The sequence below is a fragment of the Kitasatospora sp. NPDC091207 genome, from assembly GCF_044768625.1.
GTDB lineage: Bacteria > Actinomycetota > Actinomycetes > Streptomycetales > Streptomycetaceae > Kitasatospora.
This window is the reverse complement of record NZ_JBIVVS010000004.1, coordinates 1-82,974: the sequence shown is the minus strand read 5'-3', so window position 1 is coordinate 82,974 and position 82,974 is coordinate 1. Positions and strand designations below refer to the sequence as shown.

Here is an 82,974-nt window from a genome sequence, read left to right as displayed (position 1 = left end):
GGCCGTGGAGAACGGCGCGTTGCACGAGATCTACACCGACCCGGCCGGCAACTGGCACGACAACCCGATCCTCGGTACCGCCGGAAACGCGTCCGCGGTCTCACTCGATCTGCGCTGACCGGGCCCGGCCCCGGGCCGCGTCGGACCGCCGGCCGTCCGCCGGCGGTCCGACGCGGCAGCGGTAACCGCGCGCTGCCGACGTCCCCTTGACGGCGGCGCCGACATCCACCATCGTGTCGTCCACTCCCTCGCACCGCTGCCCCGTCGGAACCCCCCCACCCGGAGACGGCATGCGTGCACCCACCCACCAGGCCCGTCCGGCGCGTCGGCACGGCAGGATCGGCCTGTCCGCCGGTCTGGCCGCCGCCCTCGCGTTCGTCGGCATCACCGCGGGCCTGGCCGCCTCGGCGTCGGCCCTGCCGGACGTCGAGCTGATCGTCAACGGCCGCTTCGACTCGTACCCGTGGATCTGGGACTGCGATTCGAACACCTCACGCAGCACCGTCCCGCACGAGCACTACCTGACGGGCCGGCCGACCGCCGAGAGCTACGCGGGCTGCACCCAGAAGGTCCGGGTCCAGCCGAACTCCAGCTACACGCTGTCCGCCTCGGTGCGCGGCCCGTACGCGTTCGTCGGCGCCACCGGCACGTTGACGGGCACCACCGCCACCTGGTCGAACACGAGCGACTGGAACACCTTGTCGGCACAGATCACCACCGGACCAGGCGCCACCTACCTGACCGTCTTCTTCCACGGCTGGTACGAACAGGCCGCCTACAGCGTGCGCACCGTGTCCCTCACCGGCCCCGGAATCCCCCCGAGCCCGTGCGGAGAGCCCGACACCGACGCGCCGACCACGACCGGTGGCCCCACGCTCCCCGTACCGACCCCCAGCTGTTCCCGCACCTACATCCCCTGATACATCACGAGCCCGAGCCGGCGCAGCAGCCCCGGCTCGTCGAGCCGGCCCCAGCGCTCGACGATGCGGCCCTCCCGGACCCGGAAGATGTTGATCCCACGAAGCGTGACCGTGCGCCCGGTGGCCGGCGCGCCGAAGATCTCGGCGAGCTGGGTGCCGGTGGCGCTGAAGCGTTCCACGACCATGTCGTTCTCGGCGACGAGGAAGTCGGGCGTGGAGTGCCAGTCCGGGAAAGCGCCGCGGAACAGGGCAGCGGCCCGGCGCATGCCCTCCCGGCTGGTGTCGGAACCGACGGGCGGGTCGTGGTTGAGGAAGTCCTCGGCGAGGTACTCGTCGACCGCCGCGAGGTCGCCCTTGGTGAACAGTGCGTCGATGAAGGCACGCACGATCTCTCGGTTGTCTGCGATTCGGGTCTTCTGGATGGTGTCCATGGCCTCAGTCTTCGACACCGCCCGGGGCCCTGGTACCCAAAGAACCGGGGTTTCGCCCGCCGCACCCCGCACGCCGCACCCCGGTATGGATCCGCCCAGCGCTCCCCACGGAGGAGGGTGGACACGGTGGCCCCCACGCACGGGGGCCGCCGTCCGCTCGGTCACCAAGGGGGACGCTCCCACGAGCCGGACGAGACGCACCCCGGCGGTGCCGTGCCCATTCCAGGGAGCGGCGCCCGTCGTCCGGGCCGGCCCGGCCGACCGATCGCCCGGCTGTCATCGCGTCCGGTGGCGTCCGCCCGCCCGCGACGGACCGCCCGTTGCGGGGTGGTCCCGCGCGGTCCCGGGCAGTCGAATCCCCGGTCCTTCGGGTGAGGGCCCGCCTCGGGTGCGAGGTGGGCGAATTCCGGAGGACAGGACGGCGGGTTTCCTGGACGATGACGGCTGCTGGTGCGCAGGACGGGTGTGACGGTGGACGGGACGACGATGACGGGTATGTCGCTGGAAGCGCTGGACGCCGTGGTGTGGGACGGGCTTGCGACGGGGAACCCGGTCGACTCGGTCGACGATGTGTCGCAGGCGCTCCGCCGACTCGCCCTCGCGGGTGCGGAAGCGACCGAGGAGGACTGCTACCCGTTGTACTCCCTCGTCACGAGAGAGGGGCACGAGACGCCGTCCGCGACGGCGGTGGCGCTGCCGTTCGTCGTCGCGCTGGCCGCCGACCCGGCCATGGCCACGGGCATCCGGGTGGAGATCGTCGAGCTGTTGGTGGCCCTGCAGGCGCCGGCGTTGGTGGGCTTCGACTGGACGGGAGCGCGTGCGCTGCTCGCGGATCCGGAGCCGGCGGTGCGGCGGGAGGCCCTGCCCCTGGCAGGGGGGATCGTCCGGCTGCTGGAGCGGTGGCGGGTGGAGACGGACCCGACGGTACGCGTCCCGCTGCTGCTCGCCTTCGGCGAGGCGGTGGCCGCGGCATCCGACGAGGCCGGGAGCGGAGGTGCGGCCGACGAGGCACGGGCGGTACTGGCGGTGCTGGCGGACGGCGACGACCCGGTGTTCCGGGTCGCGGCCGTGCACGCCTGGTCCGCATTCGACCGGGATCTCCCGGTCCGGCAGTTGGACCGGCTGATCGAGGTGTACTCCGAGACCGCGTTGCGGCCGCGGTTCGAAGAGGTCTGGTACACCCCGGCTGTCGAGGGCCCCTGGACCCGCGAGGACCTGGTCCGGTTGACGGCGTGGCAGCTCAAGCACGATCCCGACGCCGAACTCCGCTTCGCCGTCCGCCTGGTCGAGGCGGCGGACCGCGCCGACGACGCCGCGCTGTGCCGGGAGTCGCTGGACGTGGCGTGGCGGCTCCTGACCGAGCGACGTTCGGTGGAGGCGACCCTGCTGCCGCTGGCGGGCGGGCTGTTGACCAGTCCGGACGGTGCCGTGCGGCTGCGCGCCGCGAACATCCTCGCGGTACTGGGCCCGGCGGCGGCCGGCTATGCCGACCGGCTCGCCGCACTGCTCGACGACGACGCGGCCGACGAGTACCTCGACGGAACGGTCGGGGAGTTCGCCCGCTGGGCACTGACCCGGATCGGTGACCCGCGCGCCCTACCCGGCCTGATCGAGCGGCTCCGCGCGCAGGAGGAGGAGCAGGGCCGCGGCTACTGCACTGCCGATCCCAGGCGGCCGGACGTCACGGACGTCCTGGTTCCGCTACGGGCCCACGCGGACGTCCTGCTGCCCGCGATGAGGGCGGCGATCCGGCAGGGCGGGGCCCGCGGCGGTGCGACCCGCGCGTTCCTCGCCGTGCTGGAGGCCTGGGGCGAGGACGCCCTCCCGGCCCTGCCCGATCTCCTGCCGCTGCTCACCGACACCTGGACCTCCGTCTACGTGCTCCGTATCCTCCGAGGCCTGGGGCCGGCCGCCGCCTCGGCCGCACCGGCCCTGAGTACCTGCGAGGTCCTGGACTTCCCGGGCAACCACGCGCTGGTGGCCGGGACCGCCGAGTGCCTCAGCGGTGACCGGGCGACACGCTTGCGGCTCGTCGGCGATGCCGTCATGACGGCATCGGAACCCTGGTACGGGCCGATCGACGCCCTGGGCGACTTCGGCGCCGACGCGGCACCGTACGCGGCCCGGGTCCGGTTCGCCATGGACAACAGCACGCACGGGACACGCCTGATCGCCGCGGTCGCGCTCTGGTCGATCACGGGCCGGGCCGAACCGAGCCTGCGGGTCCTCGAAGAGTTCGTCCTGCCGATCGCCGACGGCGGCGACGGCTTCCACGCTTTCCGGGACGCGTTGCGGGCACTGATCCGCGTGGGCGAGATCAGCCCCGCGATCCGGGCCGCGCTGCTGACGGTTCGGCAGTCGGACCGCAGGCTCTGCGCGGACGGGGGCTACCCGATGATCGTCCGCGACAGGGAGTTGCGCGCACTGGTCGATCGGGCCCTGGCGGGTGGGGAGCCGTCCTGAGCCCGACCCGCTGGGCTCCGTTCCGACCGGCGACAGGACGACCGTCTGCCGACCGGAGACCGCGACGGTGCATGGACGGCCCTGGGTGTCGCGCGCCCCGCATGACGCTGTCCCTCCCGGCCTAGCTGTCCTGGGGGATGGCCGCCCCCGCCCATGGCTGCGCGCCGAGCGGAAGCGGGGCCGGGAGCAGGTGTCCCTCCTCGGCACCCAGGACCTGGTCCGCCGTCCCGTCGCCGGCCCTGGATCGTTGAGCGGCACCGCGCGCATCAGGCACGGCGGGACCGCGTCCGGGGTGCGGCTACTGGATCTGTGCCTCCAGGGCCGCGAGGTCGACGACCTGGTCGGCGGGCGGAGCGGTCACCTGAACGGGCAAGCCGTAGTCGCTGAAGTCGACCTGGAAGTCGTAGGCCTGCGTCTCCACGCGCACGGGACGTGGCGGGCCCTCGGTGGCGACGTAGCCCAGGAACGGCGGGTTGTCCGGGCCCGTGACGAGGAAACTCACCGTCTTCGTGCCGCCCACCGACAGCCCCCCGCCGGAGAGTGCTTGCTCGGCCGGGTCCGCGGTGCCGACGACGGGGATCTTCGTCAGGTCGCAGAACCCGCCGACATCGTCGAGTGTCCGACCCGGGGGCAGGCGGACCCAGCGCCCGCCGAACCTGGACGCCGTCGCGGCGCCCCACTCAAGGGCGAACGCCTGTGGGTCCATCCTGATGAAGGTCTCCCCGCGGACCCGCACGACCCGGCTCGGGCCCTGTCCCTCCTGGGTCGAGGTGACCGTGCAGCCGCCCGCGCGATCGGCCGACACGGCGAAGGTGGCACGGTGCCCGTCCTTCAGCGCGAAGCCCGTCATCGTCACCGAGGAGGCCTCGCGGAACTCGGCTTGCGCCGTCTCCAGGAGAATCGCCCCGGTCATGGACTCCAGCCGCTCGTGGGGGCTCGCCGTCACCGTGGGGACCGCGCCGTCGGCCCGCGCCCCCGCCCTGCCGCCACCGACCCGCATGCTCGCGGCGGCGACGACAAGGAGCAGTGCGAGGCCGGCCGCGATGGCCGCACGCCTGGTACGCGGGATCGAGATCACTCCGTGACGCCGTTCTGCTGATCATGTGTTCGAACAGATCGGAACGATGCCGGTCGGGGCTCTGGCGCGTCAACAGGAGTTTCACGACCGTGATCTTGCGGAACGACGTCCGTTCGGCCCGTCCGGGAAGCCCGGCGGGCTGTGGTCGCCGCGCGGCCGGACCAGGCGGTGGCTCGGCGCAACCGCCTTCGTGTGCCGAGTGAGCGCCGCAGGTGGGCCCGTTCGTGCTCCAGCACGATCGACAGGTGCTCGGCGTCCCGGTTCAGCCTGGTGAGGCGGGTCGCGGCAGGCCGGTCGCGGCTGTGCCGGGACGCGGACGCCTTCACGTACCCGGATGCGGTGGAGTAGGCACGACTCTCCCGAAGTCCGGCTGTGGTACCGTGGGTGTCGGCGATGCTGGATGCCCACCCCTGGGGTGCGGGGACCAGGCGCCACCCCACACCGGGACGACGGCCCGGGAGACCGAACCTTCAGCGTTCCGCGCCCGGCACATCGTCAGCATCCCTCTGCGGTTCCGGCGATTCCTCACCTACGGACCGCCGACTTCGTCCGCAAGGACCGGCACGGCCCCGCATGGGCTGTCCCACCGACTGCCCGCCACCCGGCCCGGCGCCCCCGTGCCCGGCCCGATCACCCGGCCGGCTGCGCCACGCGCCGCCGCCCGTCGCCCCCGCGCCGTGCCTTCCCGGCGCCACCACACCCAGCGCCGCCACACACCCTTCGACACCACAGGAGTACCCCCTCGTGACGACCACCACCGACCCGTCGACCACCACCCCGCTGGACGGTCTGCTGAAGACCGACCTGCACCAACTCGCCACCGCCCTGGGCATCCCGGGCGCCGCCCGTCTGCGCAAGGGCGAACTCGTAGAGGCGATCACCGCCGGCCGCTCCACTCTCCGCCCACTGACGCCGACGGCCGTACCCCGGCCGGCGGACGCCGGAGGCCTCAGCGACCGACCCGAACTCCCGGCGCAGCGCGCTCGCAGCCGCACCGCCCGGCCGGCGCCGCCGGCCACCACCGCGGACGGTGACCTCGTCCCTGTCGCCGGAGTGCTGGACATCCGCGAGGGGAACGCCGTCCTGCGCACCTCCGGCTACCTCCCCGGGCCCGCCGATGTGCACCTGCCTGCCGGTCAGGTGCGCGCTCTCGGACTTCGGCCCGGCGACGTCCTGACCGGCACGGCCCGCCCGCGCGCGGGTGCCGCCCGCCCGACGCCGGCCCGCATCGACACGGTCAACGGCATCAGCGCCGACCAGGCACGGACCCGGCCGGCGTTCCATGAGCTGACACCGCTGTACCCGGAGCGGCAACTGCGCCTGGAGACCGGCCCGCAGCAGCTGACCGGCCGTGTCATCGACCTCATGGCCCCGATCGGGAAGGGCCAGCGCGGCCTGATCGTGGCACCGCCGAAGGCGGGCAAGACGATCGTCCTGCAGACGATCGCAGCCGCGGTCGCCCGTAACCACCCCGAGGCGCACCTGATGGTCGTCCTGGTCGACGAGCGTCCGGAGGAGGTCACCGACATGCGGCGCTCGGTCCGGGGCGAGGTCATCGCCTCGACCTTCGACCGGCCCGCCCACGAACACATCGCCCTCACCGAACTCGCCGTCGAGCGTGCCAAGCGCCTTGCGGAACTCGGCCACGACGTCGTCGTCCTGCTCGACTCCCTCACCCGACTGGCCCGCGCCCACAACGCCACCGCACCCGCCCGCGGACGAACCCTCAGCGGCGGCCTCGACGCGGCCGCCCTCCAGCACCCGAAGCGGCTCTTCGGCGCGGCGCGCAACATCGAGAACGGCGGCTCGCTGACCATCCTGGCCACCGCCCTCGTCGACACCGGCTCCCGCATGGACGACCTGATCTTCGAGGAGTTCAAGAGCACCGGCAACATGGAGCTCCGCCTCGACCGGCGCCTCGCCGACCAGCGCATCTTCCCGGCCGTCGACGTCACGGCCTCCGGCACCCGCCATGACGAACTCCTCCTCGGCCCCGCCCGCACACCCGCGACCTGGGCCCTGCGCCGGGCCCTGGGCGGCCTCAACGCCCAGCAGAGCGCAGAACTGCTCCTGGACCGTTTGAAGCGCACCGGCAGCAACGCCGAACTCCTGCGCCAGGTGGCAACCGCCTCCCCGACCCGTGCGGCCTGAACCCGAACACCGGCAGCTTCCTCCCGGAGGGAGGGCCGCCCCCGGGGTGAACCGGCGCGGCAACGCGACGACATCACGGCCGAGTCGCTGACGGCGGCAGAGGGCGCCATCTCCTCTCGGGCGAAAGCGCCGGCGTGACCCGCGAACGCGGTGATGCAGGTTCCACGAGGGGGTGTCCAATCGCGAGGCGTTGAGCCGGCGGTTCGCTCAAGTCCGCGTCAGCTGCCGTCGACGTCCGTCTGCGGAATCATGTCCAATCCTCGCCGGTTCCGGCCCTTTTGGGCCGACTGCCGGATGGCCCTGGTGGCTACTGGCTCCACAGGTACTGGAGCGGTGTAGCAGTCGGGGTGGATGTCGGGTGATCGCCTGACAGCTGAGGAGCGGGTCCGGTAGATCTGTGGGGGTGACCACCGACCAGACCATCTCCGACGACGACGAGTCGACGTCCTTTGCCGGCACCGTGAAGAACCTGTTCCAGAAACACAGGCGGAAGATCGCCATCGGCGGCACGGCTCTCGTCGCCGCGACGGGTGTTGTGCTCATTGGTCTCGCCAGGGGGCGGGACAAGGCCAACAAGCCTGATGGCGAGGAAAGTTGGAGCGAGGAGGGAGCGGACTGGCTCAACAGCCTGTCCGCTGAGGAGTTCGTCGACCTGATGTGGCTGGTGGACCACGGTGTCCAAGACGAAGAAGATCAACAGGTTCTGGACACGCTGATGGAAAGCTACGAGGAGGCGACGGGCTACGAATGGGGCTGATGCCATGAGGGGCGAACCGGCGCGCGCCGATGGACCTCGCCCCGGAGCATCACCCCAAGGTGACGCGAACGAGTGATGATCCTGACCTGCCCGTTCGCCGATCATGTCTGATGCACCGTCAATTTGACGACAGAGTGCGAACTTTGACGGCGCAGCGTGGAACCTGCAGGTGATGACGAACCGCCTGAGACCACACGGGGGTTCCGCCGCTGTTCGGGGTTGTCAAGTATCTGCGCAGGTAGATGGCTTACCGGCGGGTGAGGCACATGAGTTACGTAGAGAGAGCTTCCTGACCTCAGGTCCTGTCGGCGGAGCGGTTGAGGCGGAGGCGTCCGGTCCCAACCGGTGAGTTCGCCCACTCAGCTGCCGCCCGTTCCTCGGGGGACCGATCCCGTTGGTGGCCGCGTGCGGTCAGCTGGGTCTCGGCTTCAGCTCTCCTTCTTCTCGGATGCGAGCAGGCGGGTCTGGTCCGGTCGCGGGGCCTTCGGACGGTCCTGCCGACAGGACTTCACGCAGGACGGTCCGTTCGGGATGGCTCCGATCGACCTGGTGACGTCCGCGGTGGAGACGCGGACAGAAACGAAGGCCGGCCACGAGGCTGAAGAGGCCGCGAAGTGTCGCGAGGCGGAGTGGATGCGGTCGGCGCACGGGCAATCCGGTTGTCGCCGTCAACCACGACGACTCGTCAACCGTCGCGGGTCGCTGTCCAGCGGGTTCCAGTCCGCGCGGGGCCGTACGAGGGTGCCCGGCTTCTGACGCGAGTCGATCCGGAGAGGTGATGTTCGGGCGGCCGCGCCGGCAGCACGCCTCCGCGTAGGCGTTCGCCCTGTCCGCCCTCGAACGCGAACCGAGTCCGACCGGTCAGGTCTGACGGCGCACCCCCGTTGTGGTTCGGCGGTCCGCCGGGGGCATGGGCCATGGCGGCGCAGCGCCGCCCCCTGGCGGTGGGGTGGACAGCCCGGTCGGTCTGCGTGGTGTCGCCGCCCGGGGTTCTCGTGGTCTCGGCCCCGGGACAGGAGATCTTGCGGCGGACCCTGCCTCAAGTGAGCTGGTCGCACGCGCCGGTGCCGAAGGATTTCCGGCCTGCTGGCCTGCTGGCCTGCTGGCCGGCGGGATCGCTGACCCGGGGAGCGGGGTGGGCCGTCGTCCGCAGGGGAGTGGTGCGCGCACCCCGGAGGGGATGTGAGCGTCCGTCGGGTGCGAACCGGCGTGTTCGCCCCGGGCGGGGTACGGCGCGCGCGGGAGGCCTCACCGGCGGCTCCTGGCCCGAGGGTCTTCCGGACCTGGGCCAACCCGAGAGCAGATCGTGACACATCTGCGGCCTTTGACGTCCGAGCCGGATGGGGGGATCCCGTTCCCGGTCGCTTCCGGTCCCGTTCGTGGATGCCGGTCGCGCCGCCTCGCCCCCACCGAGGAGCGCCATCATTGCGCCATCTCCCCTGCCTGCGTCCCCGCCGTCGGGCCCTGCCGGCCGCCGCCCTCACCACCGCCTCGGCCGGCAGGGCAAGGCGCTGCAGGTCCACCGCTTCGACGACGACGCCCAGGCCCTCGCCGAGGTGGCGGCCGGTACGGCGGTGGCCGATTTCAACGATCTCCCGGTGGCGGCGCACGCGGCCAGGACCACCGACAACGGCAACCGCTTCGAGGTGACGGGCACGCAGTCGCAGTCCGGCCCATACGGGATCGCGGTGAACAAGAACGACACGGCGCTGCGCGACGCGTTGGTGAAGGGGCTGGACGAGCTGATGCGCAACGGCGAGTACGACACGATCCTCGCGAAGTGGGACGTCAGCGCGGGCGGGGCCCAGGCGGCGGCGGTCAACGGGGGGCTGTAACCCAGGGGACACCGTCAGGTCGGGGGCGAGTGTGCCGGCGGTGGTCCACCGGCGTCCTGACCGGGCCGCCGGTGGACAGCGGCGCGCCCGGCCGCTCCTTCTCTCCACCACCTTGGCGTCGATTCCCATACCTCTTCGCCGAGTTCAGGATCACGCCGGACAGCCGGACAGCCGGACAGCCGGACAGCCGGACAGCCGGGCGAACCCGGCGAGCCGGCGAGCGCGAAGCCCTACGGGCCGACGGCGCCTCGTACGAATCGCCGAAGGTGCGCACGCACGACGTCGGGCCGCTCCAGCCAGGGCTCATGCCCCGCGCCCTCGATCCGGGTCAGCGGGAGGCCGAGCCGGAGCGCGAGGGATTCGAGCGCCGACACAGGACGGGGATCGTCGACCCCGCCGAGCAGCTCGGCCCGCGCGGGCAGGCGGGCACGCAGCTCGGTGAGGTGCTCGCCGAGCGGATCGGCGCGTCCTTCCGATCCGAGTTCGGCGTTCATGGACCAGTTGACCGGTCGACGCCGCCGGGCACCCTGGGCTGCCCAGTGCCACCCCCGTTCGGGATCGGAGTGGTCGGTGAACCAGGCCAGCGTGAGCAGCTCGACTTCCTGCTCCTCCGTGCGATGCGGCAACTCCTGCAGTGCGCGGAGTCGTTCCTGCTGGGCCGCGGACATGCGGCGGCCGCGTTCGGCTCGGTCCCCGGTACGCCAGTCACCGACGAACGGCCCGCACATCAGCAGCATGGCGGCCACCCGGTCAGAGTGCCGCAGACAGAACCGACTCGCCAGATCGGTGCCGTAGGAGTGCCCGATCAGCACCGCCTCGGGCACCTCCCACGCGTCGAGGAGTTCGGCGAGGTCGTCGACATGCCGGGCGAGGGAATGACGGCCCCGCCACGAGGATCGGCCCGTGCCACGCTGGTCGTACCGGTACACCGGCGCAAGGTCCGCGACCATGGGGGCGACATCACCCAGATAGTCCGGCAGACCGGGACCACCATGGAGCAGGACCACGGCCGGCCGCCGAGTCGTGTCCCCCGACGCCTTCCAGCGCAACCGCGCCCCGTCGGTCATCGGCGCGAGGCCCCGCGTCTCCATCGAGGTCACCTCCAGGAACCTACCCGTGCCACTGGGGCTCCGCCACAGGCTGACGGCGGCCGGATGTCGTCGCCGGCACTTTTCCCCCTGGGGATGGCGGGGTGCGAGTGGATGTCCGACGACAGGGGAAGGTCCGACCCCGCCTCTCCCTGACGTTCACAGGAACGGTGGGTCGACCGGCGGCCATGGGTAGCCCAGTTGCCCGGCATCGTGCGAACCTCCCCAGACCTCGGCGGCGCCACGGGGATCGCCCGCGGTCAGCCGCGCTTCAAGACGCTCGGCCTGGTCCGACGGGGCGTCCGCGGAGACCGGGAGAGTCATCCCGAACTGGAACCAGGGCAGATCCGTGTCGGCCCGGCCGGGGGATGCCTCAGGAGGACGTGGATGCGGTCGGGTTCGTTGCGGGAGGCCCAGACGTCTTCCAACTCGCACTCCCACCGCACGAGCCAGTCCCCGCGTCTCCTCAGCCCCGCCTCGAGCAGCCGCGCAACCGCTCCTGCCGGCCACTCCCAACCACGGTCCTCTCCGGCCCGCACGACCTCGGCCTCGTACTGACCCGCGGCGAACCGAAGCTCCGGCAGGTCGAAGTCCTGACGGGCCGGGTCGCGCCAGCCTGCCCAGACCACATGATCCCCATCGCGCCTGACCGTCATGTACAGGGCGCCACAGCACTCCTCCACACCGCACCCGGACCAAGCGAGACGAACCTCACGGGGCGTCGCCGTGGCGTGCAACGGCCCGTCACGGCCCAACAGATACCGGGGGCCCGCTCCCAGGTACCGGGAGCCTCCCACGCCACCGGGGACCACCTCGGCCAGAAGATCCCGGCCATTGACGATCGGACGGACCTCCACGCCGCCCTCGTCGGGCGGCGTGCCGATGCCTGTTGCACCCTGGCCGCCGCGCTCGCCGCCCTCGGCCGCCACGACGAGGCCCGCGCCGCGCTGGCCCGCGCCCGGCGCCAGTGCCTGGAGCTGGCGCGTGCGGTGCGACTGGAAGTACTGCTGACACGGTGCCCGTCCACTGATCGGCTCCCGTGTCAGGGGCTGAGCCGCTCGTCGAGCTGCTCCGACTGCCGGGTGTCGAGAGGCCGGCGGTGGGACAGGCGGTTGCGAGCGTCGAGCAGGGCATGGAGACGGTCGGTCTGTGGGGCCGTGAGCCGGACGTGTCCTTGGTGTCGGGCGCGGGCGAGCATGCCGAGTTCCATGCCCCGCAGGACTTCGGCGGGTCCAGCGCCGGGGCTGCGGGATGCGCCGGTCGGGGCCGTAGGTGCCGCCATCCTCCGGGCCGGCAGGGTCGAGGTGGGCAGGGCCCGGTCCACCAGGTCCTCGCAAGCGCCGAAATCCCGGCCCGCCGTTTCCCGGCGGGCGTCGGCCAGCGGCAGCAGGGTTCGGCTCCGCGCGAGCCGGACGAGCCTGTCGAGCGGCAGTCCGGCGTCCGGCGCCCGCGTCGGGCAGGGCCGCCGGCCGTTGGCGCAGGTGGCCGTCCCAGGGGTGCCGGGCCCGGCGCCCACCGCGACGCCCGGGATCGCTTCGACTACCTCCGCCTCCTCGCCCGGGCTCAACACACACCCCCCCGGGGTAGCGGGCCCGACGTCCCCTCATATCCGAGCCTTCGGGCACCGGGAGGAGCGCCGACCCGCCCCTCCACAGGGCCGGCACAAGCCATCGAGCGGTGCGGCACCGCGGTCGTGGCGCTCTCGCGATGACCAGCTTGTTCGACGGTGACGCCGACAAGCTGAACGAAGCCCGGCAGTCCTATGACCCGATCATCCGGCAGCGGGCCGACGGCCTGAGGCCGAAGGCGCTGATCGGCGAGGACCCCGCCTTCTCCCGTACCGGTCCCTGGCACCCCGGCGCACTCCCGTAGAAGACTTGGGCAGTTCTGCGGTCCGCTGCTCCGGATCCGGGAGCCCGCAGGCGGCGCCGCGGTAGTCGACCAGGGAGCTTCCCGGAGGGCCGTCACCCGCAGGTGACGGCCGCTCGCCGCCGTGCTGGGCCTACGGGTGGTACACGACCTCCGGGAAGGCCTTCGTCGGTCCGTTGAGCAGGTCGCCGCAGTGCCGGTTGCGCAGGTGGAGGTCGAAGAAGGCGCGCGGGTAGGCCTGCTGGATGAGGACGCCGCGGTCGGGGTCGATGGTGCCGACCTGGGACTGGATCTGCTGCTCGGTCATCCCGAGCAGCCGGCCCGCCTGGGGGATCAGCGTCATGTTGTCCCCGTACGAGGAGTGCACGGCGCCGGTGGCCTGGACGTCGAGGCGCCAGCCGCGCAGGTGGCCCCAGAAGGTCTCGACGTACGGGCTGGCGGCCCGGGTGTAGGCGGCGGTCATCATCATGAACGGCCGGTCGATGTCGGTGGTGATGGCGGGGTTCGACTCCATTCGGCCGTCCAGGGTGAGGCCGGCCCGGATGCGCTGGTCGGCGACCATGGCGAGGGCGGCGGCGGTGCCGCCCTTGGACCAGCCGGAGACGCCGATGTTCCGCGCGTCCAGGCCGCCGAGCAGCCCCGTCGGCAGGGCGCGGCCGTCGACATCGGGGTTGCGTCCGTTGGCGAGGTCGATGACGCGTTCGACCAGGAAGAGCAGGTCGGCGGCGTAGTCCTTCGGGGCCAGCCCCGGGGCGACGCCGTCCCGGGTGACGACGGTCCCGTCCGGGAACTCGGTGATGCCGTCGTGGGTGTGGTCGACGGTGACGACGGCGAAGCCGTGGCTGGCCAACTCCTGGACCATGACGGTGTGGTCGGCGCGGTGGCTGCCCGCGCCGTGCGAGTAGAGGACGACGGGCAGCGGCCGTCCGGTCCGGTGGACGGGCGCGCCCTCCCGGCCGGCGGTGAGCGGGGCGAGCGCGAGAGGGAGCGGGAAGCCGACATCGTCGAGGAAGGCCTTCAGGGCGCCCTCGGTCATCCAGGGTGCGAGCGGGTACACGTCGGCGTGCGCGGACCGGGCCGGGTACCAGACGGTGGCCATCAGCTCGCGGAACCGTCCGGGCCTGGCGTTCGGGTCGAGCCGGGACTCGTCGCGCAGGTGCAGCGGCACCATGCCCACCGGGAAGGGGCCGGTAGGAGCGGGCAGGGTGAGCCGTGCGGGGGAGCCGGTGCCGGTGCCGGAGGAGGCGGGAGCGGGAGCGGCCGAGGCGGTGTGGGCGAGGCCCAGCGGCGCGACGGCGCCCAGCGCGAGGGTGGCGCCCAGTACGCGGCGGCGGGTCGGTCCGGTACGGGGTGCGACTGACGTGGTGTCCATCGGCGTGGTGTCCATGCGGGGAATGCTGTCAGCCGGGGCGGGTGGGCAGCATCAGCCCACCGATTGATCCTCCGTCACCTCGTAGTTACATCCCCGGGTTGATGCGGAACGGGTACGGCGGGGTCCGCTGCCCCCTGGCCAACGGTCAGCCGGAGGAACACGAACCCGGGTGCCGGCGGTGCCGGGTCGCGGCGGGACGCCTGTCGTCGTCAGCGCCCAGGCTGGTGCGCCAAGTCGGCCACGCGGCACTCGCTCAGCGGTCGCAGGTCCCGCCCGGTGTCTCGTAACCCCCCCCCACCGACGCAATACAGGACACCCCGGGCCAGGTGCGAGCCCCGCGGCGGTCAGGACCCCCGCGCCGACACCCGTGAGCACGCCGATCAACAGCACCAGGGCCGCCCTTCCTCGATCCGTGACAGCCTTCGTCGCCACGACCTGCCCGTCGGCCGGGCCGACCTGACGGCACATCACACAATTCAAGAGACAGCCGGTGTTGCGCCTCCGCCGCCGGGCCGGCAACAGCGGATGGCAACACCCGACCCCCAGACCACACCCGATCCCGCACCGGCCGCGCCCGGCGTTCGACGCCGCCCCACCCCGCCGCGTCCGGCTCTCGGCGCGCGGCCTCACCTCGTTCATTGCCCATCTCTTCCTGTGTTGTGTGCGGTGAGTACGGGCAGTGGGTGGGTGGGCCGGGACTCAACGGGGCGCCACGGGCCCGCTGCCGGCGGTCCGTTGCGCCGGACGTCAGGCAGGGGAGATGGCGAGTCAAGGGGGGTTCGGGGCACCGATTTCACCAGGGCCGCCGGGCCCGTGGGGAAGCCGGACCGGCGGACGATACGCCACTCAGACCGCTGGTCAACCCCGCGCCCGGGACCGGGTTCGACCAGGCCCGGGGCATACGGGCGGCCGTCGTCCCCCGGGACGCGGGAGGGCGGCCGGATCGGGGAGGCCGACTGTCGCCGCCCTACGGGCAGGTGTCGAGCCTGGTGTTGAGGGTGGTCTTCTCGGGTGCGGTGACGGAGAGGCCGTAGACGTGCTCGGTGCCGACCCGGGCGCGGCTGTGGGTGCACCCGTATCCGGTGGCCGGCGGCGCCAGAGGCCGAGGGTTTGTCTCCCCTGGACTTGGTGGAGACGGCGATCAGCTGGGAGTGGGTCAGGTCGTTGGCGAAGGCGCGGCGCTTCGCGATGGTCCAGGTGTCGGCCCCGACTGGCGGGAAGCGTCATTTCAACCGTGCGGTATTCGGAACTGTCGGTGGCAGGGGCACGGTGTCAGGGACAGGCGTTGTGGTGCGTCGCCGTGGAGGCTACTGATCTTGACTACCGCGTCCGGCCGCATCCCGCCGGATCTGGTCTCCCGGCTTCTCGAACGCGGCCATGGCGAGGTGGTGAAACGGTGGGCGGGCCGTGGGGGAGTGGTTCTGCGCGCGGGCATGGGCGCGGCTGCTCGGTGAGCAGGGCCGCCAGGACGAGGTGCTCGAGGTACTCGGTCCGCACCTCGCCGCCGGCTGGTGACGCTGTCGAGGGTCCGATGTGCTCACGTTCGCTCACGCGTGTCGCCCGTCCGCGCCGCCATCGTGCACCCGCCTCCGGCGGCAACCCGGGTCCGGGATTCCGGCCGCCCCGCGATCAGCCGGCGGTCGCGGTCGCGGTCGCGGTCGGTGTTGTGGGTGCGGTCGCGGTGACGAGTCGGTGGATCTGTGCGGTCACCAGGTCGGCACGCAGGGCGGGCTGGTGCGCGGTGTCGTCGACCGTGGTGAACAGGACGCGGTTGTCGCCCACGGCCGCGTAGAGGTGGATCGTCGTCGTTCCGCCCGTGGTCTCCACAGCGCCAGTGGGTGAGAGGATCCGGAAGCCGACCGCGGGCGCTTCCAGCCCATCGGCGGCTACCGCCTCGACCCGCAGCTCCCGGTCGCCGTTGGGGCCGGGCAGCGCGAAGTGGGAGCAGGCGCCGGACACGGCGGCGGCCAGGGCGTCGAAGCGCTGCCGGACGTGGCCCTGGGGGAAGCTGCTGATGTCGGTCAGGGTCCGGTTGCCGCGCACGTTGTTCCCCGTGACGTAGAGGCGCCGAACGGCGACGTCCGACTGCTCGGCGAGGACGGTGATGATCGGCGCGCACGCCGGATACCGCTGCGCCGCCTTCTCGTACCGCGCGGTGGTCTCGGCGCTGGTCGTGCCGTCGGCGGTCTCGGTGGTACTGCCCGCGGGCAGGTCGGTGACGGACAGCAGCGCGGCCGCCAGGCGTTCCCGCGGCAGGGGTTCGAGGGTGTGCCAGTCGGGTTGCGCGCCGGCCGGCGGCGCCGAGGACGGCACCTGGGCCGACGGCGCGAGACCGTCCTGGGTGGCGTCGGCCGGTGCGGCACCGGTCGGCTCCGGTGAAGCCGAACAACCGGCCAGGGGCGCCAGGATGAACAGGAGCAACGCCAGTACGGTCGGTGCCACGGGTATGGTCGGCCTTGCCAAAACGTCTCTCCTGGTGTCCCGCCCCGACCACCCGCTGAAGGTACGCGGGTGGAGAATCTGTGCCGATCACGGCCGCCGGCGCAGCACGCGCGCCGGAACTTCGGCACCCTACCCTCGCTCGGCCCCTGCGGAGAATTCCTGGTGCTCCATCAGACGCACCATGCGTGCCGGCGCGGCCGCCGGGTCAGAGGTTGCGAGCACCGTACGGTCCGGTCCCCACGGATATGTCATCACGACAAAGCCACTGGTCGCTGCGGCGATCGCCGGGAACGGCTCCGTGGAGTAGTCACGGAAGTCGCCCGTCGCCGAGACATGTTCTGGATGCGGCTGCCGCTGATCACCGCCCGCGGCGGGGTCGACGCGGCGGTGGACCGTGCCCGGGCCCCCACCCCGGGGGTGCCACCTCGTACGTGGCGGAGCGCATCGCCGTACTCCTCGCCGCCGCCGGACGCACCGAGAACGCCGTAACCGTCCTCGAACAGCACGGCCGCGCGAACAGCCACGACCTGGCCGGTTGCCTCATCGACCTCGGCCGCAGCGGTGGCGCCGTGGCCGTCCCCGGCAGACCAGTACCCGGCCGTCCGCCGCTCCGACCGCCGGCCCGTGGCGCGACATTCCTCCGTGCTGAGGCCCGCCCGCGACAGCCCCCGGTGCTGGTCGGTTCACCCGCACGCGCGGCACAACCGGCAGGCTGCTGCTACGCGCAGGCGTCGGGCATGGTGGTGAGGCGGGTCTCCTCGGCGCCGGTGACGCTGAGGCGCCGAAGAGGTGCTCGGTGTCTCGCGGCTGTAGGCGCACCGGTGGCCGGTGGGCGCCAGGCGTCCGGGGCCTTGCCGCCGTTGAACCAGAGCACGCGAGTCACGCAATCCTGAGCCTCAGGGGGCGTGCCCTCGGACGATGGCAGCGGCCCGGGCCGTCGTGCGGATCAAGTCCCAACGCGTTCAGGCAGCTGATCGGATGGTGTGGGAGTTCGATAAGGTGACCCGCTGTCTGGGAGGGCCTATATGAACGACAAGACGCGGAATCTCATCCCGTGGGTAGTGCTCGTGGCCGCGGTCGGCGGCCTGGTCACCTACCGGAATCCGTGGTTGGACCCGAGCCGATCCGAGCCCCCGGGACCGGCGACCGCGTCCAGGCCCGGCTACTCGGCCTGGCCTCCGGCCCCGGCCCTGCCCACGACCCCGCCGAGGGCGACGTCCGACGCGGCGCTGCCAGGCGGCGGCACGTTCATCGGAAGCCGGTGCGGCGCCAAGGGCTTCCACCACTTCACGCCGCCGGTCACACCCGTCCCCGCCCCCACCGGCCGGGGTGAACGGCGGGGGCGCGGCACACCAGGCCCGCAGCTGGTCCTCGGCTCCTACGGCTTCGGGCGAGACGGGGCCCATGACCAGGGGGAGTTCACCATCGGCCTGCTGCTGGGCCCCGGCACGGAGCGAGTGCTCGAACTGTCGGGCCCGCTCGGCCCGGAGGGCGTGGCCGTGGAGATCGAGGGACCGGAGGGGATCGTCGGCGGCGCGTACGGCCTGCCGGTCACGCTCTCCGACGACGGTGCCCGGTCCCCGGAGGGCAAGATCCGCATCACCCCGGGCAGCGGCGGATCGGCGGTGGTCACGCTCCCCGCGCAGGCGCTGTGCCCGGGGTACGACGGCTTCGCCCTCCAGCCGGTGCTCGTGGCACCGACCGGCTCGTCGAACACCATCATCGGCGACCCGCCGTACCGACTCACCGTCTCCATCTCCGACCCCGCGGTCGGGGCGCTCCGACGCGCGGCCGGATCACCCCTGACCGGCGACGTCCTGAGCGCGGACAACCGGATCGACACGGCGTACGACGCCCCGGCCGAGGACCCCGCGCGGGCGGCGGTCTGAGCGCGATGAAGCCGGAGGCGGGTTCAGTCCTCCCGGATCGGCCTCGAAGGCGACCAGCTCCTCAGGTGTTTCACCAACCTGTCGAGACACGATCCGGGCCTCCGAGAGTGTCGGCTCGCGGAACGTCGGGTCGTGGAACGAAGCGGGACATATGACGAAGACCGGGTCGCTGAAGACCAGCTCCAGGCCGTGGTGGTACGACAGGTCGTGGCCGGCGCCCAGCCGCAGCCGACCGGCGTTCCAGCTGACAACGTCCCGGTCCCACCAGGACCCATCTGGAAGTTCGTTCATGTTCGAGGTCATGCACCAGAGGCCAGTCGGCCGAGCCGTTTGAGGGTGTACTGGAGCTCACCGGCCTCCAGCAGCCCGACGATCACATCCACCATTCCCGCGATGCCTGGGGAACGGACGATCAGGCCATCGGAGTATGAGAAGTACCTGCCACCCAGGACCTCTCCGGTGCGGCAGGGTCACACCCTGGTGACATCCCGCTCTCCTTCGCCCGGGACAGTACCTCGCCGACGCGTGAACGGGCGATGATCCACTCGTTCCACTCCCGCTCGGCCGTGGCCGGCTCGGCCTGGATACGGTCCACCCCCTCGCGCAGCGCGTCCACACGACGGCGAGCGGTCAGCTCACGCCGCTTTCAGCAGCTCCACGACCGACGACGGCATCCCCGACCTCCGCCAGGGCGACGACACGGCACGCCACCACTCCCCGAGACTGCCGACCCCATGCCTGAACAGCGGAAACGCAGCCCTCGCGTCCGGAAAGACAACGCCACCGGACTCCGCCCCGGCCGGTCGCCCGGCACCTCAGCGGTACGCGGCGGGGCGCGGTCGCCGCCGGCCTGGTCGTCGGCGCTGCGGATGAGGGCGTGGAGGTGGAAGGGCCACAGGCCGTGTTCTCGCCGATGAACGGCCGCTCGGTCAGCCGCTGGGCGACCGCGTCGTGGGCAAGGCCGGCGACCCGGGTGGCGAGGGGCACGTCGAAGGCGGGACGCGATGCCGATCGGGATTGGAGGTAGGCACAGGATTCGTGGTGCTGCGCGACGATCGAAGGAGATCTCTTGACGGTGCGGGCGGCGCTCTCTACATTCTACGCAACGCCGAATCACGGAATTCAGATTCCGTATCGCGGAAATCATCTCATGGGTTGGGACCCGTTCGCCGCGGGCTCCGGCAGGTGGGCGACGGCACCGCTGCCGTCCGCCAGGGTCGTCCCAGCGTCACCGTGCCCGTCCCCAACGTCGGTCGTCGTTCCCGGGCCCGAAGCCACCTCAGTCTGGAGGGACGACCCATGGGACGTCAGACCGTGCTCACGAAGCCGCCGATGCCGCAGCACCCGGTCGACGAGATGTTGCCGCCCGGCCGGATGGCGACCGTCGCGCTTCAGCACGTCGCCAGCATGTACGCCGGGGTGGCCGCGCCACCGCTGATCATCGGCGCGGCGGCCGGCCTGGACCCGGCCCAGCTCACCACCCTGCTGGCCGCCAGCCTGTTCATCGCCGGCATCGCCACCCTGCTGCAGACACTGGGGATCTGGGGGGTCGGCTCGCGGCTGCCGTTCGTCAACGGCGTCTCCTTCGCCACGGTCTCGCCGATCCTGGCCGTGATCGAGGCGAAGAAGGGCGCGGCCCTGCCGTTGATCTTCGGCTCCACCCTGATAGCCGGGATCTTCTGCTTCCTGCTGGCACCGGTCTTCTGCCGCCTCGTCAGATTCTTCCCGCCGGTGGTCAGCGGCACGGTGATCACGCTGATCGGAATCTCCCTGCTCCCGGTCGCCGGGAACTGGGCACAGGGCGGCAACTCGCGGGCGGCCGAGTACGGTTCGCTCGCCAACCTGGGTCTGGCCGGGCTCACCCTGCTTGCCGTGCTGCTCTTCAACAGGTTCCTGCGCGGCTTCCTGCAGCGGATTTCGATCCTGCTCGGTCTGCTGGTGGGCACCCTGGCGGCGGTCCCTCTCGGCAAGGTGAACGCGCACGCGCTCGGCAGCCTGCCGCTCTTCGAGCTGCCGCACCCGTTCGCCTTCGGCGCCCCGCAGTTCCAGGTCGCCTCGATCATCTCGATGCTGGTGGTGATGGTGGTCTCGATGACCGAGTCCACCGCGGACATGATCGCGCTGGGTGAGGTCGTGGAGCGGCCCGCGGACAACCGCACGATCGCCGGCGGTCTGCGGGCGGACGGACTGGCGACGGCCTTCGGCGGGGTGTTCAACGGCTTCATCTGCTCGGCCTTCGCCCAGAACATCGGACTGGTGGCGTTGACGCGGATCCGCAGCCGCTTCGTGGTGGCGCTGGCGGGGGTGTTCCTCGTGGTGATGGGTCTGGTGCCGGTGGTCGGCGGGCTGGTCTCGTTGGTGCCGCAGCCGGTGCTGGGCGGGGCGGGCGTGGTGCTGTTCGGGTCGGTGGCGGTGGCGGGTATCCGCACGCTGGGCAAGGCGGACCTGAGCGCGGGCTCGAACGCGATCATCGTGGCAGTCAGCCTGGCCTTCGGCATCTTCCCGATCGCCTTCCCGGACTTCTACCACGCCTTCCCGGACCAGATCGCGACGGTGCTGCACTCGGGAATCTCGGCGGGCTGCCTGCTGGCCGTCACGTTGAACCTGCTCTTCAATCACCTGGGCCGGGGGCGTGAGGTTCCGCCCGCGTACGTGCCGGAGGAGCAGATCGACGCCCTGGGACGGGTGGGCGACCCGGCCTGACCGTTCTGGCCGGTCTGACCCGGACCGGTTCCGATCCCGCATGCGGGCCGGCACACCCCCGTGGCCCGGCCCGCGTGCGGAACACCCCACCAACCACACGGCGGCCGGCGCTGGTCGTAGGGCGGCGCGCGCCGGGACAGTGGCGGCCCGCACATCGCAGAGGGTTCAGTCGCGCATACGTCCGCAGGTCGGGTGGCCGTCGCCGTCGGCGATCTACCGTTTCTCCCCGGCCGGCCGACGGCAGCGGCGTTCGCGGATCCCGTGGCCTCCTCCGCCTGAGGGAGATCCACCTACTGAATGGCGTCAGGTCATGGCGAAGAAACGGCGCAAGACTCTGGTGGTCTGCACCGGTTGCCATGAAACGATCCACTCAGGAAAGCCATCCAGAAGCGTCACGAAATAGGTCACTGGAGAGCCCGTTACGGGGAAACTCGTACGGCGGGTTCGGAGGGGGGCCGTGCGGAAAAGGACCTGCACATGGCAGGCACCTCGTCGCGCGGCCTACCCAACCAACACGTTGAAGGCCTGGCGAGGCATCGCCACCCGCTGCGACAAGACCCCTGCGAGCTACCTCGCCGGCCTCCACCCTCGGGGCGCGATGATCTGGATCAAAGACCTCACCAGCACCACCCACTGATCACAACCACATACCCGCCCCAGGAGCCGCACAGGTGCATGCCCTCTGGGACCTCGCGACAGCTTGATCCGGGTCAGCCGCTCCCAGGCGTCCCGGTCCCGGTTCTCCAGGGGCCCCTCGATCGCGAACGGTCGACCGGCAGGCCGCCTGCTCCCGGCCGGTGGCCACGTTGCCCGGCGGTGAACTCGCGAACCGTCGATGTCACGCAATCAGGCTGGCCTGTCCGCCGTGGATGCCGCCCCGTGCTGGTCAGGCCGAGCGGAGGGCGTCGGTCGGGGAGGCCTTGGCTGCTCGCAGGGCCGGGTAGATCCCGGCGACGGCGGCCACCAGGACCGAGACCAGCGGTGCGGCGGCGGTCGTGGAGAGCGGGATGGTGGCGGGCCAGTCTTGGGCGAGGGCGTAGCCGTAGACGGTGAGGGCGCCCAGGGCCAGTCCGCCGATTCCCCCGATGAGGCCCATCAGGACGGCTTCGAGGAGGAATTGCGCGGCGATCTGGCCGCCCCGGGCGCCCAGGGCGCGGCGCAGTCCGATCTCGCCGCGGCGTTCCATCACGCTCACCACCATGGTGTTGGCGATGCCGACACCGCCGACGAGCAGGGCGACGGCCGCGAGTGCCAGGACCAGTCCGGTGAGGGCGTTCTTGGCTTCAGCCCGTGCGGTGTAGAGATCGGACGGCCGGCTGACGGCGACCGTGCTCGGGCCGGCGGGATTGGCGGCGGCCGCGGCGACGGCCTGGACATCGGGGACGCGCTCGGGGTGGGACCGGAGGTAGACGGTGGCGGCGGTGCCGTCCGCACCCAGGTGGGCGGTGGCTTCGGGCCAGCCGACCAGGGCGGCGGTGCCGAGTTCGGGGGCCAGCTCGTTGGGGGCCAGGATCCCGGTGACGACGAACCACTGTCCGCCCAGCCAGACCCGTTCGCCCGGGGCGGTGACGCCGAGGCGCTGCGCGGCCTGGTCGCCGAGCACGGTCACGGGGAGGCTCTCGCTCGCCGTGTCCAGCCAGTGCCCGCTGCGCACGGTGGCGTGCAGGACGTCCAGCAGGTTGGGGCGGGCGGCCAGTACGGTGAGGCTGCCGGTCTGCTGCGTCGGTACGAGGTCGTTGCGGTAGACCTGGGCCTCGGTGGCCCCGGTGGCGGTCACCTGCTGGACGGGGGCGATGTCGGCGAGCATCTTCTCAGCCGTGGGGGGCAGTGGTGCCGGCTTCTGATCGGCTCCTTTCCCGGGGGCGACAGTGATCAGGTTGGAGCCGAGCCGGTCCAGGCGTTCCAGCAGGTGGGCCTGGTTGGAGGAGGAGATCCCGGTCACCGCGATGACGGCGGCGATCCCCAGGGAGATCCCGAGCGCGGACAGCGCGGAGCGCATCCTGCGGGTGCGCGGACCGATCATGCCCAGGCGCAGCAGGTCCGTCGGGCGCAGCCTGGTGCGGCGCGGGGCGGGCGTCATCGGGGGGCTCCTGCGGGGTGGGGGGCGCGTTCGTCGAAGTCGATGCGGCCGTCGTGGATGCCGATCCGCCGGGGGAAGGAGGCGGCCAGGTCGCGGTCGTGGGTGATGACGACGACTGTGGTGCCCTTGGCGTTGAGGCTGCGCAGGAGGTCGACGACGGTGGCGCCGGAGGCGCCGTCGAGGGCTCCGGTGGGTTCGTCGGCGAGCAGCAGCGCGGGGTTGCCGACGAGGGCGCGGGCGATGGCCACACGTTGTTTCTCGCCGCCGGACAGCTGGTCCGGGTGGTGGTGCAGGCGGTGGCCGAGTCCTACTTCGCGCAGTGCCTCGACGGCCGCGGCGCGTCGGAGGGTGGCGGGGGCGCCGCTGTAGAGGAGTCCGGTGGCGACGTTCTCGACGGTGGTGAGCCCGGGCAGCAGGAAGAACTGTTGGAAGACGAAGCCGATCCGGTGGGCGCGCAGGGCGGCCAGTTCGGGGTCGGTGAGGGCGGCGAGGTCGTGGCCTTCGAAGCGCAGCCGTCCGCCGGTGGGGCGGTCGAGGGAGCCGAGGAGGGCGAGGAGGGTGGACTTGCCGGAGCCGGAGGGGCCGACGACGGCGAGGAGTTCCCCGCGGTCGACGGTGAGGTCGATGCCGTGCAGGATGCGCAGGGGTGGTGATCCGGGGTATTCCTTGGTGACACCGGTGAGTTGGATCACGGGAGTGGTGTCCTTGAGCCGAGGGTGTGTCATACCGGGACCACCACCCGGTCGCCGTCCCGGATGTCGCCGGTGATCTGTGCCTTGGCGTCGGCGACGAGTCCCAGGCGGACCTGGACGAGGCGGGTGGTGGCGCCGTCGGCGACCTTGACGCCGTAGCCGCCGCCGTCGAGGGCGATCAGGGCGGTGACGGGGACGATCAACGCGTCCTCGGCGGTGTCGCCGACGACGGTGACGGTCACGGTGGAGGCGCCGGCCTGTTGGGGTTGGTGCTGGGTGTCCAGCGCGATGGTGACGGTGGTCTTCTCCGGGTTTCCGCCGCCGCCCTCGCCGCCCTGTCCGTTGCCGCCTCCCCCATCTGTGCCACCCCTGATCAGGGAGCGGACGCGCCCGCCGACGGTGGTGCCGTCGGCGAGCTTCACCGTCACCCGTCCGTCGGGCTTGAAGCGGGAGGTCTGGTTGTCGGCGGGCTGTACCGTGGCGACCAGGTCGGTGCTGGTGACGGTCATGACGGCGGTGCTGCCGATGGCCGAGCCGAGTTTCGCGTCGACCTGCTGCACCCGCGCGGTCTGCTGGGGCAGCATGATGACGCTTCCGAGCGTGACCGTCCCGGTCTGCTGCACGCCGAGGGCCTTCTGCCAGCGCTTGACGGCGGTGGCGGTGCCCGCGGTGAACTTCCGGTCGGCCTTGAGGCCGAGCCCGTTCGCGTAGCCGAGGTCGATGAGGTTGCGTTCGAGCTGTTCGACGTCGGGGCCGTCGCCGGTGTCCGGGCCGAGGTCGCGCCACATCGGCCGGTCTCCCCGCAGCAGGACCACGGGGCCTCCGTCGACCTCGTAGAGTGTGGCGCCGGGCCTGACGACGGTGCCGACGGCGGGCAGGGCGGTGACGGTTCCGCGGCCGGCGGGGACGACTGCGGTGGGGGTGTCGTAGGCGAGGGCGCCGCCGACCTGGATGCCGCTGGACAGCGAGCCCTTGCGCACCTCGACGGTCTCGTGGCCGACCGGGGAGTGCGCCGGGGAGGAGGCCCGGTGCTCCCAGGGGCGGGTGGCGGCGAGGGCGCCCGAAGCGCCGATGACGGCGACCAGTGCGAGGGGGACGATCCGACGGCGGGCCGTGCGCGTACGGCCTGGCCGGCCGTCCTCGGTGGCGGGGGTTTCGGTGCGGTGGTCGCTCATGGTCACTGGCCGATGGAGTAGCCGGGCATCGGCAGCCGGCCGCAAGCCGGCTGGATGGCGTCCCACTTGGCCATGTCGAAGGAGGCGCGGGGGATGGTGAGGATGGCGGTCTTGGGATCCGGGTCCGGGAGGTCGGGGTAGCCGTTCTTCCGCGCGCAGGCGACGAAGGCGCGTGCCTCCTCGATGGACTTCTCCATGTTCTTCGGCTTGACCTGGTGGATTCCGGGGACCTTGGCGTCGCAGCTCCTGGCCGCGGTGTCGTAGCCGGTGGTCGACCCTCCGTCGGTTCCCGCCGCCGGGATCAGGATGTTGCCGTCCTTGTCCAGCTCGACGCCGTTCTGCCCTTCCTGGTGCATGCAGTTCACCCAGGCCTGCCGGACCGCGCCGTCGTCCTGGGGCTTGCCCTTCCCCGTGGCGGCGCCTCCCTCCACCCTGGGCGCCGGGTCCGAGGAGGAGCAGCCGCTCATCGCCAGTGCGGCGGTGACGGCGGCGGCCGCCAGTACGGTCCGTACGGTCCTGCTGCGCATGTGGTGCTCCCTGCCGAAGGCCGATGATGGTCTCCAGTAGTTCTACGGACCGGCGCGTTAGCCGTTGGTGAGCGTGTGCCTAACCCCCGGCTAACCCCCGTGAAGCCATCCTTGACCGGGGAAAGCGCACCCGGGACAGCGCGGGGCGAGGCCGATCGGAGTGGAACGGAATGCGCGTGCTGATCGTCGAGGACGAGGTGGACCTCGCGGCGATGCTCGTCGAGGGCCTGCGGGCCGAGGGCATGGTCTGCGATGTCGCGCACGATGGTGCCCGGGCGCTCGAAATGACGGCCGCCACCGACTACGACGTCCTGCTGCTGGACCGGGACCTTCCCGTCCTGAGCGGGGACGCCGTCTGCCGGGCCCTGAATACCGCCGGCTACCCGGCGAGGATCCTGATGCTCACGGCAGCCGGAAAGCTCACTGATCTGGTCGACGGCCTCGGCCAGGGCGCCGACGACTACCTGGCCAAGCCGTTCTCCTACCTGGAACTGATCGCCCGGCTGCGGGCGCTGGGCCGCCGCTCCGGGCACGGCGGTGGCGTCACCGTGCTGAGCGGGCACGGGGTCAGCCTGGACACCGTGCGCAGGATCGCCGAACGCGACGGCCGGCCGCTGAGGCTCACGCCCAGGGAACTCGGCGTGCTGGAGATGCTGCTGACCGCGGACGGCGCCCCGGTCACCACCGAACAGCTCCGCGACGGCCTGTGGGACGCCGCGACGGACCCGGCCACCACCGCCGTCCGGGTCACCGTGCACTCCCTGCGCCGCAAGCTCGGCGAACCACCGCTGATCACCAACGACCCCGGCTACGGGTACCGGCTGTGAGCCCGGTGCGGATCCGACGCCGCCCGCGGCCGGCCCGGCTGACCCTGCGCGGCCGGCTGACCCTGATGACCACGGCGGTCTTCGCGGTCCTCGGATCCGGGCTGCTCGTGCTGAACTGGCTGAGCTCACGCCAGCTCCTGGAGGCCAACCGCGACCTCGTCGTCCCCGCGACCGCCATCACCGAGCCCGCCGTTGTGCCGTCGGGGCCCACCTCCGCACCGACGGGCCCGTTCGAGACCCCCGCCGCGGTCACCAGCCCCGCCCAGCGCTTCGACGACTTCCAGCACACCGTCCTCGGCGACCTCCTCACGCGCTCGCTGCTGCTGCTCGCCGCCTTCACCGTCCTCGCCGCGCTGCTCGCCCGGTGGATCGGCCGACGTTCACTGCACCGCCTCGACCAGGTCACCGCGACGGCCCGACGGATCAGCGCCGACAGCACCCTGGGCGAGCGGCTCGCCCTCACAGGACCGAACGACGAGGTCCGCGAACTCGCCGACACCTTCGACGCCATGCTCGACCGCCTGGACCGCGGCTTCACCGCACAGCGCCGCTTCACCGCCCACGCCTCGCACGAACTGCGCACCCCGCTCACCCTCCAGCGCACCGCCCTGGAGATCCCGCTGGCCCAGGGCCGGATCCCGGACGACCTGAAACCCGCCATCCGTCGAGCACTGGACGCCAACGCCCGCAGCGAACGTCTCATCGCGGCCCTGCTCACCCTGGCCCGCGGCGAGAGCGAAGACCTGACACCGCACCCCGTCGACCTGGCCGAAGCGGCCGGAAGCGCCCTGGCCGACCTCACCGACGAGGCCCACGAGGCCGGCATCCACATCACGGCCGACCCCGGGCACGCACCGGCCTGGGGCGACCCCTCCCTGCTGCGCCAGGTCGCGCTGAACCTGCTGGCCAACGCGGTACGGCACAACCACCACGGCGGCACGGCCACCATGACCACCGGCACCAGCGCCGGGCAGTCCTTCATCGAGGTCGCCAACACCGGACCGGTCCTGGACCCGCAGGAGGTCCCCGCGCTCTTCGAACCCTTCCAGCGCGGCCGGCAGCGCGGCGGTGACGGCTCCGGACTCGGCCTCGCCGTCGTCCGGGCGATCACCCGCACCCACCACGGCACGGTCACCGCCACCCCGCGCCCCGGTGGCGGCCTCACCGTCCGGGTCGAACTACCCCGTCGCGGCCGCACAGTTCCACCACCGGACACCAGCGCCCCGGCCCGGTGACCGACATGGTCAGCGGTGCCCCGCCGGCGCAGGTCATCGCTGTGGCACTCACCCCGCCACTGGGCTGTCCGCCACCACCTGGACACTCCCGCTTCGCGGGTGTGGAGCGCGGACAACCTCGGCGGCATGCCCGAACAGGCCGGGATCGGATCGCGCTTCGATGAGTTCGTTCACGCGAACCCCGGCCTCCCCGGCGTCGAACTGCTCCGCAAGAGCGTCGAACACGCGGTGGAGCACTTACCCGGCGTTCGCGGTCGCGGTGGCCCCTGTCGTGGTGGGCGTGTGGGTGGCTGCGAGGTCGGCGCGCAGGGCGGTGACGTCCTGGGCGGCGCGGGCGGCGGGGATGCCGGTGCCGTTCTCCTCGCAGACCCGGATCAGGTGCAGTTGCGCGCGCTGGAGCCGGTGGAGGGTGCGGGCGGCCTTGCGTCCGTGGGCCTTGCGCATGTGGGTGCGCAGGTGGCGGCGCTGGTGCAGGGAGCCGAGGGCGTCGCGCTCCTCGGGGGTCATGAGGTCGTCGTCGAGGTAATGGTCGGCGACGGCGCGGATCTGGGTGCCTTCCTCGCGGCCGGCCAGTTTCCACATCAGGTAGCCGGCCGCGAGGATCGGCAGGCCCTTGACCAGGGAGAGGACGACCATGCCGCCCACGCCGCCGCCTCCGATGTTCTGCATCCAGGGGGAGTTCCAGAAGAAGTGCATGGACCAGGCCAGGGCGAACGCGCCGACGGCGACGGCGGTGCGCCGGATCAGGGGTTCGTGGCGGCGGGTCACGAAGTATCCGATGCCGAAGGCGGAGACCGAGGTGTAGAGGGCGTGGCTCCAGATGCCGGTGATCACTCCGCGCACCAGGAACATCAGCCCGACCGGGGCGATCTGGTTGGTGTAGGGGAACTGGATGGCGGTGTTGACCGAGTAGAGGAGGTCCTCGACGATCTGGAAGCCGAGGCCGATCATCGCGCCGACGACCACGACGGAGAGGATCGTCCGGAACTGGGTGCGGGCGATCATGATCAGCACGACGACGCCGAGCAGCTTGAGGATCTCCTCGTTGATCGGCCCGGCCAGCGCCGGTCCCCAGTCCGCGGTGAACTGCGGTCCGAAGAGTTTGGCGGAGATCGACTCAACAGCTGAGTTGACGGGGATCGCCAGGTAGCAGGCCGCGAAGCCGCCCCAGGCGAAGGCCATCGCGAAGCCCAGCGGCGGGTGCTGCTCGAACAGGTCGAGGGAGCGGAAGAACAGCAGGAACGGCACCGCGTACAGCGCCCAGAGCAGGGTGGCGAACACCACGGCGGTCGGCACGACGCGGTAGCCGGTGTAGAAGTTGGACACCATCGAGAAGACGCCGTTGGCGAGGAAGAACAGGAACAGCCAGAACGCGGCGCGCCGGGGCTGGAAGAAGCCGTCCACGCCGAGCGGCGCGCGTTCATCGACCAGAGCGCCGCCCTTCAGCCTGCGGTGTGCGGTCAGCGGGTTGTGCGGTGTGGTCATGCCCGGGCTCCTGTCCTGACGCTGTCGACCATCTGCTGGAACTCGCCCGCCGCGGAGGGCAGCGCACCGGAGGCGCTCTGGCCGTTGAGCGTGACCACGGTCTTCGCCCCGGGGTCGTAGGCGATCCACAGGATGCCCTCCACGCCGGAGGTGAAGTAGGAGAACTTCACGCCGGTCAGACCGTTGCCGGTGTGGAAGGACTGGTCGTTGCCGTACAGGTGGACCTTGCCGGCGGCCTGGAGGAGCTTCTTCTCCCGGACCGTCTGTTCGTCCAGGGTGCCCATCCACTCCGAGGTCGAGACGGAGAACGCGCTCGACGCGCTCGTCACCACCGAACGCTGCCCCGGGGTGGTCTCGGCCCGCTCCAACGACCAACCGCCCGCGGGGACGAAGGAGACGTGGTCGGAGACCGCGACCACCGTGCCGGGCCGCACCTCCTCCTTGCCGGAGGTGCTCTCGTCCCAGATCAGCCAGAACCCCACGTAGGCGAAGACGAACGCCAGCACCAGGAGCGATCCCCCCAGCGTCCCGTACCGCTCCCGTCGGGGTATCGCCGGCAACACCGCCGGCCCCGACGGTTGACCGCTGTGCATAAAGATTCCTCCTATGAAACCTCAAATGAGCACAAAGATTGAACATAATACTAGAAACGCCTAAAACGGTCATACGGCCTCGGCCTCGCCCCCGTAGATGGGGATCCCGCCGGGAGTCGCGTGAAGCGTCCTCGGCGGTGATCCTGCCGATCCCCGCAGTCAACGCGGAGAGCCGCTGGTCGGCGCCGTCGCCCCACGGCCGGCGCGCTCCGGCCGGTCACCGGGTGGTTGTCGCAGGGGTGGTCTTCCCCGGTCGGGGAATGAGGGTCGCGCAGGCCGGAGAGGGGTTGGCGCCCCAGGGAGCAGGTGACCTGATGGACATGAGTGAGCGTCGACGTCGAAGCCCCGGTTGTTTCCCGTCCGTGGCGGGCGCGCGTGAGAGCGCGCGCGGATTCCTCGCAGGCCTCGTGCCGGCCCTCGTACCCGAGACCGCGGACGCCGTGGTCCTCGCCGTCCCGGAGCTGGTGACCAACGCCTTGCGCCACGGTGGCGGTGCGTTCGTCCTGAACCCGGCCGCGAACGCGGAACGCGTCGAGGTGGCCGTGCACGACCGCCACCCGCGACCGCTGCGCATGCGCACCCCCGACCTCGTCGCCGGGACCGGCGGATTCGGCCGGCCCGTGGTCAACCGCCTCGCCGAACACATGGGCAACGCCTGCGGCCGGGCCGTCCGCAACGGCCCGCTCCCAGCGCGTCTCCACGGGCAGACAGGGCGGTCGCGAGACCTCGAACCACTCACGGTGGCGGCCGTGGCGGCGGTCAGCCGATGACGCCGAGGACGGCGGCGGTGACAGGGAGGCCGGCGCGAGCCGGTCGGCGAGGCGGTAGGTGAGCAGCCGGCAGCTGTGGGAGAGGGAGATGGGAGAGGGAGAACTGAGCGGCGAAGGCGGCGGGCAGGTCGGCGTCGCACGCGCAGAGGCGCACGAGCCCCCGCCGGGGGTGAGCACGGCGGAGCAGGCGGCACCGATCGCCGCCCACGACGCCAGGAGCGCGGCCCACGACCAGCCGCTGGGCGCGATGGCGGTAGCCACCGCCACCGCGGCGAGGATGAGCCGCAGGGCGAAGGCACCCGGGAGCGTTACGACGCGGTCGCTGAGGCGTCGCAGGGTGCGGGGCAGGAGGAGGGCCGCAGCCATGGAGCCCGCGCCGTAGGCGCCGGGAGTGAGGGGCACGGCGCCGGCGCTCCGGTGGAAGTGGCCCTGGACCACGTCCATGTGTTCCTGCTCCCACCGCGCGATCGCCCGACTTTTGGTGGCGGACTCCAAGAGCCTGGAACCATTGCGTGGAGTGGTAGGCCGGGGCAACCGGTGGGCCCCGCCGCTGACACGCCGGCGCCGTCGTCGGCCCGGTGCCCTGGCCGCCGACGGCGCCGGGGAAGCGGCCGGAGTTCGGTATCAGTACCCGTTGCCGCCGCCCGACGTGCTGCTCGGCGTGGCGGCAGAGGCGGTGGCCGTGGTGGTGATCGGATCGCCGCTGGGGCTGACGACGTACCACTTCCCGCCGAACGCCGTGGAACCCTGACCGTTGATGTCACCGGGGTTGGCGTCGTCGGCGAAGGTGTACAGCGGGTGGCCCTTGTAGGTGACCTGGGTCGATTGGTCCGCTCTCGTGCTCGTGCCGACCAGGGACGCGGTGACGCCGCTGGAGTTCGGCGTTCCGGTCGTCGTGACCGGCGGCCACGCCGTAGCGCACGCGCCGTCGCAGGTCGAGGCCGAGGTGGTGTCCGACTCGAAGAGGTACAAGGTCCGGCCGGACCCGTCGACCAGGATCTGCCCGTCGGGCGAGTCGGCGGTCTTCAGGGTGGTGGCCCCACTGGCCGGGGCGGCCGATGCGCTCGTCGAGGGCGCGGAGGCGGTACTCGACGCTGAGGAGGTACTTGACGTGGAGGCGGCACTCGACGCGGAGGCGGTACTCGACGTGGACTTGGAGCTGCTGGAACAACCAGCCACCAGGGCCGCCAGGGCGGCAGCACTCGCGACTGCTGCGATAACAGGCTTCATAGAGGGACTTCTTCCGCTGGAATCACCGCAGCGCCCGATGCGCCGCAGCCCGTCCACTGGCCTGACCGAGGCAGGTCCACAACGGCCGCCTCGGCGGGCAGACCGACAGCGGTCCACACCCACGGGGGAGGGGAACGCGACCAGTGTCCGCATGCTCTCTCCCACCCACCACCTGGGCCTCTCGACCCGGCGGCCGATTGGTCCGGGCAGGGCAACGGCGTCACCCACTCGGCGCACTTGCGCTGGCACACCCAGCTCTGGCCGGGGGAGGGACGCAGGTGCGGCGCGGTCGGAACGGTGTGTGGGTGGCCCGGGCCCGGTGCCGCCGTCGCAGTGACCAGGGAGCAGCGAGGTCGTACCCGTCGAAGGTACTCAGCCGCCTCGATTCGGCAGACAGCCCCTCAAGGAAGGCTGCCAGATGATCCGCGTCAGTGTGCGTGAGGGGGCGGAGAACGGCCTCCGAACCGTCATTCAGGCCCAGGCGCCGCGTCAGGACAAGCGGGTCCTCGGCGACCGCCGTCAGGGTGAGCATCTCAGCGACCGCGTCTCATAACGTCAAGTTCGGTCCGGGGTGGGCGATCTCGCGCGACGACGTCCGCCAAAGGGGGATGCCTCGAAGGAGAGCCGGCGCGGTAGCGGCGGACGGAGCCGACCTGAGTAGGGGGCGGAGCGGCCCGATGGACGCGGAGCGGCTCGGCCGCATGCCGCGTGTTCGCAAGGGAGAGCGATCGCACGTCAGACGAGGGCAGTGCCGCGCAGCAGGAGCAGAGCGACGTCGAGTGCCGCCAGGGCGAGGGTGGCCAGGAAGGGCAGCCGGCTTCGCGGGTCGGCGCGGGCCGGCAGCGCGACGGCGAGCGCCAGGGCGCCGGTAACGGCGAGCGAGGCCCAGCCGACGGCGCCGATCCGTCCGGCCGGCCCCAGGACCAGGACGATCGCCCCAGCCAGCAGGAGGACGGCGGCCAGGGCCCGCGCGCGGCGCGGCCCGAGACGCTGGGGCAGACCGCGCACGCCGGTCCGCACGTCGCCGTCGATGTCGGGCAGGACATTGGTGACGTGGGCGCCCGTGCCGAGCAGCGCGCCACCGGCCGTTACCCACCCGGCCGGCCAGGGATGGCCGGGCAGCGCGAGGGTGACGAAGGCGGGCAGCAGCCCGAATGCCGCGGCATACGGCAGCCAGGACAGCGCGGTGCGCTTGACGCCCAGGTTGTACGACCAGGCCGCGGCGACCCCGGTCAGGTGGGCCGCGCCTGCCGCAAGCCCGTTGGCCAGCGACAGCGGGACGCACAGCGCGAGTGCGCACCCGGCGGCCACAGCCACGCTCCGCGCGCGCACCGCACCGCTGACCAGCGGCTTGTCGACCCGGCCGGTGGCGAGGTCGCGGCGCAGATCGACCCGGTCGTTGCACCAGCCCACCGACAGCTGCCCCGTCAGCACCGCCGAGGCCACCAGTGCGCTTCCCGCAGCTCCCCGCCCCGAGGCGGCGGCCAGCGCGGTGATCACGGCGGTGACGGCGATCGACGGGGCGGCGTGGGAGGCGGCCAGCAACCCCCGGCCCGATCCGCCGCCCGCACCGGGACGCGACCGCGCAGCTGTCGCCGCGGGTGCTCGCTGGGCTCCGACTGTGTCCACGGCCTCATGCTAGATCGGGCGAACCGCCGAATAGAGGTCATTTGATGACGAATAGTCACGAGGAACCTATTCTGGCTCGATGACCAGAGTCGCGGCTGTCCACGGGGTGCTCCCTCCGCACCGGTACGAGCAGGGCGAGATCACCGAGGCCCTCGCGGCGATGCGCCCGCAGCGGGATGCCGAGCGCGGGGTCCTGGAGCGGCTGCACGCCACCTCCACGGTCGACACCCGCCACCTGGCGCTGCCGCTGGAGAACTACCGCGAGTTGAACGGGTTCGGGAAGGCCAACGACCTCTTCATCGAAGCCGGGGTGCAACTGGCCGAGCAGGCCCTGACCGGCGCCCTGGCAACGGCCGCGCTGGGAGCGGAGGACGTGGACCTGGTGATCTCCACCTCCGTGACGGGCATCGCCGCGCCCTCGCTGGAGGCCCGGCTGGCCGGGCGCATGGGCCTGCGACCGGACGTGAAGCGCGTGCCGATCTTCGGCCTCGGCTGCGTCGCCGGCGCCGCCGGCCTGGCCCGGTTGCACGATTACCTCGAAGGCCATCCCGGGCAGGTCGCGGTGCTGCTCTCGGTCGAACTGTGCTCGCTCACCCTGCAGCGCACCGACACCTCCGTGCAGAACATGGTGGCCGGCGCGCTCTTCGGCGACGGCGCCGCCGCCCTGGTGGCCGTCGGCCGCGAGCACCCGCGCCGCCACGAGTTCGCGGGCCCGCAGGTGGTGGCCACCCACAGCCGACTGTACCCAGGCACCGAACGGGCGCTGGGCTGGGACATCGGCGACACCGGCTTCAAGATCGTGCTCGGCGCCGAACTGCCCGAACTGGTCCGTCTGCACCTCGGCGAGGACGTCCGCTCCTTCCTCGCCGAGCACGACCTGAAGCCGCCGGACATCACCGGCTGGGTCGCCCATCCGGGCGGGCCCAAGGTCCTGGACGCCCTGGTGGAGACCCTCGGACTGCCACCCCAGGCCCTGGAGCTGACACGGCGTTCGCTGGCCCAGATCGGCAACCTCTCCTCCGCCTCGGTCCTGCACATCCTGCGCGACACCCTCGCCCTGCGCCCGCCATCGCCCGGAACGCCCGGTCTGCTCCTCGCCATGGGGCCGGGTTTCTGCTCCGAACTCGTCCTGCTCCGCTGGTAGATCGACATGCTCCCCTACACCCTGCTGATCGTCCTGGTCGCCGCCGAACGCCTGGCCGAACTCGTCGTCGCGCGCCGCAATGCCGCCTGGAGCCGGGCGCGCGGCGGCGTCGAGTACGGCCGCGGCCACTACCCCGTGATGGTCCTGCTCCACACCGGGCTGCTGGCCGGCTGCCTGGCCGAGGTCCACCTCGCCCACCGCCCGTTCCTGCCCGCCCTCGGCTGGCCCATGCTCACCCTCGTGCTCGCCGCCCAGGCGCTGCGCTGGTGGTGCATCCGCACGCTCGGGCCGCGCTGGAACACCCGGGTCATCGTGGTGCCCGACCTGCCCCTGGTCACGGTCGGACCGTACCGGCTGCTCAGCCACCCCAACTACCTCGCGGTCATCCTCGAAGGCGCCGCACTGCCACTCGTCCACAGCGCCTGGCTCACCGCGACCGCCTTCACCCTGCTCGACCTGCCGCTGCTCGCCGCCCGCCTGCGGTGCGAGAACGCCGCCCTGACCCGCTGCGCGCCGGTGCCGGCGTGATCGACATCCTGATCGTCGGCGGCGGACCCGCCGGTCTGGCCACCGCGATCCACGCCACCACCGCCGGACTCGACGCGGTGGTCCTCGAACCACGCCCGGCACCGATCGACAAAGCGTGCGGCGAGGGCCTGATGCCCGGGGCTGTCCGTGCCCTGGCCGCCCTCGGCGTCACACTCGGCGGGCACCCGATCCACGGCATCCGCTACCTGGACGAGCAGCGCCTCGCCGAGGGCAGGTTCCGGCACGGGGCGGGCCTGGGCGTGCGGCGCACCGTCCTGCACGCGGCGCTGTTCCGCCGGGCGGCCGAGCTCGGCGTGCCCGTGCTGGCGACCAAGGCCACCGAGATTCGTCAGCACGGCGACAGCGTCACCACCGCCGGCCTCACCGCCCGCTACCTGGTCGCCGCTGACGGCCTCCACTCGCCCATCAGAAGGCAGTTGGGCCTGGACCGCCCCGATTGCCGGCGGGCGCGATACGGGCTGCGGCAGCACTTCGAGGTGGCGCCCTGGACCGACTGTGTCGAGGTCCACTGGTCCGCGTTCGGCGAGGCGTACGTCACCCCGCTGGGGCCGGACCTCATCGGCGTGGCTGTCCTCACCGGTGAGCGCGTGCCGTTCGACACGGCGCTGACCGCCTTCCCCGCGCTCCGCCACCGCCTCCCCGTGCTCGCCGCCTCCACCGTTCGTGGCGCCGGACCGATGCGCCGACGGGTCCGGGCCCGGGTGGCCGGGCGCGTCCTGCTGGTCGGCGACGCCGCCGGCTACATCGACGCCCTCACCGGAGAGGGCATCTCCCTCGCCCTCACCGGCGCCGCCCACGTGGTGCGCTGCCTGCGCGCCGAACGACCGCAGGACTACGAGCAGGCGTGGCGGCGCACCACCCGGCGCCACCGCCTGCTCACCGACGCGCTGGTCCGCATCCGCTCCAGCTCTCTGCTGGCCCCGGGGATCGTCCCGCTGGCCACCCGTGCTCCCGCGCTGTTCACCGCGCTCGTCAACCACCTCACCTGACCGTGGCGGCTTCGGCCGCTGCCAGGTCTTTGCCTGTTCCTTGATCCGGCCGGCAGACGGGGACCGGCCGCACCCGCGCGGTGCCGCCGCCCTGGCTGAGGGAGTTTCCTTCACGTCGTTCTCGGGTGGGCCGGCCGGGGGAGCAGATGAACGCAGGGGGCCCGGGACCACATAGGCATCGTTGCCCGTGAGCAGAATGTGCCGCCTGAGAGCCGTGCGGTCCCAGTCAAACAGCTTGAGGTTCCCCCAGGAGGCCTCGGAGTCCGTGCAGCCGGCCAGCCGGTCCACCACGGCGCGCGGCTCGTCGGGACGGGCACCGACCAGAGCCGTCACTTTCCCCGGGGCCACCACCAGGCCCGATACGGGGTCGTGCAGCAGGCCGGGAGCGGCTGGGGGATCGAGCCGGATCCGGTGCTCCTCGGGAGCCGGCGCGAGCGCCAGGATGTCGACCACCCTCCGTGCGGAGACGAGCCCGCGCGGCAGGTCATCCGCCCCTTCGGTCAACGATGAGACGGGTACCAGCAGAGCGGCAACATATCCGTAGACCGCCACCAGCTCACCTACGGTGATGGCCCCACTGGCCGCCATCCGCGCGCTGATCCACGTCACCACGGCGAGGAAGACCATGGGCAGGCACGCGGTGAGTGCCTGGACCCAGCTGGTGATGGCAGCGACGCGGTATCCGAGGGGGACCAGAGCCTGGGAGCGTTTCCCGGTACCGCCCGGCGAACAGGGGCTTGCCGCCGATCCCGTTGAGGACGCTCAGGCCGGCCACCATGTCGCCGGCGAGGGAGGTCAGAGCACCCTGGTCCTCCCGGTAGCGGCTTTCGGCGCCGTGCAGCCTTCCCAGCAGAGGGCCGACGGTCAGGGCCAGGGCCGGGACGCCGAGCAGGACCACCACGGCGATGACCGCCGAGATCCGGACCAGCAGGACGGCAGTCGCGGCATACGCGATGACCGCACCCGCGCCGGGTCCGGTGATGGTCAGTGTCTGGGCGATCCTGCTGATGTCGCCGGCTTGGAGGTGTGTGAGCTCACCCGCGGACACCTGTCGGGGCAGCGCCGACCCCAGCCGGGTGACGTGGCGCGTGACGACCTGGACCGTTCGGTAGGCCGCGTCGACACGGATGCGCGTCATGGTGCGGTGCCGCGGGATTCCCCGGGTGGTGATCCTCCCTGCGAAGCCGAGGGCACCGACGATCCTCCCTCGCCGGACCCCGCCCGGTGAACGCCCCGGCGTCGTACCTCGGAGCCCAGACGGGCGGGACCGGCGCCACGGCGTTCACCGGGCGTAGTCGACCTCGGGGAAGCCGGGGGAGGGACCGTCGAGCAGCCGCCCCTGGTCGCGGAGGTGGAGGTCGAAGAAGGCTCGCGGGTAGGCGCGTTGGAACGCCTGTGCCCGGTGCCCGGGAATCGTCCCGACCTCTTTCTCCAGATCGGGCGGTGACGTGCCCAGGAGAGGGGCGATCAGCGGCAGGATCAGCACATCGTCGCCGAACGACTGGTGCGCGGCTCCCCGCACGGTCAGATGCAGGCGCCAGCCGCGCAGACGCGACCAGAACGCGCGCAGGGCGGGGTTGCTCTCCATGCTGCCCTTGCCCGGGGTGTCCACGACCAGGAACGGACGGTCGAGCCCGGCGTCCACCACCGGGCCCGCCGCGCCCCCGTCCAGGCTCACGCCCGCCATGATCCGCCCGTCGGTGAGCATCGTCGCGGCGGTGGTGGCGCCGCCCAGGGAGTGGCCGAGCATCCCGACGCGCCGCAGGTCGAGCGCCCCGCGCATGCCTGTGGGCAGCGGGGTGCGGCAGACGCCGGGGTGGCCACCCGAGCGGAGGACGGCGAGCCGGTCCAGGACGAAGCGGATGTCGGCGGTACGGACCGCGAGGGCCTTGGCGTAGTCGCTGATCCCGCCCAGCGGATTCGTCTCGACGCGTCCACCGGGGAAGGCGACTGCCGCCGCGTCGTAGGTGTGGTCGACGGTGACCACCAGAAAGCCGTGACTGGCGAGGTCTTCCGCGATGCCGGTGCCGAACGACCGTGACGCGTCGGCGCCGGGAGAGTAGAGCACGACGGGCAGGGGACCTGGCGGTCCGCCGACGGGAGCGCCCTCGTGGCCGTGGGTGCCTCCCAGTCGCACCCGGCCGGGAGGCAGGCCGAGGAGGCCCAGGTACCGGTCGGCCGCCGCCGGAGGCATCCAGGGAACAGGGGGGCGGGCCGCGCGGCCGCGGGCGGGGTACCAGATGCTGATCATCAGCTCACGGCAGGGGCGGGAGGGCACCCAGGGGTCCGGCCGCGCGGTGTCGGCCAGGTGCAGCGCGATCGTACCCAGCGGGTACGGTCCGTTCGGGGCGGGCAACTGGAACCGCACGGGTTCCTCCTGCCCCGGTCGCGCGACGGCCACCGGCGCGAGCGGACCCGCGACCATGGCGGCGGCCAGTCCGGCGCACGAGGACAGCAGTGTTCTCCGGTTCATGGCTCCACTGTTCCGTCCGATGAGCCCGGCGGCTTCGCCCCCGGGGAGGAACCCGGTGTCAGCCCAGGAGGGTATGACGGGCATCAGCCGCGCGGATGACTCAGCCCGCGAGATGACGTCCTCCGGGCTGACAGGCCCCGGGCCCCCGGTTGGATAGCGTGGCCGGCATGGGCGACGGGGAGTCACGGCCGCTGGTGGCCAGACGTCTGCGGGACGGACAGTGGCACGGCGTGGACACGGTCGCGGCCGTGCTCCTCGCCCTGGCGTTCGGCGCGAGCGAGACGCGGAGCGGTGGCTGGGGCGCGGGAGCCGTGGCGGCGGTGGTCTGGCTGCCGGTCGCGGTACGGCGTAGATGGTCCGTCCGGGTTCTGTACACGGTCCTGGCCGGAGCGGTCCTCGCCATGGCGTTCACCGGATGGGAGGAGTCCTGGGTCCCCGTCGGGGCCGCTCTGTACACGGTGGCGGCGCGGGAACCGCGGCGTCGGTCCGCGACGGCGCTCGGCTGCTCGCTGGGCGCCGTCGCGGTGGCCATGGCCCTCGTTCCGCGACCGGTCCCGGCCTCCGGGGTCGCGTGGGGCGTCGTCTTCGCGTCTTTGATGATGACCCTGCCCTGGCTGGTGGGCACCGCGCTGAGAGAGCAGCGCTCGTACGCAGAACTCGCCGCCCGGCAGGCCGTGACGGACGAGCGCCTGCGGATCGCCCGCGAGCTCCACGATGTGGTGGCCCATCATCTGACTGTCATCGCGGTACGGGCCGAGGTGGCCCGTGCGGTGGCCTCCACCAACCCGCAGGAGGCCGAGCGGACCCTCGCGCTGGTCGGGACAGCGGGCCGGACGGCGCTCACCGAGATGCGCCGTATGCTCGGCGTTCTGCGATCACCCGGTGACGGAGCCGAGTGGGGGTCAGCCCCCGGTCTGGCGGACCTGCCCGCGCTCGCGGACGGCGCAGGCCCGCGCGTGGAGCTGTCCGTCGACCCGGATCCACCGCTCCCCCCGGGGGTGGAACTGGCGGTCTACCGGATCGTTCAGGAAGCCCTCACCAATGTCGTCAGGCACGCGGGATCGGCGGACTGCCGGGTGAACCTGTCCCGGGTGGGTCCCGGGGCGGTCGAGATCGAGGTCGTCAACGACGCGCCGTCCCGGCTCCCGGCTCGGCTCCCGTCTCGGCGTCCTGGCGGCGGGCACGGACTCATCGGGATGCGGGAGCGGGCGGCCATGTGCGGCGGGACCTTCTCCGCCGGCCCCCTGGCGATGGGCGGATTCCGGGTGCATGCGCGGCTGCCCTGCGGATCGGAGACAGCACGGTGAACCGGCCGGTCCGGGTTCTCATCGCCGATGACCAGGCGCTGTTGCGGGCGGGCTTCCGCCTGCTCATCGAGAGCGCGCCGGACCTCACCGTCGCAGGCGAGGCCGTCAGCGGCGAGCAGGCCGTCGAACTCGCCCTGCGGCTGCGGCCCGACGTCGTGCTGATGGACATCCGGATGCCGGGCACGGACGGTCTGGAGGCCACCCGGCGCATCTGCGCGGACCCGGACGCCGTCGGCACCCGTGTGCTGATCCTCACCACGTTCGACCTGGACGAGTACGTGTACGCGGCACTCCGCGGCGGAGCCAGCGGATTCGTCCTGAAGGACATCCTCCCCGCCGACCTGCTGACAGCCTTGCGGGTGGTCGCCTCCGGCGACGCCCTGCTCGCGCCCGCGGTCACCCGCCGTCTGATCCGCGAGTTCGCCGGACGCCACGAGCCGCGCCCGCGACTCGCCCGGGAGCTGGCGGGCGTGACCCCACGGGAACGGGAAGTCCTCCGATTGGTGGCCCGGGGACTGTCCAACCTCGTGATCGCCGAGCATCTGGGGCTGAGCATCGCGACCGTCAAGACACATGTCCGGCGGCTGCTGGCCAAGCTCCACGCCCATGACCGGGCCCAGATGGTCGTCATCGCCTATGAGACAGGCATGGTCACCGCGGGTGGGAACCTCCCGTCCGACCGGGAGCAGCAGGGCACGTACACCGGCTGACCCCCGCGGGCGCGGGGAGCAGTACTCGTCACGCCGCAACCGGCTTCACCTGCGCAGGCGCCAGATCAAGCTGCCGCCGTCCATTGCTGCGCGGACAGCGAGGACGGCGACCACGTGACCAAACCGCCCGAAAGCGCCACGGCACGGACAGCGCTTTCGTCGTCAAGGACGGCCCTGTCTAGTTCCTACGTGCCGCGGTGGTCGACGACGGCGCCGACGAGATCGTCCGGTGTGACGCCACGCGTTGCGGGCCGGGCATCAGCATCCGGACCCACCAGATTGCGGGCGGCTTCACTAGCGGCGCACCTTGAACCTCAGGTGCAGCACCCGGTTGCCCTGGATGACCACGTGGGGATCCTCCAGCAGCTGCTGCCCGTCGAAGCTACCGAAAAAGCGCTTGCCCGACCCGAACACCACCGGCGCCACGTCCATCGCCACCTCGTCCACGAGGCCGGCGGCGAGGATCTGGCCGCCTACTTCACCGGCGCTCACGGCGACGACCCGGTCGCCGGCGAGCTCCTGGGCCTTCTCGATCGCGGCCTTCACGCCATCGACGAAGTGGTACGGAGCCCTGGGGTGCCAGCCTTCGGGCTTGGGCCGATGGGATACCACGACCACGTGGTCGCCCGCGGGCGGCCGGCCCTCCCAGCCGTTCACCAGATCGAACTGGTGGCGGCCCATCACGATCACACCGATCGAGTCCCACATCGGCTGGACGTACGCCGCCGAAACACGTGAGAGCTTGAAGCCGCCTCCACCCTGGGAGTGGTCGTAGCCCCCGTCCCCGGCGCCGGTTTCCGTGAGCTGGGTGTCCCTGCTGAAGTACCAGTCGTGGAGCGGCCCGACTTCGTCGTTCGTGTCGGCAATGAAGCCGTCTACCGACACTACGTTGTGCATGATCACTGAGCCCATGAGGGTCTCCCCAAATCTTCAGGAATGGTCACCTCCGATTGTGTGGGCCTCCGGAAGGGCTGCGCTTGTAGAAAATCAAAAAGCGGGCATCGGACCTTCGTCCGGCGGGAACTCCCGCTCGGGAGGGATCCGGCGTCTCAGCGCCAGGTACTCCGTCGGGGTGTGGCCAGTGAAGTCCTTGAACTCCTTGCTGAAGTGGGCCTGGTCGAAGTAGCCCGCGATGAGAGCGAGCTCCGACCAGTCGACCGGGCGCATGGCGTCCACGGACCTGATCAGCTGTGCGAAGCGGTACATCCGAGCCACCTTCTTCGGGGTGACCCCGACGTTCGCCTTGAACTGCGTGGCCAGGGTGGTGCTGCTGACTCCGGCGGCGTCGCTCAGCGCACCGACGGGGACCGCGCCGTGGGAGGTCTCCAGCCATCCGCCGGTGTGCTGGACCAGGTCGAGCCCGCGCGACGGTGCCTCGATCAGGCGCGAGCGCAGCTCCTCCTCCAGGATCCGCAGCGTCTCGGAGGTGGACGTGGCCTCGCCGACCCGGTTGCGGATCCGATCCACGGACCCTTTCCACACGGCGTCGACGGGCACCCATCGGTTCCGCAGCTCGGTCGCCGGCATGTCGACGAAGGCCGCCATCCCCCAAGGCTTGAAGTGCACCCCGACGAGCCTTACCCGTATGGGGTACTCATAAAGGAAACGCCTGGTCCACAGACCCACGAACCACCCGTCCGACACCACTTCCGGAGGCACCGAAGGGTCGGAATCCCATAGGCGGGCAGGTTCGCTCAGGTTGATGACCAGGTGCGCCGACGGCATCGGCGGGACGACCATACGGCGGTGACCCGGCACCCCGGTCAGGCAGTAGATGTCGTCGATGAACCGGTCGAGCGGCGGGGCGGGCACCCGGCCGACGTACTCCATGGACCCAGTATCGCCGACGAGGGTTCGAGGCGTGACCGCCAACTTCAAGCGCGTGGAATCGCACCCCTGCCCGATGTCCACCTGCGCCGCCCCCGCGGGCTCCCCGTGCCGCACCGGCGAAGGCAAGGTGGCCATCCAGTACCACACCGCCCGCTTCCGCCTCGTACCCCAACTCGTCAAGACGGTCAGCGTCCCGATCCCCGCCGTACGCAAGCCGGGCTCGGCCTGGGGCCGAGCTGCCCCGGCCCGCGAGCGCCACCGATCCAGTCGGGCACGTCCGCCTCGGCTACTCCTGTGCCTGGACTGCCCGCCAGTCGCTGGACGCAGAGCTCGACTCCCTCGCCGAGGCCGGGGTGACCCGGGTCTTCTCGGAGAAGATCTCTACCCGGGCCGCGCGGCGCCCCGATCTGGAGGCCGCCGTGAAACTCGCCGGGGAGATCCGCTCCTCCGGTGTCGCCGTCACCCTCGTCGTTCACGAGCACAAGCGGCTCGGTCGCGGCATCGAGCTGCCCATGCTCGCCGAGGAGCTGAAGGCCGGCGACGTCGGCCTGGAGTCCTCACCGGCGAACTCAAGGGATCACACGACCCCTCCGGCATCGTCTCTACAGTGCTCGCGGCCGTGTCCGGCATGGAGCGCGAGTACATCCGCGACCGCACTCTTGAAGGCCACGAGTCCGCCCGCAAGCGCGGTAAGACCATCGGCGGCGCCGGCGTCACCGACCCCGACATGCTGTCCATGGCCCTCCACCTGCGTGACCAGGAGATGAGCCTGCGCGACATCGCCAAGCGGCTCGTCATCACCACCGGCGCAAAGAAGGGGCGGCACCCCTCACCCGCCACCGTCATGAGGATGCTCCCGAGCATGACGAGCAAACTGCGGTCTCGACGAGCGCGTGACCTCGGTCGCTACTTTGCACCGTGGGTCAGGGATAGGAGGCCGGGGCCCGCTCGCCGTACTCCGCCAGCACCGAGGCCCCTCACCCGCGTCTGCGGGGAGGAGGCTGTCCGCTGCCGTCTGGCGGTCCGCACGGACGGCTGACCCCGTGCCGACACCATGGCTGCGGGGAGGAGGACATCAGGTCGGTCTCGCCCGCGCAGGGGCTCTCCGGCTGCCCCCGGCTTGCGTGGGGATGACGAAGCCGACGCGGACGGCCGCGCGCCGGCGGCTGGCTGACCTCCTGTCGGCGTACAGGTGAGCTCAGGTCCGGTACACGTGAACGCGCTCGCGTCTCGGACGGGGACAGGCCGGTGCAGCTCACCCTCAGGTTGCCCAGGGCAGCCGTACCGCCTCGACACCGGTGTCGTTGAGTAGTGCCTCGATGAGGGTTGGGGGCCCGGCGACCTTGGTGGCCCACAGGTCGTAGTCGGTGCACAGGACCCATGAACGGTCTTCGGCCCAGAGGTTGGCGGGGCTGAAGTCGGCCAGGTCGACCTTGGACATGTCGTAGAGGATCTCGGCGTCGCCGAGGCGCCCCGCCCGCACATGGAGGTTGTCGAAGTCGACGGCCCCGAGCGTCAGCGGGTTGTAGTAGGCCAGGCAGCGGGTGTCCGGGCCCGCGGGGCTGTGCGCGGTGAGGATGTCGATCAGTCTGATCCAGGTCTCACGGTCCAGGCTCCCCTCGGTGGGAGGGACGATTTCCAGCGGCCAGCCGCCGTTGTTCGTGGCCGAGGGAAAGCAACGGAATGAGGGCAGCAGCCCGTCGGGGACGGTGGGGTCGCCGGTCCGCCGGGCGAGTTCCGCCCAGCGCAGCCGCCGCCAGCCGGGGCCGGGGTGCTCGGCACTGCCCAGGCCGCCTCCCATGGCGACGCCCACGGCGTCGAGATCGATGCCCGCGACGATGTCGCGGCGGGATGCTCCCGTCCGCCAGACACGCCTGGCGGTACTCGTGGTGCGATACGTCGTCCGGCCCGTGCTCGTGCTCGTACATGGCGTTGAGTACCCAGGCCGCATCGGGCATCGCCGGCGGCATGAACCCGGTCAAACCGTCGCCGCAAAGCTCAAGCAGCCATTCCGTCGCGCCGGACGGGGCAAGTGGCCATAGGGCTGACAACAGGTTCGATCTCTCGGGCATAGGTTCATGATCCCAGTCGCGGCCACGGGCGAGCGAGGGACCGGCGTCAAGAAGCCGCCCCACCACTGGGCACGTTCGGGACGTGTACCTCGACACCTCCGCGCCAGCGGGGAGGACGGGATGGACTGGAGTCCCGTATGAGCGACTCCAGGTGGAGAACGGCAAGGACCGCGGCAAGGCCCTCCTCGCTCGTGGCCAAGGCGTGGTGCCGGCCACCTCGAACGCGGCACCTACATCGACCGCCTCGTCCAGGTCGGCGAGTCCACCCGGCTCACCGACCCGTTCCCCCTCGACCTCGACCTCGCGGCGCTGCTCCGGTAGTCCCGCGCGGCACGGTGACGGCCGGGCCCTCCAAGTGAGGCGCCCGGCCGTCGGCATGTCGGCCAGCCACCGGCCGGGCCTCCCCGCCCCCCCCGCCGAATGCCCGCCACCCGCGTCGCCGGATAGCGGCGGTGACGGGCTCATAGGCGCCGCCCATCGGTCCGGGCCCGGACGGGAAGCGCGAATCCCGAGTGCCGTGGCGGCCCCACGTGGCAGGATCGGCACAGTGACGTTGAGGGAGGAGCCTGTGGCTCTGAGTCACGCCGAGTGGGTGATGCTGGAGTCCGCCGGGGCGGCGGGTTCCGGCTGGCTGACCGGGGCCTTGCCCCTGGGGCGCCGGAGCACGGGACTGTGCGCCGGATTGTCGGAGCCGGGGTGTGCGAGCTCGCCGGTCCCGAACAGCTCGATGTTCTCGCCGCCGGCGGGGCCCGTCCGGCGTGGGCGGTGCGGGCCGCCGGGCTGGGGCACGACCTGCTGCGCTACCGGGTCCTGCGGGAGCGCCCCGCCGAACAGCACGCCGCTCCGATCGCTGACCACCTGCTGGACATCACGATCAGCGTGCGAGCTTTCGACCTGCCCCTCCTGCGCGCTGTCCGCAAGGACGCGAAAGCGGGCCCCTGCCCGGAGTGGACGCCAGCCTGCTCGGCCCGGCCCTCGACCGGGCACGCCCGGTCGAGGGCTCCACCCGGCACACCATGGACGTCACCGAGGCCGAGTTCGCGGTGATCCTGCGGGTGTTCTACCTGGAATCCCTACGCGGCGGCGGCGCGGCCGGCTACCACCACGTCCTGCGTTCCTCGCCGTTGGCAGACGCTCTGAGGCCTGATTCGCTGCACCGTCCGGAGCCCGGATTCGTGCGGGCTCGCGCCGCCCGCCCGTCGATTGTTGGCCTGGACGCCGCCGCTCACTGGTGCGCTCACCCCAGTTCACGGTGTTGCACTGGTTGCCGCGGCCGCCGTAGCTGGTGTCGGGGGACCAGGAGATGTCCCGGTCCAGCTCGACGGTGGTGGGGTTGCCTGTGGCGAAGTAGCCCGAGCCGTTGTCCGAGCAGCCGCTGAAGCTGACGCTGGTCCAGTTCCCGTCGGCGTGGTTGTCGGTCCACCGGCGGGACTCGCTGTTGTAGCCCCAGTAGGAGATGTAGGAGCTCCAGCTGCCTTCGGCGTTCGCCGGCACCCGTTCCGGCGAGTGTGGCCGCTGCGAGTGTTGCCAGGACGACGCCCGCGCGGCGCCGCATGAATCCAGTGACGTGCACGTCACTCCCCTCCCTCGGAGACTTCGCTCTTTGGCGAAGCTGGCTTCCGGAGATCCCGGATATCGAAAGTATTCACGTATACGTACGAGTCTCAAGCGAATGGGTTTTCAGAATCATTCGACACTTGGCGCGGATTCGGCGATGGTGCAAATCACCCAAGGGTCAGGAAAATGCACGCCGATCAATTGCACAGGCTATTGGAAACTTTCGGAAATCTACCTCAAAGTGCAAAAAGTCCCACAGTATCAAATTTGCATGATATAGGTTATTTGTGATACTTGCCGATCAGGAGTTTCCACAAGTCCCTGCAGAGGCCGTGAACGTGAGGCATGATCGGACCCGAACTCTCGCGACGAACCCCGGCGGCGCCGCACTCAAGAAGGACATCTGTGCAGATCAACGGTAGTGCGACCGCCGCCCACCCGATCCGCTCGAGCATGTGCCTGGACGACCACGGCCTCGCTCGCCGACCAATCTTGCCGGCCGACCCCGGACGGCACTCGCCGCAAAGTCCTTTGCTGCGCTCCATGGCGTCCGGTTCATTCCATGGATCTTCGCCGCACGCCCTGACGCCGCCCCGGCCTGGACATAGCAAATCCACAAGAAAGTTCGTGGCATTCGTGGATCGCCGAAGCCATTCAACAAGTACACAGACTTCTATTCGCCCCGCCACTCGGCCGAATAAATGCGCAGCACCCCTCTGACCAGCTGCCTTGCGAAGTGGATTAATAAACAATGCCTGTTCAAGTAACCGAATGCTCCTTCAGCTACCGTCGGGACTCCCACATCCTGAAGGACTTCAGCCTTCGCCTCGACAAGGGTTGCAGCGTGCTCCTCGGCCCCAACGGCGCCGGCAAGTCGACCCTGTTAGGACTGATCGCCTCCGCACTCCGGCCCGAGACGGGCCGCATCACCTTCGACGGGCTCGACACCCGTACGAGCAAGGACCTCAAGGCGTACCGGCGCAAGGTCGGCTGGCTCCCCCAGCAGATACGCCCCGTACCGGGACTACGGGTCAGGGAGCAGGCGGCCTACGCCGGCTGGCTGAAGGGTATGTCCCGCGCCGAGGCCTGGCAGCGGTCTCAGCGGGCCATCGACAAGGTGGGACTCTCCACACTCGCTAGCCGGCGCAGCGCCGAACTCTCCGGAGGACAACTGCGCCGCCTGGGCATCGCGCAGACACTCGTCCACGACGCGGAACTGGTCCTCCTGGACGAACCCACCGCAGGGCTGGACCCGGTGCAGCGCGGTGTCTTCCGCGAACTGATCGCCGAACTGCGCCACCTCACCAGCTTCGTCGTCTCCACCCACCAGACCGAAGACCTGGCCGAGATCTACGACACGGTCGTCCTGCTCGACCGGGGCCAGGTCCGCCACCAGGGCCCGATCGACTCCTTCCTCGCACTCGCACCCCACGACGTCCCAGCAGAACGACGGGCCGAGGCCGCCTACGCCGGCATCGTCACCGGGGAGGTCTGACCATGCCCTGGCGCACCGTCATCCGCACCTCCGCGGCCCTGCGCGCCGCACCCGTCGCCCTGGTCTGGATCCTGATGTACAGCGGCAAGATGACCGGCTGGATCACCGACGGCTACTGGCCCTCCGTCACCGCCCAGAGCTCCTTCCTCCTGAACTTCACAGCCCCCGCCGTCGCGGCCTGTGGCGCCTGGGAAGGCCTCAAGATCCGCCGCTCCGCCATCCTCGACACCGCACCCGCACGCTCCGCCACCGCCATCGCCCTGTCCGCACTGACCCCCGTCCTCACACTCGGCACCCTGTCGGTCCTGACCGCCCTCGCCGTCTTCACCCCGCAGGCAAGCGGCCTCCCCGGCTGGCCCACCCCCGCCGTCATCACCGTCGAACTCCTGGTCGTCCTCGCCCACACCGCCGTCGGCTACACCCTCGGCCTCACCCTGCCCCGCCTGCTCGCCGTACCCCTCACCCTCATCGCGAGCTTCCTGTGGATGGCCTACCCCTCCACCCTCGACACCTTCTGGATCCGCCAGCTCAACGGCCGCAACCTCACCGAATGCTGCGCCCTGGACGAGGTCCCGGCCCTCCGAGCGCTGGCAGCCCCGGCCGTGGCACTTCTCGGGCTGCTCGCAGCCGCCTGGATCTGGACGGCGCTGCGCGACAGGCGCCGGCTGATCGCCGTCGTCGCGTTGGCGGCAACCACCGCCGCGGGGGTGTGGATCGCCGCACCGCTCGGCTACCGCGCGGCCACCGCCCGGCCGGCGAGCGAACAGACCTGCACCACGACCACACCGCGGGTGTGCCTGTGGCCCGAACAGAAGGCCGAAGCCGCGAACATCACCGAATGGGCGACCCAGGCGCAGCAACGGCTCCGGGCCGCCGGCCTCACGGAGGCCACCACGGTGTCCCCGCTCTCCACCCGTCCCAGCCGGGACGAGGTCCAGTCGCTCGTCGCCCTCGGCCACATCCCCAATCGGGCCCCGCAGTGCGCGATGGAACGAAACGGCCGCTGGCCCGGTGTCGAGGCCGTCGCCCCGCTGTCTTCCTGGCTGAAGCTGACCGCCGGAGTCACCCCCCGCACGGTCGAGGGCCGCTACCGCGAGCAGGAGGTACGAATCGCCAGCCAAATCATGACCCTCCCGCACGACGAACAGCTCACCTGGTTCCGGACCAACGCCGACACGCTGAACCGGTGCGACACCAAACCAGTCCTGGACCCCGCCCAGTACCACCACCCCGGTGCCCCCTCGTTCGAGGCGACCCGATGATCTGGTGGCTCCGCATCAGGTACGTCCCCGCCGTCGCCACCGGCCTGCTCGCCTGCATCCTGCTCGGCAGCGCCGCGAACTCGGTGACCGTCCCCATCCCCGTCGTGATCGGCGGACTGACATTCGACCTGCCCATGTCCTCGCTCCTCCCGCTCATCCCCGTCTGTCTCATCCTGGAAGGGCAGGCCCGCGCCGACCGTGTCACCGAACGCGTCGCCGTCCGCGCCATCGGACGATGGGACGCCGCCTTCATGGCCCTGTGCGTCCTGATCGGTGTTCTGGCCGCCGCTGGCGCAGCCATCGCGGACGCGGGCGCAGCGGCAACCGCCATGGCCCGTGATTTCACCGGCTACCTCGGCCTGGCACTCATCCTCCGATGGCTCGGCGGAGCACGCCTGGCCTCCGTGGCCACCGCGGTGTTCCCCTTCGCGTGCGTCTCCTTCGGCCTGGCGCACAACCGGCCCAGTATCTGGGCCTGGCCCCTGCACGACGCCACCTCGGTCACCGCAGCCACCCTGGCCCTGCTGCTCCTCCTCGCCGGCGCCGCCACGTCACTGCTCCCCACGCTACGTAGGCAGGACAGCAACGACGACGATTGACGACGAAATGGCCAGGCCCCTTGCATCGGTCGATGCGCTGCGCTGGGACATTCCCATTTGGTGCCTCCCTGCTGCTTGAGCCAGTAGACGTTCGAGCACGCGTTCTCTTCTGGGATACTGCCAGTGGAGATATCTCTTGCAAGATATTGGGGACCCGTCGGGTTCCGCCCTCGAATTACCAGGTGGCTCGAGGATTGGCGAAGCCGGGAGCGAGTTAAATTCCGACTGCTCCACTCTTTATAGGTGATAGCGCGCCGGGCGACTCCCTTGCTTGGCGGGATAAGGTGAAGTTTGAGCGTGTGGGCAGCAGGGGAACTGAGGCCGATATCCATGGCGTAAACAGCGCATATCCATTCTTTGCCGTCGATGCTCATTTGGGCATGGGCTTCGATGATGCTGGCGTTCCCTCGTTCGGGAGGCAGGGGGATGCGTACCCCGACATGGAAGTAGTGCAATATCGGAGGGGTCAGGTTCCATTGCTGATAGCCTCCGATGGAATGGCATCGGAGACTGGGCTGAATGCGGCTCCATTTTGGCCAAATGTGGATCGTACCTGGGTGGGAAATGCGAGACGGCGTGCAATTGGATCGGGTTCGACAGTCCTGTGGGAACTCGATTCTATGGGTCCTGGCTTGCGCATTTCGCTACAGCCTAATCTTCATGGCCGGCTGGGCGGTGGTATCTTTGGCGGCGCCCAGGATGTCGGACCCGGCCGATCCCGATCTTGCTGCACGACTTGGTTTCTGGAGTTCCTTTCGAGGATATATGGCCGGATCGCCAGGGATGTTGCTTCTCATTGGGGCTCCTTCCGTGGCTATTTTGGCGCTAATTGCAAGGCGAAGGCGAAAGGCTCCGGTTGATGAGTTCAAAGTATTTGCAGGCGCCTTTCTCTTGCTTCCTGTGGCTATCGTAATCCCTGTTGGAACGTGGATTAAGATAGTCGTTCAGGTTCTCTTTGTGGCATTTCTCATGCCGATGCGCCGAACTGATCAGGGCCAGTAGTTCAGGCGCCGTGAGCCGCGTCGTCCGATGTGTCGGACGACGCGGCTCTTGGTCTGGGGGTGAAGGGGCAGGCGAACTCTGGCAAGCTTCATAGTGGTTGCCGCCATTGCGGCCGCCGCCAGCGGATGCTTCCGTGGGTTGCTCTGGCAGGCAGGGGCCAGGATCGGTGGGCCGATCTCACGTGGAGTGCAGGGGGGCACGGGTGGTTCGGGTGTGGCGATCGTTCGGGTGGATGGCGTTGTTCGCGTCGGCGGTGGTCGGGGCTGTCTCTTCGTGTTCCTCGGGTGTGGTGCCCCGGGGCGGGCTGATCGGCTGGCGCTGGACCTTCGGGGTGCTCGCCGTCCTCGCGGTAGCGCTCGCCGCCGTCGCGATCCGGGGCCTGCCGCAACTGTCCGGCGAGGCGCCGCGCGGTGGGGCAGGCTTACTCGCCGCCCTGTGCACCCCGGGAATCGCCGCCGTCAACCCCGCCTCGGTCACTATGGTCGTCGGCTTCTACGTGCTCTATACCTACATCGCGCCCTTCGTCGACCACGCCGGCCTGGGGTGAGCGCTGGTGCCGTGCTGTTCGTCGTCGGCCTCGGCTCGATGCTCGCTGTCTGGATCGCCGGTGCACCGCGGACCGCCCGCTGCACACCGCCACGGTTGGCCTTCTGCTGCTCGCCGCTCTCGCCCTGACGGTGTTCGGCCTGCTCGGCCGGAGCGCCCCGGCGGTCCGGGCGACCGCCGCGCTCCGGGGCGTCAGCCACGGCGGCATCCCCACTCTCATGCAGACCCCGGGCGTGCCGGCCGCGCCGAAGGACCCCGACACCGCCAACTCCCTCTGGGTGGCCGGGCGGAACATCGCGATGGCCGCCGGGTCTCTCCACGACGCCACCGTCCTGGACGCGGTCGGGACCACCCCGCTGCTGCGGGTGACCGTGAAATCGGCCTACCAATGGCACCAGGCCTGGCGGGACAACGGGCCGGGGGGCCGGACCTCACAGGGACCGGGTGGGCAGCGGTGCACGCTGTGTCGGCGCGGTGCCGGGAGAAGCTGACCGAATACCTCGCGCAGGGGCCGGCCATGCCCATGCACGGCTGGGACCACTCGATCTGCCCGCTGTTCACCGTGGCACCCAGGTCGACCCCCGTCCCCGGGATGCCGGAAGTCACCAGGGCGGCGGACCGGGGCCCCGACCCCCGGCCCGTCGACACCCGGTCAGTACGGGACTACACCCTGGACGGCCTGGTCGAGCACGACCCGGACCAGATCGGCCGCCTCACCCCGGCAGGCTGGGCGCTGTACAACCGCGCAGTCCCGGTCACCGTCCCGTCCGTGGACCTCAGCGAGTACGCCTGACCACAGTCCCGACATCCCGGGTTCCGCCCTGCGGGGAGACCCGGACTCACCCCCGCGGCTGTCGCCGTCGTTGCTCCCGGGCTGCCCGTTGTCTGGCTGCGTAGCTGGGTAGGGGCCGACGGACCAGGCAGGTCGGGCCGGCCTTCCTCGTCGACCGCGGTGCCGTCAGGGAGACGGACGCACTCGGCCGACGCGAAGACCTCCAGGTTGCCGTTCGGGTAGAGCATGACGCCGGCCCGGACCGCGATCTTGTCCTCCATGTCCGGGGGCTTCAGTCGCAGCGTCACCTCGTGATCGGATTGGTCGTACGACTCGGTCTTCCAGCCGGCCGCCTTCAACGTCAGCCGCGCCCGCGCCGTCGCGGCGACGGCCTGCTCGCGGGTCACGCCGGCGAGTGCCCAGTGATCATGGACGGCTGCCGTGCCGGGCTCGCGCGGCTGGGTGTCGGCGATCGTGTCGGAGAAGTGCGCCAGGCCGCGGGGATGGCAGTCGTAGATGGAGGCCTTGATCCCGCCCAGTGGCCATGAGTGGTTGAGCGGCGCGTCGGGCAGTTGGAGCCCGTCGTAGATTGCCTGGGTCCAGGCGTCCAACTGCCTGGCAACAGCAGCGGGATCCGCCTCGGGGAACGGATCACCCCTCCACAGCCGCGGACCCCACACTGTCCCGACGAACAGCAGGATCGCCGCTACCGCTCCGAGGCCTCGAACCCTCCGCAGACCCCGCCCACCGTGCTCGCCACCGGCCATGGCCCGATTCTGCCCCGCGCCCGCACCCGCTCGCCTGAGTACCCGTACTCATCTCCCGGACGTCATCGGCATGGGCCGTACAGCCCTCGTCCATGCCGTGCGCGCAGTACCGCACCCGGTAGTCGGTCTCCTCCAGGTCCAGGTCCCAGGAGGCCTCGCCCGCCCACTGCATCAGCCAGCTGTGGTGCGAGGCAGGGCGGAAGGAGACCTCGACGATGTCCTCCCAGACCTGATCCACCGGCGGCTCCTCATCGTGCACCTCGACGATGAACCCGACACTGCCGGTGTGCAGCCCGGTCGTCAGCCACAGCGCACCGGGCACCGCCGCACCGCACAACCCCGCGTCCTGGCCCGCGAACGCCTCCGCGAGACCGGGACCGACACGGTCGGGATCGCTCTCGACACAGCTCTGCCGGTAGTGGACACGCACCTCGCCCTCGACCGGCCTGCGCACAGGGCGGCGAGCGCGGACCAGAGGACGTTCTTCACGGTGACAGCCTCCGGCACGCGGCGGCCGCTGTGAAGATCACGTGACCCACCTGTGATCAGGGTTTCCGCAGGTCCGAACGCCGAGAGCGGAGCCGGCCGACCCGGATCCGTGATACGGGGCAGGCGGCTCCCCGCGCACGCCCGGCCATCGCCACCCCTACGGGCGGGGAGGCGGCAGCCCTCGTCGAAGCCTTTCCGGTCAACCATCACCTTCTGCGCTGGGGCCCAGGGCTGGTCGGCGAGATCGTCGGTGTCGTCGTAGGCCTGGTCGGAGATGACGGGGCGTGGCGGTGCGCGGCGGGTCCGCCGTGCGTGGAGTGAGCGGCCACGGGGCGGGATCACGAAGGGGTGGCGGGTTGCTCCAGCACTCGGGGGAGTTGGCGTCGGGAGGTGATCGCGAGCTTCTGGAACACCTTGCGCAGGTGGTACTCGACGGTGCTGGCGCTGATGAACAGCTGGGTGGCGATGTCCTGGTTGGTGGCGCCCTGCGCGGCGAGCCCCGCGATGTGTCCTTCGCGCGGTGTCAGTCCGCTGGCGCCGGCCGGGGTGCGGCGGGCTGTCTTGTCGCCGATGGCGCGCAGCTCGTGGCGGGCCCGTTCGGCGAAGGTGCGGGCGCCCATCTGACTGAACAGCTGGAAGGCGGTGCGCAGCTGCTCGCGGGCCTCGCCGCGGTGACGTCGGCGTCTGAGCCATTCCCCGTAGAGCAGGTGGGTGCGTGCGAGCTCGGTCCGTATGTCGGTGGTCCGGAGATGGCTGAGGGCCTGCCGGTAGAGGGCGTCGGCTTCGTCGCCGTCGGCCAGCAGTGCTTGTGAGCGGGCGAGCAGGCCCAGGGCCCACGGTGTGCCGGCGGCGCTCGCGCGGGGGGTCAGGCGTAGCAGGGCAGCGCGGGCGGCTTCGTGGTCGCCGCTTCGCGCGCCGGCCTCCACCATCTCGACCAGCGCCGGGTTCCCGAAGTACACGGGGTCCTCGGCGTACCCGAGCCGGGCCACGGCGAGGGCGTGCGCGTAGTGGGACGACCCGTTCTCCAGGACGGCCAGTGCGGTCCGGGTGGTCTGCAGGCGCACACCGCCGGACGCCTGCCCGGAACGTTCCACGTCCATGGCGGTCATGGCCGCCCGGGTGGCCTCCGCGATTCCGCGCCAGGCCAGCAGGATGACGTCGCTTCCTTCCGCGAGCCGGCCGGATCCGTCGATCGCGCCGACCAGCTCGCGGAACGCGGCGAAGTTGCTCTCCGCCTCGGTGAACCGCCCGAACCAGGTGTCCGCGCTGGCCACGGCGTGCAGGGAGACCCGGAGCAGATCGAGGGCGCCCAGGTCGCGGGAGGACTCGACCGTGCGCGCGGCCAGCGCGCGGAACGCCTCGCCGTCCCAGAGCTCGTGTGCGGCGATCAGCCCCAGCAGGAGCAGCCCGACGTCGGACGGTCCCGTGCCCGGCTCGGCCAGCGCGCGCACCGCCGCGCGCAGGAGCGGGGCCGCGGCCTCCGGCCCCTGCAGGACCTGGGTGGCGTGCGCCGTCAGCAGGAGGTCGGCAGGGTCGGACGGCCCGGGGGCGGTCGGCAGGTCCAGCGCGGCCCGGGCCACCGTGGGTGCCGTGACGTCCCCGCCGAGCCAGGAGGCGCCGAGGACTGCCTGGAAGGCTTCGAGCAGGGTGTCGCGTGCGGCGCGGCGGTCGCCCGGCGCGTAGGCCCGGGCGGCGGCGAGCAGGTCGGTGGCCGCCTGCGTCTCGCGGCCGTTCTGGATGTGGATCGCGCCCTGCAGCCGCAGGCGGCGTGCCAGGTGCGCCGTTCCGGCGTCGGAGACGGCGTGTTGGAGGAGCGACTGCGCGCGGTCCGGCTGGCCGGCGGCCAGGGCTGCCTCGCAGGCGGCGAGCAGCCGTGCGGCGCGCGGCACGGCGAGGGGGGTGAGGTCGGCCGCGCGGGTCAGGAAGGCGCACGCCGCGCTGTGGCCGCCGCGGGCCCGGGCGCGGGTGGCCGCCCGTTCGAGTTCGGCGGCCGTCGTCTCGTCGCGGCCCTCGCAGGCCGCGGCGAGGTGCCAGGCGCGGCGGTCGGCGTCGGTACGGGGGTCCGTGGCGGCGGCCAGGGCCGCGTGCGCCCGGCGGCGGTCGGCGGGCGACGATCCGTCGTAGACGGCCGATCGGATCAGCGGGTGGCGAAAGGCCGGTGCGGGCTGGAGCACGAGCAGGCCCGCCGCGGTGGCGGGGGCGGCGAGATCGGCGAGGTCGGTGGCTCCGCCGGTGCTGTCCAGCCGTGTGACGGCGCGCCACACCAGTGTGCGGTCACCGGTCGGGTCCGCCGCGATGACCAGCAGCAGTGTTCGGGTGGGACGCGGCAGGGCTCCGGACTGACGGAGGTAGCGGGCCTGGAGCTGCCGGCCGAGCGGTAGGCGCTCCGACAGCGGAACCGGGTCGGCGCCTGCCGGTGATTCGAGGTCACCGGCGAGCTCGCGTATCGCCAGTGGGTTCCCTGCGGCCTCGGTGACGATCCGTTCGGCGACGCCCTGCTCGATCTGCGCGGAGAGCGTCCGGGCGAGCAGGGCGTGGGAGTCGGACCGGGTCAGTTCCGGCAGGACGGCCTGCGGCAGGTCGTCGAGGAGGCGGCCGCCGGCGTCGCCGTCGCGGATCGCGAAGAGCAGGGTGATGCCGTCGGCCTGCAGGCGGCGCGCGACGATCGCGAGGACGGCCAGGGACTCCTCGTCGAGCCACTGCGCGTCGTCGCACACGCACAGCAGCGGTCGGTCGGCGGCGCTGTTCGCGAGCAGGGTCAGGGTCGCGAGCCCGACCAGCAGGCGGTCTGGACGGTTGCCCGCGACGAGTCCGAACGCCGAGCTCAGCGCGTCCTTCTGCGGCGTGGGGAGCCGGTCGAGGTCGTGCAGGAAGGGCAGGAGGAGGCGGTGCAGACCGGCGAGGTCGAGATCCTGCTCCGCCTCCTTGCCGCCGACCTGGGCGATCCGCATGTCGGTGGCCCGTTCCACCGCGTACGCCAGCAGTGACGTCTTTCCGATGCCGGGCGGCCCCTTCAGGACCAGAATGCCGCTCAATCCCTGTCGTGCGGCGTCGAGTTGCGCGTCCAGGGTGCGTGTCAACCGGGCGCGACCGAAAAGGATCATGAACGTGAGTGTAGTGGCGTGCCCCTGCCGACCCCGGGCCGCACTAAGGGGTTTCAAGGATCCAACCGCGTCGGCCGACGAGGAAGCTCGAGGAGGCCGCCCGCGGGGCCCCTCGAAGGGGCTTGCCCGTCTCCGGCGCACCTCCGTTCGCCCACGTACGTAAGCCAGTCAGGAGAAACCGGATGGACAGCTCGTCCCCACCGAGCGAGACCCAGTACCTCGTGGTCCGCAACGACGAGGAGCAGTACTCGATCTGGCCGACGGGCCGGCCGCTGCCCGACGGCTGGCGGAGCACCGGGCCGCGGGGTTCGAAGGCGGAGTGCCTGCGTCACATCGACCAGGTCTGGACCGACCTGCGTCCACTCGGCGCCCGCGGCTGAACGCCGGGGGAAGCGCGTCGGGGCGGCCGCGCAGGTCGCGATCCCGCCGGCCGTCCGGACCGGGGGACATGGGTGTCGTCTGCAAGGGAGTGTCATGAACGGACCTGATCTGCCGACCGGAGCCGAGTACGAACGGCTGCTGTCCGCACTGCGGTTGGAGACGACCTGGGCCGTGGCCGGACTCGGTCCGGCGGAGGGCGGGGAGGAACAGCCCGCCGAGTCACTGCGGGTGACGGCGCCGGCGCGCGCGGACGTATGGGTCCCGGTCGGGGAGATGATCGACCGGGTGTCACGGTCGCACGGTGACCGGATCGCGCTCGGCGACGGGTCAAGGACCGTGACCTACCGTCAACTACGCATGCGAACCGAGTGCTTGGCGGGCAGCCTGCGCGACGCCGGAGTGCGCCGGGGTGACGTGGTGGCGGTGACCCTGGAGCGGGGGGTCGCCTTCGCCGAGGTGGTCCTGGCGGTGTGGCGGGCCGGTGGTGCGTTTCTTCCGCTCAAGCCGGGCGATCCGCCTGCCTGGCGCGAGCAGGCGGCCCGGGCGGCGGGTGCCGGGGTCGCCGTCGCGGCCTCGGCGGAGCCGGCACTGCCGGGAGTGACGCACCTTGTCTGGCCGGGGCCGGAGCCGACCCGGGCGGACGCGGAGGGCTTGGAGCACGCGGGGCCGGACACGGCCGCTCCGGCCGACCCGTGGCGGACCGCGCCGGGCGACCTCGCCTACCTGATCGCCACCTCGGGCACGACCGGGGAGCCGAAACTGGTGATGCTGGAACACAGGGGCGTGGCCAACCTGGTCCGCGCCCAGGCCGAGACGCTGCCCGCCCTGGGGCCGGGTTCCCGGGTCCTCCAGTTCTCCCACCCCACCTTCGACGGTGCGGTCTTCGACCTGCTGCTCGCCCTGGCGCACGGCGGTCGGCTGGAGGCGATCACCGATGCGGAGACGTCGGGCGAGCCGCTCGCCGCCGCCCTGCGGCGACGGCGCGTCACCCACGCGGTGCTTCCGGCCGCGGTCCTGCGGACCCTGGGCTCCGAGCAGTTCGACGACCTGGACGTCGTGCTCAGCGTCGGCGACGTCTGCCTCCCCGAGACCGCCCGGCTCCGGAGCGCCCGCCACCGGTTCTTCAACGGGTACGGCCCGTCCGAGACCACCGTCTGCGCCACCCTGCACCGGGTCGGCGCCGACTCCCGCGCCCGGCGCGTGCCGGTGGGACGGCCGGTCACGGGCGTGCGGGTGGTCGTCCTGGACGACGACCTGCGGCCGGTGCCCGCCGGGGAGGTGGGGGAGCTCTGCATCGGCGGCGAGGGCGTGGGCCGCGGCTACCTCGGACAGCCGGGCCTGACCGCCGAGGCCTTCGTCCCGGACCCGTTCAGCGAGTTCCCCGGAGCCCGCCTCTACCGCACCGGCGACCTCGGCCGGCTGCTGCCCGACGGCGGGACCGAGTTCCTGGGCCGACGCGACAACCAGCTGAAGATCCGCGGCGTCCGGATCCGACTGGACGACGTCCAGAACACGTTGGCAGCGCTCCCGGGTGTGCGCGAGGCCGCCGCGGTAGCCTCCGGGGCGGCCGGCCAAGGGGACCGCAACCTCGTCGGGTACGTGGTCGCGCAGCCGGGCCACCGGCTGACCGGGGCCGGGCTGCGTGCCGAGCTCGCCCGCCGCCTCCCGGCCCACCTGCTGCCCGGTGCCGTCCTCGTGCTCGACGCCTGGCCGCTGACCGCCGGCGGCAAGCTGGACCGGTCGCTGCTCCCGGACCCCCGTCGGGCCGCCGACTACCAGGCCGCGCGGACACCGGCCGAGGAGGTCCTCACCTCGCTCGCCGCCGACCTGTTCGGACTCGGCAGGGTCGGCCGGGACGACAGCTTCCTGGCGCTCGGCGGCAATTCGTTGCTGGCCACCCGCTTCGCGGCGCGCGCCGAGGCCGCGCTCGGCCGGCGGCTGCCGCTCGCGGCCCTGCTGTCCGGCGCCACCCTGGCCGAGCTCGCGGCGGCCGAAGGCAGCGGCCCCCCGCGGCCGGCCGTACCGGGACCCGTGCGCGGGCAGCCGGACGGCCCCCACCGGGTGGTTTCGTTCGCCCAGGAACGGATCTGGCTCATGCAGGAGCTGCGTCCCGACTCGCTCGCCTACCACGCCCAGGCCGCGTTGCGGATCGGCGGCCCGCTGGACCCGGACGCGCTGTCCGCCGCGCTCACCGACCTGGTGCGCCGTCACGAGGTCCTGCGCAGCCGGTTCCACAATGACGGCGGCCGGTTGCGCTGCACGGTCGAGCCGCCCGGGCCGGTGACGCTGCCACGGCTCGACCTGGGCGACCACCCGGCGGCCCGGCAGGAGCGGTTGCTCGGCGAGGCCGTCGAGCGATTCGTCGTGCGCCCCTTCGTGCCGGCCGCCGAGCCGCTGGTCCGCTGGCTGCTGATCCGCCTCGGCGAACACGAGCACGTGCTGGTCCACGCGGAACACCATCTGGTGCACGACGGCTGGTCGTTCAACGTCTTCCTCCGCGACCTGGTGGAGGGCTACCTCGCCCACCAGCGGCACGGCGAGGTCCGCCGACCCGAACCGGAGATCCAGTACTACGACCACGCCCGGTGGCAGCGCGAATGGTCCGGCACCGCGGAGGCCGAGCGCCAACGCGCCTTCTGGCGCGAGGAACTCGCCGGCGCGTCGACGGTCCTGCCGCTGCCCCGCCGCGCCGCCGCCGACCGGCGGTTCGTGGGAGCGGCGCCGCGGGTGGAGATCGACGCCGAACTGGCCCGCGCTCTCGAGGCACTCGGGCGGCGTCACGGTCACTCGCTCTACGCCGTACTGCTGGCGGCGTTCTTCGCCCTGCTGGCCCGCACCACGGGCGCCGACGACCTCCTGGTCGGCTCCGGGGTGGCGAACCGCCGCTGGCAGAACACCGAGGACCTGATGGGCATGTTCGTGAACACCGTCGTCCTGCGCGCCAGGACGGCGGACGACCCCACCTTCGCCGCGCTGCTGGAGCGGGTCGGGCACACCGTCCACGCCGCGCTGGACCACCAGGACCTGTCCTTCGAGGACGTGCTCGCGCAGAGCCGGGCCGAACACGTCCCCGGGGTGAATCCGCTGGTCCAGGCCTCCTTCAGCTTCCACGACGCCATGCCGGCCCGGCTCACCGCGGCCCCGTTCTCGCTCGACGTCATCGAGGGCCTGGGCACCGGTTCCGCCAAGTTCGACCTCAACCTCATCGCCTTCCCCCGTCACAGCGCCCCCGGCTGCATCGGCCGCGGCCCGGGCAACGTCCTGCGGGTCCCCGTCTCGGACGGGCCGGTACCGCCGAGCCCGGCCGCCGCACTGGACGGCATCACCGTCTCCTGGGAGTTCGACTCCGACCAGTTGGAGGCGGGGTTCGTCGCCGGTCTCATGCGCGGCTACCAGGAGATCCTGCGGGCGGTGGTGCGCGCCCCGCGAACCGCGCTCTCCGAGCTCGCACTCGTCTCGGACGAGCAGCGCGGTCGGCTGCTGCGGCAGGGTCTGGGGCGCCAGGACGAGCCGTCGGCGGACCGGGTGCCCGACCTGATCGCCCGGTGGTGCGCCCGGACCCCGGACGCCCCGGCGGTCGCCGCGGACGACGACCAGCTGACCTATCGCCAACTCTGGTCGAGAGCATCCGAACTGGCGTCCACGCTCAGCGAGTCCGGGGTCGGCGGCGGCGACCTGGTGGCGCTCCACCTGCCCCGCTGCGCCGGGCTGGTGGTGGCGATGCTCGCCACCTTGATGACCGGAGCCGCCTCCCTCACCCTGGACCCCTCGCAGCCGCCCGCCCGGCTGGCCGCACTGCTGGAGGACAGCGGCGCCCGCACCGTGCTGACCGGCCCGGACGGAGCCGCCCGGCTACCGGCCGGCCAGTGGCAGGTCCTGACGCCGTGTCCGGACCCGTCGTTCACCGCGCCGCCGCCGGCGGTGGCACCCGGCGATCCCCGCGACCTCGCCCACGTCGTCTACACCTCGGGATCCACCGGACGCCCCAAGGGAGTCCTGATCGAGCACCGTTCGCTGGTCGCCCGCCTCCGCTCGTCCGACATGGCCGCCCCGGGCCCCGGCCGGAACGTGCTGGCCACCAACGCAACGGTCTTCGACGTCTTCACCATGGAGGTCTGGTCCGCCCTGCTGAACGGTGCCACGCTCCACCTCCTCCCGGCCGCGGCGGACCCGCGGGAGATCGCCCGACGCGTCATCCGTCACCGCATCAGCCACCTCACGCTGGTCACCCCGCTCCTGCAGGTCATGGCGGAGACCGCGCCCGACGCCCTCGCCCAGCTCCAGGCGCTCGTCATCGGAGGTGACACCGCACCCCCGGACGCCGTCCGGGCCGTGCTCGAACTCGGCACGCGCCGCCTGGTCAACGCGTACGGACCCACCGAGGTGACCGTCTACGCCACCGCGTTCCAGGCCGACGGTGCCGACCGGATCGGCACCGAGGTGCCGATCGGGCGGCCGGTCTCCAACTCGCACACCGTCCTGCTGGACGACCGGCTGAACCTGGTCCCCGACGGTTGCGTCGGTGAGATCTGTGTCGGTGGTCCCGGGGTCGCCCGGGGCTACCTCGGCCGGCCCGCCGAAACCGCCGACCGCTTCGTGCCCGACCCGTACTCCACCGAGCCCGGCGCCCGCCTCTACCGGACGGGGGACCGCGGCCAGTGGCTCCCGGACGGAAACCTGCGGTTCCTCGGCCGACTCGACCACCAGGTGAAGATCCGCGGGTTCCGGGTCGAGCCGGAGGAGGTGCGGACCGCACTGGCAGCCCTGGCGGGCGTCCGCGAAGCAGCGGTGGTCGCGCACCGGACCGGCGGACCGGAGGCCCGGCTCGTCGGCTACGTCCAACCCGAACCGGGCAGCCGCCCGGAGCCGGACGCCCTGCGGACGGCCCTGGCGGAGTTACTGCCGGGACACCTGGTGCCCGAGATCATCCTGATCGTGGAGAGCTGGCCGCGGGGCGCCACCGGCAAGGTGGACCGCTCCCGGCTCCCCGTACCGCCGCCGCCCAGGGCCACCACCTCGGGTCGGCCGGCGGACCACGGGCCCGCCGCCGAGGTGCTGGCCCGCGTGCTGGCCGAACTCCTGGAGCTGCCCGAGGTCGGTGCCGACGACGACTTCTTCCAGCTCGGCGGCCACTCGCTGCTGGCCATGCGGTACGCCGCCCGGGCCACCCGGGCCCTCGGCCAGGACATCGACCTGGCGACGGTGCTCGCCCACCCGACCGTCGCCAGGCTGTCCGCCGCCCTGCACGCCGCCGCGGCGCCACCCGCCGGGCCCCCGCGCAGGCTGCCGCGCAACGTCCCCGGCCCCGCCGCCCGGGCGCGGCGATGACCACCGCCGCCACGCCCGCCCGTGAGGACGGCACCCGCTTTCCCCTCTCACACCTGCAGCGCAGGCTCTTGCTCCTGCACACCCTCGACCCGACCGGGGCCCTGCAGAGCACCGCCCGGTGCTTCCAGGTGAACGGCCGCCTGGACACCGGCGCCCTCCAGCAGGCGCTGGACCACCTGGTCCGGCGGCACGAGCCACTGCGCACCGTCTTCCCGCTCTCCGCGACCGGCGAACCCGTCCAACTCGTCCTGCCCGGAGCGGCACTCCCGCTTGCCCGCCTGACCTGCCGCGAACATCGTCAACCACTGATCCGTGCGAGGGAGTTCGCCGAACAACCGTTCTCCGGCGAAGACGGGCCGCTGGCCCGGGCCGGGCTCCTCCGCACCGGGCCGGACCAGCACCTGCTGGTCCTCGCCGTCCACCTGCTCGTGGCGGACGGCTGGTCCTGGAACGTCCTGCTGCGCGACCTCGCCGCCTGCTACGCGGCCGCGCTCACCGGAACCGACCCGCAGCTGCCCGACCTCCCGCTGCAGTACGCCGACTGGGCGCACTGGCAGCACGGGCGGCTGACCGGGGAACGCCGCCGCGAACTGCGGCACTGGTGGCACCGGGAACTCGACGGCGCCGCCCCGGGCCTCGACCCGCCGGTCACCGGCACCACCGCGGCCAGGTCCGGTCGAACCGTCACCCGGTCGCTGGACGTCGGCACCGAGACGGCCCTGCGCGCCCTCGCCCGGCGGGAGGGAGTCTCCCTGTTCGCCGTCCTCGCCGCGGCCTTCGGCGTGCTGACCGGCCGGCGGATCGGCCGGGAGGAGCTGCTGATCGGTACGCCGGTGGCCCACCGCGACCTCCCCGAGACCGAGCACCTGCTCGGCTTCCTGGTCGGTACCCTCCCCCTGCGCGTCGACCTCACCGGCGACCCGCCCTTCACCGAACTGGCCCACCGGCTGGCCGCCGCCGCGCGCGCGTCCTTCGCCCACAAGGACCTGCCCTGGGAGGAACTCCCGTGGTGGCGGCCGCTGGTGGGCGGGCAGACCCTGCCGACCCTCGCCCACCACCCAGTCGACAGCACCGGCTCGCTCACCCTGCAGGGGTGCCGGGTGAGCGAACTCGACCTGCCCTCCGACTCCTCCAGGTTCGACCTGACCCTGCGGATCTCCGAACACCCCCGGCGGAGCCGGGTCCGGGTCGAGCACGACACCCGCGTGGTGACTCCCGTCGAAGCCGACGACCTCGTCACCGGATATCTCGCGCTGCTGGACACCGTCGCCCTGCACCCCACCGGCGTGCTGTCGGAGCTTCTGCCGCAGTTCCCACCGACCCCTCGATCCCCGACGGAGACACCATGACCGACCCGTCCGCCACCCCCGCCGACTACTCCCTCCAGCGTGACCCCCGCTGCCCGATGGACCCGCCCCCGGCCTACCGGCCGCTGCGGGAGGCCGGCGGCCTGGTCCGGGTCCGGGCCTGGGACGGGAGCGAGCCCTGGCTCGTCACCCGCCACGACGACGCCCGGGCCGCGCTCTCGGACAGCAGGCTCACCTGTGACCCGCGCACGCCGGGATTCCCGCACACCCAGCCGACCTCGGCGGCCCGCCAGGAGATCGACCTGCCGTTCGCCTTCGTCGAGGGCCCCGAGCACCTGATCGAACGACGCCTGCTGGTCAAGGAGTTCACCGCCCGCAAGGCCCGCGAGGCCCGCCCGGCCATCCAGCGGATCGTGGACGAGGCGATCGACGGCATGCTCGCCGGCACCAGGCCGTGCGACCTGTACGAATCGCTGTCCCTTCCGGTCGCCACCCACACCATCGGCGAACTGCTCGGCGTGCCGCCGGCCGACCGGCCCCTGCTCCAGGCCGGCAGTCGCCGGATCGGTTCGCGCCGGGTGTCGAAGGAGACCGGCGGCGAGGCGTTCCAGGACCTGAACGACTACTTCGAGCACCTGGTGGACCTGCGGATGCGCGAGCCGGCCGACGACATGGTGAGCAGGCTGCTCGCCACGTACACCACGACCGACGGGCTGACCCGCGCCAAGGCGGTCTCCACCATCCAGGTGCTCTTCTTCGCGGGGTGGGGACCCAGCTCGTACATGATCGAGTTCGGGGTGCTCGCACTTCTCCTCCACCCGGACCAACTCGCGCTGCTGAAGGCCGACCCGAGCCCCGAGCTGCTCGCCTCCACGGTCGAGGAGACGCTGCGGTACGCGACGGTCTCGGTCAACGGCCGCCAGCGCTCGGCACTGGAGGACCTCACGCTCGGTGGCCAGGAGATCCGGGCGGGCGAGGGGGTCCTGGTTCAGCTCGACTCGGCGAACCGCGACGCCGACGTCTTCTCCGACCCCGACACCTTTGACATCACCCGCCGGGCCGGACGGCACCTCGGCTTCGGACACGGTCCGCACAAGTGCATCGGTGCGGAACTCTCCCGCGCCGAGATGGGCATCGCCTACGAGACCCTGTTCCGCCGCATCCCGGACCTGAAGCTGGTCCTGCCCCTGGACCAGCTGCCGTTCAGCACCGAACTCACCCTCTACAGCCTCGACGAGCTGCTCGTCACCTGGTGACCAGGCCGTCGCCCCGGCCGCCGGGCATCACACACCTCGTGTCCGGCGGCCGGGCGGCCACCCCGTACCGCACCTGGCCTCAGCGCATCCGATCCCGGACGGCCCCCGGCCGCGACTTCACGGTGGGTGACGTTCCATGGACGGCTGCTTCGACGAAGGCCTCCCGATCGCCGAGCGGATTCCGCGACGACTTGCGGCGTCACTGAGTTCCGAGACCTGCCCGCAGGGTGAGGTGGCACGGATGACCGTCGACGGGTCCCGGCCGGTGGCCCCCTCACCGACGGAGGCTGGATCGATGGCGACGGCAGCGAAGCCGGAGACGACGAGGACGTGACCGGTGCCCGCTGGCGTGACACCCCGCACGTCGGCCATGCGGTGTGTCTCGGCTGGTCGTCCGTCCTCCGTCTTGGGTGGCGGCGTGCGAGGCGGTGTCGAAGGCGAAACGCAGCGGGTTGGCGAGAACTGCCAGTTGGGCCAGGGGCACAGGGCGGCTCCGGACGCGTCGTCCCGTATGCGGGCGGTGCCGTCGGCGCGGTAGACGAGAAGCGTGCGTCCTTCGGCGGTGCGGACCGTGACGTCGTCCGTCGCCGTGACGGTGCGGTTGCGTCCGACGAACACCAGCCGGTCGGGCCGATACTGCTCCAGGCGGTAGACGAGCTCGGTCCGCCGTCCGCGGAAGCGCGAGGTGTGGCGCCGACGGGCGCCCTGAAGGACGGGCCCAGGATCCAGGCGGGCGCAGCTCTCGGTGCCCGGATCCCACTCCGGCGTGTGCCAGGTATCGCAGGACCTCCGCGGCCGGCCGGTTGACGGCCATGGTGCGTGCCACGCTAGCGGCGGCGGGAAGCTGGGGCTCCCGGCCGCCGCGATCGAGAACGTGGTGCGGACCGAGGTCGAGGGCCCGGAGCAGGACACCCGGGTGATCACCGACGCGCAGGGGTGGCTGGTGGCTGTCGGCCTGGTTCGTCCTCCGCCCGAGGGCGCTCCCGGGTCAGCCTGGAGGGCGGTGTCCACCCCTCCCGGAGGGTGCGGGGGATCGGGCGTGAACTGCTGGCCTGGCAGCTGGACGGGGCGGTCGCACGGCACGCCGAGGCCGCGCCGGAGGCGCGATGGTTCGCCGAGGTGGACGCCGGCGTGCCGGACCGGGCCGCGCTGCGGCTGTACGAGCGGCTGGGGTTCGCCGTCGAGCGGTACTTCCTGGAGATGACCGCGCCCACCTCGGCGCCGCCTGTGCCGCACGCACGCACCGCCCGTCGAGGGCGTACGGCTCGTCCGGTACCTCCCGGACCGGGAACGTGAGCTGCACGCGGCCCACCAGCAGGCGTTCCGTGGCACCTGGGGGTACCAGGAGTGCGCCTTCGAGCCCTGGGCGGCGCGGGACCGTGCGGTCGGCCGCCTTCCTCCCCGACCTGGCCCGGTTGGCGGTAGTCGGTGAGGAGATCGTTGGCTACGTCCTGCCCTACGCCGACGCACCCCGAGCGCTCTACCTCGGCCAGGCCGGTGCCACCACCGCCTGGCGCCGCCGGGGCGTGGCGGCGGCGCTGCTCGCCGAGGTGCTGCTCGCGGCCGGCCGCGCCAGGCCGCACCACAGCCGCACCGGAGACCGACGCCGCCAACTCGACCGGCGCATCCGGCGTCCACCGCACGGCCGACTTCGTCGTGGACCACCGCATCGTCGTCTACCGCAAGCCCGTTGGGTGACGACACTCCTGCGGCCCTCGGCCGCGACACGGCGAGTTCGCCAGGGCAGGTCGGAGCACTACGTCAACCTGCTCTCACTCCAGCTTCTGTACAAGCTCAAGGAGCCCCTGCGCGGGTCGGGCCGACAGGCCGTGGACGGTGTGCCGGAAGTCGGAGCTGATCGGTCCGCCACCACGCCACCACGCCGCCGTGCTGGTGATGGTGCGGTGTTCCTGGGCCGGGCCGTAGGCGTCGGGCGGCATCGGGGGTCGGCCTTCGCCGGCACCGCTGCCACGGACGGTTCGGAGACGCGGCCCGGACCGGATGGTGGGTGCTTTCCCCGAGCCGGGGAGCGGGGGGTGCGTGGCATCATCGAGAGGTCAGTCGGCCGCGACCGTCGAACGCGTCAGCAGCGGAGGATCTTATGCCTCGAGTCGTTGTTATCAGCCCGCCGTTCCGCTCGCACGCCGTACCCCTGAGCGTCCTGGGTGCGGCACTGAGCGACGCGGGGGCCGAGGTCGCACTGGCCTGCGCGCCGGCTTTCGCCGACTTGGCCGAGCGACGCGGTCTCGGCTTCGCCCCGTTGACCGTGACCCGCAACGCCAACCACGGCATCGCGGAGCGAACGGCCCAGGCCGGCGATGAAGCCGAACGCCTGCGGGAGTTCCTGGAAGCGACCCGCGAGGGTGCCGTCCAGGCCCTGATCACCCAGGCCCGTCACCGGCGGGCCGACATGCTCGCCGACCCGGACCGGATCCTGGCGGAGGTCCGCGCCCTCGACGCGCGCGTACGGCCCGACTGGTACCTGGTGGACCAGCTCAGCTACCCGGTGACCTTGGCCATGCACTGCCTGGGCCTGCCCTACGCCACGTTCTGCCCGGGCCACCCCAGCTACATCCCGGCCGCCCCGGACGCCTTCTTCGGCCTGCCCTACGCCTGGCCTGGCAAGGTCACGCCCGAGCCGCACGCCCTCGCCCGGCTGCGCACCGCGACAGAGGTCAACGACCGGGCGTTCACGGCGGCGTTCCGTGATGTCGCCGGGCGGTACGGGTCCGAAGTGCCCCTTCCGCAGCGGGCTTTTACTCTGTGCTCGCCGCACGCTGTGGTGTTCAACTACCCCGGGCTGCCGTGGCTCCCGGCCGCGCCTGCCGGCCCTGCGGCGATCTACACGGGGCACTGCACATCCGGGCCCGCAGCGTCCGGGCTCGACGATGTCTGGCAGGCCGAGGTGGCCCGCCTGACCGCAGGCGGGCGTCCGCTGGTCCTGGTCGCGTTCGGCACGTTCCTCTCCGCCCGCGATGACGTCCTACGAACGGTGACCCGAGCGGTCCTTGAGCGCACGCAGGCGTCGGTGATCGTCGCAGCGGGCGACCGCGTCGGGGAACTGCGGCGGGATCCGGCGCTGGCGGCGGCCCCGCCCGGGCGCCTGGTCGTCGCCGAGTCGGTGCCCCAGCAAGATCTCCTCGCGCACGCCTCCCTGATGGTGCACCACGGCGGCAACAACTCCTTCACCGAGTGCCTCACGGCGGCCGTGCCGATGCTCGTCCTGCCCTTCTCCAGCGATCAGTTCGCCATCGCCCACGATGTGGAGCGCGCCGGGCTGGGCATCTGCCTGGACCCCAACACCCTCGGGGTCGACGCCGCGGGCGTGGCCCTGCGGTCCCTGCTGGCCTGCACGCGGGGCACGCACGAGACGCGGCGCAGCGAGGTCCTTGCCGCAGGACCGCGCTACGCGGCCGAGCGACTGATACGCGTCATGCGCGGCGCGCCGGTGTAGCGCCTGCCGGGACCGCAGGGCCACCCCCGTTGGCGGCAGGCCCTGGCCCCGCTCCCTGTGCCGTGCGCCGCACCCGGAGTGGCGCCCCTCGCGCGTTCCGGGCCGCCGGTGCCGTTCGCGCACTCGCGTAGGCGGTCCGTCCAGGTGGCCGGGGCCGACGCAGCGGCCCATACGGTGCGCAAGCGATGCGAGTTCCGGCCGACGAGCGGCTGCGCGCAGGCTGACAACCGGAAGAACTGCTACGAGGTGGAGGGACTGATGGCCATGCTGATCGTCCACAAGCTTCACGAGGCCGGCATTACCAGCGAGCACGCCTATGCGGCGGCGTTCGGCTCGGTGAGTCTGTCCTTCCTGAGCTGGATCGTGTCGATGAAGGCGGAGCGCGCCGGGGTTGCCCGGGCCGACCGGTGGGGCATCTTCGTCGGTGAGTGGGCGCCGACGTTCTTCGGACTGGGCCTGGCACTGGCGCAGTACGAGAAGGCCGCGGAAGAGGCGGGGGACCATCGCAGCGCATGGTTCGACCGCCGGACGGGCGCCGAGGCGAGCTGAAGCGTTCGCGGTGGCGGGCGGGCCCGGTCGCTACGCGCCGGGCCCGGGACCGTCTTCGCCGCGGGCGTCCTGGCCGAGGTAGCGCCGACAGGCCGAGGCCACGTTCTGGAGACAACGTTCGGCACCGGCCCGCTCCGTCTCGCGCCGTCCCGCCCCCGCCTCCACCGCCGACCCCGCGCCACCGAGGCCGGGCGCGAATGCGCCGTGTCCAATCCACTTCGTTGCCTGTCTCCGAACGCCCCCGTGACCGTTGGCCGGCATGGGAGGAAGACCGATGACACACCACCGCACGCCGGCTCCGGCCGCGCCGGTGCCGCATACCGGTGCTGCGGGCGAGGGGGCCCTCGCCGCTTGGCGGCGATTCCACTGGACCCAGGAGGTGGCCGCCGTCACCGGTGGTGATCTGCTCGGGCTTCTGGCGCGGGCCGAGTACGGCGGCGCCTGGACCCACCCGGATTCGGCCCTGTCGCGCCCAGATCGCCGCGCGGCACACCTTCGGAAGCTGGCCCGGCGCGAACGCGTGATGCCCACCGGGGGGCTGGCCGCGCGGGGCGCGTCCCCGGACCTGGAACCCTGGGAACGGATCGCACTCGCCGAAGCCTGGGAACGCAGCTGCGCTCCCGACAACGGGCTGAGCGCGACCGCAGAGATCCGCCGACGGCTGCTGGCGAATCCCGGCCCAGCCGAAACCGTCTTCCTGCTGGATGTGGCAGATGCCAACAGTCTCAGGCCCCTCTCCGCCCACGAGGCCGTCGAACTGCGGCCCGCCGGGCGGACCGGGAGGCATGCGCTCTGGCGCTACCTCTCGGGCGTGCCAGGCGGCGATCTCGTCCTTCCAGGCTCGGAGACGGCACTGGACGCCTACGAGCAACTGCTCCTCGCCGCATGCTGCGAGCGGGCCAACCCCGGGACCCCGACGGGAGAACGCTTCAGGACAGCCTTCGGCCCGCTGACCGAGCCTTTCACGACATCCCCTGTGGTCGCACAGTCGATGCTGCTGGGCCGCTTGGAGGAACCCGGCACCGGGCTCAGCGGCGGTATGAGCGTGCTCCTGACCGCTCTGGGCGAAGCCCTGACGACCCACGCCCGCGCCGCGCGGGTGCTCACCCTGACCGCCGCCCAGCCCGCGGACGCACAACGCGCAGAACTGGTAAGCCCATTGAGTGCGGCACACCTGCTCGTGCGACTTCCCGTGGACTCGCCTGAAGCACTCGACCCTCAGAATGCGGCCGCACACCAGCCTGCTCTGGCATGGTGGACGGCCCGTATCTTCGAACTCCCAGGATCCCAGCCGGACATCACGCACGTCAGATTCGCCGACGACGCCTCACTCGCCGTCGCCCAGGCCACCCGCCGCGTCGGCGCGAAGCTCGCGTTCACGGTCACCCCCGATCCTCATCGGACGATGGACGAACGGCACGGCGGCCTGCCCCCGGAGCAGACCACTGAGGCAAGCCGTACGCTGCGCCTGGACATGCACCGGATCTTCGTCGCCGATTGCCTTGTGGACCGCGCCGACCTGCTGGTCGCCATGCCCGGGCGGCGCGGGAAGCAGGAACTCCTCGAACACTTTCCGCAGTTGGAGCAACGGTCCGTCCATCTCCAGCCCGAGGGCATCGCGCCGTTCGCACAGGCTCCCGACGACGAGGCGGCCGGCCACAGAATGCTGGCGCGTCTCTTCGACGATGGCGGCAGCGCCGACAGCCTGGACGCTACGGACCGCCAACTCCCAGTGCTGCTGTGTGTGGGAAGGCTTCACCCCGTCAAACAGCAGGAACTTCTGGTGCAAGCCTGGCTGCTCGCCGGCCTGCACCACTCCACGACCCTGCTGCTGGTGGGCGGTTCACCCACAGGCCCGACCAGTGTCGAAGCGGCGGTCCGTACCCGGGTCACGCAACTCCTGGCCACGGACCCGATCGCACGAAGGCGGGCAGCCCTGTGGCCCGCTCTGCCCAACCGAGATGTTCGACTCCTGGAAAAGGCGTTGGCACAGGGCGGACCGGGGACCGGGCTCTATGTGTGCCCGAGCGCGAAGGAGGAGTTCGGGCTCGCCGTCCTCGAGGCCATGGAAGCGGGCCTCCCGGTAGCCGCTCCCCGGCGCGGCGGCCCCTCGCATTACCTTCGCGACGGCGTCAACGGACGGCTGCTGGCCACCGAATCAGTCGGCACGCTGGCCGAGGGCCTGCGCTCCGTCGTCCTCACTCCTGCACCCGAGCTCGCTGCGATGGCGGCAGCCGGGTCGGCGACGGTGCGCGAGCGGTTCAGCATCGACGCCATGGCCGCATCCCTGGCCGACGCCTACCAGGTCACCTGCCGCACGGATCGCCGGCGCTGGGATCGGATCGGAAGAGACCGGGAAGGCGACACCTGAGAGGGTGTGCTGCGAGTGTCGGTGGATCTAGTCGTACTTGAAGGCAGGTTGTTGTCCGGTTTTGGGTCTGATCATCGCCGTCGTGGTGGTCGCCGCCAGCGTGCACGACAACGCCGTCGGAATCACGCTGCTGGACAAGGTCGCCGCGAGCGCGCCCACCGTGACCAAGGCCTGGGCCGACGCCGGATTCAAGAACGCCGTCGTCGCGCACGGCGCCCGCCTGGGCATCGATGTCGAGGTCGTCCAGCGCGAGCCCGGCACACGAGGGTTCACGCCCGAGCCGAAGCGGTGGATGGTTGAGCAGACGTGGGGCACCTTGATGCTGCACCGCCGCCTGGCGCGGGACTACGAGGCACTGCCCGCCAGCTCGGTGGCGGTGGTCCACTGGTCGATGACCGACGTCATGCTCCACCGGCTGACCCGCACCGCCACTGCGAGCTGGCGCGACCCGCCCGCCGCGCGGGCCGACGACGGCGGGAGGACCTCATGAGGGACATGCTGGAGAAGATCAGCACCCGGCAGCGGCTGGTGCGCGAGACCATCGCGCAACTGCGCGAACAGGCTCGCGGAACGTCTGCCGTGGGCAGCCGAGCACCGGGCAGACCAGACGTCGGACCCGCACCGAGACGACGACCCGCCGCCCATCCACCGGGACATCCGCGACCATCCGGCCGTGGAACCCGTGCACCCGCCCCGTCGGCCGCCCACACACCGGGCACGGCACCGGATCATCCCGCGTCCGCGCCGACACCCGGATGACCTCGCCCTCGTCCGCCACCCCCTCGATGACGAGGACCGACAGCCCCGAAAACACCACGCTCACAAGCTCGTTGACATCACGCACATCATGCCAACGGCCGACGTCACCCTTCGTCACCACCGATTACGGGACAGAGCCTTTGGCTGTACAGACCCCGTTCTGGCGGGGTGGAGGTCGAGGCCGGTGGCGTCCCGAGCGGTGGCGTCCTGCGCCGGCGGGTCAGGGGTGCGGGGGAAGCCCTGGGAGGAGGCGGCCGAGCCCCTGTGAGGACGCGTCCTCCGGGGCTGCGGGGGCGCGGGAGGAGAGTGGCGCCCGTCGCTCCGGAGGCAGGTACGCGGTGGGCAGGGGGCCTTCCAGGACGTCGCCGTCGATGCGGACGCCCAGGTGCGCCTGGACGCCCTCGGCCGCCTGCGTGGCCGTGGAGCGGTCCGGGAGCACCTGGACCGCGTCCCACAGCGGGTGGTCCGGGCCGCTGCGCAGCGTCGACGGGAAGCCCGCCTCGAAGGACTCGATCCGTACGCCGTCCCGGTAGCGTTCGAGGGTGGTCATGCCGTTGACGCTGTACAGCTGGACGGCCTCGGTGCCTGCCGACAGGCGTGAGAGCACGGCCTCCTTGAAGCCCTCGGGCTCGCCGCTCTCGTGGCAGAACGCCCACTCCCCGTTCCCGAGGACACCGGTGCGCAGGACGACGCCTCCCTCCGCGATCGGGAGGGTGGTGCGGGCCTGCTGCAGCGTCAGCTCCCGGACCGGTTCGGCGGCTGCCCCGTAGGCGTCGAGGACGTGTGCGGGGCCGCGGTGGCGGGCGAAGGTCAGGCACACGATGATGTCGTGCGCCCACCAGGGGTCCTGCGTGGTCATCGTCGCGATCCTCTTTCTGCTGGGCCGTTCGTTGTCGGGGCTCCGCGGCCGCGCCCGGGGGCCTGTCCCCCGGGCGCGGCCACGGTGTCGTTCGGGCCGGGACCCGTGGACGTCAGGTCGTCCAGGAGACGGTGAACGCCTCGGTGTCGATCAGGCGCTGCGTCTGGACGAAGCTGCCGTACTTCCCGCCGGCCGCCTTGTTGACCGGGAGCGGGACGTGGCCCCGCACGCACGACTCCTCGTACGTGACCGGGTGTCCGGTCGTCTCACGGAACGTCCAGTTGCCGTTGGTGAGTTGGGGGACGATCTCGGCGCACAGGCCGCCGTTCGTGCCGCCCTGGTACGTCCCGGCGAAGGGGAACTCGTCGCAGCTGTCCTCCGGGAACGCTACCGGGTCCAGCTGGGCGAACGGCACCGTGCTCTGCGCGCCGCAGGTGCGCTTGCGGTTCGGCTCGCTGTCGCCCTTCAGTCGCGTGAACTGCTTGGGCATGTTGGGCAGGTAGTTCAGTGCGAAGGCGTAGGTCGCGGCCGCCGCACCGTAGTCCGTCAGGGTGTAGGACAGGCCGGGCCAGGAGACGATGACCGGCCGGATCAGCTCCCAGGCCTCATCCGACAGGTCGCTCGGGTACGGAGCGCGTCCACCCACGCCCACCAGCGCACCGCATTTCCGGCCGATCGTGAAGTCCCAAAACCGGACAACCTGCCTTCAAGTACGACTAGATCCACCGACACTCGCAGAACACCCTCTGAGATGTCACAGAGAGAAGCAGCGGAAATCGTAGTGGTGGGGGCCGGCCCGGCCGGTCTCGCCTGTGCGGGGGATCTGGTCGCCGCCGGGCGGGAGCTGCTGGTCGAGGCCGGGGACGCCGTGGCCGGGCGGATGCGCACCGACGTGGTACGGGGCTTCCGACTCGACCGGGGGTTCCAGGTGTTCAACCCGGCCTACCCGCAGGTCCGGCGGCGGATCGACCTCGGGGCGCTGCGGCTGTACCCGTTCGCGCCCGGGTTCCTGGTGGCGGACGGCCGTGGTGGGCGGCACCGGGTGGCGGAACACGGTGGTGCTGCCGGAGGTCGTGCCCGGGTGTTCGCCTGACGGCCGGGCGCTGGTGTCCACATCCGTGCTGGGTACAGCGGCGAGGGAGGCGGCCGTGCGGCAGCGGGTCGGTGAGCTGTACGGGGTGGATACCAGGGCCTGGGAGCCGTTGGCCGCGTACCGGATCGCCGAGGCGCTGCCGGCGACGCCGGCTCCGGCCGCGCAAAGCCGGCCCACCCGCTTGGCACCGGGGCGCTACGTGTGCGGGGACCACCGGGCCACGGGTTCGGTGCAGGGCGCGCCGGCCTCCGGAGCGCGGGCTGCGCGGGAGGTGCTGGTTGACCTGGCCGGCTCAGGGCAGTGACAGGGCGTCAGCATGGTGACTGGCCGGCAGGGTGGTGGCGGGGTGTCAGGGCGGGGACTGGCCGCGGGCGCGTTCGGCGGCCAGGACTTCGGGCAGGCCGGTCAGGCGGTGCAGACCGGCCGCGGCCCGGGCGGTGCGGTGGTTGGCGGCGAGCAGGTCCTGGTGGCGGTCCACGAAGGCCCAGTACCCGGTGGTGAACGGGCAGGCGCGTTCACCGAGGCGCTCGGTCGGCCGGTAGCGGCAGGGGCCGCAGTGGTTGCTCATCCGGTTCAGGTAGGCGCCGCCCGCCGCGTAGGGCTTGGTGGTGACGAGCCCGCCGTCGGCGTACTGCGACATGCCGATGACATTGGCGACCATGACCCAGTCGTAGCCGTCGACGAAGCAGCGGTGGAACCAGTCGGTGAGCTCGCGCGGGTCCCAGCCGTGCTGGAGTGCCCAGTTGCCGAGTTCATCAGCCGTGGGATGTGGTGGACCCAGCCGTGGTCGCGGACCTTCGCCAGTACGCGGGACAGGCAGCGGGCGGTGACGGCCTCGGCGTCGAGCTCGCGGAACCAGCCGGGCAGCGGCTCGTGGTGGCCGAGGCGGTCGGCGGTGCGGTACCCCTCGCCCAGGTGCCAGTACAGCTGCCAGACGTACTCGCGCCAGCCGGCGATCTGCCGGACGAAGCCCTCGGCGCTGTTCGGCGGGACCTGCCCGGCCCGGTACGCCGCCTCGGCGGCGCGCACGCACGCGCGGGGGTCCAGCAGACCGAGGTTGAGCGGCACGGACAGGGCGCTGTGGGCCGGCCACGGGTCGGCGTGCAGCATGGCGTCCTCGTAGCGGCCGAAGTCGGCGAGGCGGTGCTTGACGAAGTGCGCGAGCGCCTGCTCGGCCTCCGTACGGGTTGCCGCGAAGCGGCGCGGGCCGTCCCGGCCGACGAAGCGGACGTCGCCGGCCCGATCCCAGTGGTCGAGGTCGGCCCGGACGCCCTCGTCGATCGCGTCCTCCTCGGGCGCGAAGGGCGGTGGCACCGGGAGGGCGGCGGCTCCCTCGGGTGGTGGTTCGCGGTTCTCCCGGTCGAGGTTCCAGTGGCCGCCGACCGGGCTGCCGTCCGGCTCCAGGAGCAGGTGCTCGGCGCGGCGCACCCGGCGGTAGAAGTCCTCCAGCAGCAGGCGCCGTTCGCCGGGTGCGCCGGACCAGCGGCGGAGTCGGCGAACGGGACGAGGAACCCGCGCGGTGGGAGCACCGTGACCTGGGGCAGGCCCTCGACCAGGCCGAGCGCCGCGCGGGAGGTCGGGTGGCAGGCGCTGACCCGGTGGCGGCCGACCGCCCGGGCCAGGCCCTCACGGTAGGTGTCGGCCTGCACGTAGCGCACCCGGTCACCGAGATCTTCCGCGGCGTGTTGGTCCGGGACCGCCTGAACACCCACATCTCCCGCGCCATGTGCGACCTGATCGCCGAGCGGGCCTGGCTGACAGTCTTCCTCCTTCCCGCCTACTCGTCCGACCTCAACCTCGTCGAGTGGGTCTGGGCACACGTCAAGGACAGCCTCGCCAACCTCGCCGTCATGGCCTCCGTCCGACTCGAAGCCCTCGTCCGCAACCGGCTCAAGCGCCTGCAGTACCGGCCCGACACCCTCGACGGCTGCATAGCCGGCACCGGCCTGACCCTCGACACTCCAACGTCACCCTGACGAGCCGAAGTCAGTAACACGGTTGCGGGGGGCGGGAGTATCCCAACTCCCTGGGATGGAAGCGTCGTTCGTACGCGAGGAAGAATCCGGTGAGCCGGGCACGTACTGACATGGGCCTGGCACTCCCACCAACAGGAGGACCCTGTGGAAGCCGCCCACCCTCGGCACCGCCTCCGGCGCCTCGGGGCCCTGGCCACGCTCACCATCACCGTGGCCGGCCTCACCGGTCTGGCCTCCGGCACGGCCCAGGCCGACCCGCTGCCCCGACCGCCGTCCGACAGTTGCAACCCGAACCTGGAGACGATCTGGCAGGACGTCGCCACGGCCCGGGTCACCCCCGTGATCACGCACTGGAGCGGCATCACCATCGCCCCCGGCAGCACGGGTGCCTACGAGGAGACGCTCTCCGAGGTCGACAGCGTCAGCACCACCTACAACAACTCGGTGGAGATCACTGCCTCGGCGGGCATCCTGTTCGCCAAGGTCTCGGCCAAGGTCGGCTTCTCCGTGCAGAAGACCAAGGCCAGCACCAGCACGTGGTCGCGGACGCTCAGGTACAACTTCAACAGCCCCGGCGACTACGGCCTGTTCAAGGGCACCCACAAGGTCGAGGGCGAGTTCGTCCGCTACCAGTGCGCCCGCACCGGAGCCAACACCGGCGTCTGGATCAACACTCTGACCGGCGGCACCGCCCCGTACACCACCTATACCGTCGAGCTCCAGGGCACTATCTCCTGCGCGACGCCCGTCACCCCCGGCAGCGTCCAGGAGCTGGCCCGGCGTGAGCTGAGGTGCGCGTGAGGGCGCGGAGGGCGCGCGCCCTCGCCGCCCTGGTGCCGGCCTTCGCCAGCGCGCTGCTGATGCTCGCCGCCCCGCAGGCCTCGGCGGCGCCGCTCAAGGGGCCGTACGGCACGGTGTGCGACGAGAAGGCGGTCGGGTTCCAGAGCCCGAGTGACTACAGCGACTGGGGCATCCCGGGAGACCCGCGTATCACCTTCCCCACCCACTGGCAGAGCTACGGCCCCACCTACCTCTCCTCGCATCCCTACAAGTCCTTTGACCCCGACCGGCCGTTCCGCCGCTACCAGGCCGAACTGCTGACCCCGGACTGGGGTGGCCGGACGCAGTGGCTCATCTGCCGGGGTGAGGGCCCGGCCGTCTACCTCCAGACCATGTGGGACTTCTACTGCCTGACCGCCGGAGACCCGGTGAAGTACCCGGGGGACGAGATCGATGTCACGCCGTGCGTCGAGTCGGCGAACACCGACCTCAAGTTCCGCATCCACACCAACGGGGCCGGCTGGTCGGTGATCCAGGACGAGCGCTGGGGCTACTACCTGGACGCCGTCCGCACCTCCTTCAAGGACGAGGTGTTCGGGACGGTTTGGACCTACACCCTGAAGCTGTCCGCCGACAACGCCCTCGCGTTCCGCATGGTCTGAGTAGGGTCGGGGACTGGCGCGGTGGCTGATGCTCCGTTTCCAGTCCCCGCCGCTTCAAGTGAAGTAGGCCGCCGACGAGGTGCCCGTGGTTCGGGTCCTTTTCCGACGGCCCCTTCCCGAACGGGACGGGCCAGTTTCCCCGGCATCCCGCTCTCCAGTGATCACATCCGTGGTGGCGCGGTGCCTCGCCCGGCGTGGGTGTCCTCGTGGCAGCGACGGCAGATCACCAGGGTCTCGCTCCGTCGTTTGGCCATGAGGTGCACCCAGTCGGGTTTGTCCCGGCGTCCGGGCCGGTTGAGGCCGGCGAGCTTGCGGACGTGGTGGACCTCAAGATTTGTCCGGGCTTCACAGATCTCACAGCATTCGGCGATGAGCCGGTGGATCAGCTCGTTTCGCTTCGCGCTGGCCATGACCGGCCGTCTGTCGGTGAGGACTGCCTTGCGCTGTCGTTTGAGCGGGATCCCGCCAAAGCGGGCGACCAGTGGTTTCCTTCCCCGGTCGGGTGGGACGGTGACGGTCAGACAGGTTCTCGGTCCCTCGGGTGTCTCGACTGTGCTCTTGTACTTCCGAGCCATCTTCGTGACCGTCGACCGGTGTTTCCCGGCCAGCGTCTTCGGCAGTGAGGCCTGCGACGGCGGCCGCAACTCCCCCAGCCGCCCAGGCTTGGGATTTTGGACCCGCCGCAGCGCCGACGGACGATACGCATGCGTCCGCAATCTCTCCGACAGGTCCTGGAGGAACTCCTCCACTTCGGTGGCAGCCACCGCGTCGACGGTCACGCCGTCCACGCCGGGGGCACCCCGGTTCGCACACACGCTGGACCATGCCCGCCACAAGACGTCCATGCGGTGGACGTGGCCGTTGGGGCGCACGGCCGTCGGTCGTCGGCCAGCCATCGGCCGGGCTCCGCCGTCCCCGCCGGATAGCGGCGGTGACGGGCTCACGGGCGCCGTCCATCGGTCCGGGCCCGGACGGGAAGCGCGAATCCCGAGTGTCGTGGCGGCCCCACGTGGCAGGATCGGCGCAGTGACGTTGAGGGAGGAATCTGTGGCTCTGAGTCACGCCGAGTGGGTGATGCTGGAGTCCGCCGGGGCGGCGGGTTCCGGCTGGCTGACCGGGGCCTTGCCCCTGGGGCGCCGGACCGCGGAGCGCGGGACCGTGCGCCGGCTTGTCGGGGCCGGGGTTTGCGAGCTCGCCGGTCCCGAACAGCTCGATGTTCTCGCCGCCGGCGGAGTCCGTCCGGCGTGGGCGGTGCGGGTCACCGGGCTGGGGCAGGATCTGCTGCGCTACCGGGCCCTGCGGGAGCGCCCTGCCGACCAGCACGCCGCTCCGGTCGCTGACTTCGTGCCGGACACCACGATCAGCGTGCGAGCTTTCGACCTGCCCCTCCTGCGCGCTGTCCGCAAGGACGCGGAGGCGGGTCTCCTGCCCGGGGTGGACGCCGGTCTGCTCGGCTCGGCCCTCGACCGTGCGCGCCCGGTCGAGGGCTCCACCCGGCACACCATGGACGTCACCGAGGCCGAGTTCGCGGTGATCCTGCGGGTGTTCTACCTGGAATCCCTACGCGGCGGCGGCGCGGCCGGCTACCACCACGTCCTGCGTTCCTCGCCGTTGGCGGACGCTCTGAGGCCTGATCCGGTGCAGCGTCCGGAGCCCAGGATCGTGCGGGCTCGCGCCGCCGTCTCCTCCGCGCCGGCCCGCTGAAACGGCCGGGTCCCTCACGCTCGTCGACGTGAGGGACCCGGCCATCAGCGTCCGTGCGCCTGGTGGTGAGCCGGGAGCGGTCGAGTGGGTGAGGCCGCCGGGCTGGGTCGGTTGTCGATGACGATGCGGGTCAGGGGGCGGCCGTCGACCTGCGTGCCGGAGTCGGCGGGCTGGGTGCGGCGGATCGCGCTGGACCGGTCGATGTAGTAGGCCAGGGCCATGGCGCTGTCCTGGAGATCGCGGACGGGGCCCGGTGCCGGCGTCCCAGGAGGTGGTGAAGAGGGCGTTGACGGCGGCCATGGGACTGAGGCCGGGCAGTCGGACGGTGACCGTGTTCTCCTGGTCACCGCTCTCGGGCGGGGGCAGCTGAGAGTACTTCTGCGACCCCGCCGGCCCCTGGCGGCGCGGCTCGAACGAGAACACCATCGGCCTGCTGCGGTCGTACGTCCCCAAGGGCACCGACCTGGCCGCCCACGACCCAGAACACCTCGCCGCCGTCGTCGCCGAACTCAACGGCCGCCCACGCAAAACGCTCGACCGGGAAACCCCAGCCGAGCGCCTGCGTGGACTGCTCGCGGCCTGAACAACCAACCACGTGTTGCGACGACCCCTAGAAACCGCCAGGCCGCCGGGGGCCCGCGAGCGGTCCGGGGTCAGCTGACGCCGAGTTCACCGAGCTGAAGGTAGTAGTCGCCGAACTGGTCGGCGCTCAGCCGGGTACCGGTGACCTTCACGTACCGGGCCGTGGTCGGAGCGAAGGTGAGGACCTGCGGCGCCGCGCCGGGGCGCGGCGTGCCCGTCCGGGTGGCGACGGTCGACCAGGTGCTGCCGTCCGCCGAGACCTGGACGGTGTAGTCCACCGGGAAGCCCAGCCCGGTGTTGGCACCGTCGGTGCGCGGGGTCAGGCTCACCCGGCTGATCAGGCTGGGGCCCTGGAGGTCCACGGTGACCCACTCGTTCGCAATCGGCCCGGCGGAGCGGGCGCTGCTCCAGCCCATCGAGTGGTCGAGGGTGGAGTTCGCGACGCCGTCGTTGACCGCGGCCGGCCGCCAGCTGTAGGGGCCTGCCGAACTCGACGCCTGGACCGGCCGGTTGACCGCCAGCTCGCCGCCCGCCGCCTCGATCTCGGCGAGCTGCATCCGGTACTGGCCGTTCGGGTCGGTGCCGAGCTTGGTCCCCGTCACCCGGACGTAGCGCACGTCGGCGGGCTGGAACGGGAAGGTCTGGACGGAGGCGTCCGACGGCTTCGGGTAGTTCTTGCGGTCGGCGACGGTCGACCAGGTGGAGCCGTCCGCGGAGACCTGGACGGTGAAGTCCACCGGGAAGCCCTTGCCGGCGGTCGGCCCGTCGGCGCGCGGGTGGAGGTCCACCCGGCTGATCCGCCTGGTCGAGCCGAGGTCCAGCTGCGCCCACTCGCTGTGGTCCGCGTTCACGTTGGCGTTGCTGCTCCAGCCGTTGGTGCCGGTGGCCAGGCCCCGGCGCCCGTCGGTCAGCGCGGCCGTGCTCCAGCCGTCGCCCTCGTACGTGCTGGAGGTGGCGACGGCGGCGTTCTCCGCCGGGTCGGTGCCCGGGTTGAGCCGCACGTGCTCGAAGCGGGCGGACGCCCCGCCGGTGGCGAGGCCGAAGCCGCCGACCGGGTAACCCTGGTCGGTCACGGTGAGCAGCTGGACGGCCCCGGCGTAGACCTTGATCGTGCCGCCCTGGGCGGACACCCGCAGGCTGACCGTCTGGCCCGGGGCGTAGCCCGGCACCGTGGCGGACGCCAGTCGGACGCCGCTGCGGTTGACGAACAACTCGCCGTTGTTGCGCAGCGCGACCAGGTACCCGGTCTGCGACTCGGTCGGGTTCTGGTTGCGGAGCACCATGCCCGCCCAGTTGGTGTCGCCGCCGTCGGGCCTGACCCCGGTGATCCGGACGTCGACGGAGGCCGAGACGTCCTGGTACGCGCGTCCCGTCAGCCCCGCGACCACGTCCCAGCCGGAGTTGGCGTCACCCTGCACGTACCCGCCGTCCCCGGCCGCCGACCAGGAGCCGTGGACGGTGCGCCAGGAGGCGTCCTTGTCCGGGCCGAAGTCGTCGCCGAACGGGAAGACCGCGTCCGGGGCGGGGGAGGCGAGCGCGTCGAGGATCTGCTTGTGCCGCTGGTCGGCTGCCGCGCCGGAGGTGGAGAAGTTGGTGGTGCCGCTGATCAGCGAGCCGATGAGCGCGCGGGCCAGCACCGGCTTGGTGGCCGAGAGCTGGTGCAGCAGCTCGTAGTCCTGGATGCCGGCGAGCAGGGCCTCGCTGCGGACGCTGTCGTAGACGCCGTAGGTGGCCTTGTTGGGACGGACGAGGTAGAAGTCGCCGTCCATACTGCCGTCGAAGGTGTCGAGGGGGGCGTAGTTGTTGTACGGGTCGGTCCAGATGTTCCAGCCCCAGTGCAGGAAGCCGTTACCGCCGGCGGACGCCACCATCCACGGCGTCAGCCGGGAGTCGGACAGCGGGTAGCTGATGTAGCGGTTGAGGTGCTTGTCGGTGGGGTTGTTGCAGTAGTAGAGCCAGAAGTCCTTCCCGGAGAGGCGGAGGTTCTGGTAGTACGCCATGTTCTCGTCGTACTGCGGCCCGCCGATGGAGGTCACCGTGCTGAGCGAGCCGTCGATGCCGGGGACCGGGCTCTGGCGGGACTCGTTGCTCAGGCCGGCCGGGAACGCGCGCTTGTAGTGGTCGTAGAGCCACACCGCGTTCCGGGTCTGGGTGGTGTCGGCGGGGTTGGGCTCGTCGACGGCGCTCATGTAGAAGACGTCGCTCCAGCGCCGCCCCGGGGCACAGGTCGGCCCCGCGTCCAGGCACTTGGTGTCGAGGTGGTCCTTCAGCGCCGTGAACACCGTGTCCAGGTACGTGCCGGCCGCGTCCGAACCGGCCTGCTGGAACACCTTCTGGACACCGCCCTGGCCGTTCGGGACGAGGGTCTCCAGGTCGCTGCTGCTCTCCAGCAGGGTGGGGGTGTAGATGTACTGCAGGGCGCCGGCGTCCTGGAAGGTCTGCAGGAAGCGGTCGAAGTTCTTCCAGCTGAAGGTCAGCTTGCCGTTGGCGTCCGACGTGGTGTCCGGGATGGACAGGGCCTGGAAGTCGGCGTAGACGACGTTGTTGCGGTGCTTGGCGTGGTCGGCGGCGAAGTTGGTGATGACCTTCCACCAGTCTTCGTCGAAGGCCTTGACCGGCGCGCCCGAGCCGTCGCTCTTGGTGTACTGCGCGGGGATCGAGGCCTCGGTCCAGTTGTAGTCCCAACCGACCGAGGTGAACCAGTTGTTCATCCGGAACGTCGACTGGTTGGCCGGCGGAACCGCCGCGTCGTACACCGTCACCGAGACCGGGACGTCCACCGCGCCGGCCGAACTCTGCACGGTGGCCCGCCCGGTGTAGACCCCGGGGGCCTGCCCGGTCGGCACCGCGACGCTGTAGTAGTACGGCTGGGTGGTGTTGGCGGCGAGGCTGTACGGGGTGTTCTCGACCAGCGCGTCGTAGTAGCTCGACCCGCCGTCCGGGGGCTCCTGGTGGTCGTCGCCCGCCGAGTTGGTCTTCTTGTAGACGTTCGGGTGGTTGTACTCCCGGTTCACGGTGATCCGCGAGGCCGGGATGGTGGCCCCGCCCGGACCGGCCAGGTCGCCGGGGACCAGTTGGAGGCCGGTCAGCTGGGCGCCGGCGCGCACCGCGATCTGGGCGGCCTGGGTCTCGTTGCGGGCGGCGAACAGGTCGACCCGCGGGGTGGCGCGGCCGGGGTAGGCCGAGGACGAGAAGACGTGGTCGTAGCCGCTCTCCACCCACACGGACGGTGCCGTGGCCGCAGATGCCGACCCTGGTGACAGGGGAGCCAACAGGGCGCCGAGCAGCGAGGGTATGAGGACCCTCGCAGTTATTCTACCCACTGTGTCCCTTTCTGGGATGTTATGTAATCGACATATCGTGAAACTTCATTGAAGGTTAGTCAGGTTACGGAGGGACTGAGTAGACCGGGGTCGGAGCTGGTGGAGGGCGGGTCCGGTATCGGTGATGGCGTTGTGGACCTGGACGACGAAACCCACACGTCTGCCTCGGGGGTGTCCCTCAGTGCGACGGTGAGCAGCTCGCGCCGGCCGGCGGGCGGCGTCAGGTAGATGCAGGCGTCGGTGGGGGAGTACTGGTCGTCGATCTTCAGCCCGAGGAGCGGGTGGGTGGTGTCGGGGCGCGCTCTCAGGGCGTGCTCCGTGGCTGGGGGCGCCGCAGTGCGGCCAGGCGGAGTTCGGCCTTCCTCGCCCGGGCCTGGTGCTCGTGTGCGGCGTCGGTCGCGGGCGCGCGGGCCGTTCCCTGTTCGGTGGTCACGTTCTGTTCCGCCTGGCGCAGTTTCGCCCGGGTCGTGCGGAGCTTCTGCCGTTGCCGGCTGTGGCGGGGGTCGAAGGCGTGGCGCCAGGTGCCGGGGTAGTGGCTCATCCGCCAGGTCGCGGCGGTTGTGGGGGGGGGCGGGGCCCCCCCCCCCCCCCCCCCCCCCGGGGGACCCCCGGGACCGCCCCGGGTTTACCCGCCCGCGGGGTGGGGTGCAGGGGCGCGGGGCGCGCCCGGGCGGGGCGCCCC

Annotated in this window: 64 protein-coding genes and 6 pseudogenes; 41 read left to right on the top strand and 29 right to left on the bottom strand. The window is 71.7% G+C overall.

All coding sequences use genetic code 11. The features are described from left to right. The first annotated feature begins 290 nt into the window (after window positions 1–290). Window positions 291–920 carry a carbohydrate binding domain-containing protein gene (locus ACIQTO_RS10045; RefSeq protein WP_402385441.1) on the top strand — a complete coding sequence of 210 codons (630 nt, stop codon included), beginning with the start codon at window positions 291–293 and terminating at the stop codon, window positions 918–920. Here the strand turns inward: ACIQTO_RS10045 and ACIQTO_RS10040 are convergent. After that, the gene (locus ACIQTO_RS10040) at window positions 908–1,351 is read right to left on the bottom strand and encodes an ester cyclase (protein ID WP_402385438.1); all 444 of its coding nucleotides are present in this window, start codon (window positions 1,349–1,351) and stop codon (window positions 908–910) included. The two genes, ACIQTO_RS10045 and ACIQTO_RS10040, sit on opposite strands and share 13 nt — an antisense overlap. Before the next feature lie 495 nt (window positions 1,352–1,846). On the opposite strand from ACIQTO_RS10040, the gene ACIQTO_RS10035 reads away from it, so the two are divergent. Beyond that, complete coding sequence (locus ACIQTO_RS10035) at window positions 1,847–3,814, top strand: hypothetical protein (protein ID WP_402385435.1); 1,968 nt, start codon at window positions 1,847–1,849, stop codon at window positions 3,812–3,814. Window positions 3,815–4,112: 298 nt separating this feature from the next. Here ACIQTO_RS10035 and ACIQTO_RS10030 read toward each other — a convergent pair whose 3' ends face one another. Then, complete coding sequence (locus tag ACIQTO_RS10030) at window positions 4,113–4,892, bottom strand: hypothetical protein (RefSeq protein ID WP_402385433.1); 780 nt, start codon at window positions 4,890–4,892, stop codon at window positions 4,113–4,115. Window positions 4,893–5,636: 744 nt separating this feature from the next. On the opposite strand from ACIQTO_RS10030, the gene rho reads away from it, so the two are divergent. The 3 genes from rho to ACIQTO_RS10015 all read left to right on the top strand — a co-directional run bounded on the left by rho (window position 5,637) and on the right by ACIQTO_RS10015 (window position 9,635). Next, window positions 5,637–7,043: a transcription termination factor Rho gene (gene rho / locus ACIQTO_RS10025; protein WP_402385430.1), complete on the top strand. Its 1,407-nt coding sequence runs from the start codon at window positions 5,637–5,639 to the stop codon at window positions 7,041–7,043. A 403-nt stretch (window positions 7,044–7,446) separates the two neighbouring features. Further along, a complete protein-coding gene (locus ACIQTO_RS10020; protein ID WP_402385426.1) occupies window positions 7,447–7,800 on the top strand; it encodes a hypothetical protein in 354 nt (117 codons plus the stop codon). Between the two features lie 1,379 nt (window positions 7,801–9,179). Then, entirely contained in the window at window positions 9,180–9,635 is a 456-nt protein-coding gene (locus tag ACIQTO_RS10015; protein ID WP_402385423.1) for a transporter substrate-binding domain-containing protein, read from the top strand. 230 nt (window positions 9,636–9,865) lie between these two features. On the opposite strand, the gene ACIQTO_RS10010 is transcribed toward ACIQTO_RS10015, so the two are convergent. Then, on the bottom strand, window positions 9,866–10,726 hold the full coding sequence (locus ACIQTO_RS10010; RefSeq protein WP_402386271.1) for an alpha/beta fold hydrolase: 861 nt from the start codon (window positions 10,724–10,726) through the stop codon (window positions 9,866–9,868). 1,704 nt (window positions 10,727–12,430) lie between these two features. Here ACIQTO_RS10010 and ACIQTO_RS10005 point away from each other — a divergent pair. Next, the gene (locus ACIQTO_RS10005; protein WP_402385420.1) at window positions 12,431–12,595 is read left to right on the top strand and encodes a hypothetical protein; all 165 of its coding nucleotides are present in this window, start codon (window positions 12,431–12,433) and stop codon (window positions 12,593–12,595) included. A gap of 130 nt (window positions 12,596–12,725) precedes the next feature. Here the strand turns inward: ACIQTO_RS10005 and ACIQTO_RS10000 are convergent, their stop codons facing one another. Together ACIQTO_RS10000 and ACIQTO_RS09995 are read right to left on the bottom strand one after the other, a co-directional pair. Next, on the bottom strand, window positions 12,726–13,979 hold the full coding sequence (locus tag ACIQTO_RS10000; RefSeq protein WP_402385417.1) for an alpha/beta hydrolase family protein: 1,254 nt from the start codon (window positions 13,977–13,979) through the stop codon (window positions 12,726–12,728). A gap of 1,614 nt (window positions 13,980–15,593) precedes the next feature. After that, entirely contained in the window at window positions 15,594–16,406 is an 813-nt protein-coding gene (locus ACIQTO_RS09995) for a hypothetical protein (protein WP_402385414.1), read from the bottom strand. A gap of 1,025 nt (window positions 16,407–17,431) precedes the next feature. Here ACIQTO_RS09995 and ACIQTO_RS09990 point away from each other — a divergent pair. From ACIQTO_RS09990 to ACIQTO_RS09980, 3 genes are all read left to right on the top strand, one after another. Further along, window positions 17,432–18,295, top strand: coding sequence for a hypothetical protein (locus tag ACIQTO_RS09990; RefSeq protein ID WP_402385411.1), 864 nt, complete (start codon window positions 17,432–17,434; stop codon window positions 18,293–18,295). A 1,299-nt stretch (window positions 18,296–19,594) separates the two neighbouring features. Further along, window positions 19,595–20,998, top strand: coding sequence for a nucleobase:cation symporter-2 family protein (locus tag ACIQTO_RS09985; RefSeq protein ID WP_402385408.1), 1,404 nt, complete (start codon window positions 19,595–19,597; stop codon window positions 20,996–20,998). A gap of 40 nt (window positions 20,999–21,038) precedes the next feature. Next, complete coding sequence (locus tag ACIQTO_RS09980; protein WP_402385405.1) at window positions 21,039–21,401, top strand: hypothetical protein; 363 nt, start codon at window positions 21,039–21,041, stop codon at window positions 21,399–21,401. Window positions 21,402–21,884: 483 nt separating this feature from the next. Here the strand turns inward: ACIQTO_RS09980 and ACIQTO_RS09975 are convergent, their stop codons facing one another. From ACIQTO_RS09975 to ACIQTO_RS09960, 4 genes are read right to left on the bottom strand one after another with little or no spacing between them, the layout of a single operon-like run. After that, window positions 21,885–23,078 carry an ABC transporter permease gene (locus ACIQTO_RS09975; protein ID WP_402385402.1) on the bottom strand — a complete coding sequence of 398 codons (1,194 nt, stop codon included), beginning with the start codon at window positions 23,076–23,078 and terminating at the stop codon, window positions 21,885–21,887. After that, window positions 23,075–23,803, bottom strand: a complete 729-nt coding sequence (locus ACIQTO_RS09970) for an ABC transporter ATP-binding protein (RefSeq protein ID WP_402385399.1) — start codon at window positions 23,801–23,803, stop codon at window positions 23,075–23,077. Before ACIQTO_RS09970 ends, ACIQTO_RS09975 begins: the two co-directional genes overlap by 4 nt. Then, complete coding sequence (locus ACIQTO_RS09965; RefSeq protein ID WP_402385396.1) at window positions 23,800–24,945, bottom strand: peptidoglycan-binding protein; 1,146 nt, start codon at window positions 24,943–24,945, stop codon at window positions 23,800–23,802. Before ACIQTO_RS09965 ends, ACIQTO_RS09970 begins: the two co-directional genes overlap by 4 nt. A gap of 2 nt (window positions 24,946–24,947) precedes the next feature. Continuing rightward, a complete protein-coding gene (locus tag ACIQTO_RS09960; RefSeq protein WP_402385393.1) occupies window positions 24,948–25,472 on the bottom strand; it encodes a hypothetical protein in 525 nt (174 codons plus the stop codon). 170 nt (window positions 25,473–25,642) lie between these two features. Between ACIQTO_RS09960 and ACIQTO_RS09955 the strand changes: the two genes are divergently transcribed. Next, complete coding sequence (locus tag ACIQTO_RS09955; protein ID WP_402385390.1) at window positions 25,643–26,299, top strand: response regulator transcription factor; 657 nt, start codon at window positions 25,643–25,645, stop codon at window positions 26,297–26,299. Window positions 26,300–26,304: 5 nt separating this feature from the next. Beyond that, entirely contained in the window at window positions 26,305–27,534 is a 1,230-nt protein-coding gene (locus ACIQTO_RS09950) for a sensor histidine kinase (protein ID WP_402385388.1), read from the top strand. A gap of 237 nt (window positions 27,535–27,771) precedes the next feature. Here the strand turns inward: ACIQTO_RS09950 and ACIQTO_RS09945 are convergent, their stop codons facing one another. Together ACIQTO_RS09945 and ACIQTO_RS09940 are read right to left on the bottom strand one after the other, a co-directional pair. Beyond that, window positions 27,772–29,019 carry a PrsW family intramembrane metalloprotease gene (locus ACIQTO_RS09945; RefSeq protein WP_402385386.1) on the bottom strand — a complete coding sequence of 416 codons (1,248 nt, stop codon included), beginning with the start codon at window positions 29,017–29,019 and terminating at the stop codon, window positions 27,772–27,774. Then, window positions 29,016–29,612, bottom strand: coding sequence for a hypothetical protein (locus ACIQTO_RS09940; RefSeq protein ID WP_402385383.1), 597 nt, complete (start codon window positions 29,610–29,612; stop codon window positions 29,016–29,018). Before ACIQTO_RS09940 ends, ACIQTO_RS09945 begins: the two co-directional genes overlap by 4 nt. Before the next feature lie 407 nt (window positions 29,613–30,019). Between ACIQTO_RS09940 and ACIQTO_RS09935 the strand changes: the two genes are divergently transcribed. Beyond that, on the top strand, window positions 30,020–30,382 hold the full coding sequence (locus tag ACIQTO_RS09935; RefSeq protein ID WP_402385382.1) for an ATP-binding protein: 363 nt from the start codon (window positions 30,020–30,022) through the stop codon (window positions 30,380–30,382). Between the two features lie 624 nt (window positions 30,383–31,006). Here the strand turns inward: ACIQTO_RS09935 and ACIQTO_RS09930 are convergent. Further along, window positions 31,007–31,612 (bottom strand): hypothetical protein, encoded by a 606-nt coding sequence (locus tag ACIQTO_RS09930; RefSeq protein WP_402385379.1) that lies wholly within the window; start codon window positions 31,610–31,612, stop codon window positions 31,007–31,009. 735 nt (window positions 31,613–32,347) lie between these two features. Further along, on the bottom strand, window positions 32,348–33,241 hold the full coding sequence (locus ACIQTO_RS09925) for a UbiA family prenyltransferase (RefSeq protein WP_402385377.1): 894 nt from the start codon (window positions 33,239–33,241) through the stop codon (window positions 32,348–32,350). A gap of 79 nt (window positions 33,242–33,320) precedes the next feature. Here ACIQTO_RS09925 and ACIQTO_RS09920 point away from each other — a divergent pair, with 79 nt between their 5' ends. The 3 genes from ACIQTO_RS09920 to ACIQTO_RS09910 are packed head-to-tail and all read left to right on the top strand — an operon-like array spanning window position 33,321 to window position 35,923. Beyond that, complete coding sequence (locus ACIQTO_RS09920; protein ID WP_402385374.1) at window positions 33,321–34,385, top strand: type III polyketide synthase; 1,065 nt, start codon at window positions 33,321–33,323, stop codon at window positions 34,383–34,385. Window positions 34,386–34,391: 6 nt separating this feature from the next. Next, window positions 34,392–34,913, top strand: coding sequence for an isoprenylcysteine carboxyl methyltransferase family protein (locus ACIQTO_RS09915; protein WP_402385371.1), 522 nt, complete (start codon window positions 34,392–34,394; stop codon window positions 34,911–34,913). Further along, window positions 34,910–35,923 (top strand): NAD(P)/FAD-dependent oxidoreductase, encoded by a 1,014-nt coding sequence (locus ACIQTO_RS09910; RefSeq protein WP_402385369.1) that lies wholly within the window; start codon window positions 34,910–34,912, stop codon window positions 35,921–35,923. The genes ACIQTO_RS09915 and ACIQTO_RS09910 overlap by 4 nt, the downstream gene beginning before the upstream one ends. 84 nt (window positions 35,924–36,007) lie before the next feature. Here the strand turns inward: ACIQTO_RS09910 and ACIQTO_RS09905 are convergent. Together ACIQTO_RS09905 and ACIQTO_RS09900 are read right to left on the bottom strand one after the other, a co-directional pair. Next, a pseudogene (locus tag ACIQTO_RS09905) lies at window positions 36,008–37,133 on the bottom strand (ABC transporter transmembrane domain-containing protein); the annotation flags it as partial. A 72-nt stretch (window positions 37,134–37,205) separates the two neighbouring features. Beyond that, complete coding sequence (locus ACIQTO_RS09900) at window positions 37,206–38,396, bottom strand: alpha/beta hydrolase family protein (RefSeq protein WP_402385366.1); 1,191 nt, start codon at window positions 38,394–38,396, stop codon at window positions 37,206–37,208. Window positions 38,397–38,563: 167 nt separating this feature from the next. Between ACIQTO_RS09900 and ACIQTO_RS09895 the strand changes: the two genes are divergently transcribed. After that, entirely contained in the window at window positions 38,564–39,703 is a 1,140-nt protein-coding gene (locus ACIQTO_RS09895; RefSeq protein WP_402385363.1) for a sensor histidine kinase, read from the top strand. Then, window positions 39,700–40,413, top strand: coding sequence for a response regulator (locus tag ACIQTO_RS09890; protein WP_402385360.1), 714 nt, complete (start codon window positions 39,700–39,702; stop codon window positions 40,411–40,413). Before ACIQTO_RS09895 ends, ACIQTO_RS09890 begins: the two co-directional genes overlap by 4 nt. Before the next feature lie 294 nt (window positions 40,414–40,707). On the opposite strand, the gene ACIQTO_RS09885 is transcribed toward ACIQTO_RS09890, so the two are convergent. Beyond that, window positions 40,708–41,325: a dihydrofolate reductase family protein gene (locus ACIQTO_RS09885; RefSeq protein ID WP_402385358.1), complete on the bottom strand. Its 618-nt coding sequence runs from the start codon at window positions 41,323–41,325 to the stop codon at window positions 40,708–40,710. A gap of 75 nt (window positions 41,326–41,400) precedes the next feature. Beyond that, complete coding sequence (locus ACIQTO_RS09880) at window positions 41,401–42,243, bottom strand: helix-turn-helix domain-containing protein (RefSeq protein WP_402385355.1); 843 nt, start codon at window positions 42,241–42,243, stop codon at window positions 41,401–41,403. Window positions 42,244–42,596: 353 nt separating this feature from the next. Between ACIQTO_RS09880 and ACIQTO_RS09875 the strand changes: the two are divergent. Further along, a pseudogene (locus tag ACIQTO_RS09875) lies at window positions 42,597–42,773 on the top strand (recombinase family protein); the annotation flags it as partial. 89 nt (window positions 42,774–42,862) lie between these two features. Beyond that, the gene (locus ACIQTO_RS09870; RefSeq protein WP_402386300.1) at window positions 42,863–43,282 is read left to right on the top strand and encodes a hypothetical protein; all 420 of its coding nucleotides are present in this window, start codon (window positions 42,863–42,865) and stop codon (window positions 43,280–43,282) included. Between the two features lie 222 nt (window positions 43,283–43,504). Here the strand turns inward: ACIQTO_RS09870 and ACIQTO_RS09865 are convergent, their stop codons facing one another. Further along, complete coding sequence (locus ACIQTO_RS09865) at window positions 43,505–44,044, bottom strand: hypothetical protein (RefSeq protein WP_402385353.1); 540 nt, start codon at window positions 44,042–44,044, stop codon at window positions 43,505–43,507. A gap of 850 nt (window positions 44,045–44,894) precedes the next feature. Continuing rightward, window positions 44,895–45,173, bottom strand: a complete 279-nt coding sequence (locus tag ACIQTO_RS09860) for a hypothetical protein (protein WP_402385350.1) — start codon at window positions 45,171–45,173, stop codon at window positions 44,895–44,897. Window positions 45,174–46,623: 1,450 nt separating this feature from the next. Between ACIQTO_RS09860 and ACIQTO_RS09855 the strand changes: the two genes are divergently transcribed. From ACIQTO_RS09855 to ACIQTO_RS09830, 6 genes are all read left to right on the top strand, one after another. After that, window positions 46,624–47,367 (top strand): ATP-binding cassette domain-containing protein, encoded by a 744-nt coding sequence (locus ACIQTO_RS09855; protein WP_402385347.1) that lies wholly within the window; start codon window positions 46,624–46,626, stop codon window positions 47,365–47,367. Window positions 47,368–47,369: 2 nt separating this feature from the next. Beyond that, window positions 47,370–48,629: a hypothetical protein gene (locus ACIQTO_RS09850; protein WP_402385344.1), complete on the top strand. Its 1,260-nt coding sequence runs from the start codon at window positions 47,370–47,372 to the stop codon at window positions 48,627–48,629. After that, entirely contained in the window at window positions 48,626–49,228 is a 603-nt protein-coding gene (locus ACIQTO_RS09845) for a hypothetical protein (RefSeq protein ID WP_402385341.1), read from the top strand. The genes ACIQTO_RS09850 and ACIQTO_RS09845 overlap by 4 nt, the downstream gene beginning before the upstream one ends. 1,234 nt (window positions 49,229–50,462) lie before the next feature. Then, window positions 50,463–50,777 carry a hypothetical protein gene (locus ACIQTO_RS09840; RefSeq protein ID WP_402385338.1) on the top strand — a complete coding sequence of 105 codons (315 nt, stop codon included), beginning with the start codon at window positions 50,463–50,465 and terminating at the stop codon, window positions 50,775–50,777. Window positions 50,778–50,907: 130 nt separating this feature from the next. Next, window positions 50,908–51,267 (top strand): hypothetical protein, encoded by a 360-nt coding sequence (locus ACIQTO_RS09835; protein ID WP_402385335.1) that lies wholly within the window; start codon window positions 50,908–50,910, stop codon window positions 51,265–51,267. 26 nt (window positions 51,268–51,293) lie between these two features. After that, window positions 51,294–51,569, top strand: coding sequence for a hypothetical protein (locus tag ACIQTO_RS09830; protein ID WP_402385332.1), 276 nt, complete (start codon window positions 51,294–51,296; stop codon window positions 51,567–51,569). A 1,573-nt stretch (window positions 51,570–53,142) separates the two neighbouring features. Here ACIQTO_RS09830 and ACIQTO_RS09825 read toward each other — a convergent pair. Next, window positions 53,143–55,908, bottom strand: a complete 2,766-nt coding sequence (locus ACIQTO_RS09825; RefSeq protein WP_402385329.1) for an AAA family ATPase — start codon at window positions 55,906–55,908, stop codon at window positions 53,143–53,145. A gap of 182 nt (window positions 55,909–56,090) precedes the next feature. Here ACIQTO_RS09825 and ACIQTO_RS09820 point away from each other — a divergent pair, with 182 nt between their 5' ends. From ACIQTO_RS09820 to ACIQTO_RS09800, 5 genes are all read left to right on the top strand, one after another. Next, complete coding sequence (locus ACIQTO_RS09820) at window positions 56,091–56,288, top strand: MbtH family protein (RefSeq protein ID WP_402385326.1); 198 nt, start codon at window positions 56,091–56,093, stop codon at window positions 56,286–56,288. A gap of 94 nt (window positions 56,289–56,382) precedes the next feature. Further along, entirely contained in the window at window positions 56,383–61,617 is a 5,235-nt protein-coding gene (locus ACIQTO_RS09815; RefSeq protein WP_402385323.1) for an amino acid adenylation domain-containing protein, read from the top strand. Next, on the top strand, window positions 61,614–62,966 hold the full coding sequence (locus ACIQTO_RS09810; protein ID WP_402385320.1) for a condensation domain-containing protein: 1,353 nt from the start codon (window positions 61,614–61,616) through the stop codon (window positions 62,964–62,966). Before ACIQTO_RS09815 ends, ACIQTO_RS09810 begins: the two co-directional genes overlap by 4 nt. After that, entirely contained in the window at window positions 62,963–64,180 is a 1,218-nt protein-coding gene (locus ACIQTO_RS09805; protein WP_402385318.1) for a cytochrome P450, read from the top strand. The genes ACIQTO_RS09810 and ACIQTO_RS09805 overlap by 4 nt, the downstream gene beginning before the upstream one ends. A 936-nt stretch (window positions 64,181–65,116) precedes the next feature. Further along, window positions 65,117–65,476, top strand: coding sequence for a GNAT family N-acetyltransferase (locus ACIQTO_RS09800; protein ID WP_402385315.1), 360 nt, complete (start codon window positions 65,117–65,119; stop codon window positions 65,474–65,476). 476 nt (window positions 65,477–65,952) lie between these two features. Here ACIQTO_RS09800 and ACIQTO_RS09795 read toward each other — a convergent pair whose 3' ends face one another. After that, window positions 65,953–66,120 (bottom strand): hypothetical protein, encoded by a 168-nt coding sequence (locus ACIQTO_RS09795; protein ID WP_402385312.1) that lies wholly within the window; start codon window positions 66,118–66,120, stop codon window positions 65,953–65,955. Between the two features lie 161 nt (window positions 66,121–66,281). On the opposite strand from ACIQTO_RS09795, the gene ACIQTO_RS09790 reads away from it, so the two are divergent. From ACIQTO_RS09790 to ACIQTO_RS09775, 4 genes and pseudogenes are all read left to right on the top strand, one after another. Next, window positions 66,282–67,634 (top strand): glycosyltransferase, encoded by a 1,353-nt coding sequence (locus tag ACIQTO_RS09790; protein WP_402385311.1) that lies wholly within the window; start codon window positions 66,282–66,284, stop codon window positions 67,632–67,634. Window positions 67,635–67,901: 267 nt separating this feature from the next. Beyond that, window positions 67,902–68,183: a hypothetical protein gene (locus ACIQTO_RS09785; RefSeq protein ID WP_402386268.1), complete on the top strand. Its 282-nt coding sequence runs from the start codon at window positions 67,902–67,904 to the stop codon at window positions 68,181–68,183. 274 nt (window positions 68,184–68,457) lie between these two features. Beyond that, a complete protein-coding gene (locus ACIQTO_RS09780; RefSeq protein WP_402385308.1) occupies window positions 68,458–70,554 on the top strand; it encodes a glycosyltransferase family 4 protein in 2,097 nt (698 codons plus the stop codon). Between the two features lie 58 nt (window positions 70,555–70,612). Then, window positions 70,613–71,044 (top strand): annotated as a pseudogene (locus ACIQTO_RS09775) (transposase); the annotation flags it as partial. Between the two features lie 66 nt (window positions 71,045–71,110). Here ACIQTO_RS09775 and ACIQTO_RS09770 read toward each other — a convergent pair. The 3 genes and pseudogenes from ACIQTO_RS09770 to ACIQTO_RS09760 form a co-directional block, all read right to left on the bottom strand. Beyond that, window positions 71,111–71,368 (bottom strand): annotated as a pseudogene (locus ACIQTO_RS09770) (transposase family protein); the annotation flags it as partial. 165 nt (window positions 71,369–71,533) lie between these two features. Continuing rightward, the gene (locus ACIQTO_RS09765; RefSeq protein WP_402385305.1) at window positions 71,534–72,172 is read right to left on the bottom strand and encodes a DUF6461 domain-containing protein; all 639 of its coding nucleotides are present in this window, start codon (window positions 72,170–72,172) and stop codon (window positions 71,534–71,536) included. A gap of 112 nt (window positions 72,173–72,284) precedes the next feature. Further along, window positions 72,285–72,818: a hypothetical protein gene (locus ACIQTO_RS09760; RefSeq protein WP_402385303.1), complete on the bottom strand. Its 534-nt coding sequence runs from the start codon at window positions 72,816–72,818 to the stop codon at window positions 72,285–72,287. A 138-nt stretch (window positions 72,819–72,956) separates the two neighbouring features. Between ACIQTO_RS09760 and ACIQTO_RS09755 the strand changes: the two genes are divergently transcribed. Both ACIQTO_RS09755 and ACIQTO_RS09750 read left to right on the top strand, forming a co-directional pair. Next, entirely contained in the window at window positions 72,957–73,265 is a 309-nt protein-coding gene (locus tag ACIQTO_RS09755) for an NAD(P)-binding protein (protein ID WP_402385300.1), read from the top strand. After that, on the top strand, window positions 73,198–73,569 hold the full coding sequence (locus ACIQTO_RS09750; RefSeq protein ID WP_402385297.1) for an FAD-dependent oxidoreductase: 372 nt from the start codon (window positions 73,198–73,200) through the stop codon (window positions 73,567–73,569). The genes ACIQTO_RS09755 and ACIQTO_RS09750 overlap by 68 nt, the downstream gene beginning before the upstream one ends. A gap of 45 nt (window positions 73,570–73,614) precedes the next feature. On the opposite strand, the pseudogene ACIQTO_RS09745 reads toward ACIQTO_RS09750, so the two are convergent. Then, a pseudogene (locus tag ACIQTO_RS09745) lies at window positions 73,615–74,953 on the bottom strand (cryptochrome/photolyase family protein); the annotation flags it as partial. Between ACIQTO_RS09745 and ACIQTO_RS09740 the strand changes: the two are divergent. The 3 genes from ACIQTO_RS09740 to ACIQTO_RS09730 all read left to right on the top strand — a co-directional run bounded on the left by ACIQTO_RS09740 (window position 74,846) and on the right by ACIQTO_RS09730 (window position 76,683). After that, window positions 74,846–75,241, top strand: coding sequence for a transposase (locus ACIQTO_RS09740; protein WP_402385294.1), 396 nt, complete (start codon window positions 74,846–74,848; stop codon window positions 75,239–75,241). The pseudogene ACIQTO_RS09745 and the gene ACIQTO_RS09740 overlap by 108 nt on opposite strands. Before the next feature lie 144 nt (window positions 75,242–75,385). Further along, complete coding sequence (locus tag ACIQTO_RS09735) at window positions 75,386–76,042, top strand: hypothetical protein (protein WP_402385291.1); 657 nt, start codon at window positions 75,386–75,388, stop codon at window positions 76,040–76,042. Next, window positions 76,039–76,683: a hypothetical protein gene (locus ACIQTO_RS09730; protein WP_402385288.1), complete on the top strand. Its 645-nt coding sequence runs from the start codon at window positions 76,039–76,041 to the stop codon at window positions 76,681–76,683. Before ACIQTO_RS09735 ends, ACIQTO_RS09730 begins: the two co-directional genes overlap by 4 nt. A 161-nt stretch (window positions 76,684–76,844) precedes the next feature. Here ACIQTO_RS09730 and ACIQTO_RS09725 read toward each other — a convergent pair whose 3' ends face one another. After that, window positions 76,845–77,471 carry a hypothetical protein gene (locus ACIQTO_RS09725; RefSeq protein WP_402385285.1) on the bottom strand — a complete coding sequence of 209 codons (627 nt, stop codon included), beginning with the start codon at window positions 77,469–77,471 and terminating at the stop codon, window positions 76,845–76,847. Between the two features lie 259 nt (window positions 77,472–77,730). Between ACIQTO_RS09725 and ACIQTO_RS09720 the strand changes: the two genes are divergently transcribed. Next, window positions 77,731–78,387: a hypothetical protein gene (locus ACIQTO_RS09720; RefSeq protein ID WP_402385282.1), complete on the top strand. Its 657-nt coding sequence runs from the start codon at window positions 77,731–77,733 to the stop codon at window positions 78,385–78,387. Between the two features lie 44 nt (window positions 78,388–78,431). Here ACIQTO_RS09720 and ACIQTO_RS09715 read toward each other — a convergent pair whose 3' ends face one another. Then, window positions 78,432–78,608, bottom strand: a complete 177-nt coding sequence (locus tag ACIQTO_RS09715; RefSeq protein WP_402385279.1) for a hypothetical protein — start codon at window positions 78,606–78,608, stop codon at window positions 78,432–78,434. Window positions 78,609–78,760: 152 nt separating this feature from the next. On the opposite strand from ACIQTO_RS09715, the pseudogene ACIQTO_RS09710 reads away from it, so the two are divergent. Next, window positions 78,761–78,970, top strand: a pseudogene (locus ACIQTO_RS09710) (transposase); the annotation flags it as partial. A gap of 70 nt (window positions 78,971–79,040) precedes the next feature. On the opposite strand, the gene ACIQTO_RS09705 reads toward ACIQTO_RS09710, so the two are convergent. Further along, window positions 79,041–82,187: a discoidin domain-containing protein gene (locus tag ACIQTO_RS09705; protein WP_402385277.1), complete on the bottom strand. Its 3,147-nt coding sequence runs from the start codon at window positions 82,185–82,187 to the stop codon at window positions 79,041–79,043. A 409-nt stretch (window positions 82,188–82,596) separates the two neighbouring features. Further along, entirely contained in the window at window positions 82,597–82,833 is a 237-nt protein-coding gene (locus ACIQTO_RS09700; protein ID WP_402385275.1) for a hypothetical protein, read from the bottom strand. Window positions 82,834–82,974: the final 141 nt, after the last annotated feature.

What these genes read in the sequence shown, in the direction of transcription:
- ACIQTO_RS09985 (WP_402385408.1), top strand. Translation starts at nt 19,595, where the DNA reads ATGGGACGTCAGACCGTGCTCACGAAGCCGCCGATGCCGCAGCACCCG.
- ACIQTO_RS09795 (WP_402385312.1), bottom strand. Translation starts at nt 66,120, where the DNA reads ATGCCGCCCGACGCCTACGGCCCGGCCCAGGAACACCGCACCATCACC.
- ACIQTO_RS09975 (WP_402385402.1), bottom strand. Translation starts at nt 23,078, where the DNA reads ATGACGCCCGCCCCGCGCCGCACCAGGCTGCGCCCGACGGACCTGCTG.
- ACIQTO_RS09810 (WP_402385320.1), top strand. Translation starts at nt 61,614, where the DNA reads ATGACCACCGCCGCCACGCCCGCCCGTGAGGACGGCACCCGCTTTCCC.
- ACIQTO_RS09895 (WP_402385363.1), top strand. Translation starts at nt 38,564, where the DNA reads ATGGGCGACGGGGAGTCACGGCCGCTGGTGGCCAGACGTCTGCGGGAC.
- ACIQTO_RS09820 (WP_402385326.1), top strand. Translation starts at nt 56,091, where the DNA reads ATGGACAGCTCGTCCCCACCGAGCGAGACCCAGTACCTCGTGGTCCGC.
- ACIQTO_RS09970 (WP_402385399.1), bottom strand. Translation starts at nt 23,803, where the DNA reads ATGACACACCCTCGGCTCAAGGACACCACTCCCGTGATCCAACTCACC.
- ACIQTO_RS09965 (WP_402385396.1), bottom strand. Translation starts at nt 24,945, where the DNA reads ATGAGCGACCACCGCACCGAAACCCCCGCCACCGAGGACGGCCGGCCA.
- ACIQTO_RS10040 (WP_402385438.1), bottom strand. Translation starts at nt 1,351, where the DNA reads ATGGACACCATCCAGAAGACCCGAATCGCAGACAACCGAGAGATCGTG.
- ACIQTO_RS09880 (WP_402385355.1), bottom strand. Translation starts at nt 42,243, where the DNA reads ATGGAGTACGTCGGCCGGGTGCCCGCCCCGCCGCTCGACCGGTTCATC.
- ACIQTO_RS09865 (WP_402385353.1), bottom strand. Translation starts at nt 44,044, where the DNA reads ATGGGAGGCGGCCTGGGCAGTGCCGAGCACCCCGGCCCCGGCTGGCGG.
- ACIQTO_RS09765 (WP_402385305.1), bottom strand. Translation starts at nt 72,172, where the DNA reads ATGACCACGCAGGACCCCTGGTGGGCGCACGACATCATCGTGTGCCTG.
- ACIQTO_RS09940 (WP_402385383.1), bottom strand. Translation starts at nt 29,612, where the DNA reads ATGCACAGCGGTCAACCGTCGGGGCCGGCGGTGTTGCCGGCGATACCC.
- ACIQTO_RS09855 (WP_402385347.1), top strand. Translation starts at nt 46,624, where the DNA reads ATGCCTGTTCAAGTAACCGAATGCTCCTTCAGCTACCGTCGGGACTCC.
- ACIQTO_RS10010 (WP_402386271.1), bottom strand. Translation starts at nt 10,726, where the DNA reads ATGGAGACGCGGGGCCTCGCGCCGATGACCGACGGGGCGCGGTTGCGC.
- ACIQTO_RS09815 (WP_402385323.1), top strand. Translation starts at nt 56,383, where the DNA reads ATGAACGGACCTGATCTGCCGACCGGAGCCGAGTACGAACGGCTGCTG.
- ACIQTO_RS09915 (WP_402385371.1), top strand. Translation starts at nt 34,392, where the DNA reads ATGCTCCCCTACACCCTGCTGATCGTCCTGGTCGCCGCCGAACGCCTG.
- ACIQTO_RS09920 (WP_402385374.1), top strand. Translation starts at nt 33,321, where the DNA reads ATGACCAGAGTCGCGGCTGTCCACGGGGTGCTCCCTCCGCACCGGTAC.
- ACIQTO_RS10005 (WP_402385420.1), top strand. Translation starts at nt 12,431, where the DNA reads ATGACCAGCTTGTTCGACGGTGACGCCGACAAGCTGAACGAAGCCCGG.
- ACIQTO_RS10000 (WP_402385417.1), bottom strand. Translation starts at nt 13,979, where the DNA reads ATGGACACCACGCCGATGGACACCACGTCAGTCGCACCCCGTACCGGA.
- ACIQTO_RS09780 (WP_402385308.1), top strand. Translation starts at nt 68,458, where the DNA reads ATGACACACCACCGCACGCCGGCTCCGGCCGCGCCGGTGCCGCATACC.
- ACIQTO_RS09980 (WP_402385405.1), top strand. Translation starts at nt 21,039, where the DNA reads ATGCGGGCCGGCACACCCCCGTGGCCCGGCCCGCGTGCGGAACACCCC.
- ACIQTO_RS10045 (WP_402385441.1), top strand. Translation starts at nt 291, where the DNA reads ATGCGTGCACCCACCCACCAGGCCCGTCCGGCGCGTCGGCACGGCAGG.
- ACIQTO_RS09830 (WP_402385332.1), top strand. Translation starts at nt 51,294, where the DNA reads ATGCCCATGCACGGCTGGGACCACTCGATCTGCCCGCTGTTCACCGTG.
- ACIQTO_RS09930 (WP_402385379.1), bottom strand. Translation starts at nt 31,612, where the DNA reads ATGAAGCCTGTTATCGCAGCAGTCGCGAGTGCTGCCGCCCTGGCGGCC.
- ACIQTO_RS09885 (WP_402385358.1), bottom strand. Translation starts at nt 41,325, where the DNA reads ATGGGCTCAGTGATCATGCACAACGTAGTGTCGGTAGACGGCTTCATT.
- ACIQTO_RS09945 (WP_402385386.1), bottom strand. Translation starts at nt 29,019, where the DNA reads ATGACCACACCGCACAACCCGCTGACCGCACACCGCAGGCTGAAGGGC.
- ACIQTO_RS09790 (WP_402385311.1), top strand. Translation starts at nt 66,282, where the DNA reads ATGCCTCGAGTCGTTGTTATCAGCCCGCCGTTCCGCTCGCACGCCGTA.
- ACIQTO_RS09990 (WP_402385411.1), top strand. Translation starts at nt 17,432, where the DNA reads ATGAACGACAAGACGCGGAATCTCATCCCGTGGGTAGTGCTCGTGGCC.
- ACIQTO_RS10035 (WP_402385435.1), top strand. Translation starts at nt 1,847, where the DNA reads ATGTCGCTGGAAGCGCTGGACGCCGTGGTGTGGGACGGGCTTGCGACG.
- ACIQTO_RS09850 (WP_402385344.1), top strand. Translation starts at nt 47,370, where the DNA reads ATGCCCTGGCGCACCGTCATCCGCACCTCCGCGGCCCTGCGCGCCGCA.
- ACIQTO_RS09960 (WP_402385393.1), bottom strand. Translation starts at nt 25,472, where the DNA reads ATGCGCAGCAGGACCGTACGGACCGTACTGGCGGCCGCCGCCGTCACC.
- ACIQTO_RS09845 (WP_402385341.1), top strand. Translation starts at nt 48,626, where the DNA reads ATGATCTGGTGGCTCCGCATCAGGTACGTCCCCGCCGTCGCCACCGGC.
- ACIQTO_RS09955 (WP_402385390.1), top strand. Translation starts at nt 25,643, where the DNA reads ATGCGCGTGCTGATCGTCGAGGACGAGGTGGACCTCGCGGCGATGCTC.
- ACIQTO_RS09700 (WP_402385275.1), bottom strand. Translation starts at nt 82,833, where the DNA reads ATGAGCCACTACCCCGGCACCTGGCGCCACGCCTTCGACCCCCGCCAC.
- ACIQTO_RS09900 (WP_402385366.1), bottom strand. Translation starts at nt 38,396, where the DNA reads ATGAACCGGAGAACACTGCTGTCCTCGTGCGCCGGACTGGCCGCCGCC.
- ACIQTO_RS09715 (WP_402385279.1), bottom strand. Translation starts at nt 78,608, where the DNA reads ATGGCCCTGGCCTACTACATCGACCGGTCCAGCGCGATCCGCCGCACC.
- ACIQTO_RS09825 (WP_402385329.1), bottom strand. Translation starts at nt 55,908, where the DNA reads ATGATCCTTTTCGGTCGCGCCCGGTTGACACGCACCCTGGACGCGCAA.
- ACIQTO_RS09805 (WP_402385318.1), top strand. Translation starts at nt 62,963, where the DNA reads ATGACCGACCCGTCCGCCACCCCCGCCGACTACTCCCTCCAGCGTGAC.
- ACIQTO_RS09840 (WP_402385338.1), top strand. Translation starts at nt 50,463, where the DNA reads ATGGCGTTGTTCGCGTCGGCGGTGGTCGGGGCTGTCTCTTCGTGTTCC.